Consider the following 103,378-nt stretch of genomic DNA (forward strand, 5'->3'; position numbering starts at 1 on the left):
GGCGCCCGACAGCACGCCGACCAGAGTGATGCCGATCTGCACCGACGACAGGAATTTGCCGGGATTGGAGCCGAGCGTCAGCGCACGCCCGGCGCCATTGACGCCGCGGTCGATCATCGCCTTGAGCCGCGCCGGGCGCGACGACACGATGGCGAGCTCGGACATCGACAGAAGGCCGTTCACACAGATGAGGACGACCACGGTGGCGATTTCGACGTATAGCATCAGGGCTCAATAGCATTGCGGCGGGCCGCAGGAAAATAGTCCGCGATGATTTTTGGAAAATGACAGTGGTTCAGGGGAATTGCCTGAGCACCCCGACAACAGCCTTGCCGTCGGTGAAATAGGGATCGCCGCCGCCGTTGCGTCCGGTCCTGGTGGCGCCGATGCCCGGGATGTCGCTCACCGAGATCACCATGGCGGCCGCCGACAGGTCGTGGATCACGAGATCGCGCTCGGCGTCGATGTCAGGGGCGATATGGTGGGTGATGGCGCCGGTATCGTGGCTGAGACCAACGCCGCGGTCGAAGCTGGCCGAGCCCATCCAGAGCGTTCGGCCGTCGTCGCCGGTCGCATCGCTGCGCCAGAAGCGGACATGATGGCGCCGGTCGGCGCTGCCGCCGACCGGCTTTTCGAAGGCGAGATCCTGGGCGCGGCCTTCGAACAGCAGCCGGCTGACCGGGGCGTCAGGATAGGGATGGTCGAACAGCACGCTCTCACCGATTTCGATCGCGGTCTTTAGCGTCACGCCATCGGCCGTATCCCATCCGGCCATGGCGAAGGCATGGACCATCTCTTTTTCGGTACCGACAAGGCCGATATTGATCGGGTCGCCCGGAATGCCTTGCGGCGTGTGTGTCACCATCTCGAAAGTCTGCGTGCGAAAGCCGCGGTCGCGAACCGTCCAGAATTCCGGCGCAGCGACATAGGCGAGGGCCAGCCAGACCGCCAGAAGAGCGGCGAGCCAGGTCAATGCGCGTCGTTGCAGGCTTCGTCGGCTCATGAAAGCGGCTCGATCCGTGCGGTATCTGTGCCTGACGGACCCTGGAAATCAATGGCCAGCGGCGAGCAGCCGTTCTATCGTCGGCCATCGTTTTTGCGGGGGGTGAGCAGGAATGGATAAGAAGCCGGTGGGTCGCAGCTCGATGGCATTGACCGCGGACCTCGTCGCAAGGGTCGAGCGTGTCGAACCGGATCCGGGTCCCGAGCCCGGAACAACCGAGCATACAGACGCGGAGTTCGATAGTCTTGTCGAGCAACTTCTGTCGGAGCATCGGCCTGAAGCGCTATGGGTCTTTGCCTACGGGTCGCTGATCTGGAACCCCGAATTTGCCCATGTCGAGCAGCGCCCGGCCACGGCGCCAGGATGGCACCGCTCGTTCTGCCTGACGCTGACCCGTTGGCGCGGAACCCGTGATTTGCCGGCGCTGATGCTGGCGCTCGATCGAGGCGGCAGCTGCAACGGCATCGTCTATCGGCTGCCCGCGGAAGACCATGTCGGGCAACTTGGCCAGTTGATGCGCCGCGAGATCGATGCCAATCCGCCGACTAACGTGCCATGCTGGATCAAGGTCAAGACCAAGGATGGGCCGTTGCGGGCCTTGGCTTTCGTCGCCGCGCCAGACGGCAGGGCCTATGCGGGCCGGCTGCCATTGGAGCAGGTTGCCGACACGCTGGCGCGGGCTGCCGGGCATTGGGGCTCGTCGGCTCAATACCTGTTCCGAACCGTCAGCAAGTTGGAAGAGAGCGGTATCCGCGACAGGAACCTTTGGCGCATCCAGGATCTGGTGGCCCAGCAAATCATCGCTTCCACCAGGAACGCCAATCCCGACTGATTTCTGAACGGTGAAACGCCTTAGCGGCAGGCGCGGTAGCCGCTTTTGCGGTTCTTGATGTCGAAATGGAAATGGTTGCGGTGATCGTAATTGTAGCCGGGACCGAGCACGGTGGTGAAATACTGGCAGCCGTCGGCACGCACATTGTTGAGGAAGCCGCGGGTGCGGAAGGCAAACAGGCCGGGCTTGCGCACGTCGATGTCGTCGCCGTTGTTGAGCTCGATGCTCATGACGTCGAGGGCGTTGCCCTTGCCGTGCTCGGACAGGACACCTTCGCCGGCGATGTTGCGGCAGGAATAGCTTGAGCCCTGGTGGATGGTCTTGACGCCCGAGAAATAGCGCCAGCGGGCGGAGGGAACCAGTTCGTTGCTGGTCCAGGCGGCGAAACTTGCGGCCATGTCGCAGGTCAATGTTGCGGCGGGCTTCATCTGGATGCCGCCGATGGCGGAGACCTTGACCGGCCAGTCTATGCCGCACTGTCCCTCGTGGATCGGCTGGACATCGGTGTAGACGACGCGAAGCCGCTTCAGCTCGCCACGGCAATCGGTTTCGCTGGCCGGCATCTGCTGCGGCTCCGACTCCGACATCGGCTCGTCCATGTGCGGATAGGCGGCAGTCATATAGGGATTGGACGGGACGAGCTTCTGCATGCCTTCATATTGCGGCACGGCCGCGGTCTGCGAGCCGACATCGACGGCCGGCTGCAGCGACAGCACGCTGCCAGTGTTGCAAGCCGAAACGGCGGCCAGCGCAAGACCGGCGGCCAGTATCGCTGCGCTTTTTGCCTTCGCGGCGCGAAATATTGCGGCCATGGGCGGAATCCTGTCCTTGATCGGTGGGATTTTAACGATCAAGGGTAAAGGAAAACTCAGCGTTCCCGTTCATGCCTGCGGCCGAAATGCGGCAGCCAGACCATCACCGGCATGACGATCACTGAAGGGCCATCACTGGCAGAAAGTGCCACCATTCCGGCGCGGTTCGAGATCGAGATGGAAATGCAGGGAATGGTCCGGGTCCGCGCCCGGTCCAAGCACGGTCTTGAACGGTCCGCAGGCGGCCTTGCGCACCGCATTGAGGAATTTGCCGTCCTTCTCGGGCGGCGTTGGACCGACTTCGACCTTTCTGCCATCTGACAACGTGAAGCTGGCAATATCGAGCGCGTTGCCGAAGGCATGTTCCGACAGATGGCGCGTGCCGTTGCGCGGCCGGCAGACAAAGGCCGATGCCTGGTTGATCGATTTCAGGTCGGCTCCGAACTCGGCTTTCGCCGCCGGCTGTATGATTTCGGCGGCAAAGCGGGCTGCAGCCTCGGCCATTGGGCAGTTGAGTTCGGTCGCGGGGCCGATGGCGATGGATTTTCCGAGCGACTTCAGCACCAGGGGATAGGGGATCGAGCAGCCGATGTCGGGATTGCTTTCCGCCTTATGCTCCTCGAATTCGACACCAAGGGCCGTCAGCCGCTCGCGACAGGCGACTTCCGCCGCCGGCATTTTTGCATCGGGCAAATCGGCCGAGCGCGCATCGGGCAGCATCTTCTTGTCGCCGGCATCGGGTTTTTCAGGTGGTTGCGGAGCAACGGCCGGCGGCTGAGCTTCAGGTTCCGAAGTGTCTGGCTTTTGTGTCGGAATCGGCGCCGCGGCCGGCGGCTCGGGCTCGCTTTGCCTATCGGTCGATGGCTTCGGGGCTGACGGTCCGGGCCGCGCCTGCTTTTTAAAACCGGATTTTTCTTCGTTGAATCGATCGTCATTGGACCGGTTGGGCGCGCCAAGGGGGTTCGGACCTTCGGCCTTTTGCTTTTCGATCGGTGCCGCGCCGGTCTTCGGCGCCTCTGAAGGACGCGCCTCGGGCAGCGGGACAACGCGCGAGGGCTGCACCGGAACATCGGCGGGCGAGGGCTTTTTATCCGGGGTCCTTTGTTCCACCTGCTTTGGCGTGATGTGCCGCTTTGGACTGGGCTTCTGGCGGTGCTTGCTGCGCGGCTTAGGATGCGAGTCGACCTGCGGTGAAAACAGCTGCTCCAACCGCTGTGACAGCGGCGTGTAATGCTTTTTGCGCTGTTTGGCGTCGGCTTGCGTCAGCAGGGGCGTCAGCAGCAGAGCCGTGACGACCATGACCAGTGCAACCCTGCATGTTCGGGAAAGTACAACAGACCCCATCCTCCTCAACGGCGCGAGCGCCCGGAGGTTGCCTGCGGCCCATCACGAACGGTAACCACGCCGTTACGCGCCAATCGCTTCCAGCCCTTCTTCCAGCCAGTCGGCCAAAAGCGGCATGCCGAGCAGGTATTTCGCCGTGCGCTTGTTGGCGCGGTCGCGCGCGGCGGCAACCGCATCGGACCATTCCGCAGCGTCATAGTCGCCGCGGCCGACCCAGGCCAGCGCGATCAACTCGGCCGCTTCGTCGACGTTGAGGTCGTTGATCAGCTCGCGCAGCTCTTCCTCGGTGAGGTCTTCCGCGCTTTCCTCCGCCAGACCGTCATGGTGGTGATTGGCATGTGATTCACCATTGAGCTCGACCTCATGCTCGGCACCGTCGGCATAGTCTTCGTTGACGGCAGCACTCAGTCCCTTTGCCTTGAGAATGAACAGGCGCACGGTGTCCGGGCCGATCGATAGCTCCCATTCCCGCTCACGGCGCTGTTGCACTCTCGGGCACCCCCGCTGATCATTTCCCGAATGATAGCGGATTTGCAGCGCGCGTCACGTCATGTTCTGATCCCTGGCTCCCGCCTTTGACCGAATTCAAGTTAGGCATGGCGCACAAATAGTTTCGGCGGCTGCGGGTTTCCGGGATGAAAAGTCTGCATCCCGGCGTTAGCTTTTCATTATCGTCATTTTCCCTCAAGCTTGTCATTATCCCCTCAAGGAGGCTTCGATGCATAAAAGAGTGTTGATCCAGGCGGCTGCGGCGCTTGTCGCGCTGCAGTTCTTTGCGGTTCCGGTGTTTGCGGCCGGCGGCGGTGGCGGTGGTACCGAGACCACCACCCAGTGCAAGAAGGGGCAGGTCTGGGACAAGAAAAAGCAGAAATGCGTCGCGCCGAAGTACGGCATGCTGGACGACGACAACATCTACGATGCTGGTCACGACCTGGCCATGGCCGGTCGTTATGATGAGGCGATCGCCGTGCTCAGCCTTGCCGCCAACAAGCAGGATCCACGCATCCTCAACTATCTCGGCTATTCGCATCGCCATTCCGGCCGTGTCACCGTCGGCCTCGGCTATTACGAGGAAGCGCTCCGCATCAACCCGGATTACACGCTGGTGCGCGAATATCTCGGCGAGGCCCATCTGCAGATCGGCGATCTGGCCGGCGCCCAGGCGCAGCTGGCCGAGATCGAGAAGCGGACGGGCAAAGATTCGCGCGAATACGGCATGCTGGCCGAACAGATCTACCATTTCATGAGAAGCTGACCCCACCCCAACGGCTTCTCTGGGCCGGCTGCGAGCAATCGCAGCCGGTTTTTGTTGTCGCAACTGCAACACGCTGCACATGCCGTGACGGCAATTGCGCAAGTCGGCTCATGATTTTTCAAAAAGCCTGCTTTTTCAGCGTGAAAAACGCGCGAGGATCGCTATATTGGGGAAAATTGCGGTGAAACGGTTCCGTTAGCCCGAGGCTGCCGGACCCGTTTTCTTTTTTGTACCCATCGACAAGGCTTTCCCCGAAATGCGGGGGTGGCGGCAGGAAAGGTCAGGCATCATGAACAAGGTCCCGATGACAGGCGAGGGGTTCGCGTCATTGAAGGAAGAACTGCGCTGGCGCCAGCAGCAAGAGCGGCCGCGTATCATCGAGGCGATCTCCGAAGCGCGCTCGCATGGCGACCTGTCCGAAAATGCCGAATATCATGCCGCCAAAGAGGCGCAGAGCCTCAATGAGGGCCGTGTCAACGAACTGGAAGACTATATTGCTCGGGCCGAGGTGATCGACGTCACCAAGCTTAGCGGCGACAAGGTCAAGTTCGGCGCCACGGTGGTGCTGGTCGACGAGGACACCGAGGAAAAGAAGACCTACCAGATTGTCGGCGACCAGGAAGCGGATGTGAAATCGGGCCGTATTTCGATCTCCTCGCCGATCGCGCGCGCGCTGATCGGCAAGGAAGTCGGCGACGCCATCGAGGTCAACGCCCCCGGCGGCGCCAGGGGTTATGAGATCGTCCAGGTGCAATTTATCTAGCACCTCAGATCCTTCTGAAAGGCTCTAGGCAGGTGCTCGTGATTTGAGCGCCAGCTGCTTCTCAGCTTCCGCCACCACCTTCGCCGGCGTTAGGCGCTCCCCCGATGCGGCCAGCAGCGTTGAGGCATATTGCCCGCGCGGGCCGGTCAAACCCGGCTCGGTCGCCAGGAACACCGCGACCGTCGGCAGGCCGAAGGCGCTGGCGAGGTGGGTCAGACCGGTGTCGGCGCCGATAACCAGCGTCGAGCGGCCAAGGATCGCGGCAATGTCTGCCAGCGGCGATCTCGGCACCACGATCGTTGACGGCACGGCTTTCGAGATCGCCTTGGCCACCGCCTTCTCACGCTCGTTCGACCAGGTGGTGACCGGCGTCATTCCGCTACCAACCAGCAGGCGAGCCGTTTCGATCCAGTCTTCGGCGGGCCATTTCTTGTCCTCGCGGCTGGTGCCGTGCAGCAGGAAGGCCGTCTTGCCGTCAATGCCGGCCAGGCCGCCGGGAGGCGGCACAATCCCGGATGCGAGCGCCGAAAGATCGGGCTCGTAGCCGAGCGCCAGCCCGAACAGCCGGCGCGTGCGTTCGATGGCGTGCAGGTTGCGCGGCACGGCGTATTTGCGCTGGTAAAACAACGTTGCCGAGGGCTCCCGCGCGCTTGCGCGGTCGAAACCTGCGATTGGTGCCGCTGCCTGTTTCGCCACCAGGGCCGATTTCAGCAGCCCCTGCGCATCGATGACGAGGTCGTACTCGCCTGCTTGCAGAGCGCGGCGCAAGCTTGTCGCCTCCCGCCATGTGCCGGCGTTGAACAGATGCTTGCGCCAGCGCCGGATGGCGACGGTATGGATCTTTGCTATCGCCGGATGCAGCGCGACGATGCCGGCAAAGGCCTCTTCGACGCACCAGTCGAAGGCGATATCGGGGCGCTTGCGGCGTGCATCTTCGACGGCGGGGAAGGTGTGGATGACGTCGCCCATCGAGGAGGTCTTGACGATCAACACCTTCATGCGGCGGCCGGGAGTTCCAGCAACCTGTCCGCCGCCGCTGCCACTCGGGCAACGTCCAGCGTCTTCAGGCAGTTGAGGTGGCCGAGCGGACAGACCTTCCGGTGGCAGGGCGAACAGGACAGATGCAACCAGATCAGTTCGCGCTGTTCAGCCAACGGCGGCGTGTTTTCCGGCGAGGTCGAACCGTAGACGGCAACGACCGGCGTGCCGACGGCGGCCGCGACATGCATCAGCCCGCTGTCGTTGGACACCGCCAGCCTGGCCGCGGCGATCAGGTCGATGGCGTCCTCCAGCCGTGTCTTTCCTGCCAGATCGACGACACCGGGCGCGAGTGCTGCGATCTCGGCGGTGACGTCGCGATCGTTCTTCGAGCCGAACAACGCGACCTTGAATCCTTTCGCCATCATCTCTCCGGCGAGGCCGGCATAGCTTTCGCTAGGCCAGCGTTTGGCCGGACCGAATTCGGCGCCGGGCATCATGGCGACGAATTTTCCCGGCTGCACTGCGAAGCGAGCGAGCAGATCTTTCTGATTGCCGGCGTCGACGGTGAGCCGCGGCGGCCGGAAATGTCCGCCTTGGGCGAGGCCAAAATAGGCCTGCGCGGTGCGCCGTTTGACGGCATCGGGCAGCGGCACGATGTCGGTCAGCAGGCCGTAGCGCATTTCCCGGAGATTGCCGAAGCGGCGGGGGATGCGGGCAAAGAACGGGATCAGCGCCGATTTCCAGCTGCCCGGCAGGACGTAGGCCATGTCGTAGCGGCCGCGCAGCAGGCGGCCGAAGCGGCGGCGAATGGTGAATTCGAGCGCGCCCGGTTGCAGCGGGAAATCGATCTGCTGGCGAATCTCGGGCATGCGCTTGACCAGCGGGGCCGCCCAGGCCGGGGCAAGCACGTCGATGGCGGCGTTGGGATGGAGCTCCTTCAACGCCGAAAACAGGCACTGCGCCATGACCATATCGCCCACCCAGCGTGGGCCGATCACGAGGATCGTTGGGCTTTCAGCCATTCGACATAGTCTCTGACGCCGGTTTCCACGCTGCGGAATTGCCCATTATAGCCGGCTGCGCGCAAGCGGGACATATCAGCCTGGGTAAAACTCTGGTAGCTGCCCTTGAGGTGATCGGGGAATTCGATGAACTCGATCTCGCCCTGGCCCAGCGTATCGATCACGGTCTCGGCAATGGCGCGGAACGGCTGGGCGCGGCCGGTGCCGCAGTTGAAGATGCCGCTGGAGCCGCGCTTCCACAGCCACAGATTGACGTCGGCGACATCGCCGACGTGAATGAAGTCGCGGCTTTGTTCGCCGGGGCCGAAGCCGTCATGGGCGCCGAACAGCTTTGGGTTTTCGCCGCGCCCGACCTGATTGAACAGATGGAAGGCGACCGAGGCCATGGCGCCCTTGTGCGCCTCGCGCGGGCCATAGACGTTGAAGTAGCGCAGGCCCGCGACCTGCGAATGATCGGTGTCGAACACGGTGCGCCTGACATAGTCGTCGAATAGTTTCTTCGAATAGGCGTAGACGTTGAGCGGCCGCTCAAGTGCGGGATCCTCGCGAAACTCCGAACCGCCGCCGTAGACGGAAGCCGAGGAGGCATAGAGGAACGGTATGCGCAGCGAAAGACAGCCATGCAGCAAGCGCTTTGAGAAGGCGTAGTTCACGTCCATCATGAACTTGCCGTTCCATTCCGTGGTGGTCGAGCAGGCGCCCTGGTGGAAGACGGCCTCGACGCGGCCTAGGTCGCCGGCTTCCAAGGTGGCCAAGAATTCGTCCTTGTCGAGATAGTCGGCTATCTGCAAATCGGCCAGGTTGGCGATCTTGTGGCCGTCGGTGAGGTCGTCGACGACGAGGATGTCATCATGGCCTTCGGCATTGAGTGCGGCGACGATGTTGGAGCCGATCATGCCGGCCCCGCCCGTGACGATGATCATGAAGGCCTCTGGTTGCTTGCGATTCCGGTCCTTATAAGGGAGGCCAAGCGTACTGTCGATGAAGCACCACGACGCCACAGTGAGACCGCGAAGCGGCCCGCTTTATTCGAGGCCCGCAAGCTAGGGGACAAAAAATGCCGTCGACCGAACTGCTCATTGCGTTTTTCGCCACCACGGCGATCTTTGCCTATATTCCAGGACCGGCGATGCTCTATGCCGCCGCGCAGACCATGGCGCGCGGGCGCTGGTCGGGGCTGACGGCGGCACTTGGCATCCATCTTGGCGGTTATTTCCATGTCTTTGCGGCTGCCGCCGGGCTGTCGGTGCTCTTCCATGCGGTGCCGCCGCTCTACATGGCGGTCAAGCTCATCGGCGCGCTCTATCTGATCTGGCTTGGCGTGTCCTTGTTCCGCAAGCGCGGGGACGGTGACACGGCGCTGCCGGCGATCGAGCGCAAATCGGCGCGCCGGGCATTTTTCGAGAGCATCACCGTCGAAGTGCTCAATCCGAAGACGGCGATCTTCTTCATGGCGTTCCTGCCACAGTTCATCGATGCCTCGGCGGGGTTCCCGGTGTGGCTGCAATTCGTCGTGCTGGGCACCATCGTCAATTTAATGTTCTCTTCGGCAGATATTGTCTGCGTGTTGCTGGCAGGCATGGTGATCGCCCGGCTGAAGCGCTCCAGCCGTGCGCAGCGCATCATGCAGAGGGCGGGCGGGGCGGTGCTGGTCGGACTGGGCGTCCACGTCGCGTTGCAGAAGAGCTGACGGCCGCCCTGACGTTGCGCTGCGCGGATTTGCGGTATATCGGCTTCGCCATGAACGATCCGGCCCGTAAATTGACAATTTTCAGCGTGATTGAGGTCGGCCTTTCCCTCGCATTGCCAGTGACATGATCAAGCACAATCCGCCTTCGCCCGAACCTTTGCACCGCGCCATTGCCCGCTTTGGCGACGTTGCCGTGCTGGTGGTCGGCGACTTCATCCTCGACCGTTTCGTCAACGGCGTCATCGAGCGCATCTCGCCGGAAGCGCCGATCCCGGTGCTGCACGGGCGCGGCGAGACCTCGACGATGGGCGGCGCAGGCAACGTTGTCGCCAACATCGTCTCGCTGGGTGCCAGCGCTATTCCCATATCGGTGATCGGCACCGATGTGGCCGGCGACAATCTGGTGCGCATGCTGCGCGAACTCGGCGCCGATACGGCTGATATGGCGCAGGAGCGCGGTCGCATGACGTCGTCGAAGAGCCGCTTCAGCGCGCTCAATCAGCAGGTGCTGCGCTTCGATGAGGAAGAGATCAAGCCGCTCGACGACAAGGAACGGGCGGACCTGGTCCGGCATTTTCGCGCCGCACTCACGCGCGCCGACATCGTCATTCTGTCCGACTATGGCAAGGGCATCTTGCTCGACGGCGTCGCCGCCGACCTGATCGCCATCTGCCGCGAGGCGGGAAAACCGGTGCTGGTCGATCCCAAGGGCCGCGACTATGCGCGCTATGCCGGCGCGACCGCCATCACGCCCAACCGCAAGGAGCTTGGCGAAGCTGTCGGTCGCCCGGTTTTCGCCGACGACGAGATCGTCGCGGCGGCACGCCAGCTGATTTCGGCACATGGCTTCGACTTCGTCGTCGCCACCCGCAGCGAAAAGGGCATGAGCGTCGTCGGCGCGGATGAGGCGCGCCACATCGCCACCCAGGCGCGCGAAGTGTTCGACGTTTCGGGCGCCGGCGATACGGTAATCGCGAGCTTCGCGCTGGCTCTGGCCGCGGGCGCCGATCGCGTCATGGCCGCCTCCATCGCCAATGCCGCCGGCGGTGTGGTGGTGGGCAAACGCGGCACCGCGCGGCTGACCGTGGAGGAACTCACCGGCGCGCTGTTCCGCTCGCACGGCCCCACCGCCCATAAGGACGCCATCCTCGATGCCGCATCGGCCGCGCGCATGGTGGCGGCGTGGAAGGACGAGGGCCTGAGCGTCGGCTTCACCAATGGCTGCTTCGATATATTGCATGCCGGCCATGTCAGTCTTCTCCACGCGGCGCGCAGCCAGTGCGACCGGCTGGTGCTCGGCCTCAACAGCGATGCCTCGGTGCGTCGGCTGAAAGGCGCAGGGCGCCCGGTCAACGATCAGCATGATCGTGCCTGCGTGCTCGCCGCCCTGGCCTCGGTCGATGCGGTCGTGGTGTTCGAAGAGGATACGCCGCTGGCGCTGATCGAGGCGCTTCTGCCCGACATTCTGGTCAAGGGCGCCGACTACACGGTCGAAACCGTTGTCGGCGCCGATGTGGTGCAGAAGGCGGGCGGGCGCGTCGTCCTGGTCGACCTTGTCGCCGGCAAGAGCACCACCGGCACGATCGGCAAATTGCGCGCCGGCGGCGGTACCAACTGAGGGATTTCATGTCCGGACTGAATGACTATCTGGTCCGCTCGGCGGCCGCGATCACCGCGACAGTCGAGCGTGACCTGACCGCCGAGATGGAACGTGCTGTGAGTGCGGTCGTCGCCGCGCTTTCCTCGGGCAAGGCGCTGCTGGTCTGCGGCAATGGCGGCTCGGCCAGCGACGCCATCCACATTGCCACCGAACTGGTCGGCCGCTTCCTTAAGGAGCGCAAGGCCTACAATGTGATTGCGCTGCCGGCCAACGCGGGCATGCTGACCGCCTGGGGCAATGACTATGGCTTCGACACCGTGTTTTCGCGCCAGGTCGAGGCGCATGGCGCGCCCGGCGGCGTGCTGCTTGCCATCTCGACCAGCGGCAATTCGCCGAGCATTCTGGCTGCCGCCGAACAGGCTCGGATGATGGGCATGACGGTGGTCAGCCTCACCGGCGACAGCGGTGGCAAACTCAAGCCGCTCACCGACATACTGCTCAACGTGCCCTCGACCTCGACGCCGATCATCCAGCAGGGACATCTCTGCCTCTACCACTATCTCTGCGAGGTGGTGGAAGACCGTCTGTCGAATGGCTGACACCGGGGCCTACGGTCCATACCCGCTGGCTGAGCCCGGCCTGTGGGTTGAGCGGGTGGGTTCGCGGGTGTTTCCAGCCAACGCGCCGGCGCTGTTCCTCGACCGCGACGGCACCATCAATGTCGACACCGGCTATCCCGACGATCCCGCCAAAATGGCGCTGCGCGACGGCATCGTGCCGGTCATCGCGGCGGCCAACCGGGGCAACATCCCGGTGGTCATCGTCACCAACCAGTCCGGCATCGCGCGCGGCTATTTCGGCTGGAAGGAATTTGCCGCGGTCAACGGCCGGGTTCTCAAGCTGCTTGCCGCCGGCGATGCCTTCGTCGACATGGTTCTGGCCTGCGCCTACCACGAGGCGGGCAGCGGTCCGCTGGCGGTCGCCGACCATCCGATGCGCAAGCCCAATCCGGGCATGCTGCTACAGGCCCGGCAGCGTCTCGGCCTCGATCTCAAACGCTCGCTGATCGTCGGCGACAATCCCGCGGATATGCAGGCCGGACAACGTGCCGGCCTGCCGCGCGGCTGGCTGGTAGATGGCGAGGGAAGTAATGAGCCGGGCTTCGAGGTTCTGCCGCTGCGCAACCCCGATGATCTGGAAGGGCTTTTGAGGGCTGTCGAGTCGCTCGGATCGAGACTGATTTAGCTTTCCGGATCTGTTACTCCGCAATCTCAATGGGTTAGCTTGAGCGTTTCACCGTTTCGCAGAAACGGCGAGCCGATCCATTTCTTTGCTTTGACGCTATTCCCCAGGAAAGCACCACGCTCTTTTGCGGAAAAACTGCAGAGATCAGACATCATTCAAGCAAGAAATTTGCAGATGTCATTCCATCGAAGAACGAGGGGAATTCATTGAAGAAAGCAATCTCTGTTGCCGTTGTCTTGTTGATATTGGCTGTGCTTTCAGCCGTGGGGTATGTCTGGCAAAAACACGGCGTGTATGGGCTCAATGCACTTCTTCGCCGCGGCGGAAGCTACTGGATCGCCGTTGCACCCGACGATGCGCGTCTCTCGCCTGCCATGCAGCTTGCGTTGAAATCGGAAATTCCTGATGTGACCGCTGGAGCCAGCTCATGGAATGAAACCGAGCCTGGATTCCAGGTCAGAGAAATCCCCGTCATGGCGGGCGACCGTGAAATTGACCGGCTCTATCTCAACCGTTTCGATCCAGCCAAATTCCGTTTCGTTGCCCGTAACGAGCCCAGTGGTGCCAAGGACATCGACCAGTGGGAAGCGGCACTCAATCCACAAGGCACAGGCGGCACCGTTCTGATCGTCAATGGCAGTTATTTCGGACTGAAGGGCGAAGCCGACACGCCCTTTGTCAGCATGGGTGCGAGGCTCGGGCCGGATGAATACGATGCGAAGGCCGGCGCCTGGTTCGTGAATGCCTCCGGCACGCATGTGGTCGATCTCAATTCACGTGACTGGCGCGCAGTCACGGAGAATGCCGAAAACGCTATGGTTTCCTATCCATTGCTTGTCGGTGAGGACGGCCGCAACAATGTACGCGCCAAGAGCAACTGGTTGGCCAACCGCACCTTTATCGCGGAAGATCGTCAGGGCTGGATCATCGTCGGTTCGACCAAGGACGCTTTCTCGCTGGACCGGCTAGCAAACTTCCTGTTGCAGACCGACCTCGATCTCAAGACGGCGCTAACCCTCGATGGCGGGCCTGTTGCCTGCCTCAGCGTCCGCTCCGGGAACTACCGGTTGAAACACTATGCCAAGTGGGAAGCCCAGGTCGCGGATGGCGACGTCTCACTGCTTCAAGCACCGCTAGATGTGCCCTGGGGATTGCCTGTTGTTCTCACGGTGGAGCGCAGGTAGCAGATCCTGCCCTTGGCAGGGTGGGTCAAAGTACTCCCGATTCCGTAGCTGAAACCGGATGGCATATTCAACCTTGGCCGCTCATGTTCACGCAATCTGACCCGGAATACCCTACGATTTCGGCGCCAGAATTCGCTTTCTGGCTCATATTCGTCGTCAACATAATTGTGATCGGCGCGGCGTTTCTCGCGTCAAAAAACATTTTCCGTCTCAAATGGTTGCCGCATGTCATCACATTCGTCTGGCTCGCTTGCTCACCTATTTTGCTAGCCTTTTTAGCTTTGCCGGAGATGTCCCCTGGTGAGAGCCCCGGCCCTGGCGACGGCTTCATTCTTTTGCCGGTTTTTGGAGAGGTGGCCGCGTATCTATTGGGGTGTGTCTTGACGGGCGTCGCGATGCTTCTTCGACGTTAATCTCGCTCGGCACTAAAGACAGCCAGTGCCACCGTACCCTTCAACACTGATAATTTTGTCGTCCTTGTCGGGTGTCCATTTGACGTAGATGTGCCCTGCGCATACCAATCCAATCGTCCAATTGTATTCCATGTGATTTCTTGTGTCATAACAGGGGGTGAAGATTTTTCGCGGGGGCATCTCTCCTTCCTTGTCTGCGGAAATACAATCGGATGGTGGCGGTGGAACGTCTTGAAACCCCTCTTTGGACAATGAAGACTTCAGATCTGCTACGGCGGTTCCCGAAGGAAACGTACTTTGGAGAACCTCGGTGATAGCTGCGTCCGGCGCCATCTGGTTCGGATTTCCGCTCGCGAACAGTTGCGAGAACATCCCAGGTGGATGCCAATTATTGGCCATGAAAATGCCAGTTATTAAGGCACACAGCGCAACGACTGGTATTATTATACAGGCAGCCAGTATCCGGGATCCAATGCGCTTCAAGCTGTCGCCATCCTAAGCAGTGTCGCGTAGATATTGCTCATACGTTCGGCATAAGCGGCGCCGACATCATGGACAAGATTATCGATCATATGAATTTGGAATGGAAAGCCAGACAATCCTTGGTCGCGAAGCCGCAAGCGATGAATGGTCCAGCTCATGCGTTGAACGCAACCAACCCCTCATCCTTGACGCGGCGGATGGTCAGCGCGGTGCGCACCGTGTCGACATTGGGGGCCGAGGCCAGTTCTTCAATGACGAAGGTCTGGAACGTGCCGAGGTCGCTCGCCACGCAATGCAGCAGGAAGTCGGATTCGCCCGAGACCATCCAGGCGTCGCGCACGATCGGCCAGCCGCGAGTGCGCTCGGCGAAAGCTTTGAGCTCCGCGTCGGCTTGGTGATGCAGGCCGATCAGGCAGAAGGCGACGACATCCATGCCGAGCGCCGGCGCGTTGAGCAAGGCGCGATAGCCTCTGATGATGCCGGTTTCCTCCAGCCGCCGGACACGGCGCAGGCAGGGCGGGGCGGAAATGCCGACGCGGCTCGACAGTTCGACATTGGTCATGCGCCCGTCGGCCTGAAGCTCGCGCAGAATCTTCCAGTCGATGGCGTCGAGGTCGGCTTTCAGGGGCATGGCGGTCTCAGCTTAAGCGCAAGAATCTTTCGCGCTCTCGTCCTTAAACGACTTTTGTGTCGATGCCAGCCCTTTGGTCGGGCGATTTCGCAACCGTAACGAAAGCGGCCATTGCGCGAATAAGCCTGTAGGCCGAAGCTTTCCGGGGACGACGGCCTGATCGTCTTGCTGGTGTGATTGGCAACCCTTACATTACCAGCACCGTTTCACGTCGTTTTCCAAGGCACACTCGATTGTCTGCCCCGTAGAGGCTTTAGATGACCACCAAGCACGCGCCTGTCCTTATCATCGGTTCTGGCCCGGCCGGCTATACCGCCGCAGTCTACGCCGCGCGCGCCATGCTCAAGCCGATGCTCGTAGCAGGCTTGCAGCAGGGCGGGCAGCTGATGATCACCACCGATGTCGAAAACTATCCGGGCTTCGCCGATCCGATCCAGGGCCCGTGGCTGATGGAGCAGATGCTGAAGCAGGCCGAGCATGTCGGCACCGATATCATCAACGACATCATCACCGAGGTTGACCTCAATGTGCGGCCGTTCCGCGCCACGGGCGATTCCGGCACCACCTACACGGCCGACGCGCTGATCATTGCCACCGGCGCGCAGGCGAAATGGCTGGGCATCCCCACCGAACAGACCTTCATGGGCTTCGGCGTGTCGGCCTGCGCCACCTGCGATGGTTTTTTCTATCGCGGCAAGGATGTCGCTGTCATCGGCGGCGGCAATTCGGCGGTGGAGGAGGCGCTCTATCTCTCCAATCTGGCGAAGAGCGTGACCGTCATCCACCGGCGCAACGATTTCCGCGCCGAGCGCATCCTGCGTGAGCGGCTGTTGAAAAAGGACAATGTCCGAGTCATCTGGGACACGATCGTCGACGAGATCACCGGCCGGCCCGGCAAGACGCCGCTGCCGCCTTCGGTCGAAGGGCTGAAGCTCAGAAATGCGGTGACCGGCGAGGTCAGCCATCTCCAGGTGGACGGCGTGTTCGTGGCGATCGGCCATGCGCCGGCGGTGGAATTGTTTGTCGGCAAGCTGAAGCAGAAGCCGAACGGCTATCTGTGGACGGCGCCGAATTCGACCCGCACGGACGTTCCCGGCGTGTTCGCCGCCGGTGACGTGACCGACGATATCTACCGTCAGGCGGTGACCGCCGCCGGGCTCGGCTGCATGGCCGCGCTCGAGGCGGAAAAATACCTGGCCGGCATCGAGGTGCACCGCGAAGCGGCGGAATAAAATCTATCAAGACGGCGTCGCAAGCCGTTCAAAAGCCTGATTTTTCATTCAGACGCCAAAAACGGAACGAGGGGAACTCAATGGCGTTGGACTGGGACAAGCTTCGCGTGTTTCACGCAGCGGCGGAGGCTGGGTCGTTTACCCATGCCGCCGAGACTTTGCACCTGTCGCAATCGGCGATTTCACGCCAGGTCAGCGCGCTCGAACATGATGTCGGGGTGCCGCTGTTCAATCGCCATGCCCGCGGCCTGGTGCTGACCGAGCAGGGCGAAATGCTGTTCCGCACGGCGCATGACGTGCTGATGAAGCTGGAGACCATCAAGTCGAAGCTGACCGAGGCCAAGGACCGTCCCTCAGGCGTGCTGAGGGTAACGACCACGGTCGGGCTCGGCGCCGGCTGGCTGACCGAGCGGGTGCAGGAATTCATCGAGCTCTATCCGGAAATCAGCCTGCAGCTGATCCTGGCCAATGAGGAACTCGACCTCACCATGCGCCAGGCCGACTGCGCGATACGGCTGCGCCAGCCGCAGCAGCCCGACCTTATCCAGCGCCGCCTGTTCACCGTGCATTTCCACCTCTATGCCTCGCCGTCCTATGTCGGCAAGCACGGCAAGCCGACCTCGGTCGCCGATCTGAAGAACCATCGCATCGTCACTTTCGGTGTGCCGGTGCCGTCGCATCTGTCGGAGCTGAACTGGCTGGAAACGATCGGCGATTTCGACGGTGGGCAAAGGGTGCCGACGCTGCAGATCAACGACATCTTGTCGATCAAGCGCGCCGTGCAGGGCGGCGCCGGCATCGCCATGCTGCCCGACTACGTGATCTCCAAGGAATCGGATTTGGTGCAGCTTTTGCCGGAGACCGAGGTGCCGTCCTTCGACACCTATTTCGCCTATCCCGATGCAATGAAGAACCAGGCCAAGCTGCACGTCTTCCGCGACTTCATCATCGCCAAAGCGCGCAGCTGGTCATTTTAAACATGCCCTTGGGAGGTGCTGGTCACCCCCGCCAAGGCGTCAGCCGTGGCAGCCAGCCGGGAACATTGCGGCGGTAGGTCTCGTATTCGCCACCGTAGCGGCGGGCGAGAGTCGGCTCCTCATAGAACCTGACGAAAGAGCCCATGACGATCGCGCCGATGGCGGCATAGGCAGCGACGCTCCAGCTTGAAAACAGCAACGCCTGGCCCAGGATGATCGACAGTACTGCGACATACATCGGGTTGCGGACATGGCGGTAGACGCCGCCGATCACCAGTCTCTCGGTGGGTGCTACAGGCGCCGGCGTGCCCATGCCTTCGAGCGCGAAGCGGGCAAAGGAATGGACGAGCAGGGCGATGGCCGCGACGATTAGGATGGAGCCAGCCGGCACGAAGCCGGGCACCGTCGACAGCGGCAGACGGTAGCGGTCCGTCAGCAGCCAGGGCACCAGCCCGGCCACGACACAAGGTGCGGCGATGAAGAAGACCGCGCTGCCGGCGATCGCCTGGGGTGTCCGCATGTCAGGTCTCCCTTCTTCCGGCCGACCCTTCCCATCCCGCTGCCGCAAAAATAAACGCCTGCTGCCCGATTCAACGTCATTCGGCTTTTTGCCCGCGAGCGCGAGAATCAGCCCGACTTGCGGTTCTGCGAAGGCAACCGCACGGTCGCGCCATTCATTTGGCAACTTTTCGTGGTCCTATGGCCCCTAGACATGGGTTAGACCACAGCCTGTACCTTTTTGCATGCGTGTGTTGCAAAATAGATGCTTGTTTCTTGGGCATGAACAGCACATATATAGATCATCTCCTGGGCGCGTTCTCCTCCCATTAGCGCCCTCGAGTGTTCCCCTCTGGAGGTTAGCCTTAACAGGCACTTCCAATCAAACTCAGCCGGATCTTCATTGATCCGGCTTTTTTGTTTCCGGGCCTGCCGTAGCCAGCGAAAAATCGAGCAAAATCGCCGCGTAACAGTGACATGTAACCTCAGGTAACATGCCGCAGGCGCGATTCATCGTTTAAGCAGATCATAGGACGCGGTGTGGTTCGACCGGGAGATGGGGGCATCACTCGGAAGATCCGGGCTCAGGCGGCTACCGCGTCCGAACCTATTCGTCTGTCAGTGCCGCATGGCGCGGCGGATACGTGCGGCGGACCTGCCGTTTTCCTCCCAAGAAGACGGTCCGCAATAAGAGCGGCGTCCGGGTCATCCGGGCGCCGTTTTTTGTGCGGATCATCCTTCGGCCTGTCAGGCAGCCTTGCCGTTGGCGTTCATCGCCTCGTCGGCCAACCGACCGGTCAGCTCGGCCATGTGATCGAAGGCGCAACGATAGCTGGCGACGCCGGAGGTCGCCGAGCGCAGTTCGATGATCAGGTCGCCGATCTCGGCCTGCGGCATGGTCGCCTCCACGACATCCCATCCCGGCCAGTCAGGCCGCGCGTCGTAGCCAAGGATCTGGCCGCGCCGTTGCGGGATCAGCGCGATGATCTTCGAAGTGGCTTCGGACGGCGTGACGATCTCGACCTTCATGACCGGCTCGAGCAGCACCGGCGAGCAGGCCGCCATGCCTTCCTTCATGGCCAGCTTGGCCGCCATCTGGAAAGCCATGTCGGAGGAATCGACGGCGTGGTAGGAGCCGTCGGAGAGGTTGACGGCGACATCGACGACAGGGAAGCCGAGCGGGCCGGATTTCAGATAATCGCGCACGCCGGTTTCGACCGACTGGATGTAGGTCTTGGGCACGACGCCGCCGGTGATGGTGTCCGAGAACTGAAAGCCGGAGCCGCGCGGCAGCGGCTTGATCTCGATCACCACATCGCCGAACTGGCCATGGCCGCCGGACTGCTTCTTGTGGCGGCCGCGCTGCTGCACCGTCTTTCGGATCGTCTCGCGATAGGGGACGGCAGGCGCATGGCCTTCGACCGGAATCTGATTCTTGCCTTCCAGCCGCTCGCGCACGACCCGCAGATGCATCTCGCCATGGCCGGACAGCACGGTCTCGGCCGAGTCCTGGTTGTGGCGCAAGGTGAGCGAGGGATCTTCCTCGGCCAGGCGCTGGATGGCCGCCGACATTTTGACCTCGTCCTTGCGCTCCTTCGGCCGTAGCGCAAAGGCAAAGACCGGCTGCGGCGGCGTAAGCGTGACCAGCGGCTTGATACCGCCCTTCGTGGAACTCAACGTCTGGCCGGTCTTGACCTCGTCCAGCTTGCCCAACGCCACCGTGTCGCCGGCCTTGGCAGCGGTGAGCTTGGACTGGTCCTTGCCGAGCATCTTGTAGATGCCGGAGACCTTCGCCGTCTCGCCATTCGACAAATAGAGTTCGGCTGCATCGGCGATCTGGCCGGAGAGTACGCGCGACACGGACAGCTTGCCGCCATGCGCGGTGTGGATGGTCTTCATCACCTGGACCACGGTGTGATTGCCGTCGGGGACGCCGAGCCGTTTGCGCGTCGCCTCGACATCCGGTGCGTCATGGCGGATCGCCTTCAAAAGGCGCAGCACGCCGTTGCCTTTTTCGGCGGTGCCGATAAGCACCGGCGTTATGGCGCCGGCGCGCAGGTCGGCGGACAGATCGTCGAAGACCGCGTCTTTCGGCGGCTCGATCTCCTCCAGCAACTGCTCCATCAACTGGTCGTCATGGTCGGCAAGCGTCTCCAGCATGGAGAAGCGAGCCTCCAGTTCGCGCGCCTTGTCGTCAGTTGGAATTTCGGCAACCTGGCTTTCGGCATATTCGCGGTAGATGTAGGCGCGCTCTAGCGCCAGGTCGATGGAACCGATCACCACATTGTCCTTGCGCAGCGGAATCTGGCGCAGCAACAGCGGCGCCGCGCTCGTCGGCTGCAGCATCTTCAGCGTATCGCGTACGCCGGCGATTGCCTTGTCGACCTTGTTGAGGAACAGGATGCGCGGCACGCCGAGATCGTCGAGCTTGCGCATGATGAGCTGCAAGGCTGGGATCTTCTTCTCGTCGGCCTCGGCGACGACCACCGCGAGATCGCAGGCTGCCAGCACCGGCTCGGCCTCGAAGGAGAATTCGATCGATCCGGGACAGTCGACGAAGGTGATCTGCTCGCCCATGAATTCGGTGGTGGCAAAGGTCGCCTCGACGCTCATGGCGTGCGCCCGCGCCTCGGGCGAATGATCGGAAACGGTGCTTCCCGATGAAACGGGATTTTGGCGGGGGATGGCGCCCGTACGGGCGAGGATGGCTTCGAGAAGTGTCGTCTTACCGCTTGCAAAGGGACCGACTATGGCAATGCATTTCGGTCCCGTGCGTCGTCCTCCGGCGCGAGTACCCATGGCTGACCTCCACTCAGGCTTGGCCCTTGGAGTGCGATCAGCAAAAGTGGAAACGGTTTTGCGCCGATCGCACCCTGTCGTGAGCGGCGGCCGGCCTGTTCGACCGTCGCGGGGCGGGGTTGTTTCTCTTAGCCACCTGCCCAAGCCCATCGTCCCACGGGTTAGCCGGCAGGGCAAGGAAAATAGGAATCCGGTGCGCCGTCAGGCGGCCGAGGCAAGACCCCGGGATCAGAACCGTCCGGCGATTTCAGCTTGCCTGGGTGCGGCGCGTGGGCGTGGCGGCTGCACTCTGCTTCACCACCATCTCGGCGTAGCGCGACAGCAACGGGTTGAACAGGTCTGGGCGTTCCCAGAACGGTGCATGGCCGGCGCCTGATATGACATGGCATTGTTCCCACAGCAAGCCATAGGCCACCGTCTCGAAGTAACTCAGCCGCACCAGCGGATCATGCTCTCCATTGATCACCGCAACCGGGAACGGGGCGTGCTCGACCACCTGTTTCTGGTCGGCGCCCTTGCCGGCAAACATGCTGCGCGCCACGCCGGCGCGAAGCCTGCCGTCGGTGCGCCTTATGGCTTCGCGGAAAGACGGACTGGCGGTATCGCCGAAGCAAAGCGCCTCGAAGCGCTCGATGTCGCGTTCGGAGTAGACCTTCTTGGAGGCCAGCAGCATGTCCCAGTTGGCGTGAAAGCCGCGCAGCATGCCAAGCGGCCCCCGCGACACCGGCGGCGCTCCGGTCAGCACCAGGCCGCTGACCGCATGGTGAAAGCTGGCCAGTTCGACCGCCACATGGCCGCCGAGCGACCAGCCGAAGATGATGGCGTGGCCGATGCCCAAAGCGTCGAGAAGCCGGGCTGTGGTCTGGGCAAGGCCGGTAATCGTATAGGCGGTCGCCGGGTCGCGGGCATCGGAGGACTCGCCGTGGCCGGGAAGGTCGAAGGCGATCAGCCGATGGCCGTCGGCAAGCGGGCTATCGAACTGACGGGCAAACACGGCGCGCGAACTGCCCGAGCCATGGATCATGACGATGGGCATGCCGGACCCAGACGACTGGCTGAGGCGCAAGTCGGCCTGCGGCGTGCGGATGGTGCGGTGAGTGATGCTCATGCTGGATTAGACCTTGAGATTTGCCTGACCGCCAACATCGCATCGCTGGCTCTATATGTTCTTTAAACATGTGGTTAAGAAAGGATTTCTAAAGAGATAGCCGGCACGATCGCTGGCTCCATGGCAATCACGCGCGGAATCCCGACAATGGAACCAGTCCTCGATCTTCTTGTCTCGATCTGCAGCATCGCGATGCTTGGCCAATATGTCTGGTCGATGCGGGCGCATTTCCAATCGCAGGCGATGTCTCCAGGCGCCATGGTGATTTCGGCGGCGGTCATCGCCACGGCGCTGTTCTTTCTCGCCACCCTTTGGATCCAATCGCAGCCGGGTTCGGCAAAGCTCACCGGACTTGCCGTCGAACTGGCGAGCTCTGCCCTGTTCTGGTGGGCGATCGTCACGTCGCGCAAGGTGCGGCTGCGCTTCGTCTTCGCACCCGACGATCCGCACAGCCTGCTGACCCACGGCCCCTACGGCCATGTCCGCCACCCCTTCTATACGTCCTACATCGTCTTCTGGATCGGCTGGGGGATCGCGACCTGGTCGGTCTGGGCGTTGGTGCCGGTCGCCGGGATCGCTATCCTCTATGTGTTTGCGGCGCTGGACGAAGAGAAGAAATTTTCGCGCACGCCGCTGGCCGGAGCCTACGCGGACTATCGCGTACGTGCCGGCCTGTTCTGGCCTCGGCTGGGGTGGTAGCGAGCACCGGGGCAGGGTAGGTTCTACTGAACTCAGGGGTCACCAGAGATGAAGATCATTGCCTGCGGCAGCGTGCCGACCATCATCGCACCGGAGAAGTATTTCACCGGCCGCGTGCTGCAGACGCCCATCATCGAGAAGGAAGCGCCGGCGCGGCTGCGGGCCACGCTGGTCAGCTTCGAGCCTGGCGCGCGTACCCACTGGCACACGCATCCGCTCGGCCAAACGCTCTATGTCACGTCGGGCGCCGGCCTTGCGCAGACATGGGGCGGGCCGATCCAGGAGATCAAGGCGGGCGACGTGATCTCGTTCGAGCCGGGCGAGAAGCACTGGCACGGCGCGGGTCCAAAGACGACAATGATCCACGTCGCCATGCAGGAAGCGCTGGACGGCGTCCACGCAGATTGGATGGAAGCGGTCACCAGCGAGCAGTATGGCGGCTGAGGTCTGCTCCTGACAAAAACCCGGCTCGAAGCCGGGTTTCATGTCTCGGTGCCGCCAGTTCAGGTCAGCGATGCCGTGAACCGCTGGATGCGCGTGCAGGCTTCCTCCAGCAGCGTCTCCGACGTGGCGTAGGAGATGCGGAAGTTGGGGCCGAGGCCGAAGGCCGAGCCGAACACCACCGCGACACCCTCGCCTTCGAGCAATTCGGAGCAGAAAGTCTCGTCAGTGTCGATTATCTTGCCGGCCTTGGTCTTCTTGCCAATCAGCTGGGCGCAGGACGGGTAGACATAGAAGGCGCCTTCCGGCGACGGGCAGGTTATGCCGCGCGCCTGGTTGAGCATCGACACGACGAGGTCGCGACGGCCCTGAAAGATCGCCTTGTTCCTGGCGACGAAATCCTGCGGGCCGTTGAGCGCCTCGACCGAGGCCCATTGCGCGATGGTGCAGGCGCCCGAGGTCTGCTGGCCCTGGATCATGTCCATCGCCTTGATCAGCTGGACGGGACCCGCGGCATAGCCGATGCGCCAGCCGGTCATGGCGTAGGCTTTCGAGACGCCGTTCATGGTCAGCGTGCGCTCGTAGAGTTTCGGCTCGACCTCGGCGATCGTCCTGAAGACGAAGTCGCCATAGGTCAGGTGTTCGTACATGTCGTCGGTCAGTGTCCAGACATGCGGATGCTTCAAGAGCACGTCGGCCAGCGGGCGCAGCTCGGCTTCCGTGTATGCGGCGCCGGACGGGTTCGATGGCGAGTTCATCAACAGCCATTTGGTCTTCGGCGTGATCGCCTTTTCCAGCACGGCGGGAGTGAGCTTGAAACCATTGTCGATCGAGGTGTCGGCGAACACCGAGGTGCCGCCGCAGATCGCCACCATTTCGGGATAGCTGACCCAATAGGGGCGGGGGATGATGACCTCGTCGCCTGGGTTCAGCGTCGCCATGAAGGCGTTGAACAGGATCTGCTTGCCGCCGGTGCCGACAATGGTCTGCTCGGGCTTGTAGTCGAGATTGTTCTCGCGCTTGAATTTTTTTGCGATCGCCTCGCGCAGCGGCGCGATGCCCGAAACCGGCGGGTATTTGGTCTCGCCGCGGCGGATCGCCTCGATCGCCGCATTCTTGATGTTGTCGGGCGTGTCGAAATCCGGTTCGCCGGCGCCGAGGCCGATAATGTCGCGGCCGGCATTTTTCAGCTCGCGGGCTTTCTGCGTCACCGCGATGGTGGCGGAAGGCTTTACGCGGGCAAGGGCGTCGGCAAGAAAGGCCATGACCAGATATCTCCAGAGGGGTCGGCGCAACCGCAAACAGCTGCGGCGCTTCTCATGTCGCATCGACCCGGCAAGTGCAAGCATTGTCGGATGAGCCAGGGGTCAAGGGCCCGTGGAGATCGGCTTTTTGGAGCGCGTGCATGACGGTTTCACTCTGCGTTGCGGGCTCTGCAATCGACGCCTAACCCCGGCAAGACTAAATTCATCAACGGCCGCTAAAACCTTTGACGGCAGGATCGCCAGCCATTTCGCCTGTCTCGCGGAGCGAGGGACCCTTGTCGCGCAGCACCGGGCTTGCCCACATCATCCGTCACGATGACGGCACCGCTTCAGGTGTCTGGGGTCCCTACACGCTGCAGAGCGCCTTTCAGCCGATCTTCGCCTTCAAGGACGGCAAGCTCTCGATCGCAGCGTTCGAGGGGCTGATCCGGCCGTTTCGTGACGGCGAGCCGCAATCGCCGATGAACTTCTTCCGCACCTGTCCGGCCGGCGACCGCCTGCATATCGAGGCGCTGACGCGCACGCTGCATTTGCTCAATGCCGGCGCCTGCCTGCCGCAAGAGGCTTCGATCTTCGTCAATTTCGATCCGTCGGTGTTTACCGAGCGCTCCATCGCCGACAACGCGTTGCGCGACATGCGGCTGGTGCTGCACGAAGCCGGGATCGATCCGCGCCGCATCGTGTGCGAGGTGACCGAGCAGAAGTCGGCGTCGCAGGAAACGCTCTACAGCTTTGTCGAGGCGCTGCGGGCCAATGGCTTTCGCATTGCCGTCGACGATTACGGCGCCGATGAATCCGACATCAACCGCATCAAGGAGCTCAAGCCCGACATCGTCAAATTCGATGCGCACTGGATCACGCAGCTCATGGAATCCGGCGCCGGCTTTGCCCTCTTGACTGCCATGGTGACGAACTTCGAACTACAGGGCATCCGCACGGTGTTCGAAGGCATCGAGGAAGGCTGGCAGCTTGAATTGGCCGAGAAATCCGGCGCATCGATGGTGCAGGGCTTCGTGCTGGCCAAGCCGGAACTGGCGCCGACCAGCTTTCGCGCTTTCGGCAAGGATGGGCAGCCATCTGTCGCGGCGGCCGAGCCTGGCAAGACGCCTGCCGGCCCGACTGCAGCGCCTCCAGCGCGGCCGGGCAGGGTGTTCGGGCGCAGGACCGGGCCATGACCGGGCAGCGCGAGAGGCGTCGCGATATCGGCGAAGCGATCTTTGCCGACGAGGTCGGCATCGAATACGGCGTCTACGGCGCGTTCCGGCTGAAGAGCGCCTACCAGCCGATCTTTGCGCCACGCGGCGGCGCGTTGGCCGCGGTTGCCGTCGAGGCGCTGATCGAACCGCAGCGCGCTTCCATGCCGGTTGCACCGGCCATGTTCTTCGACAGTGTTGCGCCGGGCGACCGCCTGTTTGTCGAGTCGATGTGCCGGATGCTGCATCTGAAAAACTTCCGCAACATCGGCGTCGACGGGCTCGACCTGTTCTTCAATTACAACCCGATGATCAACGATCATCTCGGGCGGGCGCTGGCCGAGATCCGGCTGATGACGCGGCATCTTGGCGATCTCGACCTGCATGCCGCCATGCTGGTCTGCGAGATCACCGAACAGGCGGCCGACGATAATGTGCTGGCCCCGCTGGTGCGCGAGATGCGGCGCCACGGCATCCGCATCGCCATCGACGATTTCGGCACCGGCCACTCGACTGCGGAGAGGATGAGCCTGCTCCAGCCGGATATTGTGAAGATCGACGGCGGCTGGTTCGCCGAATTCTGCCGCCACGCTGCCGCCGAGCGATTCTTCCGGCCGCTCGTCTCGTCGCTGCACGATCGCGGCGCCAAGGTGCTGGTGGAAGGCATCGAGCAATCCGTGCATCTGCGCGTCGCGCTGGATGGCGGCGTCGACCTGCTGCAGGGGTTCCATCTCGGCCGGCCGGCGCTGGCCGGCACGATCTTCAACCGGGAGCCGCTGTCGATCGAGGCGCTGCTTGGCGCCGGCAACAAGGTGGTGCCGCTGCATCTGCGGCGTTAATTTTGTCCTTACGCTTGCCGCCGCTTCGCGGCTCGTTCCGGACGGGGCGCCAACGGGCGCGATGCCCGGTTGGGCTTGCGGCCTTCGGCCGTAGCGCGAATGGCTTGGGACTACTTCAGCAGATGATCGTAGTCGGTGTGAGTGCCGATCCAGAACCAGATCACATCGTCATTGTTGCGAATGGCGACAGCCCGATAACTGTCATCCACTCTGGCCGACCAATAGCGTCCGACCTGCTTGAAATGCAGTGACGGGTCAAAAGGGTCATAACGCAATCTGGCAAAACGCCTATCGGCCTTTGCTCTGACCGATAATGGCAGTTTTTCATAAGCCTCCCAGAATGATGGAGAGGCGACGTGGTTCACAGAGGCCGGGTCCGGCCAGCGCGATGGTCAGCCAAAGCTTGTTCGGCATGCTTGTCCAACCGGCCCGATTGCGCGTCCGCTTCGATCTGCCGGTCCCACATGTCCGCCTGAAGCGCCTCGAACCACGCGGCAAAAGCCTTCAGTTCGTCAGGACTCAACTCGGCGACAGATTTTTCGATTTGTTCAAGTTTGGTCATGGGCGAATGGTACCACTATTGGGCCAAATGTACCACCGGTGGGACCATGGCCGCCTATGACCTCTTAAGTCCAGACAAACAAAAAGGCGGGATAAATCCCGCCTTCCCATTTTCGGTAGCCTGATCGGAGCTTTAAGTCCGGGCCGGCAGCTATCTGCTGATCCAGCTTGTCGGGTCTTTCTGCTCCAGCGCGCTTCTCGCGCGACCGTCAGTACATCCGTGACTTGCCGCGCGCCCCGAACTCTCGTCCGGCGCGCGCTATCGCAAAATCAGGCTGCCTTGCTCAGAGAACCAGCGGACGACTTGCCTGTGCGGCGGTCCTGCTCGATCTCGAAGTTGATTTTCTGGCCTTCGACCAGGGTCGACAGTCCAGCGCGCTCGACAGCGGAGATGTGAACGAAAACGTCCGCACCGCCCGAATCAGGTTGAATGAAGCCGAAGCCCTTGGTGGCATTGAACCACTTGACCGTACCAGTTGCCATATGAATAGTCCTCGCATTTGCTTTGGTTTGACCGAACCGAGGTTCAGCCGGTTTGTATCGAGATTTTGGAGATAGACGTCAGCAAACGCGAAGATCGCGAGGCCCGGATCGATCGGCCGAAATATCAATGGAGCTGATATAGGCGGGTTTCGCACCAAAAACAAGATGGCTCGAAAAATGGCGTTGCGGTGGCGCCGCCCAAAGGCCGCCCCAATCGCATGAAAGCGTCGAGCAATCGGGAAGACCGGGACGCCCGACGGCGTTAGTCCGGTTTTGGGAGACAGTCATGAAAACCGTTGTGAAAACCATTCTGCTTGCCGCCTGCCTGACGCTGGCGGCCGCCGAGGCGCAGGCAATTTCGCGCTACGACCCCACTCGTATGAGCTGCGACAGGGTGCAAGGCACGATCGCCCGCCAGGGCGCGGTCATCCTGCGCTATCAGTCCAGGCGCGTGCCGGGGCTGCCGCTCTTCGACCGCTATGTGCAGAGCCAGCAATTCTGCAATGTCGGCGAGGTCAGGAAGCGCGCCTATGTACCGAGCGCCGATACCGAATCCTGCCCGGTCTATCTCTGCAAGCGGATCGAGAACGACCATTTTCACCGCCGCTTCCTGCGCCGTCGCTAGCCGCGCCGGGTTCTGATCTTCAGAACCCGAACGAGACCTGCGCCGCCGGCGGCGGGCCGACGCGCACGCCTTCCATGGCCAGCATCTTTTCCTTGGTGGCCGAGCCGCCGGGCGCGGAGAAGCCGCCGATCTTGCCGCCCGCGGCTAGAATCCGATGGCAGGGGATGACCAGCGGCACCGGGTTGGCGCCCAGCGCTGCCCCGGTTTCGCGCGGCAGGCCGGCTTGGCCGGCGCGCTTGGCCAGTTCGCCATAGGTGGTGGTTTCGCCATAATGCAGTTTCCGCGCCGCGTCGTAGATGGCGAGACGGAAGTCGTCGACCCCGTCGAGATCGACCGGCACGCCGGAGAAATCGACGTCCTCGCCTGACGCATACGCCTTGATCGAGGCGATCAGCTCGACCACCCATTGCGGCTGCCCAGTGTTCGCAGTGGTATTGGCGGCAACACCGGCATGCCGCATCAGCCGGCGCTCCACTGCTTCGCGGCTCCTTTCGGGCAGGCAGAGCCGGATCAGGCCCTTTTCGCTCCAGGCGATGCCCATGAAGCCGATCACTGTTTCTAACACTGCGTGGCCGGCTGTGATCGAAGATGCCGTTTCCATGATGCTCTCCTTTCCGCAAAGCGGCGAAAACCGGGATACCGACCGGTACATATGCAGAACAATATGGCATCTGAGCCCGGCTCTCGCCACCCGAAAACCACCAGATGGTCCCGATTGCCCACCAGGAATCGCTGGTGTAAGGACTTCTTAACAACCGACAAATCGGACCCGCGCGGCTTGCCAGCAAAATTCAACCTTTTCGCGATCTCTGTGATCGTCGGCGCAGCTGCCCTCAGCGGCTGCCAATCGACCTCGCAGATGAAGGCCACGCCTGCGCTGACCGAAACCGCGACCGCCGCCGGCAGCGATGCCGGCTTCACCGTGCCGCTGCCCGATACGGTTTCGGTGCTGCCGCAATCCTCGGGCATAACACCCGTCCAGGCCGCCGAAGCAACTCCCGCCACACCAGCACTTGCCGCCGCCCCGCAGCCGGCTGCCGCGACCGCGGCCTTTGCCGGCGCGACGCCCACGGCCCCGGCCCTGCCTGCGGTGATGGCCGCCAACGCCTGGCAGGCGCCTGCGCCCGCCAACGCCGGACAGCCGGTCTCGGCGCAATATACGACCGCCAGCCTTGTCATGCCGGCGACCGCCAAGGGCGGCCAGAACGCCATGCCCGGCGTGCAGCAGGTAGCCTATGTCGTGCCGCAGAACCCTGCTTCCCTGGGCCAGTTCCCCGCCGCGCCCATCGGTCTCCCGGAAGAAGAGCATGCGACCGGCATGCGCGGCGACGTCGACCGGCTGATCCAGAAATACGCTGCTCTCTACGAGGTGCCGGTCGATCTGGTGCGCCACGTCGTCAACCGCGAAAGCACCTACAATCCCAAGGCTTACAATAACGGCCATTGGGGGCTGATGCAGATCAAGCACGCGACGGCGCGCGGCATGGGCTATGACGGGCCGGCCAAGGGCCTGTTCGACGCCGAGACCAATCTGAAATACGCGGTCAAATATCTGCGTGGCGCCTGGCTGGTGGCGGGTGGCAACGCCAAGAAGGCCGATTGGCTCTACCAGACCGGCTATTATTTCGACGCCAAGCGCAAAGGCCTGCTCGAGGCCACCGGCCTCGGTGTCGACCGCAAGCGCCGCCGGCTGCAGCCCGACGCCTGAGCGCGATGCCTGAACCGCGCCCGCCGGCTCCAAACGACATCCGGCTGCGCAAGATCCTCGACGAGACGCTCGTTGCGCCGCACTGGCCGGACGGCTTTGCCATGCGCTGCTTCGAACATGGTGACGCGCAGCCCCTGCACGCGCTTTTGACCGAGGTGTTCGACGACGGCACTGACGGCCCGTTCGACGAATGGTGGCCGCGCATATCCAGCGATGCCGAATTCGACCCGGCGCTGTGTTTCCTGGTCATCGACGCCAAGGGACGGCTGGCGGCGGCAGCGCTGTGCTGGACGAGGGCCTTCGTCAAAGACCTCGCGGTCCATCCCGAAGCGCGCGGCAAAGGCATTGGCGAAGCGCTGATGTGGCAGGCTTTCAACGCCTTTCGGGATCGGGGCGCGGCCCATGTCGACCTCAAGACCAACACGGTCGAGAACGCCGCCGCGCTCCGGCTCTACGAGCGGCTGGGAATGATGCCTGTCGCCTGGGAAGGGTAAGGGCTTTTTTCTTGCCGCAATTCCCTGGGGAAAACGCTACGCGCTTTTCCCGGGAAAACCGGTTCCCACCTTTCCTGGAATTGCTCGAGCGCTGTTGAAAACCTCCGGATTGTGAACTGCTTCACATAGGCCGCCGCAACCGGATGCTAACTCACCATCCATGCCTTTCGACCGATGGCGGATCGACGACTGGCAGATGTGGGGCGGCTGCACCGGCATGTGTTCAGCCGCTCCTTGGCGGGTCCCAGGCGGGGGTTTGGGGCCCGCCAGTCGTTTTGCGGTCGCCCTCAGATATCGGGCGCATTGCCGATCTTCTTTTTGAACTCAAGCGCCCAGGCGCGGCCCTCGTCGCCGCCCCACAGCAGCCAGGCGATATGGCCGGCCGATGGATTGTCCTCATTGCCGTAATTCTTGCCGCGCTTGTCGACCTCGTGGCGGGCGAAATAGCTGACCATGCGGCGGATGGTGGATGGCGCCAGCTTTTCGCGGTTCTTGAGTTCCGTCGCCCGCGCCACGCCGATCTCGGTGCCGCCCCGGCCGAATTCTCTTCGCAGCCTCAACCCCCTGGCGGCGTTGTCGGCCACCACTTGCGGGCAGCGCAGATCGATCTCTTCATCCTCTTGCATGTGTCTCCCCAGCTCCGGAAACCTAACCTGCAGACGCAATACAGGGAAGTGCAACCGGCTCCCAATGCAGCGCCGTCCATCGGGACCAGGATCAGCGCGCCATCGGCATCTGCGAGATCCTGTGGAACCTTATGGATTTCACGCCTGAGGGTCGGCCGAACTGGAACGAACAGCTGCAATATGGCGAGGCGTGCTGTCCTGAGGTTTGTCCGCCAGGGGCTCGGGACGGCTCTTCGGCAGATCGTCGCTGACGAATAGCTCTCCGGACGCAACCCTGCCGCCAATGCCGCGTTTGATTAGCCGAGGGAAATTTTCAAATCGGAGACCTCAGATGAAAACGCTTCTCACCATTGCCGCCGTCGCCTTGCTCGCCGGTGCCCCTGCCGCCCTTGCGGCCAACTCGACTGCGGTCGCGCCTGCCATGGCCGCCAGCAAGGTCGATACCCCAACCTTCGTCAAGACCGTGCCCAGCTCCAACGAATTCGAAATCCAGTCGAGCAAGCTCGCCGAGGAGAAATCCAAGGCGGCTGACGTCAAGAAATTCGCCAAGCAGATGGTCAAGGACCACACCAAAGCCGGCAAGGAGTTCAAGGCGGCGCTGAGCCAGGGCCAGACCACCGGTTCGACCAAAGCCGCGGGGCCGGCCCTGCAGCCGAAGGAGCAGGCAATGCTCGACGAGTTGAAGAGCGCAAGCGGCAAGGATTTTGACGCCAAGTACATCCAGATGCAGACGGACGCGCACAAGGAGGCCGTAGCCCTGTTCAGCAGCTATGCCAACTCGGGCGACGACCCGGCGATGAAGGAATTCGCCAAGAAGACGCTGCCGACGCTGCAGATGCACGAGAAGCACGTCAAGGAACTCGCGGCCGCGCATCAGGGTTGAGGGTTGGTGACTGGCCAGCAATAGCATTCTACGGCGCCCCCCTCTGTCCTGCCGGACATCTCCCCGACGAGTGGGGAGATCAGCAGCGTCGGCGCCGTGCTTTTCTTGCGACGGTGAAAATTGGCGAAGGCTGAGGCGACAGCCAATCTCCCTCCTTGTGGGGGAGATGTCCGGCAGGACAGAGGGGGGCGCCGTAGAGTGCGACGGCCGATGCCTGCCGTTGGCAAGGCATTGCGGCAAAGTGGCTCTGTGGCTGCGCCGGCAGTGACATACACTGCCGCCACCAATTCAATGGAGCTCCCATGCCCAAGATCGACCTGTCCACCGTGCCTGTCCGCAAGGGCTCCGGCTACCCCGCACCCTTCGACGCCCCTTGCGCCGAGCGCACACGCCACCGCCTCGGCGATGCCGGCGGCCTCACCGATTTCGGCGTCAACCTGATGACATTGGCATCAGGCGGCTGGTCGAGCCAGCGCCACTGGCACAGCCATGAGGACGAGCTCGTCTATGTGCTGGAAGGCGAACTGGTGCTGGTCGAGGATGGCGGCGAGACGCTGCTCAAGGCCGGCGACTGCGCGACCTTTGCCAAGAACAGCGGCAACGGCCACCACATGATCAACCGCTCGTCCACAACGGCGCGCTATCTTGAGGTCGGCTCGCGCAATCCGGATGATCTCATCACTTGCTCGGACATCGACATGATGAGCCCGAGTTCGGATGGCAGATTTCTGCACAAGGACGGCATGCCGTATCCGGGGCAGGTGTGAGGGCTGGACTATGGTCCGGCGCTGGTGTTCGCTGGGCGGGGATAAGCTCCTCACGATTAAAGGTGGCGCCGGCCCCCTCATCCGACCGCTTCGCGGCCACCTTCTCCCCGCTGGGGAGAAGAGGGAAGCGCTGGCGCTGACCGGCTCCTCTCCCCTCGGGGAGAGGTCGGCCGAGCGAAGCGGAGGCTGGGTGAGGAGGCCTTGGCGCCAGCTTGGCAAACAAAGGGAGCATCACCGTGAAAAAAGAAGTCATCGAAGTGCCCGTCATGTCGGCCAAGGTGCGGGCGCTCGGGCTGCCGTGCTCGACCGCAATCAGGGCCAATGGCTTCGTGTTCATCTCGGCAACGCCGCCGGTGGACATGGCGACCGGCGAGATGGTGCGCGGCGACATCGAGACACAGACCGAGGCGTCGCTGAAGGCGCTGAGACACTGCCTGGAGGCGGCAGGCACCTCGCTGGAAAACGTGGTGATGGTGCGCATCTACGCCGTCAATTCCGGCTTCTACAACGCCATTAACCGGGTCTATTCCAGGTATTTCAGCGTGAACCCTCCGGCGCGGAGTTTCGTGCCGGTGGCGTCATGGCCGATGGAGTTCGATATCGAGATCGAGTGTGTGGCGGTGGGGGGATGAAAATAATTCCCCACGAGAAGTGAAAGTGAGTGGTGGCGATGACGCAGATTAACGGGGACGGCGGGGAAAGAATTCCAATTCTGCTTGTCTTTCAAGTAAACTGGTTTTCAAATCCATTTCGAGCTGAGGAGGGTGCAATTGAGGTGATTGCAACCGTGACGGGCAGTTAGGTATCACTATGACCGATCTTCATAGGTTTACACGAGTAGAGTTTAATCACTTTAAGGCATTCGATAAATTTACGTTGCACCTTAGAAATTTCAACATCCTTGTTGGGCCGAATAATGCTGGAAAATCAACCATCTTAGCTGCTTTTCGGATACTGGCTTCAGGTCTTCGGAAGGCAACCTCGAGAAAGCCGGAGATTGTGAGCGGACCTCAGGGGTCTGTATATGGGTACATCGTCGATCTTGGCGCGATATCGATCGCCGAAGAGAACATTTTCTACAACTATGACGACAGCGTTCCTGCGTCAATCAGGTTTAATTTGTCCAACAGAAATGAGTTGCTATTGTTTTTCCCGGAAGCCGGGTCATGTCACTTGATAGCTATCAATAATAATGGCAAGACGCCACATTCTCCGAAGGAATTCCTCAAGCACTTCAATTGCCCAATTGGTTTTGTACCGATATTGGGGCCGGTTGATCACAATGAGGTACTTTATGAAAAGGAGGCGGCGCGTCTGGCCCTTTTTAACTATCGGTCGGCTAGGAACTTTAGAAATATTTGGTATCATTATCCCGAAAAATTCGAGGAATTTCGAGAAGTCTTGGCGCGGACTTGGCCCGGTATGGAGATCGAAAGGCCAATTGTAGACTATTCTCACAAGAACGCTAGATTGTTCATGTTTTGCCCGGAGTCCAGGATTCCTAGAGAGATTTTTTGGGCGGGGTTTGGATTTCAAGTGTGGTGCCAGATGTTAACTCACTTGATTCAGTCAAGTGACAACTCTCTTTTTCTTATCGACGAGCCGGATATCTATCTGCACTCCGAACTTCAGCGGCAACTCCTAACTCTGCTAAGAAATATTGGGCCAGATATACTCATAGCCACACATTCTACTGAAATAATAACTGAGTCTGAGGCCGACGATATCGTGGTTGTCAACAAAAAGCGAAAGCAGGCACAGCGGGTAAAAAACCCTTCCCAATTGGGAGACGTGTTTTCATCTTTGGGGTCGAACCTGAACCCAATCCTTACGCAATTGGCGAAAACGCGGCGGGCGCTGTTCGTCGAAGGAAAGGATTTTCAGATACTTGGGAAATTTGCCAGCAAACTTGGATTTGCAGAAGTAGGCAATCGCGGCAATTTTGCGGTGATACCCGTGGAAGGCTTTAACCCGGAAAGGGCCAAAAATATCAAGGCCGGAATGGAGTTGACCTTGGGTGGCAAGATATCATCGGCAATCGTTTTTGATCGGGACTATCGAAGCGAGGATGAATGTGCAGCTATTAAGGAAGCCTGTGGGAAGTTTTCAGAACTGGTGACACTTCACCGCCGGAAAGAGATTGAGAACTTTTTACTGGTCCCTGCCGCGATAGACAGAGCGGCGGCCGGCAAGGTTTCAGAGGTGTTGCGTCGCGGCGGCAGCGCGAAGGCATACGCCCCAATTGCCGATGCGACTCTGAACAAGTTCTCGTTGGAGAAAAAGAACTACGTGGCTGGGCAGTATCTCGCAAATCGTCGACGATTTGAAAGACACAATTCTCCGAGTTTGAACGACGCGACCGTCAGCGAAGCTGCGATGAATGAGTTTGACAAATTTTGGGACAGCCCGGATTCGAGGATGGGGCTTATTCCCGGCAAGGACGCCTTGAGTTTTGTAAATCAAGCCCTGCAGGATGAATATAAGATAAGTGTGACTCCGACGGCCATAATAGATGCAATGCGGAATGAGGAAATTTCTGCCGAGATGAAGGATCTCATTGCAAGCATATCGATTTTCTCGAGCTCGGGCGTCAATGAGGAACTCGATGAGAAATAAGCCACGAACCAGCCTTCGACCTCAAATGGCCTAGCTCAACTCAAACTCCCTCAAGCAAAATACTCCTGCAGCGGCCTGACTTCCAGGCTCCCTGCCTTCAGCGCCGCGATAGCCTCCGCCACCGCAGCAGCACCCGACAGCGTCGTGTAATACGGCACCTTCTGCATCAGCGTGGCGCGGCGCAGCGACTTTGAGTCCGACACCGCCTTCTGGCCATCCGTCGTGTTGAAGACGATCTGGACCTGTCGGTTGCGGATGGCGTCTTCGATGTGGGGGCGACCTTCAAGCACCTTGTTGATCTTCTGGGCGTCGACGCCGTTTTCGGCGAGGAAGCGGGCCGTGCCGGATGTCGCGAGCACCTTGAAGCCCTGGCCGGCGAGGCGCTTGACCGCCGGCAGGATGCCGGCCTTGTCCTCGTCGCGCACCGAGACGAACAGCGTGCCGGAGCGCGGCAGGTCGACGCCGGCGCCGAGCTGGCTCTTGGCGAAGGCGAGCGCAAAGTCGCGGTCGAGGCCCATGACCTCGCCGGTCGAGCGCATTTCCGGGCCGAGCAATATGTCGACGCCGGGGAAGCGGGCGAAGGGGAAGACGGCTTCCTTGACCGCGATGTGGCCGGGGTTTCTCGGGTCGGGCATGGCGCCGTAGTGGGCGAAGGCGTCTTCCAGCTTTTCGCCGGCCATGATGCGGGCGGCGATCTTGGCGATCGGCCGGCCGATGGTCTTGGCGACGAAGGGCACGGTGCGCGATGCCCGCGGGTTGACCTCCAGCACATAGACCGTGCCGTCCTTGATCGCATACTGCACGTTCATCAGCCCGCCGACATTGAGCGCGCGGGCGAGCGCCGCTGTCTGGCGCTCCAATTCGTCGACAAGCTCCGAGGGCAACGAGTGCACCGGCAGCGAACAGGCGCTGTCGCCCGAATGAATGCCTGCCTCCTCGATGTGCTCGAGAATGCCTGAGACGAAGGTCGACTTGCCGTCGCACAGGCAATCGACATCGACCTCGATAGCGCCCGAGAGATAGGTGTCGAACAGCAGCGGGTTCTTGCCCAGCAGCGTGTTGATCTGGCCGGTCTTGTCGTTGGGGTATTTCTGCTTGATGTCCTCCGGCACCAGGCCGGGCACGGTGTCGAGCAGGTAGCTCTGCAGCATGCCCTCGTCATGGATGATCTGCATGGCGCGGCCGCCGAGCACATAGGAGGGACGCACCACCAGCGGGAAACCGAGCTCGCCGGCGACGAGACGCGCCTGCTCGACCGAATAGGCGATGCCGTTCTTCGGCTGGCTGAGGTTCAGCTTGTGCAACAGCTTCTGGAAACGGTCGCGGTCTTCGGCGAGATCGATCATGTCGGGTGACGTGCCCAGGATCGGGATGCCGGCCTTCTCCAGCGCATCGGCCAGCTTCAGCGGCGTCTGGCCGCCGAACTGGACGATGACGCCGACCAGTTCGCCCGAGGCCTGTTCGGCGCGCAGGATCTCCAGCACGTCTTCCACCGTCAGCGGCTCGAAATAGAGCCGGTCGGAGGTATCGTAGTCGGTCGACACCGTCTCCGGGTTGCAGTTGATCATGATCGCTTCATAGCCGGCGTCGCGCAGTGCGAAGGCGGCATGGCAGCAGCAATAGTCGAACTCGATGCCCTGGCCGATGCGATTGGGACCGCCGCCGAGGATGACGACTTTTTTTCGCGACGACACTTGCGCTTCATTGGCCAGCGCGCCGGCGAAGGGCACTTCATAGGTCGAGTACATGTAGGCGGTGGGCGAGGCGAACTCGGCGGCGCACGTGTCGATGCGCTTATAAACCGGATGAACGTCGAGCTTTTCACGAATCTTCGCAATCACTTCGGCGTCGGTCTTCGTCAGCGAGGCGAGGCGGGCATCGGAGAAGCCCATCGCCTTCAGCATGCGCAGATTGACGGCGTCCTGCGGAATGCCGTGCTCGCGGATGCGGGCTTCCATGGAAACGATGCCGGCGATCTGTTCGAGGAACCACGGGTCGATCTTGCACATTGCGTGCACGTCTTCCAGCGAGGTGCCCATGCGGATCGCCTGCGCCACCATGCGCAGCCGGTCGGGCGTCGGCGTGCCGAGTGCGGCGCGAACGGCGTTGCGGTCGTCGGCGTGGTTGGCAGCCACGGCGCCGTGGCCGAGGCCGGGGATCTCGATTTCGTCGAGACCAGTCAGGCCGGTTTCCAGCCCACGCAGCGCCTTTTGCAAGGACTCCTGGAACGTGCGGCCGATGGCCATGACTTCACCGACCGACTTCATGGCGGTGGTCAGCACCGGCTCCGCGCCGGGGAATTTCTCGAAGGCAAAGCGCGGGATTTTTGTGACGACGTAATCGATGCTTGGCTCGAAGGAGGCGGGCGTGGCGCCGCCGGTGATGTCGTTCTCCAGCTCGTCCAGCGTGTAGCCGACGGCGAGCTTGGCCGCGATCTTGGCGATGGGGAACCCGGTCGCCTTGGACGCCAGCGCCGACGAGCGCGAGACGCGCGGGTTCATCTCGATGACGACGAGGCGGCCATCGGCCGGGTTGACGGCGAACTGCACGTTGGAGCCGCCGGTCTCGACGCCGATCTCGCGCAGCACCGCGAGCGAGGCGTTGCGCATCATCTGGTATTCCTTGTCGGTCAAGGTCAGCGCGGGGGCAACGGTGATCGAGTCGCCCGTGTGTACGCCCATCGGGTCGATGTTCTCGATCGAGCAGACGATGATGCAATTGTCCGCCTTGTCGCGGACGACCTCCATCTCATACTCCTTCCAGCCGAGCACGCTTTCCTCGATCAGCACTTCGGTGGTCGGCGAGGCGTCGAGCCCGGACTGGACGATGTCGTAAAATTCGGCGCGGTTGTAGGCGATGCCGCCGCCTGTGCCACCCATGGTGAAGGACGGGCGGATGATGGCGGGCAGGCCGACATGGTCGAGCGCCTGGGCGGCGATCGCCATGCCATGGCTGATGTAGCGCTGCTTGCGGTCGCCTTCGCCGAGATTCCAGCGGGTTTCCAGCGCGTCGAGCGCGGCATCGAGGTCGGCAGGCGCCTCGGCTTTTACGGCGGCGCGCTCGGCCTCGTGCGTCTTGCGGTCGGCGTTCTTGACATCGGTGGCATTGGCAAGCATCGACTTCGGCGTTTCCAGGCCGATCTTCTTCATCGCCTCGCGAAACAGCGCCCGGTCCTCAGCCTTGTCGATCGCCGTGGCGTCGGCGCCGATCATCTCGACATTGTAGCGTTCGAGCACGCCCATGCGGCGCAGCGACAGAGCAGTATTGAGCGCGGTCTGGCCGCCCATGGTCGGCAGCAGCGCGTCGGGCCGCTCCTTGGCGATGATCTTGGCGACGACTTCAGGCGTGATCGGCTCGATATAGGTGGCGTCGGCCAGTTCCGGGTCGGTCATGATGGTGGCCGGGTTGGAATTGACCAGGATGACGCGAAAGCCCTCCTCCTTCAGCGCCTTGCAGGCCTGTGTGCCGGAATAATCGAACTCGCAGGCCTGGCCGATGACGATGGGGCCGGCCCCGATGATCAGGATCGACTTGATGTCGGTGCGTCTTGGCATCGTTGTGAGTTCCGTTCGGCGAGCGGCTTGCACGAAAAACCGGGACGGGAAGACCCGGCCGGTTGTGCTTGCGATTCTGGTATCAGGCTAGGAGGGCCTTATAGGGAAGAGTTTTGGGAGATGTAACCCCGAAAATGAGGCTAGGCAGTAGGGATTAGGCAGTAGGGATTAGGCAGTAGGGATCAGGCAGTGGGGATTAGGCAGGAGCGAGGTTAAGGCGCCTATTGCCCATTCCCTACTGCCTGACACCTAACCCCCCAGCGCGAGCTGATCCGTAATCTCAAACCGCTCGGATACCCCGACGCGGATCATGTTGAGGCTGCCTTCCCTTGTGAAGCGGAAGTCCTTGCCCAAATCCGAGCCGGCCGGCATGCCGGCATTGAAGGAGATGACGCGCGTGCCGCCATCGGGCCAGGTCACGGTGATGTCTGCCTTGCCGGCGCCATTGTGGACGATGTTGACGGCGCAGCGGGTCATCGGCTGGCCGACATAACGGGCGCAGGGGATATCGGCGGCGGCGCCGAGGGCGGGCGGGGGTTCCAGCCGTGCATCGGTTTGCGTAGCGGTCGCAGCTTTGGCCTGGTCCGGCCGTGGCGTCGGGGATGGTACCCCCGGCGCGGACGTCGCATCTGGTGCGACTTCCGCATTCGCGGCGGAATCCTGTACCGGCTTCCCTGTGGTCTCCGTCGCCGGAGCCTCCGTGGCGGCGATCTCGCCCGTCGTCGGGCTTTCATTGGCTGCGAAGGCGAGGCCATAAGCATCCTGCATGGCGGTCCTGCCGATCTCGGCGGCGGATTTCGGTGCGCCTGGATCCGTGCCGCCAAGGCGCTCCGTCAGGTCGAGTGGGGCCGGCTCGGGTGCAGCCGGGGTGGGTGGAGGCTGAGTGGGTGCAGCCGGAGCGGCAGAGGCGGCGGGTGCAGTTGTCGGGGGCGCTGCGGCCACGTCGGCCGGCTGCGTCGGCATGTCGGGCGCGAGCGCCGGGCCGCCGGCTTCAGCGCTGGCGGTCACCTGGGGCGGCGCGGCGTCAACTTCGACCACGGTCGGGTTGTCGGGGATAAGATAGCGCGCGGGCGCCCAGCCTTTGACCAGTGGATTGTCAATCTCCTCGACCTTGCACCAGCGGTGGCCGTCCACTTCGTTGCAGCCGAAATTCCTGACGCTCGAGCCGATCGGCAGACGCGCCTGGGTTCTGCCGACCGGCGACGGCGTGGCGCGGATGTTGAGGAGATCGCCTGGGCCGAGCTCGGTCACTATGGAAACGATGTCAGCAGGCGCGTCCTCGGCATTGGCCGGCAAGCTCACCAACAACGGGCCCACCACCAACGGACCCGCCAACAACCGGGCTGCCCGCAGGAGCGGAGCGCCAGTCAGTCGATGCAAAATGGTTCGGATTGTGCGCCTCATCATTTGGCCGTGCGCCGATTACCCTTGCGGCAGCAGTCCTGCCGTATGCCAAGGCGGTTTTATAAGGGACGATACGCGGCCATGTAAGTCTGAAAATGCGTCCGATGTTTGGTGCCGCGAGGCGGAAGCAGGGCGCAGCCATGCGGTCAAGCGGAGCCTTGCCAAGAGGGTTTCGGCATGAAGCCGGTCCTCAGCGCATGCGCCCATTCCGGTCGGCCCGCCTGTGCGGCCTGTCTCGCCGCCGCTTCGTGGTCGTAGTCGACGGCGATGGTCTCGAAACGGTCTGGACCATCGCCATCCAAGGTGAGGATGCCGTAGCGCGCATGCGGGCTGCCTTGCTCCGAAACATGCGCCGGGGGCGTGTCATCTTCATAGGCGGGGGCGCCGACGCTGCCGGGATTGAAGAGCAAGGGGCCGCCGGGGATACGGACCAGTTCCGCGCGGTGGCTGTGGCCGCACAGCACGATGCGGCAGGCCGGGTCCAGCGCCTGCAACCGCCGCTGAATAGCGGCAAGCGGCGCGCGCACCAGTTGGCCATCGACGATCGCGTCGAGCAGGTATTTCTCGTCATGGTCGGGCCGCGCATGGAAAGCGACCACGCCGGGAACAATCTCCAGCGTGAAAGGCAGGGCGAACAGCGCCTCGCGCTGCGTCTCCGTCAGCCGCTCCTGGGCGTACCGGTCAGAAGCCCACATCGTATCGTCGGCCGGATCGACGGCGACGCGGCGGTCATGGTTGCCGCGCACAGTCGGCAGGTCGAGCGCTTCGAGCCGCTCGAACGTCTCGCGCGGCCAAAGCGGACCGGAGACGCAGTCGCCCAGGTTGACGGTTAGATCGGCGCCGCCGCGCCGCGCCAGATCGGCGAGCACGGCATCCAGCGCCAGCACATTGCCATGGATGTCGGCGAGAACGGCAATGCGCATGCGGCGGGCTCCTTGGTGCAGCCCCGTTGGAGGCTTGCGGCCCGTCTTCCTATCAAGGCGCTGCCTTCATTATCAAGCCTTTGAGATCGTTCGAGACAGCCGGGAGCTGGCTATCGCGGAAGCACTCCATCTGCTAGCGTCCACGCCGTTCCAGAGTTCATCTGGGGAGGGACCAGGCGATGACCCGCGACCAGATGGTTGCCCACCTCCGCGCCGCCAATGACGTCGCGCGCGAGACTGCCGCGCATGGGCACCATCCTTTCGGCTGCGTGCTCGTCGGCCCCGACGATCGCATCCTGATGCGGCAAGGAAACATCAACACCGTGCGCCACGCCGAAACCGAGCTCTCCCGGCGTGCCGCGGACGCCTATCCGCCGGAATTCCTCTGGTCCTGCACGCTGGTCACAACCGGCGAGCCCTGTGCGATGTGCACGGGAACGCTGTACTGGGCCAATATCGGCCGGCTGGTCTACGGCTTCGAGGAGACCAAGCTTCTCGCGCTGACTGGCAACCACGCCGAGAATCCGACGATGAACCTCTCGTCGCGCACAGTCCTCGGCTCCGGGCAGAAGCCGGTCGATGTCCACGGCCCTTTCCCCGAGATGGACGAGGAGCTCCTCGCCCCGCATATCGGTTTTTGGGAGCGCTAGGACCTTGACTTCTAAACCGGTTAGGCCGGCATTTCGATGTCGTGGCCACCGACGATGGGCAGTGCCGGATCATCTCCGGCCGCCGCAATCACGCTATCGAGCAGGCCGGGGAAGCGGGCGTCGAGGTCGGCGCGGCGCAGCGTGATCATCCGGTTGGTGCCAGCCACTTCGGCGCGGGTGACGCCGGCCTCGCGCAGTTTGGCCAGGTGATAGCTGAGATTGGTCTTGGAGCCGAGGTCGAGGAACCGGCTGCAGTTCAGCGGCACGCCTTCCTTGCTGGCGAGATAGCGCACGATGGCGAGCCGGGTCGGGTCGCCAAGCACGCCGAGCACAACCGGCAGGCTGATCTGGTCTGTATTGGGGTGCGGCAAAGTCATGGCCCGAAACTAAGCACAGTCGGTGGCGATTTCAACGCGTCCATGTTTCGCGGGCATGCACAGTCCGCTTCGCGATTGGCCCAATGGCTGTCCTGACACAGGGCTGTCAGCAGGCTTCAGCTATTTTCACCTGGCTTCATTGACATCACGCTCTGTTATGTCCAATTGTTCAATAAGTTTTGAACTAAGGACACGCCCTATGGACAAGCGCCTCTTCTGGCTTGCGCTCGGATCGTTCACGATCTCGACCGAAGGCTTCGTCATCTCCAGCCTGCTGCCTGACATCGCCACCGACGCCCGCATTTCCATTCCGCTCGCCGGCACGCTGATCACCGCCTTCGCGCTGGCTTACGCCATCGGCACGCCGATCCTGGCAACGCTGACCGGCGAATGGGACCGGCGCCGCGTCATCTTGTGGACGCTGGCGTTCTTCGTCATCGGCAATGTGGTGGCGGCGCTGAGCTCGTCCTTCGAGCTGCTGCTCATTGCCCGCATCATCATGGCGCTGTCGTCAGGCCTGTTTGCCGCGACCGCTCAAGGCACGGCGGTGGCGCTGGTCGATGACCACCACCGGGCGCGGGCCATTGCAGTCGTCGTCGGCGGAACCACGGTGGCGGTTGCGCTGGGTGCACCGCTCGGCGCGCTGGTTGCCACGATAGCCGGCTGGCGCGGGACCTTCTTTGCCATTGCCGGGCTCGGCGCGCTGGTCGGCGCCATCCTGTGGTACCGGCTGCCGCGCGGAATTGTCGGCACCAAGCTGCCGCTCAGGCGGCGGCTGGCTGCGGCGCTGCGCCCCGGCGTCATGCCGATCCTGCTGACCACCGCTCTTGCCCTGATCGGCGCCTTCTCGGTGTTTTCCTATATCGCGCCGCTGGCCATCCAGAGCGGCGGCCTCAGCCCGATTGCGCTGCCCGGCATGCTGCTCGCCTTCGGTGTCGGCGCCGTCATCGGCAACATAGCCGGCGGCCAGGCGGCCGACCGTTTTGGTGCGACGCGCACCGTCGGCTGGTCTCTGGCGCTGAGCGCCGTCATGCTGGTGATGCTCTCGGTCATCCCGACCTTCCTGCCGCAGCATCTCGCCGGGCCGGCATTGATGGCCATGATGGTGCCGTGGGGCATGGTCGGCTGGGCATTTCCGCCGGCGCAGGCCAGCCGCATCATCAAGCTGGCGCCCGACGCCGCCCCGATCGTGCTGTCGCTCAACGCTTCGGCCCTCTATCTCGGCGTGGCGCTGGGTGCTGTGGTCGGCGGCGCCGTGCTGCGCTACGGCGTGCCGGCCGATCTCGGCCTGGTCGCCGCCATCTTCCCGCTGATCGGGCTTGGCGTGGTGCTGGCCGGCCGCTGGGCGGCCCGGCCGGTCGCCATGCCGGCCGAATAGATCTTTGCAAAGGACCGGCGGCCGCTCTTTCAGCTTGAAGGGGCGGCCGCCGGCACGTCGTACTCCAGCGCCGCGACTTCATCCAGCATAGCGCGCAGATCTGCCGCTCGCTGCTGGCCGACCAGCGCCTCGAAGCGCTGCTGGGCAATGGTCCACAATTTCGTCGTCTCCTCGAGCTTGGCCTGGCCTTGCGGCGTCAGCCGCACCCGCTTGACGCGGCGGTCGTCCTTGTCGGCGAAGGTGTCGACATAGCCGTCGCGGATCAGCGGCTTCAGCGTATGGCCGAGCGCCGAGAGATCCATGACCATCGCTTCGGCTATCATGCCCATCGCCGGCTCGTTGCTGACATGGATCTGATAGAGCAGACCGTACTGCGTGCCCTTCAGACCCGAAGGCGAGATTACATCGTCATAGAAGCGGCCGAGCTTGCGCGCGGCGCGCCGCAGCGTGGCGTTGTTGCAAAGGCTGAATCCCGGCAGCACGGTCTTGCTCATCACGACTCCTTGCCGGCAAAACCGCTGCCGGCCTGTCGCAGAAATAGTTTCTGCCGCCTCCGTTGACAAGATGGTGGTATATGCCTACTTCCTGAAAGTGGTATATGCCACTAATTGGAGACCAGGGCGGGACGAGGGTTCATCGACCTGTCTCGCCGGGCAGAAAAAAGGAACAGGACAATGAGTGGACAGGACAACAAGGGTACCGCAGTCGTCACCGGCGCATCGGCCGGCATAGGTGCTGTCTATGCCGACCGGCTGGCCGGGCAGGGCTACGATCTGGTGCTGGTGGCGCGGCGCGCCGACCGGCTGCAGGAACTGGCTGAAAAGCTGCGATATGCTTACAAGCGCAAGGTCAGCGTGATATCAGCCGATCTTGCCGACGACAATGATGTGCGCCGCGTCGAGCAGGCGATCGCAGCCGACGATAGCACCACGTTCCTGGTCAACAATGCCGGCATTGGCGGCCAGGCCGTGGTGGCAACGGCCGACGCCGACGAGGCCGAGCGCATGATCAAGGTCAACGTCATCGCCTTGACCCGCCTGACCCGCGCCGTTCTGCCGGGGCTTCTTGCGCGCAACCGCGGCGCCATCGTCAACATCGCCTCTGTGCTCGCCTATGATACCTCGTTCGGCGGCATCTACAGCGGCACCAAGGCCTATGTCGTCAACTTCACCGAGGCGCTGCACCGCGAAGTCGCCGGCACCAATGTGAAGGTGCAGGCGGTGCTGCCGGGCGCGACCCGCACCGATTTCTGGGAGCTTGCCGGCGGCGACATCGACAATCTGCCGAAGGAGATCATCATGTCCGCCGACGATATGGTCGATGCCGCGCTTGTGGGCCTATCCAGGGGCGAAGCCGTCACCGTGCCGGCACTTGCCGATGCGACCAAGCTCGACACCTTCCTCGGCGCAAGGCAAGTCTTCTACGGCAGCCTGCACGCCGACAAGCCTGCTGCCCGCTATGCTGCTTGAGAGTAGCTGGTTAGCTTCGCGAACCAGGACCCCCACCTCGCTCACTTCGTTCGCGGCCCTCCCCACAAGGGGGAGGGTAAAGTGCGCGCTCCCCTACCTCCCCTTTGTGGGGAGGTCGGACCGCAGGTCCGGGTGGGGGTACTGGCGCCGACCTCTGCGTTTACGCTCCCCGCCACATCGGTATGATCGATGCAGCCAGCACCAGCGCCAGCACGATGTTGAGCGCGCGCCATTGCCATTCGGTCTCGAGCAGCCGTGCCAGCACCATGCCCGCCACGCACCAGATCGACAGCGAGACGGCTGCAGTGAGGCCGAAGGTCGAGCCGAGCAGCAGCGCGAGTTGTCCCGGCCCGTCGGCAAGGGCTGCGAACGAGGCCGCCGCCCCCAGTCCCATCGCCCAGCCCTTCGGGTTCATCCATTGAATGCCGGCGCCGCCGAAGAAGCTGTTGGGTTTTGCCATCGCCACATCGAGATTGGGCGGCCCGGCGCGGCCGATCTTGATTGCCAGCCAGATGAGATAGAGCGAGCCGATGATTTTCATCGCCAGTTGCAGCGAAGGCATGGCCAGCAGCAGACCGGCGAGCCCGGCGGCGGCAGCAGCGGTCACGGTGGCGAGACCGGCGGCGCTGCCGACCAATAGGGGAACGGAACGGCGAAAACCGAACTGTGCACCTGAGGCAGTCGACAGGGTGGTGGCGATGCCGGGCGTGACGGTGGCCACGAAGGCAAACAGGATGAGCGGAAAGATGGGCTGCAACATGAGGCGTCCTTCATCAAAAGTCCAATGGTAGACTTCCGCATACTTCAGTAAATGCAATGTTTGCGATGGTTGGCATTAGCAGATATAATGCCAACCATGATCCGCAACCTCGACACAGCGCTGATCCGCACCTTCGTCACTGTCGCCGACAAGGCCAGCATGACGGCGGCGGCGAACGCGCTGCATCTGACGCAAGGCGCCGTAAGCCAGCAGATCAAGCGGCTGGAAGAAGCGCTCGGCTGCAGCCTGTTCGAGCGCGACCGGCGTGGCTTGCGGCTGACGCGGCCCGGCGAGCGGCTGTTCGGCAAGGGCAAACGGTTGCTTGGCCTCAATGACGAGATCTGGGCCGAGATGGCGGGCACCGAGGTCGCCGGCCAGGTGCGGCTCGGTGTGCCCTATGACCTTGTCGGCACTTTGCTGGCGCCGGTGCTGAAGGCCTATGCCGAGACCTATCCGCAGGTCGAGATTTCACTGCTCTGTGCGGCTTCGCCGGACCTTGCCGCGGCCCTCGCGGCCGGCACCATCGACCTTGCCGTCATCGAGGAACGGGTCGGCCCGTCGGCCGGTGAGTGCCTGGCCATTGACCGGCTGGTCTGGGTGGGGGCCAAGGGCGGCGTCGCCCGCGCCAAGCGGCCGCTGCCGGTGTCGATCGTCGCCGACACCTGCGCCTTCCGCCCGGTGGTGCTGTCGGCGCTGAACGAGCACGGGCTGGAATGGCGCACCGTGTTCGAGAACGGCAACATCGACGCCACGACCGCGACGGTGCGCTCCGACCTTGCCGTCACCGCCTGGCTGGCCTCCACCGTGCCCGCCGACCTCGACATCCTGCCTTTCGATGCCGGGCTGCCGCCGCTGCCGAATTTTTCCATCAATCTGCATTTGCCGAGGTTTGGCGCGGCGCCTGCCGCGCAGGAGTTCGCGCGGTATATCCGGGATGGGCTGGAACGGCGGGCTGTGGCGGCTTGACAGAACTTGGATTTGCTCTCCCCCGTCGATCGGGGGAGAGGTGTCGCCCGCAGCGCGACGGAGTGGGGGTCGCCCTTTACTCGGTGCGGGAAGATTCTTGCGCCTTGGTGGTTCCCCCACTCCGTCGCTGCTTCGCAGCGCCACCTCTCCCCCCTCCGGAGGGAGAGGAAAGGTGCCAAGCCTGTCCCTGTCACTTCCAGTTCTTACGCCGCTCGAGCTCGGCCTCTGACGGCTTCTGCGTAGCGAACGACCCGACCTTGACCTCACCCCCGCGTTCGTAGGTCGCCATGATGACGCCTGTGGTAGTGGCCTGCGACTTGACCAGCTTGAAAGCGGCGGGCATCGCACCACCATCGAACAGCCGCTTGCCCTTGCCCAGCAGCAGCGGGAAGATCATCAACCGGATCTCGTCGATCAGCCCGTTGGCGAGCAAAGTCTGGATCAGCTCGCTCGAACCCTGGATGAGCAGGTCAGGCCCATCTTCCTTCTTGAGGCGGCGCAACGCCGCGACGATATCTTCTCCAAGCCATTGCGTATTTTCCCAGGTGAGCGAATCCGGCCGATGCGTCGCCACATATTTAGTCGCAGGGTTGAAGGCATCTCCGATGGCATCTTTCTGGTACGGCCAGTAAGCGGCGAAGATGTCGTAGGTTCTGCGGCCGAGCAGCAGGGCGAAGCGCTTAGAGAACAATTCCTCCATGGCCACGCCCGCCACCTCGTCGAAGTAGTGGAACGTCCAGCCGCCGAACTCGAAGCCGCCAACCGGGTCTTCTTCCGGGCCGCCCGGCGCCTGCATGACGCCGTCGAGGCTGACGAAGGTAGCGGCGATGATCTTTCGCATTGGATTTTCCTTTTCCAGGATCCGCGCCGTCAGGGCCGGATTTCGATCTAAGGACGGACAGGCCGGCGGCCGCCCGACAGGCGTTGGCAAAAAAACGCTGCGGCCGACAAGAGTACCTACCGCCGTCGCCCGCCGCCAAGCGCCTGCGACGAAAACCAGACATCGCCGATGATGGCGGTGGCGGTCCGGTCCGGCGCCCTGTCTGATGTCAGCCAGATCGAACGGCTGCGCGCGGCCTTCTGGAGGTCGGGGATTTTGGCCGCCGAACCGGCGACCGAGGCGCCGACGCAGGGGATGAACCACGAGCGCATGAAGGGGTCGCAGGCAAAACCTTGTTTGGTGCGGGTCACCATTACGGCCAGGCCGACGCCCTGGGACGGGCGCCAGGGAAAGATCATGCGGCCGCCCGCTTTCAGCGCCCTCAGCCAGGCAGCCGGCGGTGCGACGACACCGGCATTGACATAGATGATGTCGGACGGCGGCAGATCGCCGGTGACGGCATCGCCGTGGACGACGCTTACATTGCCGTAGGTTTCGAGATTCTTTGTTGCTCTGGCAGCAAGATCGGCCTCCATTTCGAAGGCGGTCACCGGGCCGGGCGCAACCAGCCGGGCCAGCAAGGCGGTGTAGTAGCCGGTGCCGGCGCCGATATGGGTGACGGCCTCGTCCGGCCTGGGAGCGATCCTGCCTATCCACATGGCGTGCAGGGAGGGTTCGCCATTGTTGATGCCCTTGTCGGCATCGAGCGCCACCAGCACGTCCTGATAGATGTGAACAGGATCGGCGCTCGGCGTCATGATCTTGCCGTTGCCGGTGGTGAGCGCCCTGCCGGCGACGACCGCCCAGGGTCCGGGACCGAGAAAGGCCTCGCGCGGCACGGTGGCAAACGCCTCTTCGAGGCGCGGGTCGGCCGAGCCGGCATTGGCCGCCATCAGTTGCGCGTAAAATTTCCTGGCGTCTTCGACACTTGTCATGATGGCGATCAAGATAGCGCAAGCGGCCGGTTTGTCGCGGTCGGGAATGAAACTCAGCCGACGCCGAAGACGGTGTCGTAGAGCAGCTTGAAGTTGAGCACCAGGATGACCGCCGCGACGACCCAGGCGAGGACCGCCACGCCGCGGGGAATGGCAAGGTTGCCCATCTTCTTCTTGTCGGAGACGAACTGCACCAGCGGGATGACTGCGAAGGGCAGCTGCATCGACAGCACCACCTGGCTGAAGACCAGCAACTGGCCGGTGCCCTTTTCGCCATAGAGCGCGGTGACGACCACCACCGGGACGATGGCGATGCCGCGCGTCAGCAGCCGGCGCGCCCATTGCGGAATGCGCAGGCGCAAAAAGCCTTCCATGACGATCTGGCCGGCAAGCGTTGCCGTAACCGTCGAGTTGAGGCCGGAGGCCAGCAGCGCCACCGCAAACAGGATGGAGGCGATGCCGAGGCCGAGCAGTGGCGACAAGAGCTCGAAGGCTTGGCCGATCTCGGCGACATCCTGATGGCCGGTGCCATGGAAGGCCACCGCCGAGACGATCAGGATCGAGGCGTTGACGAACAGCGCCAAGACGAGCGCGATGGTCGAGTCCGTCGTCGCCCATTTAATGGCGTCGCGCTTGCCTTTTTCGGTCCGTTCATAGGCGCGTGTCTGTACGATCGAGGAGTGCAGGTAGAGATTGTGCGGCATCACCGTGGCGCCGATGATGCCGATGGCGATGTAGAGCATCGCCGGATTGGTGACGATCTCCGTCGACGGCACGAACATCGAATGCAGGATCGAGCCGACCGGAGGGGCAGCGGCAAAGATCTGGATGGCGAAACAGCCGAAGATGATGATCAAAAGCGCGATGACGAAGGCTTCGAGATAGCGGAAACCCTTGTTCATCAAGAGCAGCACGATGAAGGCGTCGAGCGCCGTCAGCAACGCGCCGCCGATCAGCGGAATGCCGAACAGAAGCTGCAGCGCGATCGCCGTGCCGATCACCTCGGCGAGGTCGCAGGCGATGATGGCGAGTTCGCAGGCGATCCACAGCACGAAACTGACGGGACGCGGATAATAGGCGCGGCAGGCCTGGGCGAGGTCGCGGCCGGTGGCGATGCCAAGCCGGGCGGCAAGCGCCTGCAGCAGGATCGCCATCAGGTTGGACAGCATGATGATGAACAATAGCGTGTAGCCGAACTGGGCGCCGCCGGCGAGGTCGGTGGCCCAGTTGCCCGGATCCATATAGCCGACCGAGACCATGTAGCCCGGTCCCATGAAGGCGAACAGGCGACGGAACCAGACGCCGGACTGCGGCACCGCGATCGTGGAGTTCACCTCGCGCAGGCTGGGAGGATTGTCCTCCGGCCTGTCAAATCGCCAGGATGATCCCAAGGTAGCGTCAGCTTCGGACATGGAGGGCTTTCCACTGGGTGGATCGGTTGACGTCATCCTATCTATGCCAGGGCTCAACATTATGCAATAGGCTATATTTCATTGTATGTGCTTCCTGTTGCGCCGACCGGCAGGCCGGCCGGGGATCGCAAACGCCGGTTGCGCCTACCATGGAATGGAAATAAACGGCTGGAACAGTTAAGCCCGTGCTATGAATGGCAAAGGGCGATTGCTTTGCCCAAAGCCGATTCTTGTCAAAAGATAGGAAGGAGCGCGTGTTGGCGCTGAAGCACAGACCGGTTGGACGCGAGGAGCCGCTGCCTGACGCCGAGATTCATTCGAAAGGGTTCCGGCAGCAGCGCGAAGCGCGCCGCGGCGCGCTGGTCGAGGATTATGTCGAGCTGATCGCCGACCTGATCGAGGACGGCAATGAGGCGCGTCAGGTCGATATTGCTGCGCGGCTCGGTGTCGCCCAGCCGACGGTGGCCAAGATGCTGACCAGGCTGTGCGCCGACGGGCTCGTTTCCAGAAAACCCTATCGCGGTGTGTTCCTGACCGACGCCGGGCGCAAGGTGGCGGAAGAGAGCCGCATCCGCCACCAGACGGTAGAAGCGTTTTTGCGTTCGCTCGGTGTCAGCGCCGAGACGGCGCGCATCGATGCCGAGGGCATCGAGCATCATGTCAGCGCCGAGACGCTGGAAGCCTTTCGCAAGGCGATGATCGCGCCGCGCTGAGGGGTGCCGGGGCCGCACCACTGGAACCTCCGCACGTCAGGCTCGTTGCTCCTGACGTTGCGCGTGATTGTCGCGCGCCAAGGAGGAAAACATGGGCGTCGAACAGGCACCGACCGCGAAGGGCAAGCAGGCGGCCGAGGGTTTGAGGCAGGCAGCGGCAAAGGACGAACGCAAGACCGAGGTCGAAACCGGCCATGCGCTGAAAAAGGGCGCCGCGCGTTTCGAGGAACGCTCCAAAAGCTCGGACGGCAAAAGCGCCGGCACCAAGCAGAAGATCTGAGTTCTGTTCGCAAGCGGCAACCTGCCGCTCATTCCTCGGTGTCCTGCACCCAACTGCGCGGATGGCCGTCGACGCGGAACTGGAATATGAAATAGGGCGGAATGCAGGAGCCCTTGCCAGGCTTGGCTGCGGCCAGATCGTCGTAGCCGGCGGTGCAGATATAGTCCTCGCGGCAGGGATGCGCCTTGTCGCAGGCGCGCAGGCCGGCGGTCTTGGTGAATTCCTTGGTGCAGAATTTGTGGTCCTTGCCCGACGCGATGCAGTCGTTGAAACCGGTCTTGGCGAGGCGGCCGCAAGTCGCCTCGTCGGGAAGCTTGTCGCAGCTTGCCTTGCGCAGCATGCCCCCGGGAAAGCCACCGGTCTTCTGCTCGGGGTTGTCGTAGCGTTGGCGCGCCGCGCCATAGCCGGCGAGCTTGATTACCGGTTTCTTGTCGCGCGCCGGATCGATGGCGCAGGCTTTTGCGGTGGCCGGCGACAGGCGGCAATATTTGTCGCTGCCCCAGCTCGACATCTTAATCTCGCCGAACTCGACGGGGTCGCCGACTGCGGTGGCCGCCTCGCTGACGCAGGTGCCGAAGCCCGGATGGATGTCGCTTTCATGGACGCCGGCGCAGCGCAGGCTTTCGCCGCAGCTCCAGTCCTTGAAGCTGGCATCCTTGCCGCTGTAGCAGATCGAGCCCCAGCCATTGTAGAGATCAGTGCCTTTCAGCGCTTCGGCGAGTTTGGCGTCCGGACGGGCGGCGAAGCCGCGTGAGAAATCCGGATGGCCGCCGGCGGCGAAGTCCTCGACGATGGCGCGGCGGCGAGGCAGGTCGGCGAAGAACACCGCCGAGCCGGGGACGAAGACGGCGTTGCGGCGCGGCTCGCTGGCCGGATCGGCGCCGGTGTAATGGAAGCCGGCAATGCCGTGCGTCTGGTGGCAGCCGGTGCAGGTCATTTCGTTGAGACGCAGATTGAAGCCGGCCACCGATTTCACGCTGCGCAGCTCGTTGCCCTTGGCGACATAGTCCTGCAGTGCCTTGTCGATGTCGGCATCGTCGAGCAGCCCATAGGCGATATTGTTTTGCGACCTGGCCATGCCGCCGGGTGCGACCGAGACGGCGCTGGTCGCCAGGAATTTGTCGTCGATGACCAGCCGGCCGCGATCGAGGTCGTAGAGGTTGCGGTCGGTCAGCAGCCATTTGGCGAAGGCCGGCCGGTCGGCCAGAACCACTTTCCGGTCGATCTGGTTCTCCATCTTCGATTCCTGGAAGGTGGACGTCGTTGGGTCCCATTTGAAAATCTTGAGGAGATATTCGGCGTGGCCACCGAAGTCGCGGCGGCTCGAGGCCGACAGCCGGAGAACCTGCATGTTCAGCTCAAGCCGCATGATCTGCGACGAATTCAGCATGGCGTTGGAGAGCGGCCCTTCGTCGGAGCGCAGCCAGGCTGCCAGTTGCTCGGGCGCAAGGTTCTTCTGGCCGGCGGCGAGCCAGCGCTTGGCGATTTCGGCACAGGAAACGGCGGTGGCGCTTGGACGGTCTCTCGAAGCGCGGGCGTGAGCCTCACCGGGCCTGGCGTTGAAGACCAGGCTCATGGTCAGCGGCAGCCGCGACGAGATTCGTTGCGCTGTCTTTCCCTTCGTGGGCTTCTCCGCCACCGAATAATGGAAGCGGTAGATCAGCCTGATCTCGCCGCATTCGGTGTGGCCGAGATAGCCGCGGTCCATGCGGTTGACGACGCCGGTCAGGTCGAGCGTCGAGCCGTCATCGTCGATGTATTTCGGGTTGAATTTCTGGCTGGTGTCCTTCGACTTGGCCATGGCCGCGACGTAAGGATCGGGGCTATTGGCAGGCTCGTCGGCGATCTCCTGCTTGACGGCGTTGCGCACAGGGGTCAGCGCGCGCACCGAAAACAGGCCGCGATTGTCGACCTCGCGCGTGAGACCCAGCGCCGGGCCGAGCAGCCGGCTGATCGAGAGGCCGCCACGCTCAAGCGCCTGCAATGTCTCGGGATCGGTTACGGCGACGCTGGAATCGAGCGTCACGGCGCGCGCCGGCGACGGGCCGAGGCATAGCACCACCGCCAGCAGCAGAAATCGACCGATTGTCCGCAAGTCCCCGACACCCCCGTTCGAACCGGATGCTACAGCGCGCATGCCGCCTCGACCAGAGTGCGAACGCGATGCCGCTGCCACGAAAAATACTGTGACTTGGCGCAACCATTGCGATAATTGTCTGTTGGGTCGGACTGGGCCACGACATCGGCCAAGCCAGCCGAAATTTGCATACGGGGAGTTGCCATGCTCTGGAAGGGCCGCCGTCAGAGTGACAATGTCGAGGACGAGCGCAGCGACAGCGGCGGCGGTGGTGGTTTCGGCGGCGGCAGCCCTGGCCAGTTCCGCATCCCGATCGGCGGCCGCACCGGCGGCGGCGGCAGCATATTGCTGGTCGTCCTCGTGGTGCTGGCCGGATGGTATTTCGGCTTCGACCCGTCGCAGATCCTGGGCAGCGGCGACGGCGGCGGCGTGCTGCCGGGTGGCGGTGGCCAGATTACCGACAACAGCGGCGCCCAGGACGACGGCGCCGGCACGCCTGCTTCCGACGAGATGAAGCAGTTCGTGGCGACCGTGCTGGCCGAGACCGAAGAGACCTGGACCGGCATCTTCCAGTCGCAGGGCCTGAAATACGAGGACCCGAAGCTTGTGCTGTTCAGCGGCCAGATCCGCTCGGCCTGCGGCTCCGCCTCGACGGCAGCCGGACCGTTCTATTGTCCCGGCGACCACAAGGTCTACCTCGACACCACCTTCTTCCAGCAGCTCGACCAGCAGTTCGGCGCCTCGGGGGATTTCGCCCAAGCCTATGTGATCGCTCATGAAGTCGGTCACCATGTGCAGAACCTCACCGGCATCCTGCCCAAGTTCAACCAGATGCGGCAGTCGATGGGTGAGGCGGAAGCCAACCAGATGTCGGTGCGCATCGAGCTGCAGGCCGACTGCTTCGCCGGCGTTTGGGCGCATTTCACCGCGCAGAAGGGCATTCTGGAACAGGGCGACATCGAAGAGGCGCTCAACGCCGCCAAGCAGATCGGCGACGACACGCTGCAGAAGAAGATGCAGGGCTATGTCGTTCCGGAAAGCTTCAACCACGGGACGTCGCAGCAAAGGCAGACCTGGCTGGCGCGCGGCTACAAGAGCGGCAAGCTGTCGGATTGCAACACGCTGACCGGTCCGGTTTGAGGCGCTCGCAAGTTCCAGCCGACCGCGGTTCAAAGCGCATCCGTCGGCGGGCCGATTCACCACCGGCAACAGATGTCAGGAGGAGAACGCCTGAGGCGTTCTCCTATTGTTCCAAAGTGACGCCTCGCCTATAACGGGCGCCCGCCCAAGGGCGGTCCGAGGGAGCAGACGCCATCATGATCGACCCCAAAACCGCCAGGCGGGGCCTTGCGCTCGTCTTCACCACGCTGCTGCTCGACATTATCGGCTTCGGCATGATCATGCCGGTGTTGCCGGCCTTTCTCAGGGAGCTTTCCGGCGTCGGCATCAGCGAAGCGGCAATCGAGGGCGGCTGGCTGTTCTTCGTCTATGCCGCGATGCAGTTCTTCTTCGCGCCGATCATGGGCGGGTTGAGCGACCGCTTCGGGCGGCGGCCGATCCTGCTTGCCTCGGTGCTTACATTCTCGATCGACAATCTGATCTGCGCCATCGCCTGGTCCTATCCGATGCTGTTCATCGGCCGCGTGCTGGCCGGCATTTCGGGCGCCAGCTACTCGACGACGTCGGCCTTCATTGCCGACATCTCGAACGACGACAACCGGGCGAAGAATTTCGGTCTGCTCGGCATCGCCTTCGGCGTCGGCTTCGTCATTGGGCCGGTGCTGGGCGGGCTGCTCGGCACGTTCGGGCCGCGAGTGCCGTTTTACTTTGCCGCCGGGCTTGCCTTCGTGAACTTCCTCATCGCCATGTTCTTCCTGCCTGAAACGCTCGATGAAAAGCACCGCCGCCGCTTCGAGTGGAAACGCGCCAACCCGGTCGGCACGCTGCTGCAGATGCGCCAATATCAGGGCATCGGCTGGATCGGGCTCGCCTTCTTCCTGATGACGCTCGGCCACATGATGTATCCGGCGGTGTGGTCGTTCGTGTCCAATTATCGTTATGGCTGGAGCGAGCAGCAGATCGGCTTCTCGCTCGGCGCCTTCGGCCTGTGTGGGGCGATCGTCATGGCGACGGTGCTGCCGCGCGTGATCCCCAAACTTGGCGAGTGGAAGACGGCGGTGATCGGCCTGACATTTACGGCGGCCAGCGCCTTCGGCTACGCCTTCGCCTCGCAAGGCTGGATGATCTATGCGGTGATCGTCGTCGGCTGCCTGGAAGCACTGGCCGATCCGCCGCTGAGAAGCCTCGCCGCCGCCAAGGTGCCGCCATCGGCGCAAGGCGAATTGCAGGGCGCGATGACGTCGATCTTCTCGATCACCTCGATCATCACGCCGCTGCTGTACACCGCGATCTTTTCCTGGTTCACCGGGCCTAATGCGCCCGTGGTGTTTGGCGGCGCGCCCTATCTGGTTGGCGCGTGCTTCCTGACGCTTGCCGTCATTGTCTTTGTAACGAAAGTTGCGAGGCCGACGGCGGTGAAAAGCGTTGCCACCGGCGCTGCGGAAGATGGAGCCCAGATATGAGCCATGACAGCCGCATAGAGCTGACCAAGGACGGAGTGTCGCTGTCGCGGCTGGTGTTCGGCGCCTGGCGCCTGCTCGACAGCGCGCGCGCCCGGACGCCGATCAGATCGCGCGGCTGATCGGCACTGCGGTCGATCTCGGCCTGACCAGCTTCGACCATGCCGATATTTACGGGCATTACCAGGTGGAAGCTGCCTTTGGCGCCGGCTTGTCGCGCTGGAAGGGCAAGCGCGACAGCATCGAGCTGATCTCGAAATGCGACATCATTCTGGCATCGGCCAACCGGCCTCAGAACCGGCTGAAGCATTACGACACCAGTGCGGCCCACATTGCCGCCTCGGTCGACCGTTCGCTCGCCAATCTCGGCACCGACTATCTCGACCTGTTGCTGCTGCACCGGCCGGATCCGCTGATGGATGCCGACGAGACGGCGGCGGCCCTTGCCGGGCTGGTCAAGTCGGGCAAGGTGAGAGCGGTCGGGGTCTCCAATTTCACGCCGTCGCAGTTCGACCTTCTGGCCTCGCGGCTGCCGTTTGCCTTGGCCACCAACCAGATCGAGATGTCGGTGCTGAAGACCAATGCGCTGATGGATGGCAGCCTCGATCACGCGCAACGCCTCGGCTATGCGCCGATGATCTGGTCGCCGCTCGGCGGCGGCTTGCTGTTCACCGGCAAGGAAGGGCGCGAGGCGCGGGTCAGGGCGGCAATCGCGGCGGTGGCTGCCGAGATCGGCGCCGGCGATCTCGCCGCCGTCGCCATCGCCTGGCTGCTGCGTCATCCGGCGCGGCTGGCGCCGGTGCTCGGCACGATGAAGCCCGAGCGGCTGGCCGCCATGGTCAAGGCGCTGGAGATCGACCTCGACCGCCAGCAATGGTTCGCCATACTGGAGGCCAGCGAAGGCCGGCCGGTGGCGTAAGGTCAGATACTAGGCTTCGATCCATTCGCTGGGCACGTCCAATGCCTTCGACAGCATGGTGCTGGTTTGCGCCGATGGCTTGCGGCGATTGGATTCAAGGTCCGACAGGAAGCCCTGGCTGACTCCGATGGCATCAGCCAACTCGGCCTGCGTCAGCTTGCGCCAGTTGCGCAGCGCCTTGAGCCGGCTGGAACCTCGCAAAATATCCATGGTCACCTCGGCGGGCAGGGGCTTTTCAGTTTTGAACTCGGCCTTCCGCTCATCGTAGATCGCCACATCCGCAGCGTCTTCTCTGGCTTCTTCGGCGGCATGCAGCAATGCCTCGTAGTCAGCCTTCGGGATGACGACCAGTTCTTCCCCGGTTGAAGTCCTTATGATTTGCGGAGCGTTCATGATGTGCTGTCCTATGGCCGGCTGTAGGTCGTCGTTTCGCGCTTGCCGATGTAGATCGCTAGGATTGTCGTGCGATCTTCATCAAATATAACGCGGTAGCGACCGATCCGAAGTCTGTAACCGTCTCGGCCGGCAAGACGTTTTACATCGCCACGCCCGCTGATGGCATAAGTGTTCAAACCTTCAGAGACCTGCTCGCGGACATCGGCCGGCAGGTTGTCGAGATCGCGAGCTGCCGACACCGAGAGGAGGATCGTCTTCACTCGCGCAATATCGCAGATTTATCGCTCGAGGTTAAGCGATATTATCACTGGTACATAGAGGGCTCAGGCCCGTTCGGCCAGCAGTTCCTCGCCGCGCTTTTCGCGGATCAGATTGACGAAACGGCGGAACAGATAATGCGAGTCCTGCGGACCGGGCGAAGCCTCGGGGTGATGCTGGACCGAGAACACCGGACGGCCGGTCAGCGCGATGCCGCAGTTCGAGCCATCGAACAGCGAGACATGGGTTTCCTCGACGCCATCTGGCAGCGAGTCGGCATCGACGGCAAAGCCGTGGTTCATCGAGACGATCTCGACCTTGCCGGTGGTGTGATCCTTGACCGGGTGGTTGGCGCCGTGATGGCCCTGGTGCATCTTTGCGGTCTTGCCGCCGAGCGCCAGGGCCAGCATCTGGTGGCCGAGGCAGATGCCGAATACCGGGATGTCGGTCTTGAGCAGGTTCTGGATGACCGGCACGGCGTAGTCGCCGGTGGCTTCCGGGTCGCCGGGGCCGTTGGATAGGAAGATGCCGTCGGGCTGCATGGCTAGGATTTCTTCCGAACCGGTACCGGCCGGAACCACGGTGACCTTGGCGCCGAGGCCGGAAAGCAGGCGAAGGATGTTACGCTTGACGCCGTAGTCGACGGCGACGACGTGCATCGACGGCTCGGCCTCTTCGCCAAAGCCTTCGTTCCACACCCAGGGCGTTTCACGCCAGACCGAGGACTGGCCGGAGGTGACTTCCTTGGCGAGGTCAAGCCCGATCAGGCCCGACCAGGCGGCGGCGCGCCGCTTCAAATCGTCGATGTCGAAGATGCCGTCGGGCACGTGCGCAATGACGGCATTGGGCATGCCCTTTTCGCGGATCAGCGCGGTCAGCGCCCGGGTGTCGATGCCCGACAGCGCGACGATGCCGCGCTTCTTCAGCCACTGGTCCAGCCCAGTGCCGGCGCGGTAGTTGGACGGGTTGGTGACATCGGCCTTGAACACCGCGCCGACGGCGCCGGCACGGGCGACCGGGTTCAAGTCCTCGATGTCCTCGTCATTGGTGCCGATATTGCCGATATGCGGGAAGGTGAAGGTGACGATCTGGCCGGCATAGGACGGGTCGGTGAGGATTTCCTGGTAGCCGGTGAGCGCGGTGTTGAAGCAGACTTCGGCAACGGCGGAACCGGTGGCGCCGAGGCCGCGACCCTCGATGACGGTGCCGTCGGCCAGCACCAGGACGGCGGTCGGCTTTTCGGTTGCCCAAGGCGGGGTCAGTTCGGGGGTCATCTCGGCCATGGCGACGCTCCTGTCACGCTGCGCGCTTCGATGGCGGGCCATCTGCGCAGCAAACGGCGCGGCCGATCTCTCGAGCCTGCGCGCTTCAATTCTTTGTCTTATGCAAGGCCGAGTACATAGGGGAAGGCGCCAGAGCGGTCAATGATGCCGGGCCAAAACGGCGGGCATTTGTTTCGTCGAACAATATCAGAGGCTTGGCGTGTTTGCTTTACGAGTTCGCCACCGTTATTGTCCGCACCGTTCGAAGGAGAAAGCATCATGCGCGCAAAAATCGCCGAATCCCTGAAGAGCGCGATGAAGGCGCAGGACAAGCACCGGCTGCCGACGCTGCGGCTCATCCAGGCCGCCATTCACGACCGCGACATCGCCAATCGCGGCTCGGCCAAGGATCCCGCCAGCGACGAGGAGATCTTGCAGATCCTGGCCAAAATGGTGAAGCAGCGCGAGGAATCGGCCAAGGCGTTCGAGGACGGCAAGCGCCCGGAACTGGCGGCGCAGGAGCGTGGCGAGATGGAGATCATCCGCGGCTTCCTGCCGACGCAGCTGGACGAGGCGGCGGTGACTGCAGCGGCGCGCGAAGCGATCACTGCTACCGGTGCGACCAGTCAGAAGGACATGGGCAAGGTGATCGCTGTGCTGAAGCAGAAATATGCCGGCCAGATGGATTTCGGCAAGGCCAGCGGCATCGTCAAAGGCCTGCTGCAGTAGGAGCCGACACCACTTCAATGGCGAAGGAGAGCAGGGGCATTACCTCTGGGCAAGAAACGGTCCGCACCGGCTTAAGCGAGCCAAGCCTTGACCTGCCGGAGAGACCCACCATGATCGAAATCGTCAAACCCACGCTCGAACATCTGCCCTCCTACAAGGCGGCGCTCGAGCGTGGCTGGTCGCCGGACAATGTCCGGCTGATGGAAGCGACGCGCGAGCAACTTGCGGCGATCGACGAGGATCCCGCGGCGTTCCTTGCCAGCCTCGACGATCCCGAGGCCAAAGGAGGCCCGATTACCTTGCCGGACGGCACGACAGTGCCGCGGCTGCCGGGCTTCCGGCGCTGGATCTGGGACGGCGAGGCCGCCGGCTCGATCGGCTTTCGCTGGCAGCCGGGTACGGCCGCACTGCCGTCGCATGTGCTCGGCCATATCGGCTAGGGGCTGACGGCATAGATCACGCCCAACATCACCGCCTGCAGCGCAAGCATTGTGATCAGCGACGGCATCAGCTTCCAGTCGGAAAGCTTGCCGCCGAGAAAGACGCCGACGGTGGCGCCGACGCCGTTGAGCAGCAGCACCCAGGGGATCAGGCCCTCCTCGAGATGGGTCACCTCAAGCAGTGTCGGGGTGATGTAGGTGAACAGGCCGAACTGGCCGATCATCAACATCAGCATCAGGATCAGCGAGGTCCAGACTTGCTGGCGCGCCAGCACGCGAACCTCGCTGCCAAGGCTGGTGGATGGGCTCGATGCGCCCGTTTTGCGCGGCAGGAGGGCGGCCATGGCGGCAAACGCCACCACGCCCAGCGCGCACATCACCCAGAAGGTGGCGCGCCAGCCCCAGAGATTGCCGATTGCGGTGCCGGCCGGCACGCCGATGACATTGGATACGGTGAGGCCGGAGAGGATCACAGCCACGGCCATGCCGCGCTTGTCCTCGGGCACGAGGCCGACAGCCACCACCATGGCGACGCCGAAATAGGCGCCGTGTGCGACGGCGACCGCAATGCGCAAGAGCAGCATCGAGGTAAAATCGGGCGCCAGCGCGCAAGCGGCCTGGCCGATGGTGAAGGCGACGGTCAGGCAAAGCAGCAGCGTCTTGCGGGAAATGCCCTTGGTGGCGAGCGCCAGCAATGGCCCGCCAACCGCGATGCCGCCGGCATAGCCTGAGACGAGATAGCCGGAGGTCGGGATCAAAACGCCAAGGCCGTCGGCCACTTGCGGCAGCACGCCGGCAATGACGAATTCGGTGGTGCCGAAAGCGAAGGCGGCGATGAACAGGGCAATGAGCGGAAGCATGGCGCGGAAGCGATCCTTGAACGAGTTGGCCTCAAATCATGGATGGCGCTTGCCGGCAATGCAGAAATTTTTGCGGCCGGTTTAGGTTTTCTTGATCAGCTCGCCTTCAACCTGGAGCCGCCGAGCAGGCCGCGCTCTTCCAGCACCGGGTAGGCCATCGACGCCAGCAGCGAGTTGATCTGCTTCAGGTCGCGGATGGTGTCGAGGTGGATGGAACTTGTCTCGACGCTCTTGGCGGTGCCGTCGCGCAGGCGCACGAAATGGCTGGCGCTGGTTTCCTTTTCGCGGTCGCGCAGCCGGTCCTTTTCCAGCACCAACTGGCGGGCAGTCTCAGGGTCGCGCGACACCAGCACGTTGAAGGCAAGCCTGGCATTGGCCAGCACCGAGGTGTGGAAGGCGAGCAACTCGCTCCAGCCCTCGGGCGTGAACTCCAGCCCGCGCTCGAACTTCTTCTTCACATGCACCAGCATGTTGCGCACGATGATGTCGCCGACCTGCTCAAGCTTGACGCAGGCGCCTATCAGCTCCTGGCAGCGCAGCGCCTCGTCCTCTGTGAGCGAGTTCCTGGTCAATTTGGCCAGATAGAGCTTGATCGCCGCGTGCTTCCTGTCGACGCGGTCGTCAAGGGCGGCCAGCGCCTTGATCTTGTCGCCGTCGGCGCTTTCATACAGCTCGATGATGCGCTTGAGCATGATCTCGACCGTCTCGCAGACGCGCACCACCTCGCGGGTGGCGTTGGCCAGCGCCTGGCTCGGAACGTCGAGCGCGCCGTCGTTGAGGGCGGAGAGTTCGACCACATCGAGCTCTGTAGCCGGCGCCGGCTTGGTGCCCATTGCGACGATCTTCTCAGAGGCACGATAGATCAAGCTGGCAAGCGGCAGGCCGGCGAGCAGGATCAGCACATTGAACAGGATGTGGGCGTTGACGATCTGGTCGGGCACGGTGGCGCCGAGGAAGGCGACCGGCGGCTTGAGCGTCATGAACAGGATCAGCATCACCAGCGAGCCCATGCCGCGCATCAACAGATTGCCGATCGGCACGACGCGCACGCCAGGTTCGGCACTTCGGGTGAGCAGCGGCGCGATGATCGACGAGCCGAGATTGACGCCGAGCACCAGCACGATGCCGAGTTCGGGCGGGATGAAGCCGCGGCCGGCCAGCGTGACCATCAAAAGCACGGCGGCGATCGAGGAGTGGAACAGCCAGGTGACGAGCGCGGCGAGCAGATAGGCGGTGACGTAGTCGCTGGAGAAATATTCGATGATGAGCGGCATCAGCGTGCTCTGGCGCAGCGGCTCCGAGGCTTGGCCGATCATCTCCAGCGACAGTACCAGAAGGCCGATGCCGACCAGGATGCGGCCGAACTGGCGCCAGTCGCGCCGCTCGGTGGCCATGAACATGACCGTGCCGGCGACGAGGCAGATCGGCACCAGCAGCGTCAGATCGAAGGTCAAGAGCTTGACCACCAGCGCCGAGCCGATCTCGGCGCCGCGCACCGCCAATTGGCCCGACATGCCCGAGACGATGCCGGCGCCGGCGAAGGAGCCGACGAGAAGCGTGACGGCGGTCGAGCTCTGCAGTGCGATCGACAGGCCGCAGCCAGCCAGCACCGCCATGATCGGATTGCGCATGGTGGAGCGCAGCCGGTGACGCAGCACGTCGCCATAGGCGCGCTCGACGCCTGTCTTGACCATGCGGGTGGCAAACAGCATCAGCGCCACCGAGCCCGCCAGATGCAGCAGGACGACGGAGCCGCTCACTTCGAAACCCGCACGCAGACAGCTACCGCGACGCGGAGGGCGCGCAGTGCAGGGAGGAAAACGGGGCTGCGAATCATGGTCATGACAGTCTTGAACAATATCCGGAATATTTTAGCCGGGTAATAAAATCTTGTCGATTTCAAGAGCCGTCGCGGCGCGACAGGGCGTGTCGGAAAATGGACGGATGCGCAAATGGTTGCATGGCGGATCCCTGGTGATGGCAGCGGATCGTCCCGGTTTGCCGGACTCCCGGCAATCGCCTTTGCGATGATGTTCAAATATCCAGGATAAGCACCGGATTTCATTACGTAAATGTAATGCTAGTGTTCAGTTTCGGTTCATCCTTCGGGCGCTATTCCCTAGGCATCGACAACCAAGGAGCCCCGCTATGAAACGTATTGTTCTTTCCGCCCTCGCTTTCTCGATGCTGGCCGCCACTTCGCTTACCGGCCAGGCCGCACCGGTGAACGCACCGGTCGCACCGCAGTCGAATTACACGCAGGTCGACTGGCAGAGGCCCGGCAAGCATGTCGATATCAGGAAGCGCGTCGTGAAGAAGACGGTAGTCGTCAAGCGCAGCCATTGGCGCAATGGCCAGAAATATTCCAGCTGGAAGCGGCACCAGCCGATCCGCGATTATGGCCGCTATGGCCTGCATCGCCCCGGCCGCGGCCAGGAATGGATCCGCGTCGGCAACGACTATGTGCTGGTCAGCGTCCTGTCCGGCATCATCTTCGGCGCCATTGCCGCGCATTAAGCCCGGCCTCGCCGGCGCAATGCAGAGACTTGAAAGGAGGCGGTCCGAAACGGCCGCCTTTCTTTTGGCTGTAGAAACCGGGCTTTTTGGTTGTGGAAACCGGGTATGGTCCGCAATAAGGGTCGTCGGATTCCGCGAGCATGATTATATGAGGGACAAACGAGTTCCCCAATGCGCTTTCCGCCCGCCTTTCTCGATGAGATACGCGACCGTGTGCCGATTTCATCGGTCATCGGCCAGCGCGTCGCATGGGACAGGAAGAAGACCAACGCCTCGCGCGGCGACTATTGGGCCTGTTGTCCGTTCCATGGCGAAAAGAGCCCCTCCTTCCACTGCGAGGACAAGAAGGGCCGCTATCACTGTTTCGGCTGTTCGGTGTCGGGCGATCATTTCAAGTTCCTGACCGAGCTCGACGGATTAAGCTTTCCCGAAGCGGTCGAGAAGATCGCCGACATGGCCGGCGTGCCGATGCCGGTGCGCGACGAGCGGGAAGAACAGCGTGAGAAGGAACGCGCCAGTCTGACCGATGTCATGGAGATGGCGACTGCCTTCTTCCAGGAGCGGCTGCAAGGACCGGAGGGTGCAAAAGCCCGCGCCTATCTCAGGGATCGCGGGCTGACGCCGGCGACGCAGCAATCGTTCCGGCTGGGCTTTGCGCCCGACAGCCGCAATGCGCTGAAGGAACATCTTGCCGCCAAGGGTGTGCCCAAGGCCGACATCGAGGCCTGCGGGCTGGTGCGTCATGGCGACGACATCCCGGTCTCCTATGACTGGTTCCGCGATCGCATCATGTTCCCGATCCCGGATTCGCGCGGCAAGATCATCGCCTTTGGCGGCCGCGCACTGGCGCCCGATGCGCTGGCCAAATACATGAATTCGCCCGATACGGAGCTCTTCCACAAGGGCAACGTGCTCTACAATTTCGCCCGCGCCCGCAAAGCGCTGGCGAAAGGCGGCACGGTGATTGCCGTCGAAGGCTATATGGACGTGATTGCGCTGGCGCAGGCCGGCTTCGAGAATGCCGTGGCGCCGCTCGGCACCGCGCTCACCGAAAACCAACTCGAACTTCTGTGGCGCATGGCGCCTGAGCCGATGCTGTGCTTCGACGGCGACCAGGCCGGGCTGAAGGCGGCGTGGCGCGCCGCGGATCTCGCGCTGCCGTCGGTGCAGGCCGGGCGGTCGGTGCGCTTTGCGCTGTTGCCGGAGGGCAAGGATCCCGACGATCTGGTCAAGGCAGAAGGGCCGGACGCGTTTCGTGCCGTGCTGGCGGAAGCGCGGCCTCTCGCTGATTTGTTGTGGATGCGTGAGACATCCGGTGGCGTCTTCGACACGCCGGAGCGGCGGGCGGGGCTGACAAAGACGCTGCGCGAACTGACCAGCCGCATCCGCGATGAGAGCCAGCGCTACCACTACCAGCAGTGGATGCGCGAGCGGGAGCTGACCTTCTTCAGCGCCCAGCGCGAAGTGCGGCAAGGTCGCCAGGACTGGAAACCGGGGCAGGGCAAAACGCCCGCACCCGGCGGACAGTTCGCCAAAGGCAGCGGGGCAGGCGCGCGCGCCGCGATCACTGAAAGCCTCGGCCGCTCCGCCATGGTCAAGCGCGGTGGCGAGATGATGTCGGTGCGCGAGGCGACGATCATCGTAGCTCTCGTCAACCATCCGGCGCTGATCGACGAGAACTTCGCCCATGTCGAGTTCCTCGATCTCGCCAACACCGATCTGCAGCGGCTGCACGCCGCCATCCTCGATGCGATGGCGCATGACATGGCCAATGACCGTAGCGCAGTGATCGCCACCATCGAACGTGCCGGCTGCAGCGATATCTGGGCGCGCGCCGTGGCGCTGATCCAACGGACCAGGCAATGGCCGGCGTTGGAAACCACAGCGCTTGACGATGCCCGCGGCGCCTTCAACCAGGCGCTGCACTTGCAGCGCAGCGCGCGCACCTTACATAAGGAGCTGAAACAGGCGGAAGCAGCGCTCGCCAGCGATCCCACTGACGAAAACTACCGGCACCTCATCGAGATCCAGGCGCAATTCCGTGATGTACAAGCAACGGAAGCGCTGATCGAAGGGTTCGGTGTGTCCTCGGGCAGGGGTGGGCGCGTCTAGGTCGAAATGAATGTTGTACGTGCTGCGCGTCGAATCGACGCCTCTAAGTCGGGTAATTGATTCGCTTTTTTGATGCGAATCATGCGAGAGGCGCTTGACCTTCTGGCAGAATGACGGAATCAGGACGATTCGAAACCTTAACCCGCGCCGGCGTCGATGGAAATGCACTGACGCGAGGTGCTGATCACTGGACAGGCTGTCAGCCTGCCACAGATATCAGGGTTAATCTGGACTTAATGCATATCGCCCAAAAGTGAAAACCGGTTTTGGGGGCACGATATGAACAAACAAAAGAGTTGATTCGGTTACCGGCCCGGTTAAGCGCCACCAGCGCATGTAGTTTGACCGGTGCGGCAGCTACGCGGCTTCGATGCTCGGCCGCTAGGAGAAGATAAAGACTATGGCGACAAAGGAAAAGGAAGAGGTCGAGACCGAACGTGAAGGCGCAACCGATGGGCCTCTGCTCGACCTTTCCGATGATGCTGTCAAGAAGATGATCAAGGCCGCCAAGAAGCGCGGCTATGTGACTCTCGACGAACTGAACGCGGTTCTGCCGTCGGAAGAGACCGATCCGGATCGCATCGAAGACATCAATGCGATGCTGTCCGACATGGGCATCAACGTGGTCGAGGACGACGATCAGAGCGAGGAGCCCGAGGCCGCCGACAGCAATGCCGACGCCGAGGAAGACGCCAACGAACTGGCCGAGCAGACCGGCACCGCCGTCGCGGCCACGACCACCAAGAAAGAGCCGACCGACCGCACCGATGACCCGGTGCGCATGTATCTGCGCGAGATGGGCTCGGTCGAGCTCCTGTCGCGCGAGGGCGAAATCGCGATCGCCAAGCGCATCGAGGCCGGCCGCGAAACGATGATCGCGGGCCTCTGCGAAAGCCCGCTGACCTTCCAGGCCATCATCATCTGGCGTGACGAGCTCAACGAATCCAAGATCCTGCTGCGCGAGATCATCGACCTCGAAGCCACCTATGCCGGCCCCGAAGCCAAGCAGGCGCCGGTGGTCGAGCGCATCGAGGAGGCGCCCAAGGCCGAGGACAAGCCGAGGCGTGGACGCGACGAGGAAGACGACATCACCAATGTCGGCGCCGACACGCGCGGCCTGGTCGATGACGACGAGGAAGACGAGGACGAGGCGAGCCTGTCGCTGGCGGCGATGGAAGCGGAATTGCGCCCGCAGGTGATGGAGACGCTCGACGTCATCGCCGACACCTACAAGAAGCTGCGCAAGCTGCAGGACCAGCAGGTCGAAAACCGTCTGGCCGCGACGGGCACGCTGTCGCCCAGCCAGGACCGCCGCCTGAAGGAGCTGAAGGACCAGCTGATCAAGGCGGTGAAGTCGCTGTCGCTCAACACGGCGCGCATCGAGGCGCTGGTCGAGCAGCTTTACGACATCAACAAGCGCCTGGTGCAGAACGAAGGCAAGCTGCTGCGCCTGGCCGAAAGCTATGGCGTGCGCCGCGAGGAGTTCCTCAAGGAATATCAGGGATCCGAGCTCGACCCGAACTGGACGCGCTCGATCGGCAACTTGACCTCGCGCGGTTGGAAGGAATTCACCAAGAACGAGAAGGACGCGATCAAGGATCTGCGTTCGGAAATCCAGAACCTCGCCACCGAGACGGCGATCTCGATCCTGGAATTCCGCAAGATCGTCAACCAGGTGCAGAAGGGCGAGCGCGAAGCCGCGATCGCCAAGAAGGAAATGGTCGAGGCCAATCTGCGCCTCGTCATCTCCATCGCCAAGAAATACACCAATCGCGGCCTGCAGTTCCTTGACCTGATCCAGGAAGGCAATATCGGCCTGATGAAGGCGGTCGACAAATTCGAATACCGCCGCGGCTACAAGTTCTCGACCTACGCGACATGGTGGATCCGGCAGGCGATCACGCGTTCGATCGCGGACCAGGCGCGCACCATCCGCATTCCGGTGCACATGATCGAGACGATCAACAAGATCGTGCGCACGTCGCGCCAGATGCTGCACGAGATCGGCCGCGAGCCGACGCCGGAGGAACTGGCAGAAAAGCTCGCAATGCCGCTCGAAAAAGTGCGCAAGGTCTTGAAGATCGCCAAGGAGCCGATCTCGCTCGAAACCCCTGTGGGTGACGAAGAGGATTCGCATCTGGGCGATTTCATCGAGGACAAGATGGCGATCCTGCCGATCGATGCGGCGATCCAAGCCAATCTGCGCGAGACCACCACGCGCGTTCTGGCCTCGCTGACGCCGCGCGAGGAGCGGGTGCTGCGCATGCGCTTCGGCATCGGCATGAACACCGACCACACGCTGGAAGAAGTCGGCCAGCAGTTTTCGGTCACCCGCGAACGTATCCGCCAGATCGAAGCCAAGGCGCTGCGCAAGCTCAAGCACCCGAGCCGGAGCCGCAAGCTGAGGAGCTTCCTCGACAGCTGATACCGGCAACAGACCAGCATTCGAAAAGGGCGCCGACGGCGCCCTTTTTGTTGCCGGGTGAAGGCTCTTGTCGCCCATCTCCGTCGGGAGGATACTTGCCTGGTCGGATGCATGTTCTGGGCGAAAAACCGGATGTCCGCCCCGGCTGATGTCCTCAGCCGTGCTCCGTGGCGCCGGAGGGAGGTGTGTGATGACAACCTACATCCTGCTGATGAACTGGACGGAACAGGGCGCCAGAAATATCCGAGAGTCGCCGAAGCGGCTCGATGGCGCCAAGAAGCAACTGGCCGACATGGGCGGCTCGTTCAAGGCGTTTTACCTGACTATGGGCGAATATGACATGGTGGCGATTATCGAGGCGCCCGACGATGCTGTGCTTGCTCGTTTCGCCCTGATGCTGGCAACGGGTGGCAGCGTCAAGACGCGAACGCTCAAGGCTTTCCCGGAATTTGCCTATCGCGAGATCGTCACTTCGCTTGGATAGCGCTGGGCGCGGGTCCGTGCGGCTCGGCGTCATATTGCGGGGCCGTGCCGTCAGGGTGATAGTCGCTCCATGTCCAAGCCTGCGCTGACCGTCTGGTACAACACACGCTGCCCGGTTTGCGATGGCGGCATCACCCGGCAGAAACGGCGGCTGATCGAGGCGATCAAGGCCGGGCGGATCGAATTCCGCGACATCAACCTCGAACCGGCGGCGCTCTCTGGCTACAGCGCCTCGCTGGAGGACATACGCCGCCGGCTGCATGCCACCGATGCCGAAGGCAGGCTGCTGGTCGGCGCCGATGTCGCGGTTGCCGTCTGGCGGGCGACGCCGGGCGAGGGCTGGCTGGCGACGCTCTTCGGCAATCCGGTCGCGCTGCCGCTGACGCGCTTGGCCTATGATCGTTTCGCCGATCTTCTCTATGCCTGGAACCGGCGCAAGGGCCGCTGGTAGCGAGGCAAGGCCCGAAGATATCTGCGGGCCTTACCGTCATGGGCGTTACCGGGACGCCGGCTCGCAAAGCCAGCCGACAATGCGGCGCACCGCCGGCAGCACCATGAGCAACGTTGGGAACGCTACCAGCCAGGACAGGCCCCAGGCAGTGAGCCAGACAGCCGGCAAATCAGGTCGCAGTCCAAGGCTTTTCAGCGTCGATATGAACGAGACGATGAAGGTCATCAGCAGCGACAGCACCAGCGGACTGACGATCGCGGCATAGCGCGCCGGCAGCTTGCCGCGCTTACGGGTCGTGGTCATTTTTGGATTTTCCTGAAACATCCGGTCCGTCGCATTTGGCATCCATTGCGCCGGGTTTCCGGCGGAACTGCCCGGAAAGACCGGGGTGGATGCGTTGCTTGACGTCAGACGCTTACGGAGAGGTTTTGGCCCTCACGCGCTTTCTAGCTGCCGGCGGCGGCGAAATCAACCTTCTGGCGCCGCCTTTAGATGCATCGTAAGATATATCTTGACTCGTCGGTGGGGTAAGCCTAATTAAGATGTATCGTAAGATATAACTCAAGGAGCAATTCATTGCACAGACATCATCCCTTTGGCGAGCGCGCCGAGCGCGCATTCCTGCACATGGCAGGCAAATTTGGTGGAAGAGGGGGCGGCGGCTTTGGTCCGTTCGGCCACGGCGGACGTGGCGGTGGACGCGGCGGCCCGGGCGACATGTTTCGTGCCGGGCGCATGCTGGCCGACGGCGATCTCAAGCTGATCACGCTGTCGCTGCTGGCCGAGGCGCCTCGCCACGGCTACGACATCATCAAGGCGCTGGAAGAGCGCACCAGCGGCATCTACAGCCCGAGCCCGGGCGTCGTCTATCCGACGCTGACCTTCCTGGAAGAGGCCGGCTATGCGGCTTCAGCCGCCGACGGCAACAAGAAGGTGTTTTCGATCACCGAGGCGGGCCAGGCGCATCTCGCCGAGAACCGCGAGATGATCGACGGCGTGCTCGAGCATCTCGAGCGCTTCGGCCGCAAGATGGCCAAAGCGCGGGACTGGTTCGGCTGGAACGACGACGGCGAGGAAGGCGGACGGCGTGGTGCACGGGGTCGCTCGGAAGCCCGCGACGAGTTCCGCGCCGTGCGCCACCGGCTGCGTGCCGCGCTCGGCGATCTCGTCGACGCGCCGGCTGAAAAGCAGGCCGAGGCGATTGCAGTCCTGGAAGCCGCCGCTGAAGCCCTGGAAGCGCTATCGCGCGGTTGACCCCTGGCGAGAACGCTTGCCCGTTCGACTGAGGAACGGTACTGAAAATCATCCTGCACCGCGAGACGTGGTGCAGGATGATTGCCGTTGGAGGAAGCCCCATGTCTTTTCTGAAGCGTCTTTTCGGTGGTGGCGGTGAGGGGGGCGAGCCCAAGAGCGCAGCACCGGCAAAGCAGGTTGAGCACAAGGGATTTTTGATCAGCGCCACGCCCTACAAGGCGGAGGGCGGCCAGTACCAAACTTGCGGCGTGGTTTCGAAGGAAGTCGACGGCGTGATGAAGGAACACAAATTCATCCGCGCCGATCGCTTTGCCGGACTGGACGACGCCGTCGACATCTCGATCAAGAAGGGCATGCAACTGGTCGACGAGCAAGGCGAGAGGATGTTCGGGTAAGGGCCGAACTGGTCGAGGCGCCGAACATAGGTTTTGCGCCGGTCATCCGTCGCCAGAATCTCGAATAATGGCAGTGGGCCGCAAGCAGAAAGTATCGACAATTGAGCGTAGCGTTTGCCAAGGAGGAAAGCGCCGAGGCAGCATCGGAAACCATCCTGCCGGCTCGCCCTGTCTCCGATCGGGTCAACCTTGTCACGGAAGCGGGCCTCAAGACGCTGCAGGTTGAATTGGCTCGCGCCCAGCAAGCTCTTGAGGCCGCTAGCGTGCTGGAAGATGTCAACGAGCGGCGACGCCGGTCAGCGATTCCGGTTCGAGATATGCGTTACTATGCCGAGCGCGTGCGTACGGCTCAGCTTATGCCGGTGCCCACCTCTAATGAGGTGATCGCCTTCGGGCACACCGTTACCTTCAAGCGTGATGATGGCCGCACTCAGACCTTTCGCATCGTCGGAGAGGATGAGGCCAACCCGTCTGAAAGCTTCCATATCGCATGGTTCGCCGGTTGCCATCGCGCTGACCGGAAAAACCGTTGGCGACTTTGTCCAACTAGGGCCGCGCGAACTTGAGATCCTGTCCATTTCCTAGGACGCAGGTATGATGCGCGACCGAGGCCGGTGCACCTTGAGACGTGATCAGATGCCCGCTTGCCAATAGCCAAGCCAGGATGTCGAGCAGCAGAAAAACCAGCGCAATCTGCAACGCCAGCCGGAGCCGCTGGATAATTCGCCACTTGCCGGCCATGTCCGCCTTGATCCGAAGGGCAAGCGCGCGGCGCATGGCTGACATTGTCGTCGGCCTGTCGCCGTCGACATATTGATCAAGCAGATCTTCCGGATTGAAGCGGAATGTATATTGGTGATAGGGCCAAAGTATGAAGACGATCAGCCCGCCGATGCCGAACAACAGGGCCACTGCGGTCCAATCCCAAAGCCCAAGCCCGTTGGAAAGCGCCGCACCGCCGAGTAGCGAGTTGGCAAATGCGGTGGCAAAGACAAGGCTGCCGGCGGGTGCTCATGTTCTCCACAAGCGTCTGCTGTTGAGTGAGACCTCTCACCGCCTCCTGATAGATGAACGCGAGACGCGGATCGTCGTCGGCAACAGCGCTTGCGACAATTCCGTTGTTCTCTCCTCCACTCGGACATTCGGCCATAAGTTGCCTCTCTGTTTTGACAGGGATGCACGAGTCTAGCCCGATCCGTCGGTGCAAAAACAGATTGGCCGTGGACCAACGGCAAATCCGATGGCGATGCCGGGGGCTTCCAAACCTATGAGGGCCAGCTGATGAACGGGCAAGAATAGTTGGCAGCCATCGAAAACCCCGCCACGAACACCACGCCATCTGCCGGTGGACCCTGCTCTCGGCCCCGGACAGCAAGAAGGCAGGCGCCGAAGCGCCTGCCTTTTCAATGCGAATGACGGGGTGTGCTTACGCGGCGATTTGCGCGCTCGCGGTCTTGGCCACCACGGCATCGACCTTGGCCGTCGCATTGGCGAGCGCGGCGGTGACGGCATCAGGGCCCATGCCGACGCCTTCGATGCGGATGACGTCGACATCGGTCATGCCGAGAAAGCCGAGCACGCCGCGCAGATAGGGGATGGCGTGATCGAACTGCACGGCCGCACCTTCGGAATAGATGCCGCCCGAGGCGAGTACGATATAGACCTTCTTGCCGGTGACGAGGCCCTTGGGACCACCCTCGCCATAAGAGAAGCTCTTGCCGGAGCGGGAGATGTGATCGACCCAGGACTTCAGGGTTGAGGAGATGTTGAAGTTGATGAAGCCGGTGGCCAGGATCACGGTGTCGGCTGCGAACAGTTCGTCAAGCACGATGTCGGAGACGCCGACGACTTCGGCCTGGCGCGGCGTGCGGGCTTCAACGGGGGTGTAGATGCCGGTCGCATAATCGGTGTCGATATGCGGCAGCGGGTTGGCCACTAGGTCGCGTACGACGAGCGTATTCGACGGGTCGGCGGCGACGAGCTTTTCAGCGAATTCGGTAGCGATACGGGTCGAGTGCGAGGCAGCGCCGCGCGGGCTCGAGGTTACAAGCAGGATAGACATAGCGGTTCTCTCCAGTGGGAATTGATTTCTCCCGCCTGATATGGGCCTACCGACCCATTCAAAAAACTGGTATATTTTCTATACGATCCATCCATAAAGTAGGTATGTCGTGCAACCCAATCCGACGCTTGACCAATTGCAGATCCTGGTTGCGGTCGCCGACGCCGGCAGCTTCTCAGCCGCCGGCCGCAAGCTTAACCGCGCGCAGTCCGTCATCAGCTACGGCATCGCCAATCTTGAAGCGCAGCTTGGCCTGAAACTGTTCGAGCGCGAGGGCACGCGCGAGCCGCAGCTGACCGAAATCGGCCGGGCGATGCTGGAGGACGCCCGGCGCATGGTCGGCGTGCTGCAGCGCATCCGTTCGCGTGCCGACGGTCACCATCAGGGGCTGGAGGCTGAAGTTGCGCTGTCGGTTGACGCGGCGCTGCCCTCGCCAGTGCTGGTGCGCGTGCTGAAGGCGTTCGAGGCGCAGTTCCCGACCGTGATGATGCGACTCCATATCGGCACGCTCGGTCTGATCCCCGACCATGTCGTCAGCGGACAGTCGGATCTTGGCATCGGTGGCTTGCTGGGCGAGGTCGACGTGCATCTCGTGCGCATCGGCTTCATGTCGATCGTGCTGGCTGCCGCCCCCACCCACCCTCTGGCACTGCTGCCGAAACCGGTGGCGCTCGAGGATGCGCGAGAGCACACCCAGCTGGTTGTCAGCGACCAGTCGGAACGCACCAAGGGACGCGACTTCGGCGTCTTTGCCTATCGTACATGGCGGCTGACAGATGTGCGTATCAAGCATACGTTGATGCGCGAGGGGCTGGGCTGGGGAGGGTTGCCGCGCTGGCTGATCGCGGACGATTTGGCCAGCGGCAGGCTGGTCGAACTCGACCTTGAACCCTTTAGCGAGGTGCGCTCATCGCTCTATGCCATGCACCGCGCCGACCGCAGCCCGAAACCGGCGGCGGCCTGGCTGATCGACCAGTTCAAACGCCAGCTCGGCTGCTTCAACGAGTTCGACCCGGACGACCTGCCTGAGGATGAGCCGGAGACAGCCCATCGATCAGAGCCATGAGCACGGCGCGATAGTCTTCGGCCGAGGCGCCGGCCTCGACGGCAAGTGCTGCGCGGTCGAAGGCAGCGGCGAGCAAAGCGGTCAGCGCATCGGCCGGCAGTCTGGTCATCGACTGTTCGCGCATTGCCGCAACCAGGCCTTCGCGCAGCGACCGGTTGCCGTGGCGATTGTCGATCGCATCCATGGCGGCGCGGCCAAGCACGGCCGGCCCGTCGAGCAGCAAAAGCCGCGTGCGGCCGGGCGCGCGCATGGCGGCGAGATAGGCGTCCGAGCCGGCAATCAGCGCATTGCGGGCAAACAAAGAAGGCGGCGAGGCGCGCTCGATCTCTTGCGCCACCGCCGCCGCCTCCTGCTCGACCACAGCGGCAAACAGCGCCTGCTTGTCGGCAAAGTGGTGATAGAGCGCGCCGCGGGTGACGCCGGCGGCCGCAACGATCTCCGGCGTGCCGGTCTCGGCATAGGACTTTTCGATGAACAGTTTGCGCGCCGCAGCGATCAGGTCGGCGCGCGTCGCTTCGGTGCGGTCGCGGTTGGAGCGGCGCGGGGTTTCTCGTTGCATACATGCAGCCTGTATGTTATTTTGAATTACATGCAAACTGTATGTTGGCTGACGGGAGAAAGAAAGATGAAGACGACGAGCTATTATCCGGTGCTGATGACGGGCGACGTAGCCGGCACAAAAGCCTTCTATATCAATCACTTCCGCTTCAAGCCGCTGTTTGCGAGCGACTGGTATGTGCACCTGCAGTCTGCCGAGGATCGCCGCGTCAATCTCGGCATCGTCCAGGGCGACCACGAGACGATCCCCGAGGAGGGGCGCGGCCGCACATCGGGGCTGCTGATCAATTTCGAGGTGAGGGATCCTGATGCTGTCTATGAACGGATCGTTGCGGCCGGCCTACCGATCCTGTGCCCGCTGCGCGACGAACTCTTCGGCCAGCGCCATTTCATCACCAGGGATCCCAATGGCGTGCTGATCGACGTCATCAAGCCGATCCCGCTCAGCCCGGAATTTCAGGCGCAATTCGCGGCGGGCGCGGCGGGCGCCTGAACAATGGCAGCAAATGTCGGCAGCGGCTCCGGCCGCTGTGGCCGGACCCGCACCATGCGGTCTATGTTGGTGATGTTGAAGCTGGGCCTGCCGCATGCGTGACATCTGCCTTGTTCGTGCGCCATCCAATCTCGGCCTTCGGCCCTTGGAGCCGGGCCATGTGCCCGGCACCTGGCGTGCGCCGCAGGCGCTGAGCGAAGCTGGTTTGATCGAGTCGCTGGCGCCGGGGCGGGTGGTCGATCTCGACAGACCCGCCTACAGTACCGAACCGCAACCGGGCACTAGGCTGCGTAATGGTCCGGCGATCCGCTGCTTCAACCTCGATCTTGCCGAGATCGTCACCGGTGCGCTTGGGCAAGGCGAGTTCCCGCTGATCATCGGCGGCGACTGCTCGATCCTGCTTGGCGCACTGGTCGCCGCGCGGCGCTCGGGCGCGGTCGCCCTGGTCCATGTCGATGGCCACAGCGATTTCCGCCATCCCGGCAACTACGATGTCAATGCCTCACTCGGCTCGGTTGCCGGCATGGATCTGGCACTTGCCACTGGACGCGGCGAGGCTTTGCTGGCGCAATGGCCAGGTGTTGTCGGTCCGCTCGTCGCCGACGAGGCGGTGGTTCAGATCGGCGAACGCGAGAGCCGCGATGCCGATTTTGCCTGGCCCGACATCAATGCGACCGCCGTGACGCGCATCGACGTCTTTGCCGCGCAGGAACTCGGCGCGGCTGGAGTGTTGCAAAAGACAAGAGCGACGCTGGCGCGCGCCGGCTGTCCCTACTGGCTGCATCTCGATGTCGATGTGCTCGACCAGACGGTGATGCCGGCGGTGGATTCGCCCGGCAGCCCCGGCATCGACCCCGATGAACTCGTTGCCATTCTGTCGGCGCTGACAGCGGACCAGCGCTGCACCGGCTTGGACATGACGATCTACGATCCCGACCTCGACCCGACCGGTGACCTTGCGCGACTGCTGGTGTCGCTGCTCGGGCGGGTGCTCAACCCTCGATAAGGGCTCAACTCGCCCTTGCTACCGGCGTCACCGTCACCTGGCTGACGCCGGTGCGGCGCACCACGGTGCACAGCGTCTCGCGGCCGATGCGTTCGGCGTCGAGCATGCGCACGAGGTCGTCGACGCCGGTGACCGGGCGACCGTCTATTGACGCGATGATGTCGCCTTCCCTGAGGCCGGCCTTCGCCGCGGGTCCGTCTTTCTCGACGCTGCGCAGCCGTACCGCCGTACTGGTGGTCACCTGCGACAGAAGGGCGGCGCGGCGCGGCAAACTGGTGGTGTCGGCCGAGATGCCGATGAAGGCACGGCGCACGCGGCCGAAGCGGATGATCTCCGAAATGACGAAATTGGCGGTGTTGGAAGCGACCGCGAAGGCGATGCCTTGCGCGCCGTGGATCATGGCGGTGTTGACGCCGATGACCTCGCCTGCCGACGACACCAGCGGTCCGCCGGAATTGCCGGGATTGAGCGCGGCATCGGTCTGGATGACATCGTCGATCAGCCGCCCGGTCGAGGCGCGCATCGAACGGCCAAGTGCGGAGACCACGCCTGACGTTACGGTCCATTCGAAGCCGAGCGGATTGCCGATGGCAATGGCGATCTGGCCGCGCCGCAGCCGCTTGGAATCGCCGAGCGGCGCGACTTCGGTGAAGCTGCCATCGGCGCGCACCAGCGCGATGTCGGTGTCGGGGTCGCGGCCTAGCACACGGCCTTCGCTGGAGGCGCCGTCGGGCATAGAGACGCGCACCGTTTTGGCATCGCCAACGACATGGAAATTGGTGACGACCAGCCCGTCCGGGGTGATGACGAAGCCGGAGCCATGGCCACCTTGGCCACCGACGCGCTCGATGCGGCAGACGGCTGGGCCGATGCGGTCGACGGCGTCGGCGACTGTCGTCGAATAGGCGTCGAGCAGTGTGTCGTCGGTTTCGAACTTGTGGGCGGCGAGGGCCATTGGCGGGGCTCCGTGTTTTCAGGCGCGATGATGACTATATGTGCGGAGCGGCTCGAACTGCCGCGACCTGACCAGATGGCCAGTCAAACCAGTAACTAGCCGTCAGACGAGTACCTCCGGGCGCACTGCCGAGCGATATCTGGGGCATGAGAAAACCCAGGAGATCATCATGAGTGACTTCAACCTTAATGCATTTTCCGAGGCCATCGCCGATCTCGCCGCCAAGGCTGCGCCGGCAACGGCAAGTTTCACCACCCATCACCATCGCACCGCCAGCGCCTTCCACTGGCGTGACGGCTGTTTCGTCACCGCCGAGGAAGCTGTCGAGGCCGGTGAGGAGATCGAATTGACATTGGCTTCGGGCGAAGCGGTGAAGGCCGAACTGGTCGGTCGCGATCCGTCGACCGGCGTAGCGCTTCTGAAGCCGGCCGGCGCGGCCGCGGCGCCTGCGCTCGCCAAGGCGGATGGGGTGCGGCCGGGCAACGTCGCCATCGCTGTCGGCAGCAGTCAGGGCTCGGCGCTGGCTGTCTCGGGCTCGGTCGGCGAGGTCGGCCCCGCCTGGCGCTCGATGCGCGGCGGCACCATCGATCGGCGCATCAATCTCGCCGTCAATGCCGGCGGCCGTTTCGAGGGCGGGCCGGTGCTTGACGCCAAGGGCGCGCTGATCGGCATGCTGCTGTTTGGGCCACGTGGTCGTGCGCTGGTCATGCCTTATGAGACGATCGAGCGGGCCGTGGCGACGCTGCGTGAAAAGGGCCATGTCGCGCGCGGCTATCTCGGCGCCGGCCTGCACCCGATCCGTGACGGCGCGGCGCGCGGCGCCATGGTCATGAGCCTCGACGACAATGGTCCGGCCAAAGCCGCCGGCCTTGCGCTGGGCGACATCATCGTGGCGTGGAATGGCGAGGCCGTGCACGGCCCGCGCGAACTGATCCGAAAGCTTGGGCCGGATAGCGCGGGCGCTGCGGTGACGCTCGGCGTGGTGCGCGGCGGCGAGCAGCGCGACGTCGCGCTGACCGTCGGTGAAAAACCGCTGAGCTGAGAGGGCCGATGGAAAGCGACACGCTGACAAGGCCGGAGGCGGGTGGGCCGGAGGTGGGTGGGCCGGAGGTGGCGGGCGGCGGACGCCAGCTCGTGGTGCTGATCGCGCTGCACGATGCCGCGCGTGCCGAGCGCCTGTCAGCTTCGCTTGCCATGGCGGACGATCTGCTTCCGGTCGTAGCCGGCAGCGGGATTGCCGACGTCGCTGTCGTCGATGACGCTGTTGCGAACAGTGCGGCCTGGCTCGATCGGGCCGATGGTGGCAACAGCGCAATCCCACGGGTGCTGCTATCCGCGAGCGCTGGCCGGCCGGAAAACCGGGTGCTTGCCGTGCTGCCTTTGGCGTCGGATGCGAATCTGATCGCGGCTGCCGTCAGACTGGCGGCGGCCGGCTACCGGGTGTCCAGGGATGGGCGTTCGACGCCCGCTCGCCACGACGATTTCGATGGCGCCGCCAACGGCGGAAGCCATAGCGGGCTGTTCGGCGAGGAGCCGTTGGACGATGGCGCTACCGCCCGTCCGGCGCTGTCGCCGCGCGAGGCCGAAGTGCTGGCGCTGCTGGCCGAAGGCGCGCCCAACAAGGTGATCGCGCGGCGGCTGAACATCTCCGTGCACACGGCAAAGTTCCACGTCGCCGCGATCCTGATCAAGCTGGGTGCTGCGAACCGCACGGATGCCATCGCGATCGCGATGCGGCAGGGCCTGGTGCTGGTCTAACCCCCTTATCCATTTGAGCCTACGTTGCGTAACCCGTTGCAGGCTGCCGAGGCCTTGCGCAGTGCATTGCCGCCGCGCAATGGTTCGCGTCAGTGATGTAGCAAGGGAGGTGCCAAGACATGTCGCTCAAGGGAAAGACGCTGTTCATCTCCGGCGGGTCGCGCGGCATCGGTCTTTCGATCGCGCTGCGAGCTGCGCGCGACGGCGCCAATGTGACGATCGCGGCCAAGACCGCCGAGCCGCATCCGAAGCTGCCGGGCACGATCTACTCGGCAGCTGAGGAGATCGAGCAGGCCGGCGGCAAGGCGCTGCCTGTTTTGTGCGACATCCGCGAGGAGGCGCAGGTGGCCGAGGCGGTTGCCAAGACCGTCGAAAAGTTCGGCGGCATCGATATCTGCGTCAACAATGCCAGCGCCATCCAGCTCACCGGCACGCTGGAGACGGACATGAAGCGCTACGATCTGATGCACCAGATCAACACGCGCGGCACCTTCCTGGTGTCGAAAATGTGCATTCCGCACCTGAAGTTGGCAAGCAATCCTCACATCTTGAATCTGGCGCCGCCGCTCGACATGAAGGCCAAATGGTTCAAGAACCATGTCGCCTACACCATGGCCAAGTTCGGCATGTCGATGTGCACGCTGGGGATGAGCGCCGAGTTTGCCAAGGACGGCATCGCGGTCAATTCGCTGTGGCCGATCTCGACCATCGACACGGCTGCGGTGCGCAATCTGCTCGGCGGCGCGACGGTGGCGGCGATGAGCCGCTTACCCGATATCATGGCCGATGCCGCACACGCCATCTTCCTGCGCTCATCGCGCGAGACATCAGGCAATTTCTACATCGATGAAGAGGTGCTGCGGGCCGAGGGCGTGACCGATTTCGCGGTCTATGCGCCGGGCGCGACCGGGCCGCTGGCCGGAGACTTTTTCGTGCCGGACGCGGTATTTGCCAATTCGCCGACGAACGTCAAAAGCATCTACTGACGGAAATCACGGGCCGACGGCGTTGCTTCCTCATCCACCTGCCGGCGTTGTTCGAAAAACCAAGCAATTGGCTTTTCGCCCGCTGTGCGGACCAGCCTCACCTCCCCATGAACGGGGAGAAAGGGGCTCATCACTCCTCGCCCTTCTTGCCTTTGCTCAGTCCCATCAGCCGGTCGATATAGGCCAGCATCAGCGCCGAGACGACGAAAGCGAGGTGGATGATGGTCAGCCACATCAGCTGGTCGATCGTATAGGAAGACGAATTCAGGAACACCTGCAGCAGGTGGATCGAGGAAATAGCGACGATGGTCGAGGCGACCTTGACCTTCAGCGAACCGACATCGATCGTACCCAGCCAGTGCACACCGCCATCCTGGTCGTCGAAGCGGCTGACGAAATTCTCGTAGCCGGAGATGATCACCATCACCACCAGCGAGGCCACAAGCGCGGCGTCGATGAGGCCGAGCATCTTCAGGATGGTGTCGGTGTCGTCGAGTGTGAAGGCGACCATGACGAACTCGTAGAGTTTTTTGCCGAAGGACAGCGCATAGACGGCGAGCGCCAGGGCCAGCCCGATGTAGAAAACCACCAGCAGCCAGCGTGAGGCGAGAATGATCGATTCGATGGCGAGTTCGAGACGTTTCATGCAGCGGTTCCGGTCAGCTTTCTGAGGTCGACTGGGGTATTTCGATCAGCTTGCCGCGGTTTGCAAGGCAAATTGCGACGCAAAAAAACCCCGCCGGGAGGGCCGGCGGGGTTCAATGCATCCCGCTGGAGTCGGGACGGGGCAGGGAACGCCCAGCCTCGAATCTGGGGAGGGCGGCCGCTCCATTCAATGAGCCGGTTCTAATACCAGTACAATTCTTGTTGAACCGGGATTGCTGTCCGCAGCTCGACCCATCCCGGTCTGCCGGGATGGGTCCTTGTTGTCGATCTGATTCCAGAAAGCTGCCCAAGCCATTGGAAAGCAGATCAATTGTTACTCGCCACCGGTGCCACCAGCGAGGTGATGCGACGGATGCCGACGCGGCGGTTCTCGCGGTTGGGCGCCGTGGTGTTGACCTTGAGGTATTCCTCGCCATAGCCCTGAGTGGTCAGGTTTTCCGGCGGGATGCCGAAGGCATTGGTCAGCGCTTCGGCGACAGACTCAGCGCGCCGGTCGGACAGAGCAAGGTTTGCTTCCGGCGTGCCAACCGCGTCGGTGTGGCCTTCGATCAGGAAGGTTTCGGCCGGGTTCTTCTTCAACAGTTTCTCCATGGCCGTGGCGACGCCTTCCAGTTTCTGCACTTCGGTGTCGGATATCGAGGCCGAGCCGAACTCGAAGTTCAGCGTGTCGAGGTCGACGCGACGGGCAATGTCGCGCACGCGCGCCGAACGCTTCACTTCGTCGATGGAATAGAGGCGCTGGACCTTCTCCACCGGCGGTTGTTCGAGGAACTCGTAATAGTCGTCCGGGCTTTCGACATCTTCCGAATCGAGGATGTACTCGCGGCGCGGGATGGTGAGCCGCATCGGCGGCAGGTCGTCACCGGGATCGCGCCAGTCATTGTCGTCGTCATAGCTGCGCTCGTCGACATAGCTCAGCACATATTCGTGCCCATCCGGCGTGATGCGCGATCGCCTGATGACGTCGCCATTGCGGTTGCGGATGGTGACGATCTGGATGCCATTGTCGCGCTCGACGATTTCCCGAGAGCGATCGCCCGACAGTTCCTCATAGTAAACATTCCTGGCGCCGCGGTGCATGCGCGGAGCGTCATTGCTTTCCACGATCGTCTGGTTGTTGAACTGCAAGATGACGCGGTCGCCGAGTTCCTTGACGACGTCGACGCCTTTCGGACGCCGGCGGTCGCGGACGTTCTCATCGGGTGCACGCTCGACGCGTTTGCCTTTTTCCTCCGTCACCGGGGCGATCTTTTCTGGCTGAATTGCCTGCTGAGCTGACTTGTCGTCGGTGGGCGGCGGTCCCTGGTCGACCGGAGCCGGCTTCGGGGCTTGCGCCTCGGTGCCGCCCTGCGCGGGCTGCTCGCCCGTCTGGCCGCCAGCATTCTGGCCGTTCCCATTTTGGCCGTTCCCATTTTGGCTGTTGCCGCCCTGGTCCTTGCGGTGCTTGCGCCTGGCATCCTTCTGGCTGTCCAGGATGGGTGCTTCGTCGGGGTTGGCCGTGGCTTCGCCTTGCGCCGGCGTCTCACCTTGCGCGGGCTGCTCGGCATTGGCCGGTTGCTCCGCAGGCTGTGGTTCACCGGTCGCAGGCTGCTGTTCGCCCGTCACCGGCTGTTCGCCGACAGTTTTTTTGCCGTGCTTTTTCGCCTGATCCTTCGGCTGTTCACCTTCGGCGGGAGCCGCTTGCTGATCGGCCGGGGGCTGAATCGGCTCGGCCTGCGGCGCGGGCTCTCCGGCAGGCGCAACTTTGACGTCTGGCGCTTTGTCGGCAGGCGCGGCCTCAATCTGCTGATCCTGCTTGCGCTTTTTCTTGCCCGACTTGTTGTCGTTTGCCGGCGCCACCTGTTCGGTGGGCGCTGCTTGCTCGGCAGGCTGCTGGGCCGGCTGTTCAGCGGGCGCCGCTTCGATCTGCTGTTGGTCGCGCTTCTTCTTGCGTGGCTTTAGCGGCTGTTCTTCATTTGCCGGAGCTACCTGTTCGGCCGGTTGTTCAGCCGGTGCTGCCTCGATCTGCTGCTGGTCACGCTTCTTCTTGCGTGGCTTGAGCGGCTGCTCATCGGTCGCCGGCGCTGCCTGGGCGCCGCCCTCGTCCGCAGGCGCCGCCTCGATCTGCTGCTGTTGATTGCGCTTCTTTTTGCGCGGCTGCTGTTCCTCGGCGGCAGGTGCGGCCTGTTCGGCCGGGGCCTGCTCGGTCTGCTGCTGATCCCGCTTCTTCCTGCGCGGCTGTTGTTCCTCGGCGGCAGGGGCGGGTTGCTCTGCAGCCGGTGCAGGCTGCTCGGCGGCCGGCGCTGCCTGTTCGGCCTGCTGGCGTTTCTTTTTGCGCGGCAGTTCCTGGTCGGTCTGCTGACCATCTGCAGCAGGGTCGTCCTGGACCAGGATCAGTGGCGCGGCCGTGTGCTGCAAGGGGCCGAAAACGGCGTTGCCCTGCAACGGGGATGCGCCCAACGGCGCGGATGCCATAAGCAGGCCAAGTGCCGTACCTGCCAGTACCCGTGGTTGGCGTTTCATCTTAAATTCTCCTTGTGGGGTCCCATCCCTGCCCAAACTGTCCTTGACCGGATTGGTTCCGGTTTGCAGGCATTACCCGCACCCAAGGACGATTGACCGGCGTTTTGAAGGCAACTTCATGTTTTTCCTATGGTGCGGCCGGAACTTGAAGTCACACAACAGCTTGACCTTGCCGCATGCGGAGGCCACATCTCGACCCATAATGGAAACGCCGTTCTGGAAGACCAAGACGCTGGAAGCGATGACGCCCACCGAGTGGGAATCGCTGTGCGACGGCTGCGGAAAATGCTGCCTGTCTAAACTCGAGGACGAGGATACCGGCGAGATCTACTGGACATCAGTCGGCTGCCGGCTGTTCGATGGGCAAAGCTGCCGCTGTTCGGACTATGCCAACCGGCTGGCGCGCGTGCCGGACTGTGTCGGGCTGACGCCGCAGAATGTGCGCACCATCACGTGGCTGCCGAAAACCTGTGCCTACCGGCTGGTTGCCGAGGGGCACGACCTCTATTGGTGGCACAGGCTGGTGTCGGGAAGTGCCGAGACTGTTCATGATTCCGGCATCTCCATGCGCGGCCGCGTCCGCGCCAGTGAGACCGATCTGGCCGAGCCGGACGACTATTTCGACTATATGCTCGATGACGAGCCCTGAGCATTCTGGAACGGACGCTGCCATAGGGCGTTCTGCGCCATTGGACGTTTTTGACGGTCAGGATCGTTTGCAGCGGTGGAAGGGGCGGTTGCTTTCAACCTGTCGGGCAGATTAACCGAAAATGAACGGCCGGTTCGCGAAGAGTTCAGATTGCAAGGAGCATTCTCCCCCCATCGGTTCGACCAAGACGGGCGCAAGCCCTCAACAAGGAGAGAAGACAATGTTCAACTCATTCAAGACGGCAGCCCTTTCGGGTCTCGTAGCTCTCGGCACCCTTGCCGCAGTGCCCGCCCAGGCGGACTCGATCTATCTCGGCTTCGGCAACAACCATGACCGCCGCGTCGGCGTCTACACCGGCGACGATGAGGACGGCTTTCGCCGTGACCGCAATTGGCGCCGCTGCTCGCCGGACCACGCCCTCGACAAGGCCGAGCGCATGGGCCTGCACCGCGTCCGCATCGTCGATGTCAATCGCCGCGTGGTGAAGGTCGCCGGCCGCCAGTATGGCGATCGCGTAGTGGTCGTGTTCGCCAATGAGCGCGGCTGCCCGGTTATCTATCGCTAAGAGAACCAGACTGATCTTCTGCGAAGATCAGTCTGGGATACGACCTTCTGCGAAGGTCGATCCGGAGGCATGTTCCTCTGCGAGGATCAGCCTGGAGTAGCGGCATGACCCTTCTAGGGTCAGCCAGGAGCCCCTTTCCCTCCGCGGAAAGGTGCGGCTCGAAAAAACCCCGGAGGCCAGTCCTCCGGGGTTTTTCATGTCGGAAATCTGCGGTTCCGGCCGACGGGTTCAGCAGAACCGCGCCCGGCCCGGCGGCCTGCTACTTAAGCTCGAATGTCACTGTTACCTGCACGGCGTAGGCATTCTCGCCGGCCTGCACGGGAACCGCGGCGCCTGCCGCATCGAAGGCCTTGGCATTGATCGGCATCGGCGCCGGCGCAACGTTCTGGTCGGTGATTTCCAGCACCCGGCCAATGCTGACGCCGGCGGCTTCAGCCAGCGTCTTGGCCTTGGCCATGGCATCGGCGACCGCCTTCCTGCGGGCTTCGGCGACGGCAGCTTTCGGATCCTCGTTGGAGAACGAAATGCCGCCGCCCTGGTTGACGCCGAGCGACACAGCCTTGTCGAGAATCTCACCTGTTTTGTCGATGTCGCGGATGCGCACCGAGAGTGTGTTGGTCACCTGGTAGGCGACAAGCTCGGCTTCCTGGCTGCCGTCCGGTTTGTTGGTGTAGTTGTAACGCGGGTTAATCTGGATGCCGGCGGTCTGCAGGTCGCGGTCCTTGATCCCTGCCGACTTCATTGCCGCGATCACGGCGGCCATGGCGTCGTTGTTGGCGTCGAGTGCCGCGCGTGCGGTCTTGGCCTCGCGCATGACGCTGAGCGTCAGCAGCGCCAGGTCAGGCGCCACGGTCGACTGGCCTTCACCCGACACGATGATGCGGGGCGGGGGCAGCGAATCGGCAGCGCTTGCCATCGCCGGAAAAGCGATCGCGGCGGCAAGTGCGAGCGGCAAAATATGTCTGGTCATGAAAATCTCCTCGGTGTGCGATCCAGTCGCGCCTGTCGACTAGGGCGCGAATATGGGCTGATTTGGGCGATCTCGGCCAGCCCGTCCGGAAAGCCTTGTGCCGCGCAAGGAAAAACACTAATCCAGCGCGCGTGGGGCCTGTAGCTCAATGGTTAGAGCCGGCGGCTCATAACCGCTTGGTTGGGGGTTCGAGTCCCTCCGGGCCCACCATTCAGTCCGCCAGTTTTGGCACCCTTTCGACTGGCTCAAAATAACTGTTACATTTCCTTAGGTTAGCGGCGTCTTCACGGCAACGCTTGGCGGAGACGGCCGCTCCTCAGCCCAAAATGCCCCGATTCAGGGCCTTCGTCTCTGCAGGCCCATTCCCGTAGCCAACTGTTTGGAAAAGCGATGCTCGGCTGATGGTCAGAGTCAAACGCCGAGGAGGGCAGCCTGATCTGACCAGGCGAGCGGAAGGCCGGACAGGCGCGACAACTTGTGGGCAGTGAGTTCGATCGGCTGATTACCTGCGATGATTCTGGACACGATCTTCGGGTAGAGAAATGCGAGGGGCAACAGCCTGCTCACCTCAGAGACGGTGGTCGAGTTCAAATTGGCAATCTCCGTCAGGCTTCGGCTTGACCCATCGGTGAGTTGGTGGAGGTACAGCTGAGAGCGATGGATGACGTCGATCAACGCGGCGTCCGGGGGTGAGCCGCTGGCGGAGGCATCGGTCAGAACGAAGCGCATCTCCACGCCGCGCCGCTTGATGTTGAATGGACGTGTGATCGACACCGTTTCAGCGCCGCCATCAGGCAACAGAACCCTGTCGAGCAGATGTTCGGAGAGTGCTCTGCAATCAAAGTCGATGGTCAGTGCCTTCTGACCGAGCGTGATGCGGCGAACGAGTTTTTGCAGCAGCAATCGCTTGGGGTCGGCAGTCTCGGAACCCCACGCTGCCCAGACGTCAGCCGCGCGACGCATCGCGTATTGGATTTCGGTGGGGTTTGCCCATCGCTGAATCAAATCAGCGATTTGGCGGTGATCGTTGAGGATCTGATTCAGTTGATCCTCGATGACGGATTCAACTGCATCGGCGGGAAGACGCCAACCGTCTGAAGTGCGGCGTCGCTGATCAACGAACTGTTTCGAGACGTAGTATCGATAGCGCATTCCGCGTTTGTTGGCATGCACCGATCGTAGCTTCTGACCGTGCTCGTCGAAGAGCAGTCCGGTCATGAGGTGCTGTTGCGTGACGTTCGACAGGCTCCTCCGACGCGGCGCCTGAGACTTAAGAACCGCCTGCGCTGCATCGAATACCGGACCGGCGATGATCGGCTCTTGCTCGCCGTCGTAGACTTGATCCTTGTGCCTGATCTTGCCGATATAGATTGGGTTCGAGAGCAGGTGATAAAGGTTGCCGCGCCCGAATGGCATCGTGACGGCGACGGTCCCATTCTGGCGTTCGCGTGTTCGAGTCGTGTATCCCTCGCAAGCAGTCTCTTCAGCAAGGTCCCGCACAGACTTCAAAACGAGATACCGATCGAAGAGGTGTCGAACGATCTTCGCCTCGGCCTCGTCGATAATGAGCTTGCGGTTCTCCACGCGATAACCGAGCGGCACGACACCGCCCATCCACATGCCCTTCTTCTTGGAGGCCGCGATCTTGTCGCGGATGCGTTCGGCTGTGACCTCTCGCTCGAATTGCGCGAATGACAAAAGCACATTTAGCGTCAGCCTGCCCATCGATGTGGTGGTGTTGAACTGCTGCGTGACTGAGACGAATGACACGGAGCTGGCATCGAAGATTTCCACGATCTTCGAGAAGTCCATCAGCGAGCGGGTGAGGCGGTCGATCTTGTAAACCACCACCACGTCCACTTTCTTTTGTCTGATGTCTTGGAGCAGCCGCTGCAGGGCAGGGCGCTCCATCGTTCCGCCGGAGATGCCGCCGTCGTCATAGCGATCAGGAATGAGCTTCCAGCCAAGGCCAACCTGGGAAGCAATGAAAGCCACACAGGCCTCGCGCTGGGCATCGAGCGAATTGAATTCCTGGTCGAGGCCTTCCTCGCTCGATTTGCGAGTGTAGACCGCGCACCTCAGGCGTGGTGTTGAGGTGCTGCTCATAGACCGAAGAACCTTGGGCCGGACCAATGCGCGCCAGTGATCTTGCGCGCGATCGACGACAGTGATGAGTAGGCCTTGGCCTCGAAGACGAAGCCATCCTCGACCACATCGACGATGTGGGTCTTTCCGTTCCATTCCCGGACCAATCTTGCGCCCGGCAAAACTTGTTTGCGCTTTGGTGCGGTCGCCATCTTGATGTCGTCGGCGACGACGTTAGCTTGCCTGACGCGGTCGGCGAACTTCTTCTCGACCTGGCCTATGGCGGACCGGAGCATGCGACGCGTCTCGGTGGAAAATCCACCGAGACGTTTGGCCTGAAGATGCCAGGCTGCTGCCCTGATCAGAAGTTCCCGCCTGACACCCTTTGGCGGCGCGCAGTGGTAAATCTTCTCCCATTGCGCTGTGAGGTCCTCGCGGGACAGATCGCCCAAGGCGGCGACCTCTATTCCGATGTCGGGCTTCGCACGCATGACGATCACGCGCCCTTTGCATCATCATTGATGCGATAGCGGCGAACCCCGTCCTTCCCAGCATCACTCAGCAGGTTCAGCCCAAACTTCTTCTTGACGACGGCCGACAAAAAGCCGCGCACCGAGTGCGCCTGCCACCCTGTGACTTCCATCAACATCTCGATCGTGGCGCCCTTGGCCAAGCGAAGCTTCTTCAGCACAAGATCCGACTTGCTCTGCTTGGTCTCATTACGGGGCGCAGACTTTGGCGACTTTGTTGGTGTCGGTTGCGGCACACCCTCCGCGTCACCAATTTTCTTTTTTGGCGATGTTTTCTTCTTCGCCCGCTCTGTTGTGGTCGGCGGCGCGTCCCAGATGTGCTCGTGCGGGGTCGGTGGGATTTGAAGCTTGTCGGGGTTCGATTCAGCGCTCTGGTCGGTGCCGAGTATCGCCATGGTCATTCTCCTTCAGTTTTTGCAGTCGCCGGCCGATCCGACGCCTGTACTGATTTGAGCCCGCCTAACGGGCTGGAGAGACCTTCATCGTAGCCGACGCGGGAAACCGCCGCTTTGTTACCCACAGCAATGCTTGCGTGCGCAACGAAGTCCAGCGGAATGTGCCTCGGCATCTAGCTATTTCGAAAATGGCAGGTATGAAGTAGTAAGGCTTCGATTTGCTTCAAACCAAGGAAATCTACGCGATGTCAGCCGAACACGATCATGCTCACACTGCTCTGATCGAACTGACCGCAGATATTGTGACTGCCTATGTCAGCAAAAACGCTGTTCCGGTCTCAGCACTGCCAGATTTGATCGAAAGCGTGAACTCTTCGCTGTCAAAGATCGGGCAGCCGCTTGAAGAACCGAAGCCTACGTTCACGCCCGCTGTAAATCCGAAGCGGTCGGTTGCCCCTGACTACAATCATCTGCCTCGAGGACGGGAAGAAGTTCAAATCGCTCAAGCGCCATCTTAACACGCAGTACGGGCTAACACCCGAGGAATACCGCTCCAAGTGGGGCTTGCCGGCGGACTATCCGATGGTTGCGCCGAACTATGCCGCTACTCGATCGCAACTGGCAAAGGATAGCGGGTTGGGCCGCAATGCGCCGGTAAAATCGGCGAGAAGGCTCTCAGGGACAAAAACTAAGCGCCAGTAGCTTAGATCGATCAGCGCGATAGCCGCTCTGGAACGATGGCCGGTGGCCGGCGCTGGCCTATTAAAAGCAGGCGCCGCTACTTCATAGATTCTTCGTAGTTTCGATCTCTATATTGTATGTTTCCAGCTTTCGGCTCATTGGGGTATTCAGGCGATGGCTCAACAATCCACTGCGATCAAAATTGTTTCCGCGATAGACCGGTTAGAATGGACGACGCCTATTGAGAATGTCTCTAGGTCGACTGACGAATTGGTCATCGGGCTAGTAGGAGCTGTCGGTGCCGGTGTCTCAAAGACAGCAGCGGAGCTGAAGCTTACATTGGAAAGAGAATATGGGTATGTCGTCGACATCGTAAAGGCGAGCGATATTATTCGCGAGAACGCTGGAAAAACCGCCGCCACCTCTCCGGCTACAGAGGGATCGGAGCGGATTAAGCAACTCCAAGCAATTGGAACGGAACTCAGGGAAAAGTATGGCGAAGCCTACATTGCTGCAAAGGCAATTGAAAAGATTGCCATCCAGAGAAAAACCGGCGACGGATATGACGAAAGCACACAGGTTCCGCAGCCAAAACGCCTGAGGCAAGCAACCATCATAGATTCCCTTAAGCATCCTAAAGAGACGACGCTCCTCAGGGATGTCTATGGCGGAATTTATTGGCAGCTCACCGTTTTTGCCCCTGAGGCAATTCGAGAGGCACGACTACGCAATAACGGTATTGCTAAGGATGAGCTCCCCGGGATTTTTACAAGAGATGAGAACGACAAAGAGGGAGACCACGGTCAAAAAGTGAGCAAGACCGCGTACCTGTCAGACTTCTTTGTTCGGAATGATGGAGAGAACGACGTTCGTCTGATCTCTGTCCTGCAGAGATACCTTGAGGTTATATTCAATATTTCTGTACACACGCCAAATGTCGATGAAGCGGGAATGTATGCGGCAGTGTCAGCGGCTAGCAAATCTGCGTGTCTGTCACGACAAGTTGGCGCGGCTATCTACTCAGCCGGCGGGGAGCTGATAAGCGTCGGTTGGAACGACGTGCCAAGAGCGCTAGGCGGTCTGTATTCTGCAGACGACGGGCACGACGACCATCGTTGCTATCTCTGGGGCGGCAAGCTCTGCCACAACGATCGCAAGAAAGAAGAGCTCTATGACAAGATATTCAAAAAGCTCACTGCGGAGGGCTTGCTTGCCAATGGTGTCGACAAATCGAAGTTGCGATCCGCGCTCTTAGCGACACCAGTGAAGGACCTCATTGAGTACAGCCGGTCCATTCATGCGGAAATGGAAGCTATCGTTTCCGCGGGCCGAACGGGGAAGACTGGCATGGTCGGAGGTACTCTTTATACGACAACGTTCCCTTGTCACAACTGTGCAAGGCACATCGTTGCCGCTGGCATATCGAAAGTGTTTTATGTGGAGCCTTATGCGAAAAGCCTTGCTTTAGAGCTTCATAGCGATGCCATAAGCATGGTCGAGGGCGACACCAAGAAGGTGGCGTTCCTTCAGTATGAAGGTGTCGGCCCAGACAGCGTGCTCAAACTGTTCCATCATGGAGTCGAAAGAAAAATTGATGGTAGAGCGCGCGTCCAGGATAAAAAAACTGCGATTCCTGTGCTACCCCCTCCTATGGACGGATTCACAACGCACGAAAAACGCGTTATCGAACGTCTTGAGAACGTTGAAAGCCAATCTGTCGGCGGGGGAGCAGGATGACGCGCATGGGTAAGGGGCCACAACGCGAATTCCTGTATGTCTTCGAATCGAAGGCTCCGCGCCCCCAGTCAAGTGCCGAAAATAAGGAAACTGACCGCTCCGTGACGGGCCGACGTTCGTTAGTTTCCAATGAAGAGGCAAAGGCGGTGCGTGAAAAGCTAATTGCCGAGCTAAAAAAGTTCGGATGTTAAGCTAACGCTGGGCGCCTTTTGTTAATTCGGCATATCGCGACTCTCCAATTGGGGCTTTGTGCGCACCTTGTGGTAGGCAGCCGATGGGTGCGGAATCGGTGTGCCGGCCAATAGCGGGGCGGCCTTTTGCTAAATCTGTTTCCCTGGCGACCCATCAAGGCCGTGGTGGCATTTTGCTATCGGGATGCGCGGCTGATTTTCCAGTGTCCTCGCACCATTCGACAACCCCGCCGCGTATCCAGAAATGGGCGTGCGATCCCGCCGTCTGCAACACGGACGGATGAATAGTCGGCCGGCCGGCCCAATCACGCGTGAGTCGCCAGTGCGGTCGCCGACTGGTCATCAGGGAAAGCTGGATAACTTCTGTCGGATCGGCCGGACAAAGAAAATACGCCCATTTCATATGTCCCCCGCTCGTCACGATAAAAACGCGCCCAGGTTTCATCGCGCCGTCGTCGGGATGATCTCTCACGATCATGACCGTGAAATCGGGTCGTCGCGCGAGGCCGAGCGAGACGAGGAGCCAGAGCAGGATCGAGCGAAGCATGGCCATGTTAACCCGCCCGGCCGAGGAACGGATCTTCGTCGCCTCGTCCCCAAATTGCTGATGAAGAGCAAACCGGGCAGCCTTCGCGCGGGCGATGACCGGGATGCCGGTCTTCTCCGAGATGAAACTTACGCACGCGGTTGGCGGCCGATCCTTCTGCGCCCCGGAAGCCTTGCAGCCGGTGAATCGTCTCGTTCACGGCCATGCATGCAAGTTCCGTGGTGAACGTCACCACGGCAGGCGCGGGATTTCCTCCACCGTCGACATACGCCTCGATCTTGCGGCGTTCGTACTCCTCGGGATTTATCCGTCGAAGCGCTTCCGCGCTGGCAATTACCGGTCTGATCACATCGCGGCAGATCAAGCAGGTGTGGCCTGGATAGAGAACGCTGACGCGGCCGTCCAGCGCGTGAATTGTCGGCACGTCCTCATCGCCGACATCGATCGACAACCCCATGTCGATCACGGGGACAAGATAATAGTAAGCGAGTCGGTTGAGAAACAGCCTCCCATCGTGATCGTCGGTGGCGCCGAAAATGACGTCGCACGATCGAAGGGCGTCGCGGCATCCCGGATCACCGACCCAGGCTTCCATGGGAACCACCCGAACGCCAAGCGCCATTCGCGCGATTTCGCGCGCGACGACCTCGACCTTCGGTGTCATTGCGTCCGCGTCGCCTTGTGTCGAGCCGTGCAGCCTATTCAAGTTTGTGCGGTCAACGATATCGTTGTCGACCAGCACGATTTGACCGACGCCAAGACGTGCGAGCAGCATGGCGGTCGCGCTTCCTGTTCCGCCGCAGCCGATGACGCCTACTCGCATGGAACGCAAGTCGGCGTTCAGGGCGTTTCCGAATGCGAGCGCCTGGCGCTGGAAGGCGGTGGGGGTTTCGCCTTTTCCCCGGCCGGGATAATGAAATCCGATCCGATCGCCGATCACGCGTATCGATCTCATCGGGACGAAGGCACCCGGCGTGGGGGCCAACCACATACGACCCGCGAATTTGCTGTCGGCGGTCAACAACAAGCTGAAGAATCTCGATTGAGGTCCGTTCCGATTGACGGCGATCCGCATAAGGTCGGGCTCGTTCGCGTCGTCTTGCTCCGAGAACCAATCCATCCCCGTCGGATGATTGTGAATGATCCCGACCACGTATCCTTCCGCCTCAGCCTCTTTGAGAAGGCGAACGAAGGAGGCGGTCTGCCATGAGATGATCATGGGTGTTGATACAATGACATGCTCATCTTGAACGGGAACAATCCTGACGACAAGCATCCGTTCATGCGCCTCGCCATCCCAAGGATCGCGGCGGACCCGCGAAGGCCTGCACACCACGTAGGCGGCATGTTCGTGACCGTTGGGCCGGAGCAGGTGATCGTGCAATTCGCGCGAATGCGTTTCCGTCATGGTTAGGCTGAATGTCGTCATGCCGCCCTCGCCAGCGCGTCCTCGACACGCTTGAGCATCGTCCAGATACCGTCGATGCCGGGGCGCCACTCGCTGTTGTGCCGCGACCAGCGCTGCCAGTTCTGCCCCTGGAACATCACCGGCTGATCCGCGGCGTTCGGATATTTTCCGGCCGGGACGAGCCGGACCCACGGCATGAGATGGAACATGTCAGGGGCCACGTCAGGATAGGCTGGCGGCAGGATGATTAGAATGTCGGCGACCGGCGCGTCGAAACGCCCCGAGGGCAACGGAACGGATTTTAGTATGATGGCTTTCTGCCCGCCATCTTGCTCTTCCTCGAAGATGACGCTCTTCGATTCCAGATATTCGCGATCAGGCGTGGGCAGAAAACTCATGAGTCAGCCCTCCGTCGTCGTCTTCTTGCCGGTGAAGAATTTTTCCGTGCCCCTCTCGCGCAGATCGACCTTGCGATCGTCCGCCACGAGAACGTCCTCGGGCCCGGGGACGTCTTGCCATGCGTCGAACGTCGCCTGATCGACGCCGGCGAGCCGCTTGATATCGGCCCCGGTGATGAATGGCTGATGCCAATCATGCGGCCGGCGATCGACGATGATCTTGTGCGTCTCCTTCTCTTTTTCTTCCTCGGACATAACGTTGTTCCTTTCTCGATCTGGTTAGTTTGTTCTGTTCTTGGGGGCATAGGGATCGTTGCCGTGGCTGCCGCGCTCCCGAATGCGGTCGTCGCGGCCGTGCACGAACTACTCGCCTTTCTGGTTGCGTGCGATATCGCGGGCGCGGTCGATAGCCTCGCGCTGCGTTTCGTGAATCGACGAGGCGCGGTCCGATCCGGCCGGATTCATGGCCCAGCCGCGAGGGCGGGAGACAACATGCTGGTTTCGGTTCTTGGTCATCATGATCTCCGTTTCGCTAGCGACGCATATCCGCCGATCTGCTAAAAAGCGTAAAGGAGATGATAAGAGGAGTCAAGCGTGCGGTTCGTGCTTGCGCACCGAGTTAGCGAGTGGTGTCGAAGAGCGAAGGTCCCGCGCTGGCGGATCCAAGGATTCCAAGCTTTAGTAGCCGAATGCGGGCCGCTTCGCCCGATACCTGAAAGGCACCCTTCAAGGTTTCGATCAGGGCGCGGCCGTGCGCGTCATTCTGGCCGATGACGCCAAAAAGCCCGTGTGATTCGCAGTAGGCGCGGACGATCCCGCGGACGGGGCCGACGGGCATCAGCAGCGCGCCGCAAACATAGCCCGCCTGCCACTCCATCCAATCCGTCTGCGCCGCGTCAAGCATGCGGTCGCGGTAGCATATCTGTACGTTGGCATTAGGATTGCGTCGGAGCAGGTCCGGCCCGGGCGGTTCCGCTTCCCAAAGATAGGCATGGAACCGAACATGGCCGTATTCGTGAGCAAGTGTCGTCCGGAGCCGGTTCTCCCGATGGTCGTCCAGTTGCAATCGGTCAGAGATCAGCACCCGCGGCTTGCGACCCGGCTGAAAGATCGTGGCGCCCTCGACATTCGTGCCGTAGCCGGAGAGGTCGGCATAGGCATCGAGCGATTCCGTGTCGCGTTCTATCAAGACAGTAAGATCTTCCGTGGAAACCGGAAACTCGGCCTTGCCGTGGCGGTCTCTGAGAAAAGCCGCGATGATGGACTCGCACTCCCGATCCAGCTCTTCCGGCTTGAAGTGCGGCCTCTGCGAAAACCGTCCGGTTTTGTCCGCGACATATTTGACCATTGAGACTAACCGCCTTTTCCCCTTCCGGGTCCGCCGCGAAATGCGACCATGAGATCGGATACTTGCTTCTGGGAAAGTCCCTTCTCGCGAACGTCGCTGGGAAACCGCCCCGCGAGATAATATAACCAGTCCTGATTTATCCCGAGCGCATCGGCGAATTGCTGCACCATCCTATCCGAGGAGGGGCTGCGTCGATCATGTTCAATGTCATTCAGATATTGAGGCGAGATGGCATCGCCATCCTCACGTAAAACCCGTGACGCAAGATCCTTCAAGCTCCACCCCTTTGCCTTCCGGGCTTCGGCTATCGCTCCGCCAAAAGTCTTATCGTCTAACGCCATCCTGCTTCCTTTCATAACGCTAATACGCTGATTAGCGTAGCGTTATTCCTGAACCTGGTCAAGTTCATGGCTTGTCAGAAGCGCTTTTCGAAGGTTTCGAACAATTAGTCTCTGTCGAGATTGCTTCCTAGTTTCAAACCAAATGGGCGGTACCGCTGGTTGGCAATCTTAACTTGGAGGAGATGATTTCCTTAATTCAACGAGGCGTCAGATACGGCTGCAAACGGCGAATTGCCAACGTAAAAGGTCCATCGGTGGATCGATCCTATGGCCGTGCGTCGGACACTTTGGATGCGACGGATCGCGATAGGAGCCTCGGTGCAGAGCTAACAGCGTGACAGCCGACTTCGTCTTCCCTTGGATTCTGACATTCAGTCAAGATGTCGGTTTTGGGCCGCAAGCGGACTGACAGCTTCGGGCTTCGGATCCTCAATAGCGGAACTTTAATTCGGTGCGAACATCGTCGTGACGTGACCCGAAGCAGACTTTCGCAGGTGACATCGGGCATGACCGCCTCGCGCCTCATCTGGTTCAGCGGGCACCCATGGCCGCTCGCGAAAGCGGACATTTCTCATGACCGGGACTGGGTGATTTGTGGCAGAAGCGGACATCAGAGGCTAATGGCTGCGCAAAGACGCTGGCCGGGTACTGACAATCAACTGCGCGGCATGTAACAGTGCTTGCTAATGTATGATGAGCAGTTGGGGAAGGATGCCGCTCGCACTCTTGGCGGATTTTTGGGGGAGACAGCCGACATGCAGAGCTCAGTCGAAATCGACCTTGCTGGTCGACTCGAATCAGCGGACCGGTACATTGCCGAGCTGGAAGTCGCCAAAGCATCTGGGGCAACTCAACTCAGTCAACTTTCTGCCGACAACAAGCGTCTGCTCGACCTCACCGAGGACCGCGCAAAGGAACTCGCGATCCTCAACAGCGTCGGCGAAGCAATGGCCAAGACGTTGAACGTCAAGACTGTCACACGCATCGTCGGTGACAAGGTTCGGGAGATATTCGGGGAGGACATCACGGAAATACTGCTGCACGATGAGGTATCTGATCTCATCACCGTCCCGTATTCATTCTATCGTGAGTACCAGGACGTGGAGCCGTTCACTTTGGGCGCAGGACTTACCTCAAAGGTCATTCTCTCTGGAACACCGCTGGTTATTGATACGTTTGAGCAGTCCCTCAAGTTTGATGTGATCGCACTTACCGAAGCGGAGCGATCAGAATCGTACCTAGGCGTGCCGATCATCGCTGGAGGCAGAACTCTAGGAGTTGTCAGCGTGCAGAGTTACCAAAAGAACGCCTTTAGCGAAGATCACGTGCGTCTCTTGCAAGCTCTCTCGTCGAGCATGGGAGTTGCCATCTCGAATGCCCGCCTTTTCGACGAAACCCAGCGGCTGTTGAAAGTGTCCGAGGACCGCGCAAAAGAACTCGCGATCCTCAACAGTGTCGGCGAAGCAATGGCCAAGACGTTGAATGTCAAGACCGTCACGCGCATCGTCGGTGACAAGGTGCGCGAGATATTTGGAACAGACGTCACCGAAATCCTGCTGCGTGACGAGAAGTCTGATCTGATCACCGTACCCTATGCGTTTTACAGGGACTATCAGGACCCCGAGCCATTTGCGATGGGCGAAGGTCTGACGTCCAAGGTCATACTGTCAGGCAAGCCATTGGTTTTGGGCTCGACTGAGCAACACGTTGCTCTGGGCGCACTTATACCTACGGAAGATGACAGGACCGAATCCTACTTGGGCGTGCCGATCATCGCTGGTGACAGGATTTTGGGTGTCGTCAGCGTTCAGAGCTACGAGAAGAATGTCTTCAATGAAGATCATGTGCGTCTGTTGCAGGGGCTGTCATCCGGCATGGGCGTAGCCATCTCCAACGCACATCTGTTCGATGAGACGCAGCGCCTGCTGAAAGTGACAGAGGACCGCGCAAAAGAACTGGCGATTCTCAACAGCGTTGGCGAAGCGATGACGAAGTCGCTTAACCTGGACACTGTTATTCGCTTGGTAGGCGACAAGGTGCGGGAGGCTTTCGGCATCGAAGTCAGTGAAATTTTGTTACACGATAGCGAAACCGGCTTGATCCATGTCCCTTATGCATACTTTAGGACCTATAGAGCTATCGATCCATTCCCAATGGGCATGGGAGTAGCTTCGAAAATCATCACAACAGGTGAGCCCTTTGTTTTTGGCACTCTTGAGGAAGGAAAAGAGCTTGGCGCCTACTTTCCACACGAAGAGGATAGGACTGCCTCTTACATAGGCGTGCCGATCAAGTCTGGTGAGGGAACACTGGGTGTTCTCAGTGTGCAGAGCTATCAGAAGCATGCGTTCGACGAAAACGACGTGCGCCTGCTGCAGACGGTGGCCTCCAGCATGGGGGTCGCCATCGCCAACGCCCGTCTATTCAATGAAACTCAGCGTCTGCTCAAGGTGACTGAAGCCCGCGCTGCCGAACTTGCCGCCATTGGAACGGTTAGTCAGGCGCTCATAGCGGAATCGGAACTTGACAGCACGATCCAGTTGATCGGTAACCAGATGCAGGAGATCTTTGATGCCGATATTGTCTACGTCGCACTGCTTGATCCGGAAACCAACCTAATCCATTTCCCCTATCAGTTTGGCGAGGCCTTCAACACACTAACCCTTGGCGAGGGGCTGACAAGCAAGATCATAGAGACTGGCGAGCCGCTGCTGATCAATCAGGATGTAGCGGAACGTGGAGCTCAGATCGGGGCTACCCCCGTCGGCAAGGATGCATTGTCCTATCTCGGCGTTCCGATCAAGACCGCGCAAGGAACGCTTGGAGTTATCAGTGTTCAGAGCACTACGCGGGAGGGCATATTTACCGATGACTCGCTTCGCTTGCTTTCCACCATTGCCGCCAATGCCGGTGCGGCCCTCCATAACGCGCAGCTATTTACCGAGCTGAAACAGCTTTCCCTGGCGCTGCAGCAGGCAAAAGAGGCGGCCGAGGCGGCAAATGAGGCGAAGAGTTCTTTTCTGGCGACGATGAGCCACGAAATTCGCACACCAATGAATGGCGTGATCGGAATGAGCAACTTGTTGCTTGGTACAAAGCTTGACACTGAACAACGCGAGATTAGCGAGACGATCAGCAACAGCGGCGAAGCCCTGCTAACGATTATCAACGACATACTCGATTTCTCCAAGGTTGAGGCCGGCAAGCTGGAGCTTGATCCAAGTCCCTTCGAACTCCGGGAATGCCTTGAGAGCGCAATTGATCTGGTGGCCTCCAAGACCGCGGAGAAGGGACTCGACCTGGCATACCTGGTGGAGCCCGGTACTCCTGGCGGGATTGTGGCAGACAGCACCAGACTGCGACAAATTTTGCTTAATTTCCTCAACAACGCTGTGAAATTTACCGAGCGGGGTGAAATTGTCCTGTCGGTGATGAAAGTTCCGCCCGCAGTTGAGGGCGCGGGGACACCCCATGGCGGAAGCGAAGAGGGCTTCTCCACCCTGCAGTTTGCAGTACGCGATACCGGCATTGGTATACCCGAAGACAGATTGGATCGCTTGTTCAAGTCTTTCAGCCAGGTCGATGCCTCGACGACGCGGCGCTACGGGGGCACCGGGCTAGGGTTGGCGATTAGCAAACGCCTGGCAGAACTGATGGGCGGGGAGGTATGGGTCGAAAGTGTTGAAGGGTCGGGTACGACATTCTTCTTCACGATCCGCGCTGCCGTTGCGCCCGCTCCCAGGCAGGCGCAAATGTCGCTGGCAAAAGTTGAACTCGCAGGCAAGCGGCTGCTGATCGTTGACGACAACGCAACCAACCGGCGCATCCTGTCTCTGCAAGCCCAATCCTGGTCCATGATTCCACACACGACCGAGTCGCCTCTGGACGCATTGCGCAGGATTTCGAGCGGCGAAAATTATGACGCCATCGTGCTCGACATGAACATGCCAGAGATGGACGGGATTAAACTGGCCAAACGATTGCGTGGGCTTGGTGAAAGAGGTGACCTTCCACTGATATTGCTGAGTTCCTTGGTGCCTCTTGATGAGCGAAACAAGGCAGATATCGAGAGCATCAAATTTGCGGCGATGCTTCCTAAGCCGATCAAACCCTCGCCGCTCCTCAATGCTTTCATGTCCGTCTTTGCCGTGGCTCCAACGCGTTCAGCCAAGCCTGATCAACCCAAGGGACCATCCCTCGACAGCGAAATGGCGGCGAAATTGCCGCTTCGGATCCTGCTGGTTGATGACAACATCACCAATCGGAAGATTGGGTCCAAGGTGCTTGAACGGCTTGGCTACAAGGTAGACTTGGCGGTGGATGGAGAGACGGCGATTTCGTCATTTGCCAAGGGCCAACACGATGTCATCCTGATGGATATCGAGATGCCGGACATGGACGGGCTCGAAGCCACAAGGTTGATCCGCGCATCAGGCGCCGGGGACTCGCTGCAGCCTTTCATCGTGGCACTTACCGCCAATGCAATGGCCGGCGACCGCGAGCGCTACCTGGAAGCTGGGATGGATGATTACCTAAGCAAGCCGTTGCGCGTGGAGGAGTTGGTCGCCTCTCTTACACGCGCCCACCAACACAACTGACAACAAAGGTCCGGTCATGGATGTTGCGCAGGACGCTCTAGACAAGCTCCTTGATCTCATAGGTGGGGATCAAGACTCTCTTGCAGAACTCATTGAGAGTTTTCTGGAGGAATCCCCGTTGCTAGTCGAGCAGATGCGCCGGGCTGCGGAGTCCGGCGACCGTTCAGGTCTTGGCCGCGCTGCCCATACGCTGAAATCAAGCGCGCGGGACTTCGGCGCCAACCAACTTTCCGCGCTTTGCGCGGCAATGGAACAATCCTGCCGCGACAGTATGCCCGGCGCGGCCGCGACGGAAGTGGAACTCATCGCGGGCGCGTGTGACACGGCCAGCCGAGATCTAAGCTCTCGCCTTGCCGATTTGAAACGAGGGGGACAACCGAATGAGCATAGAATCGGAGACACAATCACCTGATGCTCGCGCACCAGAAGGTGCGCGCGTCCTCATAGTCGATGACTCAGGCACTGTGCGCCTGAAACTCAGCAAAGCCATCCAGTCGCTCGGCCATGAAACAACCGCTGTCGCAAGCGGCAAGCTGGCGCTTGAACAGGTTGCTCAGAATCCATTCGACCTCGTACTCCTTGATATCGTCATGCCCGAAATGGATGGCTTCGAAGTGCTCAAGGCGCTCAAGTCTTCGCGGGCCACTCGCGATCTGCCGGTGATCGTCATTTCGGCCCTCGATGAAGAAATGGGCAGCGTGATTAGCGCCATCGAGCTTGGCGCGGAAGACTTTCTGCCAAAGGACTTTGAACTAGCTCTACTCAAGGCTCGTGTTGAGACCTGCATCGAGAAAAAAAGACTCCGCGACGTTGAGACGGAATATCTGCGGCAGGTGGCCAAGCTGACCAGGGCGGCCGCCACATTGGAGACCGGGCGGTTCAATCCTTCGAAGCTTGGCATCCGCGACGTAGCAAGCCGTACAGATGGTCTCGGCAAGCTTGCCACAGTGTTCGCGACAATGGCCCAGAAGGTTTACGAGCGAGAGCGAAAGATGCGGCAAAATATTCGCACGTTTCGTGGCGCTCTACTGCTGCTGGCATGTGGCGGGTTATGGGGCGTCGTCGTTCCACTTTCCAAGATGGCTTCGCTTGTTGAGGCTCATCCGGTCGGATTGGCAATCCTCATCGACATTATCGGAGCCGTGTTCTGCATCGGGATTAGTTTGAAGCGACGGACAATGCCAAGAATCAAGGATCTCACGCGAGCCGATCGGACGTTCATCCTTCGTTTTGCGTTCATTAGCTCGGTGATCAACCAGGTTCTGGTGTACTGGGTGGCAAGCAAGCTTCCAGCTTCCATCGTCTCCATTGTCATCGTGCTCGAGGGATTTGCTGTCTTCTTGTTCGCCGCTCTGATGCGGACCGAAGCTCCGAATTTGAAGCGCTTTTTAGGGCTTGGATTGGGTCTCGTCGGCATCTCCATCATCCTCCTGTACGGAGAGCCCGGAGAAATAGCCACCAGTTGGGTGTGGTTTGTCATCGCTCTTGTAATCCCCGTCACTTACGCAGTCGAGGATATCTATCTCTCAGAGTCCAAGCCCGCCAAAATCGATAACGTCGCCCTGTTCGGCATGACCCTAGTTGTTTCGGTTTTGATGCTGATCCCACTTGCCGCTTTTTGTCAGGACTTCGTGCCATTTGGTCTATTGGCTGGTCGGCTTGGCGTCATCGTCTTGCTGATGGCTGCCGCCAGCAATTTGGCGATGCTGCTCTTCATTTTGCTAGTCTCCAGCACCGGTGCGGTCTTCGCCAGCCAGAACGCCTATGCGGGGACAGCCGCCGGCATAGGCTGGAGCATGCTGTTGCTCGGAGAGTCGATACCAGCGCTGACCTGGGCCTCTCTGGCTCTGGTCGTCGTCGGTCTCCTGATGGTGGAGCCAAAGCAGGAGGCTGAGGAAGAACCCCCGCCACTTGATGACTCGCCGGAGGATTTTGTGCCGCTCGTTGATCTGCTGCCGTCACCCACAGAATGAAAGATCGGACATCGAAGTGTGATGCCAGTTGATTCAAGCGGACAAGCGCCCGAAAAGCCTTCCGAAGCGGATGCAAGGCAGCCGTACAGCGGAAGCAATTCGAAGGTATTTGAGGAGGTCGCCACCATCATGAGCGCTCAAGGCTTGCCCAGCGTTCTCGCATTTGAACGCTACGACCCAACCGGCGCCTCGCTGGACTGGCTGCGCGAGCGTGGGGTCAACGTCATTTTCGGCAATGCGCTCTGGGAAAGCCGTTCAAGCGCTTTACCGAGGATGAGCTGATTGCCCGGCACATGGCTGTGTCGCCTTGATGGGGCAAGCGGCACCCGCATCACCAGGCGCGTGATGCAGGCGCTTCCGGAACTGCGGTACGTCTAAAAATACGGCATTGGTATCGACGGCATCGACCTCGACGCTGCCACCGAGCACGGCATTCTGGTTTCGAGTACGCCGAACGATTTTCGGATCTTCACGGTCAGCGAGCACGCGGTGGCCCTGATGCTGGCTGTTGCCAAACAACTTGGCACGTGGACGCCCGAATTCATGCGGCGTGGCGGGTGGCGCGGCCTGACCCATGGCGCGGCGCCACCGTCGGCATCCTCGGCCTCGGCCGCAGCGGCCGTGGCGTGGCGCAACGGCTTTCGGCTGGGAGACCCGCATCCTTGCCTACGATCCCTTCCTGAAGGAAGCGCCTCCGTCGAACTCGTCGACTTCTCCACCCTGGTGGAGCAATCCGACTTCCTGACCATCACATCCTGAACGCCGCCGCGTTCTCGAAGATGAAACCGTCAGCCATCGTCGTCAACACCGGGCGCGGATCGCTGATCGACTACACGGCCCTGCGAGCAGCGCTGGCCAATGGCCAAATCGCGGGTGCGGCTCTCGACGTGTTCGACCAGCAGCCGCCGAAGACCGACGATCCGCTGTTTTCGCTACCCAACGTCTTGTGCACGCCGCATGTCCTGGCGATGAACGATCGCGTCGAGGATCGCTTACCAAGCGGCGTTTACTAAGTTCCGCTGGTGCAGCCCTACGCGATCACACCATAACCACGTGATGACAAATCAGCCATGTGTGTGGCGCGGCGGGCCTGTTCCGCTTGTGGCCGGCGCCTACCCACCCGGGTTCCCCAACCATGGCGTCGGCCATTTTCGTTCTCTCAGCAATTATGGGCCTTTGCTATCGGCCTATGTGTTGGCCTTGGATGGCGAGATCGCGGTTAGATCGCCTCGTTCGTTTGGATGTTTCGCTGGCGTTGGCAGGAGGCGCATATGTTCGCCAGCCGGCGGATACCACACCGCCCCACCGGTCAGGCCCAGCGCGCCCGCTGCAAAGTCCCCGCAGACGGCTGCTGGGCCGCTGGCGGGCAGCGGCTACTTGCTGACGATCCAATCCACCAGCCAGTTTCGATCAGCTCGCACCCAGTCAAATCGCGCACCAGGGCCTTGGCTAAATCGCGCCATTGACACTCAGGCGTACCCGTTTCCCCTACTAGGGCTCGGAATGCAGAGCGGAGAACGTCGGCTTGAAACGCGGAGGCGGCAACAGTAGACGGGCCGCCATCTTCCCAGCCTAGCGCCACGTCGTGACGACGTTGACCAAGGCGCTTCAGAAGCTCGCGTGAGGCTCGGATGGCCCTGCGCGATTGATCCATGTCCCGGCGAAATGTGGCGGGTTCCGCCATGGACTTCTGGCGCATCAGCAAGGTGGCCGTAGTGGCCGCTCGAGCGATATCTATGGGCGTTGCAACCATCGCAGCCTCCCAGAAAAGGCAATGGCAAACGACACATTAATAAGCTCGCCGAAACTCTCTCCGCAATGAAAAGAGTTGTACGAATTTACGAACCCGCACCCTTCAGTGATGCCGGACCGCTAGATATTCTCTATTGTTCTGTCATCGCAATGAAGGAGGACATCTTCGAGCACCCGTAGCACACCTGTTGCATGGAAAAAGCTGTAGGCGTCTATAGGTGCCCGGGGAATCCGCCGTTTGTCTGCGTTGTGGAGCGGGACAAAGCAGGTTTCCTCACTCAGGCCGCCTACCGTGAAGCGGGGCACAAGCCCGAATTCGACGCATTGCCTTGGGAAGCTGAATACAGGGCCGCCAACTCAACCAAGCCGGCCGTATCCTAGCTGGCAACCAGGGGCACCGTGACGGTCGTGGCGTAATTTATCGGATACTGGTCGAAATACGGGAAAGCGATGACGAAGGCATAGCTGGCGGTCAGATGCGCCATCTTGAAGCCGCCGCTGGCAGGGTCGATCGCGATCGTCACAATGACGTTCTGCAGACCCAGATTCACCAATTTCTGCGTGGCGATGGCCTGGATGTCGCTCTGCGAAAGCGTGTTGTTCAGCTGCAGCGCCCGAGAAGAGGTTTCCAGCGTATAGCGGACGGTCGACACGGCATTCATGGCCCAGCCGAAGGCGAAGATTCCGAACAAAAGCATCACCAGGAAAGGCGCGATCAAGGCGAATTCCAGCCCGGCTGCGCCGGAGCAGTCACGGCGCCACCTGGATCCGATCCTTTCAGCGGACACGGATCACCTGCTGATGACTGATCGCGCGCGGGTCCGGGAAGACACCGAAGTTAAACGGGGGCACCCAGGTGCCCGTCGCCGTTATCTGGACGAAGACGGTCGGCAGCTTCGTTCCGCCGCAAATGGTGGTCGCATCCACGACCGTGGCGCCGCACAAATAGGAGCGGACCAGTACGACCGCGGCGTCCTCGGGCTTGTCGTTCCAGCTCGAAAGCGCGACCGCCTGCGTTCCGGTGTCATTGGACGCGCCGGCCATTACGAGATTGGCCGCGGTTTTAACGCCCGCGCGCATCTGCAAGTAACTCGTTACGTAGGACCAGCCGTCGGCGATGCCGAGGCAGACGAGGCACAGGATGGGCAGCAACATGGAAAACTCGACGGCAGCTATCCCGGATTTGTCCAGGACAATGCGCAAGGTCCGCCCACCCATCCCGCTACTC

General features: G+C 61.9%; 107 protein-coding genes, 1 tRNA gene and 4 pseudogenes (1 of these 112 only partly in view). 58 read left to right on the plus strand and 54 right to left on the minus strand.

Going from position 1 to position 103,378, the window contains the following annotated elements:
* Positions 1-225 carry the 5' end (the start) of a hemolysin family protein gene (locus tag NKI32_RS02210; protein WP_353001693.1) on the minus strand. The gene continues 1,086 nt to the left of window position 1, outside the view, so the window shows 225 of its 1,311 coding nt (coding positions 1-225); the start codon lies at positions 223-225; its stop codon lies off the left edge, out of view.
* A gap of 70 nt (positions 226-295) precedes the next feature.
* The gene (locus NKI32_RS02215; protein ID WP_353001694.1) at positions 296-1,003 is read right to left on the minus strand and encodes an LssY C-terminal domain-containing protein; all 708 of its coding nucleotides are present in this window, start codon (positions 1,001-1,003) and stop codon (positions 296-298) included.
* A gap of 112 nt (positions 1,004-1,115) precedes the next feature.
* Between NKI32_RS02215 and NKI32_RS02220 the strand changes: the two genes are divergently transcribed.
* Entirely contained in the window at positions 1,116-1,835 is a 720-nt protein-coding gene (locus NKI32_RS02220) for a gamma-glutamylcyclotransferase (protein ID WP_023705875.1), read from the plus strand.
* Between the two features lie 20 nt (positions 1,836-1,855).
* Here NKI32_RS02220 and NKI32_RS02225 read toward each other — a convergent pair whose 3' ends face one another.
* From NKI32_RS02225 to NKI32_RS02235, 3 genes are all read right to left on the minus strand, one after another.
* On the minus strand, positions 1,856-2,647 hold the full coding sequence (locus tag NKI32_RS02225; protein ID WP_023695766.1) for an extensin-like domain-containing protein: 792 nt from the start codon (positions 2,645-2,647) through the stop codon (positions 1,856-1,858).
* A 132-nt stretch (positions 2,648-2,779) separates the two neighbouring features.
* Positions 2,780-3,856, minus strand: a complete 1,077-nt coding sequence (locus NKI32_RS02230; RefSeq protein ID WP_353001754.1) for an extensin-like domain-containing protein — start codon at positions 3,854-3,856, stop codon at positions 2,780-2,782.
* A 198-nt stretch (positions 3,857-4,054) separates the two neighbouring features.
* Positions 4,055-4,480, minus strand: a complete 426-nt coding sequence (locus tag NKI32_RS02235; RefSeq protein ID WP_352757659.1) for a DUF3775 domain-containing protein — start codon at positions 4,478-4,480, stop codon at positions 4,055-4,057.
* A 229-nt stretch (positions 4,481-4,709) separates the two neighbouring features.
* On the opposite strand from NKI32_RS02235, the gene NKI32_RS02240 reads away from it, so the two are divergent.
* On the plus strand, positions 4,710-5,246 hold the full coding sequence (locus tag NKI32_RS02240) for a tetratricopeptide repeat protein (protein WP_023683752.1): 537 nt from the start codon (positions 4,710-4,712) through the stop codon (positions 5,244-5,246).
* A gap of 289 nt (positions 5,247-5,535) precedes the next feature.
* Entirely contained in the window at positions 5,536-6,009 is a 474-nt protein-coding gene (greA, locus tag NKI32_RS02245) for a transcription elongation factor GreA (RefSeq protein WP_023683753.1), read from the plus strand.
* A gap of 24 nt (positions 6,010-6,033) precedes the next feature.
* Here the strand turns inward: greA (NKI32_RS02245) and waaC are convergent, their stop codons facing one another.
* The 3 genes from waaC to rfaD are packed head-to-tail and all read right to left on the minus strand — an operon-like array spanning position 6,034 to position 8,935.
* Positions 6,034-7,008 carry a lipopolysaccharide heptosyltransferase I gene (gene waaC / locus NKI32_RS02250; RefSeq protein ID WP_023711171.1) on the minus strand — a complete coding sequence of 325 codons (975 nt, stop codon included), beginning with the start codon at positions 7,006-7,008 and terminating at the stop codon, positions 6,034-6,036.
* Positions 7,005-8,012 carry a lipopolysaccharide heptosyltransferase II gene (gene waaF, locus NKI32_RS02255; protein ID WP_353001695.1) on the minus strand — a complete coding sequence of 336 codons (1,008 nt, stop codon included), beginning with the start codon at positions 8,010-8,012 and terminating at the stop codon, positions 7,005-7,007. The genes waaC and waaF overlap by 4 nt, the downstream gene beginning before the upstream one ends.
* Positions 7,985-8,935, minus strand: coding sequence for an ADP-glyceromanno-heptose 6-epimerase (gene rfaD / locus NKI32_RS02260; RefSeq protein WP_023683756.1), 951 nt, complete (start codon positions 8,933-8,935; stop codon positions 7,985-7,987). Before rfaD ends, waaF begins: the two co-directional genes overlap by 28 nt.
* A gap of 134 nt (positions 8,936-9,069) precedes the next feature.
* Between rfaD and NKI32_RS02265 the strand changes: the two genes are divergently transcribed.
* From NKI32_RS02265 to NKI32_RS02285, 5 genes are all read left to right on the plus strand, one after another.
* Entirely contained in the window at positions 9,070-9,702 is a 633-nt protein-coding gene (locus NKI32_RS02265) for a LysE family translocator (protein WP_023671977.1), read from the plus strand.
* A gap of 124 nt (positions 9,703-9,826) precedes the next feature.
* Positions 9,827-11,320 (plus strand): D-glycero-beta-D-manno-heptose-7-phosphate kinase, encoded by a 1,494-nt coding sequence (rfaE1, locus tag NKI32_RS02270; RefSeq protein ID WP_023671976.1) that lies wholly within the window; start codon positions 9,827-9,829, stop codon positions 11,318-11,320.
* Between the two features lie 8 nt (positions 11,321-11,328).
* Positions 11,329-11,901, plus strand: coding sequence for a D-sedoheptulose-7-phosphate isomerase (locus NKI32_RS02275; protein ID WP_023671975.1), 573 nt, complete (start codon positions 11,329-11,331; stop codon positions 11,899-11,901).
* A complete protein-coding gene (locus NKI32_RS02280; RefSeq protein WP_353001696.1) occupies positions 11,894-12,547 on the plus strand; it encodes a D-glycero-alpha-D-manno-heptose-1,7-bisphosphate 7-phosphatase in 654 nt (217 codons plus the stop codon). Before NKI32_RS02275 ends, NKI32_RS02280 begins: the two co-directional genes overlap by 8 nt.
* A 206-nt stretch (positions 12,548-12,753) precedes the next feature.
* Positions 12,754-13,731: a phosphodiester glycosidase family protein gene (locus tag NKI32_RS02285; protein WP_353001698.1), complete on the plus strand. Its 978-nt coding sequence runs from the start codon at positions 12,754-12,756 to the stop codon at positions 13,729-13,731.
* 892 nt (positions 13,732-14,623) lie between these two features.
* Here NKI32_RS02285 and NKI32_RS02290 read toward each other — a convergent pair.
* Both NKI32_RS02290 and NKI32_RS02295 read right to left on the minus strand, forming a co-directional pair.
* Positions 14,624-14,785: a hypothetical protein gene (locus NKI32_RS02290; protein ID WP_352757655.1), complete on the minus strand. Its 162-nt coding sequence runs from the start codon at positions 14,783-14,785 to the stop codon at positions 14,624-14,626.
* Entirely contained in the window at positions 14,782-15,258 is a 477-nt protein-coding gene (locus NKI32_RS02295; protein ID WP_023744323.1) for an Lrp/AsnC family transcriptional regulator, read from the minus strand. The genes NKI32_RS02290 and NKI32_RS02295 overlap by 4 nt, the downstream gene beginning before the upstream one ends.
* A 257-nt stretch (positions 15,259-15,515) precedes the next feature.
* On the opposite strand from NKI32_RS02295, the gene trxB reads away from it, so the two are divergent.
* Both trxB and NKI32_RS02305 read left to right on the plus strand, forming a co-directional pair.
* On the plus strand, positions 15,516-16,490 hold the full coding sequence (gene trxB / locus NKI32_RS02300; protein WP_023711176.1) for a thioredoxin-disulfide reductase: 975 nt from the start codon (positions 15,516-15,518) through the stop codon (positions 16,488-16,490).
* A gap of 80 nt (positions 16,491-16,570) precedes the next feature.
* Positions 16,571-17,467, plus strand: a complete 897-nt coding sequence (locus NKI32_RS02305; protein ID WP_023671970.1) for a LysR family transcriptional regulator — start codon at positions 16,571-16,573, stop codon at positions 17,465-17,467.
* A 22-nt stretch (positions 17,468-17,489) separates the two neighbouring features.
* Here NKI32_RS02305 and NKI32_RS02310 read toward each other — a convergent pair whose 3' ends face one another.
* The 3 genes from NKI32_RS02310 to NKI32_RS02320 all read right to left on the minus strand — a co-directional run bounded on the left by NKI32_RS02310 (position 17,490) and on the right by NKI32_RS02320 (position 21,872).
* Positions 17,490-17,987 carry a methyltransferase family protein gene (locus NKI32_RS02310; RefSeq protein WP_023671969.1) on the minus strand — a complete coding sequence of 166 codons (498 nt, stop codon included), beginning with the start codon at positions 17,985-17,987 and terminating at the stop codon, positions 17,490-17,492.
* A gap of 725 nt (positions 17,988-18,712) precedes the next feature.
* The gene (locus NKI32_RS02315; protein WP_023683761.1) at positions 18,713-20,764 is read right to left on the minus strand and encodes an elongation factor G; all 2,052 of its coding nucleotides are present in this window, start codon (positions 20,762-20,764) and stop codon (positions 18,713-18,715) included.
* 247 nt (positions 20,765-21,011) lie between these two features.
* Positions 21,012-21,872, minus strand: coding sequence for an alpha/beta fold hydrolase (locus tag NKI32_RS02320; RefSeq protein WP_023671967.1), 861 nt, complete (start codon positions 21,870-21,872; stop codon positions 21,012-21,014).
* Positions 21,873-22,019: 147 nt separating this feature from the next.
* Here NKI32_RS02320 and NKI32_RS02325 point away from each other — a divergent pair, with 147 nt between their 5' ends.
* The gene (locus NKI32_RS02325; RefSeq protein WP_023683763.1) at positions 22,020-22,571 is read left to right on the plus strand and encodes a methyltransferase family protein; all 552 of its coding nucleotides are present in this window, start codon (positions 22,020-22,022) and stop codon (positions 22,569-22,571) included.
* Positions 22,572-22,619: 48 nt separating this feature from the next.
* Positions 22,620-23,015 carry a (R)-mandelonitrile lyase gene (locus NKI32_RS02330; protein WP_353001700.1) on the plus strand — a complete coding sequence of 132 codons (396 nt, stop codon included), beginning with the start codon at positions 22,620-22,622 and terminating at the stop codon, positions 23,013-23,015.
* A gap of 59 nt (positions 23,016-23,074) precedes the next feature.
* Here the strand turns inward: NKI32_RS02330 and NKI32_RS02335 are convergent, their stop codons facing one another.
* Positions 23,075-24,277: a pyridoxal phosphate-dependent aminotransferase gene (locus NKI32_RS02335; RefSeq protein ID WP_353001701.1), complete on the minus strand. Its 1,203-nt coding sequence runs from the start codon at positions 24,275-24,277 to the stop codon at positions 23,075-23,077.
* A gap of 275 nt (positions 24,278-24,552) precedes the next feature.
* Here NKI32_RS02335 and NKI32_RS02340 point away from each other — a divergent pair, with 275 nt between their 5' ends.
* Both NKI32_RS02340 and NKI32_RS02345 read left to right on the plus strand, forming a co-directional pair.
* Positions 24,553-25,452: an EAL domain-containing protein gene (locus tag NKI32_RS02340; protein ID WP_023728195.1), complete on the plus strand. Its 900-nt coding sequence runs from the start codon at positions 24,553-24,555 to the stop codon at positions 25,450-25,452.
* Entirely contained in the window at positions 25,449-26,309 is an 861-nt protein-coding gene (locus tag NKI32_RS02345) for an EAL domain-containing protein (protein WP_353001702.1), read from the plus strand. The genes NKI32_RS02340 and NKI32_RS02345 overlap by 4 nt, the downstream gene beginning before the upstream one ends.
* Positions 26,310-26,419: 110 nt before the next feature.
* On the opposite strand, the gene NKI32_RS02350 is transcribed toward NKI32_RS02345, so the two are convergent.
* The 3 genes from NKI32_RS02350 to NKI32_RS02360 all read right to left on the minus strand — a co-directional run bounded on the left by NKI32_RS02350 (position 26,420) and on the right by NKI32_RS02360 (position 27,353).
* A complete protein-coding gene (locus NKI32_RS02350; RefSeq protein ID WP_352626122.1) occupies positions 26,420-26,674 on the minus strand; it encodes a type II toxin-antitoxin system RelE family toxin in 255 nt (84 codons plus the stop codon).
* Positions 26,671-26,871 carry a hypothetical protein gene (locus tag NKI32_RS02355; RefSeq protein WP_352626123.1) on the minus strand — a complete coding sequence of 67 codons (201 nt, stop codon included), beginning with the start codon at positions 26,869-26,871 and terminating at the stop codon, positions 26,671-26,673. The genes NKI32_RS02350 and NKI32_RS02355 overlap by 4 nt, the downstream gene beginning before the upstream one ends.
* A gap of 269 nt (positions 26,872-27,140) precedes the next feature.
* Complete coding sequence (locus NKI32_RS02360; RefSeq protein ID WP_015316174.1) at positions 27,141-27,353, minus strand: cold-shock protein; 213 nt, start codon at positions 27,351-27,353, stop codon at positions 27,141-27,143.
* Between the two features lie 298 nt (positions 27,354-27,651).
* On the opposite strand from NKI32_RS02360, the gene NKI32_RS02365 reads away from it, so the two are divergent.
* Positions 27,652-27,978, plus strand: a complete 327-nt coding sequence (locus tag NKI32_RS02365; protein WP_352626150.1) for a hypothetical protein — start codon at positions 27,652-27,654, stop codon at positions 27,976-27,978.
* Positions 27,979-27,997: 19 nt separating this feature from the next.
* Here NKI32_RS02365 and NKI32_RS02370 read toward each other — a convergent pair whose 3' ends face one another.
* Positions 27,998-28,579, minus strand: a complete 582-nt coding sequence (locus NKI32_RS02370) for a methylated-DNA--[protein]-cysteine S-methyltransferase (RefSeq protein ID WP_023683769.1) — start codon at positions 28,577-28,579, stop codon at positions 27,998-28,000.
* Positions 28,580-28,756: 177 nt separating this feature from the next.
* Here NKI32_RS02370 and NKI32_RS02375 point away from each other — a divergent pair, with 177 nt between their 5' ends.
* Together NKI32_RS02375 and NKI32_RS02380 are read left to right on the plus strand one after the other, a co-directional pair.
* Positions 28,757-29,686, plus strand: a complete 930-nt coding sequence (locus NKI32_RS02375; protein ID WP_353001703.1) for a transglycosylase SLT domain-containing protein — start codon at positions 28,757-28,759, stop codon at positions 29,684-29,686.
* Between the two features lie 5 nt (positions 29,687-29,691).
* Entirely contained in the window at positions 29,692-30,180 is a 489-nt protein-coding gene (locus tag NKI32_RS02380; protein WP_352626125.1) for a GNAT family N-acetyltransferase, read from the plus strand.
* A 287-nt stretch (positions 30,181-30,467) separates the two neighbouring features.
* Here the strand turns inward: NKI32_RS02380 and NKI32_RS02385 are convergent, their stop codons facing one another.
* Positions 30,468-30,806, minus strand: coding sequence for a hypothetical protein (locus NKI32_RS02385; protein WP_353001705.1), 339 nt, complete (start codon positions 30,804-30,806; stop codon positions 30,468-30,470).
* A 331-nt stretch (positions 30,807-31,137) separates the two neighbouring features.
* On the opposite strand from NKI32_RS02385, the gene NKI32_RS02390 reads away from it, so the two are divergent.
* The 4 genes from NKI32_RS02390 to NKI32_RS02405 all read left to right on the plus strand — a co-directional run bounded on the left by NKI32_RS02390 (position 31,138) and on the right by NKI32_RS02405 (position 35,072).
* A complete protein-coding gene (locus tag NKI32_RS02390) occupies positions 31,138-31,689 on the plus strand; it encodes a DUF4142 domain-containing protein (protein WP_353001707.1) in 552 nt (183 codons plus the stop codon).
* A gap of 302 nt (positions 31,690-31,991) precedes the next feature.
* Positions 31,992-32,456 (plus strand): cupin domain-containing protein, encoded by a 465-nt coding sequence (locus NKI32_RS02395; protein WP_352824599.1) that lies wholly within the window; start codon positions 31,992-31,994, stop codon positions 32,454-32,456.
* A gap of 236 nt (positions 32,457-32,692) precedes the next feature.
* Positions 32,693-33,088, plus strand: coding sequence for a Rid family hydrolase (locus NKI32_RS02400; RefSeq protein WP_353001709.1), 396 nt, complete (start codon positions 32,693-32,695; stop codon positions 33,086-33,088).
* Positions 33,089-33,266: 178 nt separating this feature from the next.
* Positions 33,267-35,072 (plus strand): AAA family ATPase, encoded by a 1,806-nt coding sequence (locus NKI32_RS02405; protein ID WP_353001710.1) that lies wholly within the window; start codon positions 33,267-33,269, stop codon positions 35,070-35,072.
* A gap of 50 nt (positions 35,073-35,122) precedes the next feature.
* On the opposite strand, the gene carB is transcribed toward NKI32_RS02405, so the two are convergent.
* The 3 genes from carB to NKI32_RS02420 form a co-directional block, all read right to left on the minus strand.
* On the minus strand, positions 35,123-38,626 hold the full coding sequence (gene carB / locus NKI32_RS02410) for a carbamoyl-phosphate synthase large subunit (RefSeq protein WP_353001712.1): 3,504 nt from the start codon (positions 38,624-38,626) through the stop codon (positions 35,123-35,125).
* 249 nt (positions 38,627-38,875) lie between these two features.
* Complete coding sequence (locus NKI32_RS02415) at positions 38,876-39,928, minus strand: SH3 domain-containing protein (RefSeq protein ID WP_352762729.1); 1,053 nt, start codon at positions 39,926-39,928, stop codon at positions 38,876-38,878.
* A gap of 248 nt (positions 39,929-40,176) precedes the next feature.
* Entirely contained in the window at positions 40,177-40,953 is a 777-nt protein-coding gene (locus NKI32_RS02420; protein WP_023705854.1) for a metallophosphoesterase family protein, read from the minus strand.
* A 179-nt stretch (positions 40,954-41,132) separates the two neighbouring features.
* On the opposite strand from NKI32_RS02420, the gene NKI32_RS02425 reads away from it, so the two are divergent.
* Positions 41,133-41,603, plus strand: a complete 471-nt coding sequence (locus tag NKI32_RS02425; protein WP_352461917.1) for a nucleoside deaminase — start codon at positions 41,133-41,135, stop codon at positions 41,601-41,603.
* 20 nt (positions 41,604-41,623) lie between these two features.
* Here NKI32_RS02425 and NKI32_RS02430 read toward each other — a convergent pair whose 3' ends face one another.
* Entirely contained in the window at positions 41,624-41,980 is a 357-nt protein-coding gene (locus tag NKI32_RS02430) for an ArsR/SmtB family transcription factor (protein ID WP_023683780.1), read from the minus strand.
* A gap of 199 nt (positions 41,981-42,179) precedes the next feature.
* Between NKI32_RS02430 and NKI32_RS02435 the strand changes: the two genes are divergently transcribed.
* Positions 42,180-43,358, plus strand: coding sequence for an MFS transporter (locus tag NKI32_RS02435; RefSeq protein WP_023683782.1), 1,179 nt, complete (start codon positions 42,180-42,182; stop codon positions 43,356-43,358).
* A 29-nt stretch (positions 43,359-43,387) separates the two neighbouring features.
* On the opposite strand, the gene NKI32_RS02440 is transcribed toward NKI32_RS02435, so the two are convergent.
* Positions 43,388-43,852 carry a MarR family winged helix-turn-helix transcriptional regulator gene (locus NKI32_RS02440; RefSeq protein WP_353001714.1) on the minus strand — a complete coding sequence of 155 codons (465 nt, stop codon included), beginning with the start codon at positions 43,850-43,852 and terminating at the stop codon, positions 43,388-43,390.
* 180 nt (positions 43,853-44,032) lie between these two features.
* Between NKI32_RS02440 and NKI32_RS02445 the strand changes: the two genes are divergently transcribed.
* Positions 44,033-44,827: an SDR family NAD(P)-dependent oxidoreductase gene (locus NKI32_RS02445; RefSeq protein ID WP_023815018.1), complete on the plus strand. Its 795-nt coding sequence runs from the start codon at positions 44,033-44,035 to the stop codon at positions 44,825-44,827.
* A 160-nt stretch (positions 44,828-44,987) separates the two neighbouring features.
* Here NKI32_RS02445 and NKI32_RS02450 read toward each other — a convergent pair whose 3' ends face one another.
* Positions 44,988-45,587: a LysE family translocator gene (locus NKI32_RS02450; RefSeq protein WP_023689744.1), complete on the minus strand. Its 600-nt coding sequence runs from the start codon at positions 45,585-45,587 to the stop codon at positions 44,988-44,990.
* 87 nt (positions 45,588-45,674) lie between these two features.
* Here NKI32_RS02450 and NKI32_RS02455 point away from each other — a divergent pair, with 87 nt between their 5' ends.
* Positions 45,675-46,553 (plus strand): LysR family transcriptional regulator, encoded by an 879-nt coding sequence (locus NKI32_RS02455; protein WP_488377103.1) that lies wholly within the window; start codon positions 45,675-45,677, stop codon positions 46,551-46,553.
* A 190-nt stretch (positions 46,554-46,743) separates the two neighbouring features.
* On the opposite strand, the gene NKI32_RS02460 is transcribed toward NKI32_RS02455, so the two are convergent.
* The 3 genes from NKI32_RS02460 to NKI32_RS02470 form a co-directional block, all read right to left on the minus strand.
* A complete protein-coding gene (locus NKI32_RS02460) occupies positions 46,744-47,394 on the minus strand; it encodes a dihydrofolate reductase family protein (RefSeq protein ID WP_353001716.1) in 651 nt (216 codons plus the stop codon).
* Positions 47,395-47,510: 116 nt separating this feature from the next.
* Entirely contained in the window at positions 47,511-48,368 is an 858-nt protein-coding gene (locus NKI32_RS02465) for a protein-L-isoaspartate O-methyltransferase family protein (RefSeq protein WP_023821924.1), read from the minus strand.
* A gap of 53 nt (positions 48,369-48,421) precedes the next feature.
* Entirely contained in the window at positions 48,422-49,780 is a 1,359-nt protein-coding gene (locus tag NKI32_RS02470) for an Nramp family divalent metal transporter (protein WP_023672432.1), read from the minus strand.
* A gap of 257 nt (positions 49,781-50,037) precedes the next feature.
* Here NKI32_RS02470 and mntR point away from each other — a divergent pair, with 257 nt between their 5' ends.
* Together mntR and NKI32_RS02480 are read left to right on the plus strand one after the other, a co-directional pair.
* Positions 50,038-50,493 carry a manganese-binding transcriptional regulator MntR gene (gene mntR / locus NKI32_RS02475; protein WP_023672433.1) on the plus strand — a complete coding sequence of 152 codons (456 nt, stop codon included), beginning with the start codon at positions 50,038-50,040 and terminating at the stop codon, positions 50,491-50,493.
* A 91-nt stretch (positions 50,494-50,584) separates the two neighbouring features.
* Positions 50,585-50,773, plus strand: coding sequence for a hypothetical protein (locus NKI32_RS02480; protein WP_023672434.1), 189 nt, complete (start codon positions 50,585-50,587; stop codon positions 50,771-50,773).
* 28 nt (positions 50,774-50,801) lie between these two features.
* On the opposite strand, the gene NKI32_RS02485 is transcribed toward NKI32_RS02480, so the two are convergent.
* Positions 50,802-52,868 carry a hypothetical protein gene (locus NKI32_RS02485; RefSeq protein ID WP_353001718.1) on the minus strand — a complete coding sequence of 689 codons (2,067 nt, stop codon included), beginning with the start codon at positions 52,866-52,868 and terminating at the stop codon, positions 50,802-50,804.
* 186 nt (positions 52,869-53,054) lie between these two features.
* Here NKI32_RS02485 and ypfJ point away from each other — a divergent pair, with 186 nt between their 5' ends.
* The 4 genes from ypfJ to NKI32_RS02505 all read left to right on the plus strand — a co-directional run bounded on the left by ypfJ (position 53,055) and on the right by NKI32_RS02505 (position 56,348).
* The gene (ypfJ, locus tag NKI32_RS02490; protein ID WP_353001720.1) at positions 53,055-53,990 is read left to right on the plus strand and encodes a KPN_02809 family neutral zinc metallopeptidase; all 936 of its coding nucleotides are present in this window, start codon (positions 53,055-53,057) and stop codon (positions 53,988-53,990) included.
* Between the two features lie 176 nt (positions 53,991-54,166).
* Positions 54,167-55,432 carry a TCR/Tet family MFS transporter gene (locus NKI32_RS02495; RefSeq protein ID WP_023751204.1) on the plus strand — a complete coding sequence of 422 codons (1,266 nt, stop codon included), beginning with the start codon at positions 54,167-54,169 and terminating at the stop codon, positions 55,430-55,432.
* The gene (locus NKI32_RS02500) at positions 55,429-55,551 is read left to right on the plus strand and encodes a hypothetical protein (RefSeq protein WP_023689749.1); all 123 of its coding nucleotides are present in this window, start codon (positions 55,429-55,431) and stop codon (positions 55,549-55,551) included. The genes NKI32_RS02495 and NKI32_RS02500 overlap by 4 nt, the downstream gene beginning before the upstream one ends.
* A gap of 23 nt (positions 55,552-55,574) precedes the next feature.
* The gene (locus NKI32_RS02505) at positions 55,575-56,348 is read left to right on the plus strand and encodes an aldo/keto reductase (RefSeq protein WP_352794592.1); all 774 of its coding nucleotides are present in this window, start codon (positions 55,575-55,577) and stop codon (positions 56,346-56,348) included.
* Between the two features lie 9 nt (positions 56,349-56,357).
* Here the strand turns inward: NKI32_RS02505 and NKI32_RS02510 are convergent, their stop codons facing one another.
* From NKI32_RS02510 to carA, 3 genes are all read right to left on the minus strand, one after another.
* Positions 56,358-56,741 (minus strand): helix-turn-helix domain-containing protein, encoded by a 384-nt coding sequence (locus NKI32_RS02510; RefSeq protein WP_023748195.1) that lies wholly within the window; start codon positions 56,739-56,741, stop codon positions 56,358-56,360.
* 11 nt (positions 56,742-56,752) lie between these two features.
* A complete protein-coding gene (locus NKI32_RS02515; protein WP_352626134.1) occupies positions 56,753-57,004 on the minus strand; it encodes a type II toxin-antitoxin system RelE family toxin in 252 nt (83 codons plus the stop codon).
* 63 nt (positions 57,005-57,067) lie between these two features.
* Positions 57,068-58,285 carry a glutamine-hydrolyzing carbamoyl-phosphate synthase small subunit gene (carA, locus tag NKI32_RS02520; protein ID WP_353001723.1) on the minus strand — a complete coding sequence of 406 codons (1,218 nt, stop codon included), beginning with the start codon at positions 58,283-58,285 and terminating at the stop codon, positions 57,068-57,070.
* A gap of 258 nt (positions 58,286-58,543) precedes the next feature.
* Between carA and NKI32_RS02525 the strand changes: the two genes are divergently transcribed.
* Entirely contained in the window at positions 58,544-58,993 is a 450-nt protein-coding gene (locus NKI32_RS02525) for a GatB/YqeY domain-containing protein (RefSeq protein ID WP_031197556.1), read from the plus strand.
* Positions 58,994-59,103: 110 nt separating this feature from the next.
* Positions 59,104-59,430 (plus strand): annotated as a pseudogene (locus NKI32_RS02530) (GNAT family N-acetyltransferase); the annotation flags it as partial.
* A 2-nt stretch (positions 59,431-59,432) separates the two neighbouring features.
* Here the strand turns inward: NKI32_RS02530 and NKI32_RS02535 are convergent.
* A pseudogene (locus tag NKI32_RS02535) lies at positions 59,433-60,293 on the minus strand (MFS transporter); the annotation flags it as partial.
* 95 nt (positions 60,294-60,388) lie between these two features.
* On the minus strand, positions 60,389-62,053 hold the full coding sequence (locus NKI32_RS02540; protein ID WP_352497543.1) for a Na/Pi cotransporter family protein: 1,665 nt from the start codon (positions 62,051-62,053) through the stop codon (positions 60,389-60,391).
* Between the two features lie 388 nt (positions 62,054-62,441).
* Here NKI32_RS02540 and NKI32_RS02545 point away from each other — a divergent pair, with 388 nt between their 5' ends.
* The 5 genes from NKI32_RS02545 (at position 62,442) to NKI32_RS02565 (ending at position 68,281) form a co-directional block, all read left to right on the plus strand.
* Positions 62,442-62,810, plus strand: a complete 369-nt coding sequence (locus tag NKI32_RS02545; protein WP_023754527.1) for an RcnB family protein — start codon at positions 62,442-62,444, stop codon at positions 62,808-62,810.
* Positions 62,811-62,981: 171 nt separating this feature from the next.
* The gene (dnaG, locus tag NKI32_RS02550; protein ID WP_352757625.1) at positions 62,982-64,922 is read left to right on the plus strand and encodes a DNA primase; all 1,941 of its coding nucleotides are present in this window, start codon (positions 62,982-62,984) and stop codon (positions 64,920-64,922) included.
* A 400-nt stretch (positions 64,923-65,322) separates the two neighbouring features.
* A complete protein-coding gene (rpoD, locus tag NKI32_RS02555) occupies positions 65,323-67,347 on the plus strand; it encodes an RNA polymerase sigma factor RpoD (protein ID WP_023672446.1) in 2,025 nt (674 codons plus the stop codon).
* Positions 67,348-67,537: 190 nt separating this feature from the next.
* A complete protein-coding gene (locus NKI32_RS02560; RefSeq protein ID WP_027049951.1) occupies positions 67,538-67,831 on the plus strand; it encodes a GYD domain-containing protein in 294 nt (97 codons plus the stop codon).
* Between the two features lie 69 nt (positions 67,832-67,900).
* Positions 67,901-68,281, plus strand: coding sequence for a thiol-disulfide oxidoreductase DCC family protein (locus NKI32_RS02565; protein WP_023697082.1), 381 nt, complete (start codon positions 67,901-67,903; stop codon positions 68,279-68,281).
* A gap of 45 nt (positions 68,282-68,326) precedes the next feature.
* On the opposite strand, the gene NKI32_RS02570 is transcribed toward NKI32_RS02565, so the two are convergent.
* Positions 68,327-68,584: a DUF2798 domain-containing protein gene (locus tag NKI32_RS02570; protein ID WP_023697083.1), complete on the minus strand. Its 258-nt coding sequence runs from the start codon at positions 68,582-68,584 to the stop codon at positions 68,327-68,329.
* A 324-nt stretch (positions 68,585-68,908) separates the two neighbouring features.
* Here NKI32_RS02570 and NKI32_RS02575 point away from each other — a divergent pair, with 324 nt between their 5' ends.
* From NKI32_RS02575 to greA (NKI32_RS02585), 3 genes and pseudogenes are all read left to right on the plus strand, one after another.
* Positions 68,909-69,535: a PadR family transcriptional regulator gene (locus NKI32_RS02575; RefSeq protein WP_353001757.1), complete on the plus strand. Its 627-nt coding sequence runs from the start codon at positions 68,909-68,911 to the stop codon at positions 69,533-69,535.
* A gap of 101 nt (positions 69,536-69,636) precedes the next feature.
* Positions 69,637-69,930, plus strand: a complete 294-nt coding sequence (locus NKI32_RS02580; RefSeq protein WP_023672451.1) for an HlyU family transcriptional regulator — start codon at positions 69,637-69,639, stop codon at positions 69,928-69,930.
* A gap of 101 nt (positions 69,931-70,031) precedes the next feature.
* A pseudogene (greA, locus tag NKI32_RS02585) lies at positions 70,032-70,515 on the plus strand (transcription elongation factor GreA).
* On the opposite strand, the gene NKI32_RS02590 reads toward greA (NKI32_RS02585), so the two are convergent.
* Both NKI32_RS02590 and NKI32_RS02595 read right to left on the minus strand, forming a co-directional pair.
* Positions 70,477-70,842 carry a hypothetical protein gene (locus NKI32_RS02590; protein WP_353001724.1) on the minus strand — a complete coding sequence of 122 codons (366 nt, stop codon included), beginning with the start codon at positions 70,840-70,842 and terminating at the stop codon, positions 70,477-70,479. The pseudogene greA (NKI32_RS02585) and the gene NKI32_RS02590 overlap by 39 nt on opposite strands.
* 514 nt (positions 70,843-71,356) lie before the next feature.
* Entirely contained in the window at positions 71,357-71,992 is a 636-nt protein-coding gene (locus NKI32_RS02595) for an FMN-dependent NADH-azoreductase (protein WP_023672454.1), read from the minus strand.
* 109 nt (positions 71,993-72,101) lie between these two features.
* On the opposite strand from NKI32_RS02595, the gene NKI32_RS02600 reads away from it, so the two are divergent.
* A complete protein-coding gene (locus NKI32_RS02600; RefSeq protein ID WP_352758330.1) occupies positions 72,102-73,058 on the plus strand; it encodes a LysR family transcriptional regulator in 957 nt (318 codons plus the stop codon).
* On the opposite strand, the gene NKI32_RS02605 is transcribed toward NKI32_RS02600, so the two are convergent.
* The gene (locus NKI32_RS02605; RefSeq protein WP_023672456.1) at positions 72,991-73,617 is read right to left on the minus strand and encodes a TetR/AcrR family transcriptional regulator; all 627 of its coding nucleotides are present in this window, start codon (positions 73,615-73,617) and stop codon (positions 72,991-72,993) included. The genes NKI32_RS02600 and NKI32_RS02605 overlap by 68 nt on opposite strands.
* 66 nt (positions 73,618-73,683) lie before the next feature.
* On the opposite strand from NKI32_RS02605, the gene NKI32_RS02610 reads away from it, so the two are divergent.
* Complete coding sequence (locus tag NKI32_RS02610) at positions 73,684-74,109, plus strand: VOC family protein (RefSeq protein WP_353001726.1); 426 nt, start codon at positions 73,684-73,686, stop codon at positions 74,107-74,109.
* A 94-nt stretch (positions 74,110-74,203) separates the two neighbouring features.
* Positions 74,204-75,115, plus strand: coding sequence for an arginase family protein (locus NKI32_RS02615; RefSeq protein WP_023672458.1), 912 nt, complete (start codon positions 74,204-74,206; stop codon positions 75,113-75,115).
* Between the two features lie 4 nt (positions 75,116-75,119).
* On the opposite strand, the gene NKI32_RS02620 is transcribed toward NKI32_RS02615, so the two are convergent.
* On the minus strand, positions 75,120-76,070 hold the full coding sequence (locus tag NKI32_RS02620; RefSeq protein ID WP_352446394.1) for a S1C family serine protease: 951 nt from the start codon (positions 76,068-76,070) through the stop codon (positions 75,120-75,122).
* A 169-nt stretch (positions 76,071-76,239) separates the two neighbouring features.
* Here NKI32_RS02620 and NKI32_RS02625 point away from each other — a divergent pair, with 169 nt between their 5' ends.
* From NKI32_RS02625 to NKI32_RS02635, 3 genes are all read left to right on the plus strand, one after another.
* Entirely contained in the window at positions 76,240-77,112 is an 873-nt protein-coding gene (locus NKI32_RS02625; RefSeq protein WP_352461910.1) for a S1C family serine protease, read from the plus strand.
* Positions 77,113-77,120: 8 nt separating this feature from the next.
* Positions 77,121-77,828 carry a helix-turn-helix transcriptional regulator gene (locus tag NKI32_RS02630; protein WP_156931471.1) on the plus strand — a complete coding sequence of 236 codons (708 nt, stop codon included), beginning with the start codon at positions 77,121-77,123 and terminating at the stop codon, positions 77,826-77,828.
* A 119-nt stretch (positions 77,829-77,947) separates the two neighbouring features.
* The gene (locus NKI32_RS02635; protein WP_023741127.1) at positions 77,948-78,814 is read left to right on the plus strand and encodes an SDR family oxidoreductase; all 867 of its coding nucleotides are present in this window, start codon (positions 77,948-77,950) and stop codon (positions 78,812-78,814) included.
* Positions 78,815-78,944: 130 nt separating this feature from the next.
* On the opposite strand, the gene NKI32_RS02640 is transcribed toward NKI32_RS02635, so the two are convergent.
* Both NKI32_RS02640 and NKI32_RS02645 read right to left on the minus strand, forming a co-directional pair.
* Positions 78,945-79,460 carry a TIGR00645 family protein gene (locus NKI32_RS02640; protein WP_023672463.1) on the minus strand — a complete coding sequence of 172 codons (516 nt, stop codon included), beginning with the start codon at positions 79,458-79,460 and terminating at the stop codon, positions 78,945-78,947.
* Between the two features lie 326 nt (positions 79,461-79,786).
* Positions 79,787-81,982, minus strand: coding sequence for an OmpA family protein (locus tag NKI32_RS02645; protein WP_023713888.1), 2,196 nt, complete (start codon positions 81,980-81,982; stop codon positions 79,787-79,789).
* Positions 81,983-82,184: 202 nt separating this feature from the next.
* Here NKI32_RS02645 and NKI32_RS02650 point away from each other — a divergent pair, with 202 nt between their 5' ends.
* Positions 82,185-82,631: a YcgN family cysteine cluster protein gene (locus tag NKI32_RS02650; RefSeq protein ID WP_352712074.1), complete on the plus strand. Its 447-nt coding sequence runs from the start codon at positions 82,185-82,187 to the stop codon at positions 82,629-82,631.
* A 220-nt stretch (positions 82,632-82,851) separates the two neighbouring features.
* A complete protein-coding gene (locus NKI32_RS02655; protein WP_352626146.1) occupies positions 82,852-83,196 on the plus strand; it encodes a hypothetical protein in 345 nt (114 codons plus the stop codon).
* A 259-nt stretch (positions 83,197-83,455) separates the two neighbouring features.
* Here the strand turns inward: NKI32_RS02655 and NKI32_RS02660 are convergent, their stop codons facing one another.
* Positions 83,456-84,166, minus strand: coding sequence for an SIMPL domain-containing protein (locus NKI32_RS02660; RefSeq protein ID WP_353001729.1), 711 nt, complete (start codon positions 84,164-84,166; stop codon positions 83,456-83,458).
* A gap of 134 nt (positions 84,167-84,300) precedes the next feature.
* Here NKI32_RS02660 and NKI32_RS02665 point away from each other — a divergent pair.
* Positions 84,301-84,376 (plus strand) — tRNA-Ile (locus tag NKI32_RS02665).
* A gap of 201 nt (positions 84,377-84,577) precedes the next feature.
* Here the strand turns inward: NKI32_RS02665 and NKI32_RS02670 are convergent.
* Genes NKI32_RS02670 through NKI32_RS02680 form a run of 3 tightly spaced genes read right to left on the minus strand, consistent with a single transcriptional unit; the run spans position 84,578 to position 87,176 of the window.
* Positions 84,578-86,272: a recombinase family protein gene (locus tag NKI32_RS02670; protein ID WP_353001730.1), complete on the minus strand. Its 1,695-nt coding sequence runs from the start codon at positions 86,270-86,272 to the stop codon at positions 84,578-84,580.
* Positions 86,269-86,742: a DUF2924 domain-containing protein gene (locus tag NKI32_RS02675; protein WP_353001732.1), complete on the minus strand. Its 474-nt coding sequence runs from the start codon at positions 86,740-86,742 to the stop codon at positions 86,269-86,271. The genes NKI32_RS02670 and NKI32_RS02675 overlap by 4 nt, the downstream gene beginning before the upstream one ends.
* A 5-nt stretch (positions 86,743-86,747) precedes the next feature.
* Positions 86,748-87,176: a DUF3489 domain-containing protein gene (locus tag NKI32_RS02680; RefSeq protein WP_353001733.1), complete on the minus strand. Its 429-nt coding sequence runs from the start codon at positions 87,174-87,176 to the stop codon at positions 86,748-86,750.
* 245 nt (positions 87,177-87,421) lie between these two features.
* Between NKI32_RS02680 and NKI32_RS02685 the strand changes: the two are divergent.
* A pseudogene (locus NKI32_RS02685) lies at positions 87,422-87,878 on the plus strand (Ros/MucR family transcriptional regulator).
* Between the two features lie 153 nt (positions 87,879-88,031).
* Positions 88,032-89,594, plus strand: a complete 1,563-nt coding sequence (locus NKI32_RS02690; RefSeq protein ID WP_353001734.1) for an anti-phage dCTP deaminase — start codon at positions 88,032-88,034, stop codon at positions 89,592-89,594.
* A 345-nt stretch (positions 89,595-89,939) separates the two neighbouring features.
* Here the strand turns inward: NKI32_RS02690 and NKI32_RS02695 are convergent, their stop codons facing one another.
* The 7 genes from NKI32_RS02695 to NKI32_RS02725 all read right to left on the minus strand — a co-directional run bounded on the left by NKI32_RS02695 (position 89,940) and on the right by NKI32_RS02725 (position 93,842).
* A complete protein-coding gene (locus tag NKI32_RS02695; protein ID WP_353001735.1) occupies positions 89,940-90,338 on the minus strand; it encodes a ubiquitination-like system serine protease family protein in 399 nt (132 codons plus the stop codon).
* A gap of 1 nt (position 90,339) precedes the next feature.
* Positions 90,340-91,761, minus strand: a complete 1,422-nt coding sequence (locus NKI32_RS02700) for a ThiF family adenylyltransferase (protein ID WP_353001736.1) — start codon at positions 91,759-91,761, stop codon at positions 90,340-90,342.
* Positions 91,758-92,138, minus strand: coding sequence for an E2/UBC family protein (locus tag NKI32_RS02705; RefSeq protein WP_353001737.1), 381 nt, complete (start codon positions 92,136-92,138; stop codon positions 91,758-91,760). The genes NKI32_RS02700 and NKI32_RS02705 overlap by 4 nt, the downstream gene beginning before the upstream one ends.
* A 3-nt stretch (positions 92,139-92,141) precedes the next feature.
* On the minus strand, positions 92,142-92,393 hold the full coding sequence (locus NKI32_RS02710; RefSeq protein ID WP_353001738.1) for a multiubiquitin domain-containing protein: 252 nt from the start codon (positions 92,391-92,393) through the stop codon (positions 92,142-92,144).
* A 108-nt stretch (positions 92,394-92,501) separates the two neighbouring features.
* On the minus strand, positions 92,502-92,657 hold the full coding sequence (locus NKI32_RS02715) for a DUF2188 domain-containing protein (RefSeq protein WP_353001740.1): 156 nt from the start codon (positions 92,655-92,657) through the stop codon (positions 92,502-92,504).
* Positions 92,658-92,757: 100 nt separating this feature from the next.
* Positions 92,758-93,486 carry an ImmA/IrrE family metallo-endopeptidase gene (locus tag NKI32_RS02720; protein WP_353001741.1) on the minus strand — a complete coding sequence of 243 codons (729 nt, stop codon included), beginning with the start codon at positions 93,484-93,486 and terminating at the stop codon, positions 92,758-92,760.
* Between the two features lie 5 nt (positions 93,487-93,491).
* On the minus strand, positions 93,492-93,842 hold the full coding sequence (locus NKI32_RS02725) for a helix-turn-helix domain-containing protein (RefSeq protein WP_353001742.1): 351 nt from the start codon (positions 93,840-93,842) through the stop codon (positions 93,492-93,494).
* Positions 93,843-94,582: 740 nt separating this feature from the next.
* On the opposite strand from NKI32_RS02725, the gene NKI32_RS02730 reads away from it, so the two are divergent.
* The 6 genes from NKI32_RS02730 to NKI32_RS02755 all read left to right on the plus strand — a co-directional run bounded on the left by NKI32_RS02730 (position 94,583) and on the right by NKI32_RS02755 (position 101,411).
* Entirely contained in the window at positions 94,583-98,425 is a 3,843-nt protein-coding gene (locus tag NKI32_RS02730; protein WP_198020723.1) for a GAF domain-containing protein, read from the plus strand.
* A 16-nt stretch (positions 98,426-98,441) separates the two neighbouring features.
* Positions 98,442-98,837, plus strand: a complete 396-nt coding sequence (locus NKI32_RS02735; protein WP_023699256.1) for an Hpt domain-containing protein — start codon at positions 98,442-98,444, stop codon at positions 98,835-98,837.
* Positions 98,806-100,398, plus strand: a complete 1,593-nt coding sequence (locus NKI32_RS02740) for a response regulator (protein ID WP_353001743.1) — start codon at positions 98,806-98,808, stop codon at positions 100,396-100,398. Before NKI32_RS02735 ends, NKI32_RS02740 begins: the two co-directional genes overlap by 32 nt.
* A 21-nt stretch (positions 100,399-100,419) precedes the next feature.
* Positions 100,420-100,680, plus strand: coding sequence for a hypothetical protein (locus tag NKI32_RS02745; RefSeq protein ID WP_023716260.1), 261 nt, complete (start codon positions 100,420-100,422; stop codon positions 100,678-100,680).
* A 150-nt stretch (positions 100,681-100,830) separates the two neighbouring features.
* Positions 100,831-101,157 (plus strand): Rossmann-fold NAD(P)-binding domain-containing protein, encoded by a 327-nt coding sequence (locus NKI32_RS02750; protein ID WP_353001759.1) that lies wholly within the window; start codon positions 100,831-100,833, stop codon positions 101,155-101,157.
* A 20-nt stretch (positions 101,158-101,177) separates the two neighbouring features.
* Positions 101,178-101,411, plus strand: coding sequence for an NAD(P)-dependent oxidoreductase (locus tag NKI32_RS02755; protein WP_353001744.1), 234 nt, complete (start codon positions 101,178-101,180; stop codon positions 101,409-101,411).
* 1,116 nt (positions 101,412-102,527) lie between these two features.
* Here the strand turns inward: NKI32_RS02755 and NKI32_RS02760 are convergent.
* Both NKI32_RS02760 and NKI32_RS02765 read right to left on the minus strand, forming a co-directional pair.
* Positions 102,528-102,938 carry a TadE/TadG family type IV pilus assembly protein gene (locus NKI32_RS02760; protein WP_023716265.1) on the minus strand — a complete coding sequence of 137 codons (411 nt, stop codon included), beginning with the start codon at positions 102,936-102,938 and terminating at the stop codon, positions 102,528-102,530.
* On the minus strand, positions 102,928-103,378 hold a 451-nt coding region (locus NKI32_RS02765; protein WP_353001746.1), incomplete at its 5' end, for a TadE/TadG family type IV pilus assembly protein. The genes NKI32_RS02760 and NKI32_RS02765, both read right to left, overlap by 11 nt.

Source organism: Mesorhizobium sp. M0761 (assembly GCF_040320205.1).
In the GTDB taxonomy this organism is placed as follows: domain Bacteria; phylum Pseudomonadota; class Alphaproteobacteria; order Rhizobiales; family Rhizobiaceae; genus Mesorhizobium.

Bases quoted from the DNA above. Each gene is read 5' to 3' on its own strand.
- greA (WP_023683753.1), top strand. From the start codon at position 5,536: ATGAACAAGGTCCCGATGACAGGCGAGGGGTTCGCGTCATTGAAGGAA.
- ypfJ (WP_353001720.1), top strand. From the start codon at position 53,055: ATGCTCTGGAAGGGCCGCCGTCAGAGTGACAATGTCGAGGACGAGCGC.
- NKI32_RS02430 (WP_023683780.1), bottom strand. From the start codon at position 41,980: ATGACTTTGCCGCACCCCAATACAGACCAGATCAGCCTGCCGGTTGTG.
- NKI32_RS02450 (WP_023689744.1), bottom strand. From the start codon at position 45,587: ATGTTGCAGCCCATCTTTCCGCTCATCCTGTTTGCCTTCGTGGCCACC.
- NKI32_RS02710 (WP_353001738.1), bottom strand. From the start codon at position 92,393: ATGTCCGAGGAAGAAAAAGAGAAGGAGACGCACAAGATCATCGTCGAT.
- NKI32_RS02620 (WP_352446394.1), bottom strand. From the start codon at position 76,070: ATGGCCCTCGCCGCCCACAAGTTCGAAACCGACGACACACTGCTCGAC.
- NKI32_RS02315 (WP_023683761.1), bottom strand. From the start codon at position 20,764: ATGGGTACTCGCGCCGGAGGACGACGCACGGGACCGAAATGCATTGCC.
- NKI32_RS02370 (WP_023683769.1), bottom strand. From the start codon at position 28,579: ATGGAAACGGCATCTTCGATCACAGCCGGCCACGCAGTGTTAGAAACA.
- NKI32_RS02570 (WP_023697083.1), bottom strand. From the start codon at position 68,584: ATGACCACGACCCGTAAGCGCGGCAAGCTGCCGGCGCGCTATGCCGCG.
- NKI32_RS02335 (WP_353001701.1), bottom strand. From the start codon at position 24,277: ATGGCCTTTCTTGCCGACGCCCTTGCCCGCGTAAAGCCTTCCGCCACC.
- NKI32_RS02325 (WP_023683763.1), top strand. From the start codon at position 22,020: ATGGAACCAGTCCTCGATCTTCTTGTCTCGATCTGCAGCATCGCGATG.
- rfaE1 (WP_023671976.1), top strand. From the start codon at position 9,827: ATGATCAAGCACAATCCGCCTTCGCCCGAACCTTTGCACCGCGCCATT.
- NKI32_RS02280 (WP_353001696.1), top strand. From the start codon at position 11,894: ATGGCTGACACCGGGGCCTACGGTCCATACCCGCTGGCTGAGCCCGGC.
- rpoD (WP_023672446.1), top strand. From the start codon at position 65,323: ATGGCGACAAAGGAAAAGGAAGAGGTCGAGACCGAACGTGAAGGCGCA.
- NKI32_RS02675 (WP_353001732.1), bottom strand. From the start codon at position 86,742: ATGCGTGCGAAGCCCGACATCGGAATAGAGGTCGCCGCCTTGGGCGAT.
- NKI32_RS02755 (WP_353001744.1), top strand. From the start codon at position 101,178: ATGAAACCGTCAGCCATCGTCGTCAACACCGGGCGCGGATCGCTGATC.
- NKI32_RS02605 (WP_023672456.1), bottom strand. From the start codon at position 73,617: ATGCAACGAGAAACCCCGCGCCGCTCCAACCGCGACCGCACCGAAGCG.
- NKI32_RS02465 (WP_023821924.1), bottom strand. From the start codon at position 48,368: ATGACAAGTGTCGAAGACGCCAGGAAATTTTACGCGCAACTGATGGCG.
- NKI32_RS02595 (WP_023672454.1), bottom strand. From the start codon at position 71,992: ATGTCTATCCTGCTTGTAACCTCGAGCCCGCGCGGCGCTGCCTCGCAC.
- NKI32_RS02455 (WP_488377103.1), top strand. From the start codon at position 45,675: ATGCCAACCATGATCCGCAACCTCGACACAGCGCTGATCCGCACCTTC.
- NKI32_RS02725 (WP_353001742.1), bottom strand. From the start codon at position 93,842: ATGAAAGGAAGCAGGATGGCGTTAGACGATAAGACTTTTGGCGGAGCG.
- NKI32_RS02715 (WP_353001740.1), bottom strand. From the start codon at position 92,657: ATGATGACCAAGAACCGAAACCAGCATGTTGTCTCCCGCCCTCGCGGC.
- NKI32_RS02355 (WP_352626123.1), bottom strand. From the start codon at position 26,871: ATGACCAAACTTGAACAAATCGAAAAATCTGTCGCCGAGTTGAGTCCT.
- NKI32_RS02290 (WP_352757655.1), bottom strand. From the start codon at position 14,785: ATGAGCTGGACCATTCATCGCTTGCGGCTTCGCGACCAAGGATTGTCT.
- NKI32_RS02565 (WP_023697082.1), top strand. From the start codon at position 67,901: ATGTCCAAGCCTGCGCTGACCGTCTGGTACAACACACGCTGCCCGGTT.
- NKI32_RS02635 (WP_023741127.1), top strand. From the start codon at position 77,948: ATGTCGCTCAAGGGAAAGACGCTGTTCATCTCCGGCGGGTCGCGCGGC.
- NKI32_RS02510 (WP_023748195.1), bottom strand. From the start codon at position 56,741: ATGAACGCTCCGCAAATCATAAGGACTTCAACCGGGGAAGAACTGGTC.
- NKI32_RS02440 (WP_353001714.1), bottom strand. From the start codon at position 43,852: ATGAGCAAGACCGTGCTGCCGGGATTCAGCCTTTGCAACAACGCCACG.
- NKI32_RS02695 (WP_353001735.1), bottom strand. From the start codon at position 90,338: ATGGCCATGCTTCGCTCGATCCTGCTCTGGCTCCTCGTCTCGCTCGGC.
- NKI32_RS02735 (WP_023699256.1), top strand. From the start codon at position 98,442: ATGGATGTTGCGCAGGACGCTCTAGACAAGCTCCTTGATCTCATAGGT.
- NKI32_RS02545 (WP_023754527.1), top strand. From the start codon at position 62,442: ATGAAACGTATTGTTCTTTCCGCCCTCGCTTTCTCGATGCTGGCCGCC.
- NKI32_RS02320 (WP_023671967.1), bottom strand. From the start codon at position 21,872: ATGAGCATCACTCACCGCACCATCCGCACGCCGCAGGCCGACTTGCGC.
- NKI32_RS02680 (WP_353001733.1), bottom strand. From the start codon at position 87,176: ATGGCGATACTCGGCACCGACCAGAGCGCTGAATCGAACCCCGACAAG.
- NKI32_RS02625 (WP_352461910.1), top strand. From the start codon at position 76,240: ATGAGTGACTTCAACCTTAATGCATTTTCCGAGGCCATCGCCGATCTC.
- NKI32_RS02660 (WP_353001729.1), bottom strand. From the start codon at position 84,166: ATGACCAGACATATTTTGCCGCTCGCACTTGCCGCCGCGATCGCTTTT.
- waaC (WP_023711171.1), bottom strand. From the start codon at position 7,008: ATGAAGGTGTTGATCGTCAAGACCTCCTCGATGGGCGACGTCATCCAC.
- NKI32_RS02525 (WP_031197556.1), top strand. From the start codon at position 58,544: ATGCGCGCAAAAATCGCCGAATCCCTGAAGAGCGCGATGAAGGCGCAG.
- NKI32_RS02745 (WP_023716260.1), top strand. From the start codon at position 100,420: ATGCCAGTTGATTCAAGCGGACAAGCGCCCGAAAAGCCTTCCGAAGCG.
- NKI32_RS02560 (WP_027049951.1), top strand. From the start codon at position 67,538: ATGACAACCTACATCCTGCTGATGAACTGGACGGAACAGGGCGCCAGA.
- NKI32_RS02435 (WP_023683782.1), top strand. From the start codon at position 42,180: ATGGACAAGCGCCTCTTCTGGCTTGCGCTCGGATCGTTCACGATCTCG.
- NKI32_RS02650 (WP_352712074.1), top strand. From the start codon at position 82,185: ATGGAAACGCCGTTCTGGAAGACCAAGACGCTGGAAGCGATGACGCCC.
- NKI32_RS02670 (WP_353001730.1), bottom strand. From the start codon at position 86,272: ATGAGCAGCACCTCAACACCACGCCTGAGGTGCGCGGTCTACACTCGC.
- NKI32_RS02380 (WP_352626125.1), top strand. From the start codon at position 29,692: ATGCCTGAACCGCGCCCGCCGGCTCCAAACGACATCCGGCTGCGCAAG.
- trxB (WP_023711176.1), top strand. From the start codon at position 15,516: ATGACCACCAAGCACGCGCCTGTCCTTATCATCGGTTCTGGCCCGGCC.
- dnaG (WP_352757625.1), top strand. From the start codon at position 62,982: ATGCGCTTTCCGCCCGCCTTTCTCGATGAGATACGCGACCGTGTGCCG.
- NKI32_RS02580 (WP_023672451.1), top strand. From the start codon at position 69,637: ATGTCTTTTCTGAAGCGTCTTTTCGGTGGTGGCGGTGAGGGGGGCGAG.
- NKI32_RS02225 (WP_023695766.1), bottom strand. From the start codon at position 2,647: ATGGCCGCAATATTTCGCGCCGCGAAGGCAAAAAGCGCAGCGATACTG.
- waaF (WP_353001695.1), bottom strand. From the start codon at position 8,012: ATGGCTGAAAGCCCAACGATCCTCGTGATCGGCCCACGCTGGGTGGGC.
- NKI32_RS02630 (WP_156931471.1), top strand. From the start codon at position 77,121: ATGGAAAGCGACACGCTGACAAGGCCGGAGGCGGGTGGGCCGGAGGTG.
- carA (WP_353001723.1), bottom strand. From the start codon at position 58,285: ATGGCCGAGATGACCCCCGAACTGACCCCGCCTTGGGCAACCGAAAAG.
- carB (WP_353001712.1), bottom strand. From the start codon at position 38,626: ATGCCAAGACGCACCGACATCAAGTCGATCCTGATCATCGGGGCCGGC.
- NKI32_RS02390 (WP_353001707.1), top strand. From the start codon at position 31,138: ATGAAAACGCTTCTCACCATTGCCGCCGTCGCCTTGCTCGCCGGTGCC.
- NKI32_RS02470 (WP_023672432.1), bottom strand. From the start codon at position 49,780: ATGTCCGAAGCTGACGCTACCTTGGGATCATCCTGGCGATTTGACAGG.
- NKI32_RS02445 (WP_023815018.1), top strand. From the start codon at position 44,033: ATGAGTGGACAGGACAACAAGGGTACCGCAGTCGTCACCGGCGCATCG.
- NKI32_RS02265 (WP_023671977.1), top strand. From the start codon at position 9,070: ATGCCGTCGACCGAACTGCTCATTGCGTTTTTCGCCACCACGGCGATC.
- NKI32_RS02615 (WP_023672458.1), top strand. From the start codon at position 74,204: ATGCGTGACATCTGCCTTGTTCGTGCGCCATCCAATCTCGGCCTTCGG.
- NKI32_RS02345 (WP_353001702.1), top strand. From the start codon at position 25,449: ATGACCGGGCAGCGCGAGAGGCGTCGCGATATCGGCGAAGCGATCTTT.
- NKI32_RS02610 (WP_353001726.1), top strand. From the start codon at position 73,684: ATGAAGACGACGAGCTATTATCCGGTGCTGATGACGGGCGACGTAGCC.
- rfaD (WP_023683756.1), bottom strand. From the start codon at position 8,935: ATGATCATCGTCACGGGCGGGGCCGGCATGATCGGCTCCAACATCGTC.
- NKI32_RS02495 (WP_023751204.1), top strand. From the start codon at position 54,167: ATGATCGACCCCAAAACCGCCAGGCGGGGCCTTGCGCTCGTCTTCACC.
- NKI32_RS02705 (WP_353001737.1), bottom strand. From the start codon at position 92,138: ATGAGTTTTCTGCCCACGCCTGATCGCGAATATCTGGAATCGAAGAGC.
- NKI32_RS02305 (WP_023671970.1), top strand. From the start codon at position 16,571: ATGGCGTTGGACTGGGACAAGCTTCGCGTGTTTCACGCAGCGGCGGAG.
- NKI32_RS02645 (WP_023713888.1), bottom strand. From the start codon at position 81,982: ATGAAACGCCAACCACGGGTACTGGCAGGTACGGCACTTGGCCTGCTT.
- NKI32_RS02220 (WP_023705875.1), top strand. From the start codon at position 1,116: ATGGATAAGAAGCCGGTGGGTCGCAGCTCGATGGCATTGACCGCGGAC.
- NKI32_RS02240 (WP_023683752.1), top strand. From the start codon at position 4,710: ATGCATAAAAGAGTGTTGATCCAGGCGGCTGCGGCGCTTGTCGCGCTG.
- NKI32_RS02640 (WP_023672463.1), bottom strand. From the start codon at position 79,460: ATGAAACGTCTCGAACTCGCCATCGAATCGATCATTCTCGCCTCACGC.
- NKI32_RS02480 (WP_023672434.1), top strand. From the start codon at position 50,585: ATGGGCGTCGAACAGGCACCGACCGCGAAGGGCAAGCAGGCGGCCGAG.
- NKI32_RS02700 (WP_353001736.1), bottom strand. From the start codon at position 91,761: ATGACGACATTCAGCCTAACCATGACGGAAACGCATTCGCGCGAATTG.
- NKI32_RS02215 (WP_353001694.1), bottom strand. From the start codon at position 1,003: ATGAGCCGACGAAGCCTGCAACGACGCGCATTGACCTGGCTCGCCGCT.
- NKI32_RS02425 (WP_352461917.1), top strand. From the start codon at position 41,133: ATGACCCGCGACCAGATGGTTGCCCACCTCCGCGCCGCCAATGACGTC.
- NKI32_RS02420 (WP_023705854.1), bottom strand. From the start codon at position 40,953: ATGCGCATTGCCGTTCTCGCCGACATCCATGGCAATGTGCTGGCGCTG.
- NKI32_RS02655 (WP_352626146.1), top strand. From the start codon at position 82,852: ATGTTCAACTCATTCAAGACGGCAGCCCTTTCGGGTCTCGTAGCTCTC.
- NKI32_RS02295 (WP_023744323.1), bottom strand. From the start codon at position 15,258: ATGCCCCTGAAAGCCGACCTCGACGCCATCGACTGGAAGATTCTGCGC.
- NKI32_RS02275 (WP_023671975.1), top strand. From the start codon at position 11,329: ATGTCCGGACTGAATGACTATCTGGTCCGCTCGGCGGCCGCGATCACC.
- NKI32_RS02405 (WP_353001710.1), top strand. From the start codon at position 33,267: ATGACCGATCTTCATAGGTTTACACGAGTAGAGTTTAATCACTTTAAG.
- NKI32_RS02740 (WP_353001743.1), top strand. From the start codon at position 98,806: ATGAGCATAGAATCGGAGACACAATCACCTGATGCTCGCGCACCAGAA.
- NKI32_RS02385 (WP_353001705.1), bottom strand. From the start codon at position 30,806: ATGCAAGAGGATGAAGAGATCGATCTGCGCTGCCCGCAAGTGGTGGCC.
- NKI32_RS02575 (WP_353001757.1), top strand. From the start codon at position 68,909: ATGGCAGGCAAATTTGGTGGAAGAGGGGGCGGCGGCTTTGGTCCGTTC.
- NKI32_RS02720 (WP_353001741.1), bottom strand. From the start codon at position 93,486: ATGGTCAAATATGTCGCGGACAAAACCGGACGGTTTTCGCAGAGGCCG.
- NKI32_RS02360 (WP_015316174.1), bottom strand. From the start codon at position 27,353: ATGGCAACTGGTACGGTCAAGTGGTTCAATGCCACCAAGGGCTTCGGC.
- NKI32_RS02690 (WP_353001734.1), top strand. From the start codon at position 88,032: ATGGCTCAACAATCCACTGCGATCAAAATTGTTTCCGCGATAGACCGG.
- NKI32_RS02330 (WP_353001700.1), top strand. From the start codon at position 22,620: ATGAAGATCATTGCCTGCGGCAGCGTGCCGACCATCATCGCACCGGAG.
- NKI32_RS02730 (WP_198020723.1), top strand. From the start codon at position 94,583: ATGCAGAGCTCAGTCGAAATCGACCTTGCTGGTCGACTCGAATCAGCG.
- NKI32_RS02500 (WP_023689749.1), top strand. From the start codon at position 55,429: ATGAGCCATGACAGCCGCATAGAGCTGACCAAGGACGGAGTGTCGCTG.
- NKI32_RS02395 (WP_352824599.1), top strand. From the start codon at position 31,992: ATGCCCAAGATCGACCTGTCCACCGTGCCTGTCCGCAAGGGCTCCGGC.
- NKI32_RS02310 (WP_023671969.1), bottom strand. From the start codon at position 17,987: ATGCGGACACCCCAGGCGATCGCCGGCAGCGCGGTCTTCTTCATCGCC.
- NKI32_RS02460 (WP_353001716.1), bottom strand. From the start codon at position 47,394: ATGCGAAAGATCATCGCCGCTACCTTCGTCAGCCTCGACGGCGTCATG.